This is a genomic window from Streptomyces sp. NPDC007157, assembly GCF_040634235.1.
In the GTDB taxonomy this organism is placed as follows: Bacteria; Actinomycetota; Actinomycetes; order Streptomycetales; family Streptomycetaceae; genus Streptomyces.
In genome coordinates, this window is record NZ_JBEYFE010000002.1 from 112217 (window position 1) to 227559 (window position 115343).

The window sequence follows — 115343 nt, forward strand, 5'->3', positions numbered from 1 at the left end:
ACGATCTGCGCCCAGAGCCGGAAGGCCGGCTCCAGGGCGCCCTCCTCGGGGACGCGGTTGAAGGGGGTGACCTCCCGGTAGCGGCCGTCGTCGTGCGAGACGTAGGCGCCGGACCGCAGCAGCTTCAGTACGGGGAGGGAGAGTGCGGGGATCTCGGCGAAGACGTCGGCGACCGCGTCGAACCAGGCGCTGCCACCCGCGCTGACGACGATCTCGTCGGTGCCGGCGAACCGTCCCGCCTTGTCGAAGTCGACGGCGAGCGCGACGAGTCGGCGCAGATAGGCGTGCACCCGGTCGGGGTCGGCCCGCGGGACCTCGCCCTCGTACCCGGCGACCCCGACCAGCCGCAGGGTTCCCGCCGCCCCGGCCACCGCGTCCGCGACCGCCGCGCACTCCGCCTCGGTACGGACGCCGGTACGGGCGCCCTCCCCGGCGGCCAGCTCCACGACGACGTCGACCGGCCGGGAGCTTCCCTTCAGCGCCGCGTCCATCAGCTCCACCCCGCGTACGGAGTCGACGTAACAGAGGAAGCGGAACTCCGCGTCGCGCTCCAGCTCGGCGGCGATCCAGCGCAGCGCCGGGGCGTCCACGAGCTCGTTCGCGAGGAAGATCCGCCGGGTGCCGAAGGCGCGGGCCACCCGTACCTGGTGCGGGACGGCGAGGGTGATGCCCCACGCCCCGTGCTCGACCTGGCGCCGGAAGAGCTGTGGGGCCATGGAGGTCTTGCCGTGCGGGGCGAAGGCGAGGCCGTGCCGCTCGGTGTACGTCTCCATGAGCGCGAGATTGTGCTCCAGGCGTTCGGCGGAGAGGGCCAGTACGGGCGTGGCGAAGCCGTCGGAGAACAGGTTGCGGCGCTGGGCGGTCAGCTCGCCGACGGTGAGGCCCTCGGCGTCGGGCGGGAGGCCCTTGAAACGGTGGTCGACGCGTTCCTCCGCGAGACGGGCGAGCGCGTCGGTGCCGGTGCCGAAGGACACGGAGCCTCCCTGATCAGGTGAGTTGCATTGTGTGCAACGTCCATTGCGTATATCGCTTACCGCTGTCTAACATCCACGCCAACGCCGGGTCAATGGAGCCCGCGGCGACCCTCCCCAACTCTCGGCTTCGCCAAGCCGGGGGGGGGGGGACCCCCATCGACGAGGAGCCACGACCATCGTGAAGGCCACGGACGCCGTTGACGCCGTTTGCGTCGTGGACGCCGTCGACGTCGTGGACGTCGTCGCGCTCGGCGAGTCCATGGTGACGTTCCTGCCCACGCGGCCGGGGCGCCTCGCGGACGTGCCGTCCTTCGACCGTGCGATCGGCGGCGCGGAGTCCAACGTGGCGTGTGCGCTGGCCGCGGCGGGACATTCGGTGCGGTGGGTCAGCCGGGTCGGCGCGGACGGGTTCGGCGACCATCTGACGGAGACGGTGGCTTCGTACGGCGTGGACGTCGCGTCCGTGGACCGTGATCCCGGGCGACCGACGGGGGTGTACTTCCGTACGGCAGGGGACCGGGCGACGGCCGCCCATGAGGTCGCGTACTACCGGGCGGGGTCGGCGGCGTCGGCGATGTCGGCGGCGACCGTGGACCTGGCCGCGGTGCGCGCGGCCCGGATCCTGCACCTGTCGGGCATCACGGCCGCGCTGTCGCCCGGGTGCCTGGACCTGCTGAGGGAGCTGACGGCTCCCGCCGAGGTGCGGCCGGTGGTGTCCTTCGACGTCAACTACCGGCGCGGGCTGTGGGGTTCGGGCGACGGGCCGGAGGTCCTGCTGGAGCTGGCGCGCCGGGCCGACATCGTGTTCGTGGGGGAGGACGAGGCGGAGGAGGCGTGGGGGGTGACGGGAGGCCCGGAGGCGGTTCGCGAGCTGCTGCCGGAGCCGGGCGTGCTGGTGGTGAAGCAGGGGGGAGCGGGGGCCGTGGCTTTCGTGTCGGGTGCGGGTGCGGGTGCGGGTGCGGGTGACGGTGTGGGTATGGGTGCGGGTGGGTGGGGGCTGGTCGCGCAGTTCCCCGCGCCCCTTACGGGGCGCTCCAGCCGTGGGCCATACAGCGGCGGGCAGTCGTGCCGCCGGGGCGACATCCTGCGAGCGCCGGCAAGCGAAACCCCCGCCCCCGCCGCCACCTTCGAACCCGCCCCCGCCGTGGACGTCGTCGCCCCCGTCGGTGCCGGTGACGCCTTCGCCGCCGGGTTTCTCTCCGGGACCCTGCGCGGACTGCCCCTGCGGCGCACACTGCGGCTCGGTCACCTCTACGCCGCCGCCGCCCTCACCACCCCCGCCGACCTCGCCGCGCCCCCCGCCCGCGACACCGCCGACCGGCTGACCGCCCTCGACGCCGACGCGTGGGAGAGACTTCGACTCGGCCCCGGCTGGACCGAAGCCGACGCGGCCGAAGAGGAGGTACGCACCCCATGAGCCAGACCGTCGACCGAGCGCTCAGCATCCTGCCGCTGCTCGCCGAGGGCCCCGCCGACCTCGGCCGGGTCGCCGAGCGCCTCGGCGTGCACAAGTCGACCGCGCTGCGGCTGCTGCGCACCCTCCACGAACACGGGCTGGTCTACCGCCAGTCCGACCAGCGCTACCGCCTCGGCGCCCGGCTCTTCGCGCTCGCCCAGGAGGCGATGGAGAACCTCGACGTCCGCGAGATCGCCCACCCCCACCTGGCCCGCCTCAACGAGGCCTGCGGGCACACCGTGCACCTCGCCGTGTTCGAGGAGGGCGAGGTCCTCTACATCGACAAGGTCGAGAGCCGCTACCCGGTGCGCATGTACTCGCGGATCGGCAAGCCGGTGGCCATCACCGTCGCCGCCGTCGCCAAGCTGCTCCTCGCCGACCTGCCCGAGCCCGAGCGGCGTGCCCTCGCCGACAAGCTCGACTACCCCATGTACACGGCCCGTTCGACACCGAACGCGGAGGCCTTCCGCAAGGAACTGGCCAAGGTGCGCGAACAGGGCTGGGCCACCGACCTCGGCGGCCACGAGGAGTCCATCAACTGCGTCGCGGCCCCCATCCGCGGCGCCGACGGCCGGGTCGTCGCCGCGATGTCGGTCTCCGCGCCCAACGTCGTCGTCACCGCCGACGAACTCCTCACCCTGCTCCCGCAGGTGCGCCGTACGGCGGACGCGATCAGCGGCGAGTACTCAGGCAGAACCCCGATCAAGGAAGCCGGCAACTGATGACCGAGAAGACCGCCCTCACCCCCACGACCCACACCACCCCGCCCGCCAAGTTCTCCCACGGCGTGCGGAAGGGCAACATCCTCCAGGTCGCCGGCCAGGTCGGTTTCCTGCCCGCCGAGGAGGGCAGGCCCCCGACCCCGGCCGGCCCCACGCTCCGCGCGCAGACCCTCCAGACCCTCGCCAACGTCAAGGCGATCCTGGAGGAGGGCGGCGCCTCCTGGGACGACGTGATGATGATCCGCGTCTATCTGACGGACGTGGACCACTTCGCCGAGATGAACGGCATCTACAACACCTACTTCGAGGAGCAGGGCCTCACCGCCCCGCCCGCCGCCCGCACCACCGTCTACGTCGGTCTGCCCGCAGGCCTCCTCATCGAGATCGACGCCCTCGCCGTCCTCGGCTGACGGGCCACCAGTTCCCGCACCCCGTACGTCTGTCACGGCACGGCCCCCGCACCGGGCGCCGTGCCGCGATCCCCCCTGCCCGAAAGCACCATGTACTTACGAAGAGGACCCCCACATGTCCCTACCGCTCGCCGCATCCGCCGCCACCGCCCCGGCCGCCCCACCCCACACCGGAGGACTGCTCCTCCTCCTCGACGGTACCGCCGGCCTGCTCACCGTCGCCGCCATCGGCATCGCCCTGCTGCTCCTCCTCATCATCAAGGCGCGCCTCCAGCCCTTCGTCGCCCTGCTCGCCGTCTCCATAACCGTCGGCCTGCTGGCCGGTCTCTCCGTCACCGAACTCTTCGGCACCGTCCAGCGTTCGGACGCCGTCTCCACCATCGAGTCCGGCATGGGCGGCATCCTCGGCCACGTCGCGATCATCATCGGCCTCGGCACCATGCTCGGTGCCATCCTCGAAGTCAGCGGCGGAGCGGAGGTGCTGGCCTCCCGGCTGCTCAACCTCTTCGGGGAGAAGCGGGCGCCGCTCGCCATGGGTCTCACCGGCCTCATCTTCGGCATCCCCGTCTTCTTCGACGTCGGCATCTTCGTCCTGGCCCCGCTCGTCTACGCGGCCGCCAAGCGCGGCGGCAAGTCGATCCTGCTCTACTGCCTCCCGCTGCTCGCCGGTCTGTCCATGACCCACGCCTTCCTGCCGCCGCACCCCGGCCCGGTGGCCGCCGCCGCCCTGCTCCACGTCGACCTCGGCTGGGTCATCCTCATGGGCGTCGTCTGCGGCATCCCGGCGGTGCTGGCCGCATGGGTGTACTCGGCCTGGATCGGGAGGCGGATCTTCGTCGCCGTACCGCAGGACATGGTCGAGGCGGCCGACGAGGCCAAGCAGGCCGTGCTGGCCGAGCAGCGGGTGGCCGGCGTCGAGCCGCAGGAGAAGCCCGTCGCGCTCGGCACGGTCCTCGCCATCATCGGTACGCCGCTGGTCCTGATCCTCGCCGCGACCTTCTCGTCCATCGCCCTGGACCCCTCCACCGGCCGCTCGGTGATCGAGTTCTTCGGTACGCCGATGGTGGCCCTGACCATCGCCCTGGTGCTCGCCTACTACCTGCTGGGCATCCGGCGCGGCTGGTCCCGCAAGTCCCTGGAGACGGTGTCCACCGCGTCCCTCAAGCCGGTCGGCAACATCCTGCTGGTGGTCGGTGCCGGCGGGATCTTCGGTGCCGTGCTGAAGGCCAGCGGGGTCGCCCAGGCCCTGTCCGACACCTTCAACGGCGTGGGCCTCCCGGTGATCGTCCTCTCCTACCTGATCTCCGTCGTGCTGCGGGTCGCGCAGGGCTCGGCGACGGTGGCGATCGTGACGACGGCGGGCATCGTCGCCCCGCTGCTGAGCGAGGGCCACCACTCCCAGGCCTTCGTCGCCCTCGTCATCATGGCCGTCTCGGCGGGTTCCATCTTCGCCTCGCACGTCAACGACGGCGGCTTCTGGATGGTCGCCAAGTACTTCGGCATCAGCGAGCGGGACACCCTGAAGACCTGGACCGTCCTGGAGACGGTGCTCTCGGTGGCCGGCTTCGCGGTGGCGGCCGTGCTCAGCGTCTTCGTGTAGGCGTCTGATAACGAAGTCGGGGCTGGCTGTCTCCGGCACAGGTTCTTGGACCATACTGCCCGCTGTGGAGCAGCGCATAGGAGCCAACAGCCAGCCCCTGGAAGGCGCCGGATTCGACCCGGCCTTCATCCCCGGGCTCACCTCGCCCGCGTCCGCCGAGCCGGAGGACGCGCAGGCGAAGGACGCGGAGGCGAAGGCCGCCGAGGCGGAAGAGGCCGAGGCCGTCGAGGACACGGCCGGACCGGCGTCCGCGACCCGGGCCGCGACCAAGTCGGCGACCAAGGCCGAGGACGAGGCCGCGGCGGACGCCGCCGAGGACGAGGAGGGCGACGAGGAGGAGACCGCCGACGGTCCCCTCTTCGAGGCCTCCGACCGGCGCGCCCGGATAGTGGCCGACCGCCAGGGCGTGCGCCTCAGTCTCGACGAGGAGAAGTGCGAGTTCCGCTGGGACGAGATCGGCGCGATCGAGACCGAGGCACCGCGCTTCGGGAAGCGCTTCACGATCACCGTCCACACGCCGGAGCGCCGCTGGTATCCCATCGAGATCGAGGCGACGTCCCGCTCCCGCTTCAAGGAGTGGGAGGACGACCTGGACGCGGTCCTGGACGCGTACTTCGAGGACGGCGAGAAAGAGGAAGACGCCCTGGAGACGGACGGCAAGGCCGCTGCCGAGGCCGAGGACAAGGCCGCGTCCGACGACAAGGCCGAGACCGAGGCCGAGGACAAGGTCCGCGACGAGAAGTAGCCCGGCACCGGCGGGCGGCCTCGGTCCCGTGGCCGCCTAGTCGCAGTACTGTGCTTCCTTCCCGATCGACCGGTACATGCAGTCCGCGTTCTCCAGCAGTTGGAACACCGCGTCCCGGTTCCGGGAGGTCTCCCGCTCGATCACCTCGTCGGGCGGATAGAACCCGCCCCCGGAACTGGACGTCGGGTACATCTCGAACGTGAAGTCGAAGATCTTCTGCGTACCCCACAGATAGTCGTCGATCGACCCGTCCGTGATGTACAGATCGCTGGACTGCTCCGGCGTGTAGCCGTTGCTGGCCGCCATCTTCCGCCCCACGGCCTTGAACGCGGCCGCGTCGTCCGCGGTCATCCCGGTGGCGGTGTCGGCCGTCGTGTACCCGTACGGCCACAGCACCAGTTCGCTGTACGTGTGGAAGTCGATCCCGGCCTTGATCTGCTGCTTCCCGCCGACGACCCGGCTGCGCACGAAGTCGGCGACGACCTTCACCTCGGGCGCCGACTCGGCGGAGGCACCCCGGTACGTCTCGGACGACGTCGAGCCCGACGACCCGCCGCAGCAGCCCCACCTGTGGTTCCAGTTCCGGTTCAGGTCCGTACCGACGTACGAGGAGCCGGAGTTGGGCTGCCGGTTCTTGCGCCACGAGCGGTACGAGCCGGTGGCGATGTCGTACTCGCCGCCGTCCGGGTTGAGGTCCGGCACGATCCAGATCTCCCGGCTGTTGACGATGTTCGTGATCCGGGAGTCGGAGCCGTACCCCGCGCCCAGCTCCCGCAGCAGATACAGCGCCATCTCCACCGTGAGGTGCTCGCGGGCGTGCTGGTGGAAGGTGAGGAGGACCTCGGGTTCGTTCTCGTCCGTCGCCACGTTGTCGCTGACCTTGATGGCGACGATGTCCCGGCCCTGGTACGACTTGCCGATCACCTGCCTGCTCATGATGGCGGGGTAGGCGGCGAGCCGCTGGCTGATCTCGGCGTTCGCCTCGGCGTAGTTGTGGTACTTCGAGTCGGCCGTCGGAAAGTCGAACAGGCGCAGCTCGTCGGCGGCGGTGGACCGGTCGGGGGCCGCGCCGAGGGGCGTGACGTCGTAGCCGAGGCGTTTCAGCGCGGCGATCTGCGGGGCGCGTCCGGAGACGACCACCGTCTCCTCGTCGGCCTCGTCCACGGTGACGCCGGTCTGCTGGATGGCCGCGCGGGTCACGGGGGTGGTGCTCTGGTGGATCTCGTACTGCCGGACGTCGTCGGCCGAGGGCGGCGACGGGCGCGCGCTGTCGGCGGACGCGTGGGTGGCCGTCGCCGACACGGGGGCCGCGAGGGCGAGGGCCAGCAGGGCGCCGAGCGCGGCGGTCCGGCCGCGGGCGCCGGAGCCGCGAATGCGAAGTCGCATGAAGTCTCCTGGGGGAGGTGGGGGTGGTTCAGTGCGACGTGCCTGTGCAGTTGTTGTGCGGAGGCTGTGCGAGTGTCGCTCATCGTCCAAGGAATGGCATGAACAGGTCAAGATGGTAAAACCGGCCCGCGGAAACCAGCCGCGCGAAACGGCCGCGCAGATTACGCCTCTACCCGCAACCACAGGCGGCCCCCACCGAAATACACCCGCCCGCGTGACGGCCATGTGCGTCTCCCCGGTCCGCCGGGAGACCGTGGACGGAGGGCCAGGAGGAGGGCTGGGTGATGATGAGCACCGGTACGAGCGCGCGCCCCGCCGCGGCCGAGGGCCATTTCGACCACCGGATGGCCGTGTTCGGCTCGGACGAAGCGTTCGTCGCCGCCGCCCTGCCCTTCCTCGCCGAGGGGCTCGCCGCCCCCGACGAGCCGCCGCCCGTCGCCATCGCCGCCCCCGGCCTGCTCGCCGCCCTGCGCGACGCGCTCGGCACCGACGCCAGGAACATCGGCTTCATCGACCACACCGACTGGTACACGGGCACGGCCGCCAACGCCGTGGCCCAGGGCGCCGGCTACCTCGCCGCGAACGCCGGTCCCGGCGGCCGTGCCCACCTGCTCATGGAGCCCGACTGGGCGGGCCGGGCCGGGCGTTCGGCGCGGGAGAGCACGGAGTGGATCCGCTACGAGTCCCTCGCCAACCTCCTGTTCGCCCCCTTCGCCACCACGGTCCTGTGCGCGTACGACAACCGGACGGCGGGCCCGGCGGTCGTCGACGCGGCGCGCCGCGCCCACCCGGGTACCGGGGTGTACGAGCAGCCGCCGGTACTGGTACGCGAACTGGACGCCGTACCGCTGCCCCCGCCGCCGCGGGCGGCGGTCGGTCTGTCCGGGCCGGAGGAGGTCCGCGCCTGGGCCGCCGGGCGCGGACTTCCGTCCGCGGAGGCCGAGGTGTTCACCCACGCCGTTGTCGCGGCGGCGGCCGCGCACGGGCCGGTGGTCGAGATCCTCGCCTGGGGCGACGCCCCGGCCTGTGTCTGCGAGCTGTGGCTGTGCCGGGCGGTGGCGGATCCGCTGGCCGGGTTCGTGCCGCCGGGGAGCGCGGAACCGGGGCCGGAGCAGGGACTGTGGTTCACGCGCCAGGTGTGTGCGTACGTCGATGTGCGGGACGGGGCGCCGGGGGACCGGGCGAGGATCCGCGTCCAGTACGCCTGAACGGTGTGGTTCGAGCTCGGTGCGTGCGGGTTCGAGTGGCTCCGCCGGGTGGGCCGCGACGGGGGGTGGTCGTCGCGGCCCACCCGCGGGTGCGGGTGGGTGGGGGCCGGTCGCGGCCCCTTGGGTGAGTTCACCCAAGGGGCGCTCACCGGTGATGGCTACGGCAGGCCGTGGACGTGGGCTCCCACCGAGTTGGACCACGCGTTGCCCGACGACGCGTCCCAGTTCGTCGACCAGGTCATCGCGCCGCGCAGGTCGGGGTAGGTCGTCGACGGCTTGAAGGAGCCGCAGTTGGTGGCCTTGGTCAGGCAGTCCAGGGCGTTGTTGACCACCGTCGGCGAGACGTAGCCGCTGCCCGCCGCGCTGGTCGACGCCGGCAGCCCGAGGCCCACCTGGGACGGCGACAGCCCGCCCTGCAGCTGGATGCAGGCCAGCGCGGTGAGGAAGTCCACCGAGCCCTGGCTGTACACCTTGCCGTCGCAGCCCAGCATGGAACCGCTGTTGTAGTACTGCATGTTGACGACCGTGAGGATGTCCTTGATGTTCAGGGCCGTCTGGAAGTACCCGTTGGACGTCGACTGCATGTCGATCGTCTGCGGCGCCATGGTGATGATGAGCGACGAGCCCGCCTTCGACGACAGCGAGCGCAGCGCCTGGCTCATGTAGGTGGCGTTGATGCCGTTCTCCAGGTCGATGTCGACGCCGTCGAAGCCGTACGTCTGCATCAGCGAATAGACGGAGTTGGCGAAGTTCGTCGCGGACGCCGAGTCGCTCACCGAGATCGTGCCGTTCTGGCCGCCGATGGAGACGATGACCTTCTTGCCGGCCGCCTGCTTGGCCTTGATGTCGGCCTTGAACTGGTCGACCGTGTACCCGCCGAGACCCGCCGAGTCGAGGGTGAAGCTGACCGCCCCCGGTGTGGTGGTCGCGTCCGCGAAGGCGACGGCGATGATGTCGTAGGAGGAGGGCACGTCGGAGATCTTCTGGACGGTCGCGCCGTTGTTGAAGTTCTGCCAGTAGCCCGTCACCGCGTGCTTGGGCAGCGTGCCGCCGCCGTTGCCGCCGGAGGCGGTCGTGGTCGCCGTCACCGCCGTCGACTTGGCGGACTCGCCCGCCGAGTTGGTCGCGGTGACCTGGAAGGAGTACGACGTCGAGGCGGCGAGCCCGGTGATCGTGGCCGAGGCGCCGGTGACCGCGGTGATCTTGGTGCCGTTGCGGTAGACGTTGTAGCCGGTCGCGCCCGACACCGCGCTCCAGGACAGGGACGCCGAGGACGACGTCGTACCGGAGACCGCGAGGCCGGTCGGGGTGGCCGGGACGGTCGGCGCCGGGTCGGAACCGCCGCCGCCGTCGGGGCCGTAGACCGAGACGTCGTCGGCGTAGTAGGCGGCCTGGCCGTACCAGCCGTGGGTCCAGACCGTGACCGAGGTGGTCGAGGAACCGGTGGTGAACGTCGTCGACAGCTGCGTCCAGGACGTGTTCGGGGTCCAGGTCGACACGTCCGTGGTGCCGGTGCCGGTCACACCCAGGTAGGTGTAGGAGCCCTGCACCCACGCGCTCAGTGTGTAGGTGGAGTTGGCCTTCACCGCCACCGTCTGGCTGCACTGGGCGTAGTCCTGCCCGGCCGGGGTCGCCTTGAGGGCGGCGGCGCCGGAGTGGACGGGGGAGGAGACGGTCGTACCGCTGCCGGCGGAGCAGGTCCAGTTGGCGAGGGCCGACTCGAAGCCGGCGTTCTTCACGTTGTTGACGTCGGCGGCGGAGGCCGGGGAGGAGGCCAGGCCCGCCATCGCGAGTGCGGTGGCGAGCGCGGCCACGGCCGACCAAATTCGGATACCTCGCTGTCCGGCATGCCGGGACACGAGTCGGGGGATGAGTCTGGGCATGACAATCAAGGTGGTCCAGACCAATTCACGTGTCAATAGGTCCAGACCAAATTCAAAGCCGCCGCTGACCGGATCAGACCCCGGTCATATGCTCAACCTGTCCCGATTTGAAGCCACTTGTGTGGTCACGGATCCCAGACAGCTGGACAAACGCTGTTCTCCGGTCACAGAGGCGTGGTTACAGTGCTGAGGTAGTCACGCAATGAAGTCGTCCCGGCCCATTGGAGTAACACCGGTGGGCCGCCGGGGTGTGAAGAGCGGGGAGCTGCGCGTGCCAACTGCCATTGCCGTGACCAGCGCCGACATGGCGCTGCCGGTGCAGGACGAGCGGACCATGCCCGCGGTCGTGCTCCGGGACCTGGACCAGCGGCCCCTCGACCAGACCCTCGCCGAGTTCGTGGCGCTCATCGAGCAGCACGGGCACGTGATCGTCGTCTGCTCCGCGGCCGTACCCGAAGCCGTGACCCGGCGCCTGCACACCCTGCGCTCCCTGCTGGAGAGCGACCGGATCGCCCTGTTCCGTCCCGACCTGCCGCCCCTCGGTATCGCCGTCCTGGCCCGGCAGTTGCGGCAGCTGGCCTCCTGCGACCTCAGCCCCGGCGTCCTCGCGTCGGCCGGCCGGCTGCTCACCCACTACATCCACTCCGGCGCGGTCCTCGGCTCGGTCGCCAAGCTGGACCGGGTCCCGGTCACCCTCAAGGCGCACGCCAAGTCCTGGATGCCCGGCACCCAGTTCGCGGTCGTCGCGCACCCCCAGCCGCAACTGGTCCGGGTCGGCCCGGACACGACCCTGGCCGGACCCGAGTTCAGCACCTGGATGCTGGTCGCCAGGGGACAGCTGCAGTCCGAGTGGATCGGCGGGCTCGCCAAGACCTGGGGCTCGTACGGCCTGCGCGAGACCCCGCTGCCGGCCGAGTCGTCCCGGTGGTGGGGGACCGGCCGGATGATCGAGTTCACCAGCTATCTCGCCGACCTGTCGGTCCTCTACCAACTGGTCACCTCGGTCCGGCGGACCAGCTGTCACTGGTGCGGCATCGACGTCATCGGCGACCGCTGTGTCTTCTGCTCCGCCACCCCGCCCGTCTACGACACCCCGGCGCACCGCGCGCTGGAACAGCGGACGCCCGCCTGACCCGTACACCCACCGCTCGGTTCCCCCACTTCCCCGCTTCCCCCGATGAGGTCGCACGGTCCATGAACTCCCGTCAGCGCCGCGGCGTGATACTCCTGATCCTGTCGGTGATCTGCGCGCTCGGCGCGTTCGCCGGCGTGCTCTCGGTCATCGACGACGCGAAGTCCGAGGTCGGCCCCAAGGTCGCCGCGTACAAGGTCCGGTCGGACGTCAAGCCGTACACGACGCTGAGCGCCGGCCAGTTCCAGAAGGTCGAGATGCCCAAGCGGTGGCTGTCCGCCAACGCCGTCACCAGCCTCACCGCGATCGAGGGAAAGATCGCGGTCACCACGCTGAAGAAGGGCTCGCTGCTCCAGACCGACATGATCGTCGACCAGCCCGCGCTGAAGGCCGGCGAGCAGGAGGTCGCGATCATGATCGACGCGGCCACCGGAGTCGCCGGCAAGATCACCCCGGGCTCGCTGGTCAACGTCTACGCCACCTTCCAGGGCAAGCAGCAGAGCGACCCCGACCAGTCGAAGATCATCGTGACCAACGCCCGGGTCCTGGACGTCGGCGCCCAGCTCAGCTACGTGGACCCGGACAACCGGAACCAGCAGCCCAGCGACGCCGTCCCCATCACCTTCGCGCTGTCCACGCTCGACGCCCAGCGCCTCACCTACGCGGAGTCCTTCGCCCAGCGGGTCCGGCTGGCCCTGGTCGCGCCCGGCACGACCACCACCGTGCCGGACAAGGACCGCACCTACGAACTCGCGACGGACAAGTGAGAGGCGCCTCGCATGCCCATCAGGATCCTCCCCGCCGTCGGTGACGCGGACGCCGTCCGTTCCCTGGTCTCCCTGCTCAGCCAGCTCCCGGACAGCGAACCGCTGCCGCCCGTCGTCGACTCCACCCAACTCGTCGACACCCTGGCCCGGTTCGCCGCCGAGTCCGTCGACGAACTCCCCGAGGTCGTCGTCGTCCACGAACGCATCGGCCCGGTCCCGGCCCTGGAACTGATCCGCGAGGTCGCCCTGCGCTTCCCGGCGGTCGGCGTCGTCCTCGTCACCACCGACACCAGCCCCGGCCTGTTCGCCGCCGCGATGGACTCCGGCGCCCGCGGCCTGGTCGGGCTCCCCATGAGCTACGAGGAGCTGGCCGGCCGCGTCCAGGCGGTCGCCCAGTGGTCCACGGGCGTACGGCGCCACCTCGGCCACGGCGCGGACGCGTTCGCCGGCGTCGGCGGGACCGTCGTCACCGTCAGCGGCGCCAAGGGCGGGACCGGCGCGACCCTGGTGGCGATCCAGATCGCCCTCGCCGCGCAGGCCTCCGGCCACTCCACCGCCCTGGTCGACCTCGACCTCCAGACCGGGGACGTCGCCTCCTACCTGGACGTCCAGTTCCGCCGCTCGGTCGCCGACCTGGCCGCGGTCAACGACATCTCGCCCCGCGTGATGGCCGAGGCCGTCTTCCGCCACGACTCCGGGCTCGCCCTGCTCCTCGCACCCGCCGAGGGCGAACGCGGCGAGGAGGTCACCGACCGGGCCGCCCGCCAGATCCTCAGCGCCCTGCGCTCCCGCTACGAGATCGTGGTCGTCGACTGCGGCGCCCAGCTCGGCGGGGCGGGCGCGGCCGCCGTGGAGACCGCCGACCTGGCACTCCTGGTGACCACGCCCGACGTGGTCGCCGTACGCGCAGCCAAGCGCACGGTGCGGATGTGGGACCGGCTGCAGATCCGCAAGGCCGAGGAGACGACGGTGGTCGTCAACCGGCACACCAGGGCCACGGAGATCCAGCCGGCCCTGATCCAGCGGATCACCGGCACGGCGCTGGCGGGGACCCCGATCCCCGCCAACTTCAAGGAGCTCCAGGGCGTGGTGGACGCCGGACGGGTCCACGAACTGGACGCCCGCAGCACGGTGAAGCAGGCGCTGTGGGCGCTGGCCGGGGAGTTGGGCCTGGTGCGTACGGCGGAGGGGACAGTGCCGCGGCGGGCGCGGGGCGCGGAGCGGCCGGCGGTGGGTTTCCGGCGGCGGAGGGAGCTGCCATGAAAGGCCGTCGGCCGGGTGCGGGCCGGTGGGGGCCGAGCGCGCCCACGCGGCGGAGCCGCATATGTCACAGCCCCGCGCCCCTTGGGCGCGCTTCAGCGAAGCGCGACTTTGAAGCGTCCCGCAAGGAAGCGCCCTGTAGAGGCGCGGGGAACTGCGCGACCAGCCCCCACGCACCCGCACCCGACCGACGGCTCACCGGCCCCGCACCCGACCGACGGCTCACCGGCCCCGCACCCGACCGCGGCCAGGTCACCATCGAACTCCTCGGCATGACGCCGATCATCATCCTCACCCTCGTACTCATGTGGCAGGCCGTCCTCGTCGGATACGCCTTCACCCTCGCCGGGAACGCCGCCGACGAAGGCGTACGCGCGGGCACGGCCGTCCCCCGGGGGGAACGGTTCGGCGTCTGCGAGCAGGCGGCGCTGGAGGACCTCTCCAGTGCCTGGCGGGAGGGCGCCACCGTGGACCGCTGCGGAGGCACCGGCATGGTCACCGCCGACGTCTCCCTGCGCGTCCCGGTGCTCTTCCCCGGCACCATCGACTTCCCCGTCACCGTGCACGGCCACGCCGGCACCGTGGAGGAGGTGACGCACTGATGCGCCACAACCTGCGCGACCGCGGTCAGGTCGCCGTCGAGTACCTCGGGTTCATCCCGGTCCTGCTCATCGTCGGGCTGGCCGGCATCCAGCTCGGCGCCGTCGCCTACGCCGCCGAGCAGGCCGGGACGGCGGCCCGGGCCGGGGCCCGGGCCGCCTCGCTGCGCGAGGACGTCGGCGCGGCCTGCGCCGGTGCGGTCAGCGGCGGGATCGACGTGAGCTGCGCCTCGTCCGGCGGCGGCGACTCGGTCACCGTGACCGCCACCGTCCACATCCCGAAGATCGTCTGGGAGCTGGGCAACGCCACCAAGTCCGCCACGATGCCCGTCGACCACTGAACGAGGAGCACGGCAACCATGAGCCTGCGGGCACGTATCAACTCCCCCGAGGAGCACGGCAGCCGGGGCGAGGACGGCCATCTGGTCTCCTCCTACCGGGCCAAGCTCCTGGAGGAGATCGACCTCGCGGAGATGAGCGCGCTGGCCGCCGCCGAGCGCCGGGCGCGCCTGGAACGCGTCCTCGGTCACATCATCAGCCGCGAGGGCCCGGTGCTGTCGACCGTCGAGCGTTCCCAGCTGATCCGCCGGGTCGTCGACGAGGCCCTCGGCCTCGGCATCCTGGAACCGCTGCTGGAAGACGCGTCGATCACGGAAATCATGGTGAACGGCCCCGACGCGATCTTCGTCGAGCGCGGTGGCCGGGTCGAGCAGCTGCCGCTGCGGTTCGCGTCCGCGGACCAGCTGATGCAGACCATCGAGCGGATCGTCTCCACGGTCAACCGCCGGGTGGACGAGTCGAATCCGATGGTCGACGCCCGGCTCCCCTCCGGCGAACGCGTCAACGTGATCATCCCGCCGCTCTCCCTGACCGGCCCCATCCTCACCATCCGCCGCTTCCCGCGCTCCTTCACCCTCCAGGAGCTGATCGGCTTCGGCTCGCTCGACGAGCACATGGTGTATCTGCTGGCCGGCCTGGTACAGGCGAAGTTCAACATCATCGTCTCCGGCGCCACCGGCACCGGCAAGACCACCCTGCTGAACGCCCTCTCCGGGCTGATCCCGGCGCACGAACGCATCATCACCATCGAGGACTCCGCCGAACTCCAGCTCCAGCAGTCGCACGTGGTCCGCCTGGAGTCCCGCCCGGCGAACGTCGAGGGCAAGGGCCAGGTCAGCATCCGTGACCTGGTCCGCAACTCGCTGCGGATGCGCCCCGACCGGATCGTGGTCGGCGAGGTCCGCGGCGGCGAGTCCCTGGACATGCTCCAGGCCATGTCCACCGGCCACGACGGCTCGCTCGCGACCGTCCACGCCAACAGCGCGGAGGACGCCCTGACCCGGCTCCAGACCCTGGCCTCCATGTCGGACGTCGAAGTCCCCTTCGTCGCCCTGCACGACCAGATCAACAGCGCGGTCGAGGTCATCGTCCAGCTGACCCGGTTCGTGGACGGCGCCCGCCGGATCACCGAGATCGCGGTGCTGGACAGCCACGGCAGCGAGCCGTACCGGCTGGCGACGGTGGCCCGCTTCGACGCCCGGCCCATGACCCACGACGGTCATGTCCACGGTGCCTTCCAGTACTTCCCGCTCCCGCGCCGCACCGCCGACCGCCTCTACATGGCGAGCCAGCCGATCCCGCAGGCCTTCGGCGTGGCCCAGCACTTCGACCAGCTCACCACCCGAGAAGCGAGGTAGGCCATGACCCTCCATGACCTCGTCACCCTCACCACCGGCATCACCCTGCTGACCTGTCTGCTGGCCGTGGTGGGCCTGCACACCTACGCCTCCGGCCGGGCCCAGCGCGCCGCCCTCGTGGACCGCCTCTCCTCCACCGGCCAGGCCCCGCTCACCGGCCGCCGGCGGCGCTTCCGCAACCTCGACCGGCGGCTGCGCGGCACGGGGATCGGCAGGCGGCTGGAACTCCGGCTGGCGGCGACGGGCCTGGACGTGACGCCCGGCGAGTTCTTCGCCTACATGCTCGCCGCCGTCGTCGCCCTCTGGCTCATCGGCCAGGCCGCCCTGGCCCCCTTCTTCGGGCCGATCGCCGGCCTCCTCGGGGTCTTCGCCGCCGTGCAGTTCCTCAACTGGCAGCGCCAGAAACGCATCGAGCGGTTCATCGCCCAACTCCCGGAACTCGCCCGCATCCTGGCCAACGCCACGCACGCCGGACTCGCCCTGCGCACCGCGATCGGCATGGCGGCGGAGGAGCTGGAGGCCCCGGCCGGTGAGGAACTCGGCAAGGTGGCCGACCAGTTGGCGATCGGCCACGCCATGGACGACGCCCTCGGTGAACTGGCCGACCGGCTCCCCTCCCGCGAACTGGTCGTCCTGGTCACGACGCTCGTCCTGTCCAACAGGGCGGGCGGCCAGGTCGTCTCCGCGCTGCGCAACCTCACCGAGACCCTGGAGGAGCGCAAGGAGACCCGCCGCGAGGTCCGCACCCAGCTCTCCCAGGTGACGATGACGTCGTACGCCGTCCCGGTGCTCGGCATCGGCGCCCTGTTCCTGATGAACGGGGTCAAGGGCGACACGCTGGACCGCATGACGGGCACCACCCTGGGCCAGGCGGCCGTGCTCATCGCCTTCGGCCTCTACGTCATCGGCTTCGTCCTCATCCGCCGCCTCAGCCGCATCGACGTATAGGGGGATGTGACCATGCCACTGCTCCTGGCCCTCCTGATGGCCCTCGGCGTCTGGGGCGTCTTCGCGGGCGTCCGCATGTACCGCGCGGACGCGAAACTCCCCTCCGACCTGGCGATCGCCCTGGAGGTGGGCGCCACCCGCACCGGCGCCGCCAACTCCCTCATCGACCGCATGGGCATGCGCTACGCCCCCGCCGTCCTGCGCCTGATGGGCCCGCGGCTGGTCGCCAAGTACCGCCGCAGGATCGACCTGGCGGGCAACCCCGGCGGCCTGACGATCGACCGCTACGCGGCCCGCCGCGCGGTCTACGGCGCACTGGGCGCCGTCGGCTTCCTGGTCTTCCTGCTCCGCGGCCAGTGGCTGATGGCCGTCCTGCTCCTCCTCTTCGGCGCGTTCTGGACGGAGGTCGGCATCTGGTCGGCGATCCGTATCCGCAAGGACGTCATCGAACGCACCCTGCCCGACTTCCTGGACGTCCTCGCGGTGGTGGTGAGCGCCGGCCTCGGATTCCGGCAGGCCCTGGACCGGGTCGCCTCGCACTACGAGGGCCCCTGGGCGGACGAACTCCGCATCACGCTCCGCCAGCTGGACCTGGGCATGAGCCGCCGCCAGGCCTTCGCGGAACTCCGCCGCCGCAACGACTCCGAACAGGTGGCGATGTTCGTCACGGCGCTCCAGCAGGGCGAGGAACTGGGCGCGCCGATCGTCGACACCCTGGTCGCCCTGGCCAAGGACATGCGCCGTACGGACGCCCAGAACGCCCGCCGCAAGGCGGCCCGGGCGGTGCCGAGGGCCACGCTGATGATCACCACGTTCATGGTCCCGGCCACGATGCTCCTGCTGGCCGCCGGCCTGCTGCTGGGCTCCGGGGTCGACTTCGGGTCGGTCACGGGGAAGTAGCCGAGGGAGGGCGGGTGAGGGTGATGGCGGCACGGGAGGACGACGGGAAGGTCGAGATCCGGGCCCTGCGGGCGATGGGCCGCCAGGTCTTCGGCTTCCGCCTGGCGATGATCGCCGTGGCGGCCCCCGCGGCCCTTCTCAACGCCACCCCCGGCCTGGGCGCCCGCCTGGTCGGCTCGGCGGTGGTCGTCACCTTCATGATCTCGTACGTCCTCTTCCGTGACTGGCAGCGCTTCGGCCCGCTGCTCCTGCGCCACCCCACCCTGCTGGCCGCCGACACCCTCTTCGGGTCCTTCCTGCTGATCTCGGCCGGCCCCGACACCACCCTGGCCTACGTCAGCGTCTGCACCCCGCTCGTCGCCGGCCTCCTCTACAGCTGGCGCGGAGCGGCGGTCTTCGCCTCCCTCCAGTCGCTGATCCTGCTTCTCGTACAGGAGACCGTGAAGCACCAGGCGGGCGTCGCCGAGTTGCTTCTCCTGCCCGGTCTGTGTGTGATCACAGGCGCGATGGGCTCCACCCTGCGCACCCTGATGCTCCGCTTCGGCACCGCCACCGAGGCCCTCACCGAGACCCGCGCCCGCCTCGCCGCGACCGAGGCGGTGAGCGCGGAACGCGCCCGCCTGGCCCGCGAGATGCACGACTCGGTGACCAAAACCCTCTACGGCGTCGCACTGATCGCCGACGGGCTCGCGGAGTCGGCGTCCGCGTCTCCCGACCGCCTGGACCCGACGCTGATCAGACAGCAGGCGGAACTGGTGGCGAACGCGGCCCGCAAGGCGGCGGAGGAGTCCCGGGACCTCCTGACGGACCTGCGGACCGCGACGGACGCCGAACCGTCGGACGTACTGGCGGAACTGGCGTCCCTGGCAGCGGACTTCACCACCCGTACGTCCCTCCCCACCACGTACGACGGCCCGGCCACCCCCTTGCCCCTCGCCCCCGCCACGAGCCGCCGGCTGCTGAGCATCACGGCGGAGGCCCTGGAGAACGCGTACCGCCACGCACGCGCGACGAGGGTCGACGTACGGGCTCGGACCACGCCCACCCACCTGGTGGTGACCATCCAGGACGACGGCCGGGGCCTGCCCCCGGACGCGACCCCCGAAGAACTGCGCCGCACCGGCCACTTCGGCCTCCTCGGCATGACGGAACGGGCCGCGTCGATGGGCGCGCGCCTCCGGTTGACCACCGACCGGGGCACCGAGGTCCGCGTGGAGGTGCCACTGACATGACGGAGACGAGAGGAGGCCCCCCGATGCCGCAACACCCCTTCACGGAGCGCGAAGAGCCACCGCTCCCGCCCCTGCGCGTCCTGGTGGCCGACGACAACCCGGTGATCCGCGCGGGCCTGACGGCCGTCCTCCGCGCCGCGGACGGCCTCACGGTCGTCGCCGAGGCCGACGACGGCCGCGCGGCCTACGAGGCGGCGTCGCGTCTTCACCCCGACGTCATCCTCCTCGACGTCCGCATGCCCGGGGTCGACGGCATGTCGGCGCTGCCGCACCTGGTGCGCCTGGCCCCGGTCATGATGCTGACGTACAGCGACGAGACGGAGATCGTGCAGGAGGCCGTACGCCTGGGCGCCGGCGGCTACCTGGTCCACGGCGAGTTCACGACAGCACAGCTGACACAGGCGGTACGGGACGTGGGCGGCGGCCGACCGCACTTCACACCGACGGCCACGAACGCGTTGCTCGCCCATATCAGAGACCATGCAACTGCACACGCAAAACCCGAACTGCGCGCTCTCCCAACACATTTTCCACCCAAAGGGCTTTCGCAACTGCAATCATCTGTGGGACAGTCATCGAAGTCCCGTTTTCAACTGAGCGGCAGGGAGGCGGAGATCATGGACCTCATCGCGTCCGGCATGAACAACCAGCAGATCGCCGCCGTCTGCTTCATCAGCGAGAAGACGGTCAAGAACCACATCAACCGCATCTTCGCCAAGCTCCACACCGCCACCCGCGCCCAGGCGACGGCCAAGTGGCTGGGGGTGTCATGAGGCTGAACAGGATGAACTGGGTCCGGATTTGGGTCCTGGGACCCTCCGCGGATGGGTATGTTCCGCCGTACGTTCCAAGGATCGGAACCGAACCCGGAGGGGAACACCATGAGCGACCGGATGCTGAGGATGCTTGTCGCGCTGCAGCGCCGCGCCGACGACCGGGGGCAGACCGCGGTCGAGTACCTGGGGATCATCGCGGTGGTGGTGGCGATCGTGCTGGCGGTCACGGGGACGAGTATCGGCAGCCACATCCTGGAGAAGATCCTGGCGCAGATCGACAAGATCGTGTGATGTGTGTTCGCCGTTACGGCGATTCCGGGCAGGCCTTCCCCATTTACATCACGGTTGTGGGGGGCCTGCTCTTTCTCGCGTTCGCCTATCTTGCGGTCGGTCAGGCCGCAGTGAACCGGAACGGCGCCCAGACGGCCGCCGACGCGGCGGCGCTCGCCGCGGCGATGAACACGCGTGACGAGCTTGCGGACCAGTGGGTGAAGGACGTACTCGACCCGACAAAGTGGCAGGACATCTTCGCCGGCAATGTGCCGGTGGCCGAGTCGTGCTGGCGTGCCGCCGAACTGGCGGCTCAGAACGATGCGACGGCACAGTGCATCCCCGAACCGCCGCTGAGCTACAAGGTCGATGCCGAGACGAACAAGACCGTGGGCGACTCCGTCGTGCCCGGCACTGAGAACTTGAAGTCGACGGCGCACGCCACAGCCGTGATCGAGCCGCTCTGCACGTTCACACTTTCCGGCGACGACAGCGTCCTGCCTGAACTCACCTGCAGGGATCGGAACTGGGTGCTGGATCCGGACCACCTCACGGATCTTCCGGGCCCCGGCGATCTCTTCGACGTCCACCTGGCCGATTGACAAGCGAATCGACGAGTGATGAAGGAAGCGGAGCTATGAGCATTCGGTTCACTGCGAAGGCTCGCAGGGGGATGGTCGCATTGGCCGTCACGGCTGGTCTGGCTCTCGGCGCGGCCGGATGCGGTGGCGGTGGCGACGGCGGTGGCAACAAGAAGCCCGGCGCATCGGCATCGCCGTCCCAGAAAGGTGGGTCCCAGCCGAGTGCGCAGGAGGGGAAGTCCGAGACGCCTCTCGCCGAACTCGCAGGCCCTTCCGGACTGGTCCTCCAAGTCACCTCCGCGGTAAGGGACTCGGGTGGCTTTCTCACCATCAATGCGAACCTGAAGAACGACGGATCCCAGATGGTCGTGGTTCCCGTGGCGCTGCGGGGCGACGAGACAGAGATCGTCCAGCACGGCACCTCGTTCGGCGGCGCCACGCTCGTGGACTCCAAGGGGAAGAAGCGGTACTACGTGCTGCGGGACACGGACGGGCGCCCGCTCACCACGACCGATCTCGCCTCTATCCAGGCCGGTCAGACCATCCCCATCTTCATGCAGTTCCCAGCACCACCGACCAGCACCACCGAGGTCACCCTCCAACTCCCCACCTTCGCCAGCGGCACGATCCAGATCTCCGGGTGAGGCCGACGTGACCACACCACGCCTCCCGCTGACCCTGGGCGCCGCCACGCTCCTGCTGGTCACGAATCTCTACGGCGCGACAGTCGCCCATGCCGACGGCGGCGACCCGAGCGTCCCCCCGGGCACCGAGCCCTCGGCCACCGCACCCGTGAAGATCGACCCCACCGACCCCGACCTCAAGCTCCCCGAAGGCGCCACCCTCGCCGACCCCAAGGTCCTGGACATCAAGTCGGTCGTGGAGGACCAGAGCGGTGACGAGCGCCGTGAGGACACCAACGCGGACGTGACCTTCGCCCTCCAGGCCGAGGTGCTGTTCAGCAAGGACAGTTCCAAGCTGAGCCCGGCGGCGAAGGCGCGGATCGACACGATCGCGGAGGAGATCAGGAAGCAGAACGCCACCCAGGTGCGCGTCTTCGGCTTCACGGACAACCTGGGCTCCTCGGCCCACGGAGACGTCCTCTCCCGTCAGCGCGCCAACGCCGTGCAGGGCGTCCTCGACCAGGACCTGAACGACCCGAACATCACCTTCGACGTCCGCGGCTACGGCGAGCAGTACCCGATCGCCGACAACTCCACGGAGGAGGGCCGCAAGAAGAACCGCCGGGTGGAGGTGACGTTCCCGAGGACGGGGGGCTGAGCGGCGTCGGTGGTCACCGGGTCGAGTTCATGGGCTCGTACGACCGGATACCTGCCGGGGCGTACTTGTGCGGCCTGGTGTCGCGGTCGCGGGCCCTCCGAGTCCGGCGAGACGACCTCGACGGCGAGCAGGACGTCGGCGGTCTTGAACCGAGTCCGCTCCAGCCCGGTGACAGCGCCGGCGCGGACTACGGACACGTCGGGCTCGGGGCCGAGTGAGCGGCTACTCCACCTCGACACTCACCAGCGTCCCCACCTCCACGCCCCACCCCGCCATGGCCCCGGCCTCCGCCTCCAGCACATGCCGGGACCGGAGACGCGGCAGGCCCAGGCGCCCCGGCGGCATGGTGCGTACGGCGATGACGGTCAGCCGCCGGTCCAGATAGGCGACGTCGACCGGCATCCTCATCCGGAACGTGTGAATGCTGCCGGCGGGGGAGAGCAGGATCGCCCCGTCGAGCGCGTCCCGTCCCAACAGGCCTTTCGCACGGGCGCGATAGGACGCGGCGATCTCCAGCGGGACAACGACCGGTTCCTCGCCGTCATGGATGACCAGCCTTCCTCGCCCGTCCCGCCAGCGCGCCATCCCGGATGCCTCCTGCCGCTCCACGTCTCACATGAACGTACAGGCGGGGCGACGCGGCTCGTCAGTCACTCTTCTGGTTGATGGGTGCCAGCGGTTCGTGTCTTCACATGCGGAACGGTTAAAGTCCCTTACCGATCGCTTACTCGCGCCCTCGTCCCCTTGGGCAAGGGCCGCAGGCAGGGAGGGGACACGGGGCGTGGCGGACCGGCTGGTGGTCGACGGCGATGAGCTCGCGCACTTCATGAAGTTGCTGAAGAGATCGAGCAGTTCTCTGCAGGGACTGCGCAAGGCGTTGAGCGACGCCACGGTCAGCGGACTCGGCACGGACGATCTGGACGGTGCGTGTGAGTACTTCCAGGAGGAGTGGAAGTACGGCACTCAACAGATCGGCGAGCAGACCGAGAATCTCGCCGAGATCATCGGCAAGAGCCGGGACAGCTACAACGAGGTGGACAAGGCGCTGGAGGAGGCGCTGAAGAAGGCCAAGGCGGGCAAGGGCGGGGGAACGAAGTGACGTACACCCCTGGTACGGAGCGGCCCGGCGGGGTTCTCGATCCGCAGACCCGTGCGGACTACGACAAACCGCAGGGGCTCAAATCGCGTTCGGGTGTTTCCGACACCGGCTATCCGAACCTTGGCTTCAATCCGGCGCCGGGCAGTACCGACTCCGTTCATGACCTCTACGTCAAACTCACCAACTGTGCCAAGGTCCTGGAAGAGTCCCATGGGCTGGTCACCAAGCTGATGGACGGCAGCTACTGGAAGGGTGACGCGGCCGTCGCCTTCCGGGAGGAACTCGACGGCGGCTCGTTGCCGCTCAACCTCAAGAACGCGGCGCACTCCATCCGTAAGGCCGCCCGCCATCTCGACCGCTGGGAAGGCGAACTGGAGGAGTTCCAGCGCCGGGCGAAGCGGCTGGAGAGCGATGCCAAGGACGCCAGGGACGTTCTGGACGCTGCGAATGGTCGGGCGAGCAAGGCGAAGGCTGACCCGGATCTGAACAAGAAGGGGTCCCGGCACGACACGGCCCAGAAGACGCTGTCCCACGCCAACACGGCCGTGGACGACGCCCGGGCCGACCTCGATGCGATCATCACCCGGGCGAAGAAGCTCGCCGAGGAGCATGAGGAGAAGGCCCGGTACCGGGCAGGCAAGATCACCGACGCGACACAGAAGCTGGCACCGCAGGAGCCTGGGTTCTTCGACGAAGCGCTCGACTGGATCAGCGACAACCTGCCGGACATCCTCAGCTGGACCGCCGCCGTCATCGGCATCATCGCGCTGTTCGTGGTCACCGGCGGGACCGCCGCGGCCGTGCTGCTCCTGGTCGCTGCGGCGCTGAGCGCCGGCGCGGTCGTGACGCGACTGGCGGACCCGACGGTGCGCGCCTCGTTGTGGGACGGATTTCGGCACGGCGAGTTCGACGCCGACTTCTGGAGCAACGCGATCGGGGTGGCCGCGGACGGGCTGGGCATGCTGCCCGGCCTCGGTGCGGCGGCCAAGGGTGCCCCTGTGCTGTTCAGGTCGGTTGGCGAAGCAGGTGAGGTGCTGACGGTGGGCGAGCGGATCACCGCTGCCGGAGGCAAGACCATGGCGTCAGCCAAGGAGTTCGCCGACCTGAAGAATCCGTTCACGGAATGGGTGGTGGAGAAGGCGCCGAGACTGACCAATGCGGTCGAGGTCACCGAGAAGGTCGCTCCGTGGGCCGGTCTCGCCACCGCGTCCTATGGCCTGGCCGCAAGTTTGAACGACTCACTGGACAACGACACCGTGTCGAGCGCGGGCACCGGCGTCGACGGCTTCTTCCTGGGGCCGATCGACACCGCCGAAACCGTCGACCTGGTCCGTCGTGTCTTCGGGCCCGTGTGAGCAGGCCTCACGCCGACCATGTCAACCCTCCCACTCCGCACGAGAAGGCAACCCCTGATGCATTCCACCGATCACGCCACCGCCTGGGAACACGCGCCGACGCGAGCTGCGTGGGCGCGGCACATGGCCCTGAACGTGGTTGGGCTGGTCGGTTGGCCTGCCGGATGGGTGGCGCTGATCGGCCTGTCCACCTACACCCCGAACTGGGTCGTGTGGATCTTCATGCCGTACTTTCTCTATGGCTTCTACCGGTTCTTCGTCCAGCTCACCTACTTCCCCGCGGCCCTGCGCATGCGCCGTGTCCTGCGGGAGTACCCCTGGCAGATCCTCGAAGCCGTACCGAGCGGCATCGGCAAGTATCCCGGTGCGCGTGACGACGGCATCTGGTTCGAGTTCCGTAGTCCGTCGGAGCCGGAGGAGAAGATCCCGTTGGTGTTTCTCAAGCACCAGCGTTCGTACTGGTGGCTGAGGCGACTGGACGGTCCGCGGACGAAACCTGCACGCAGGGCACAGATCGAACCCCTCTGGTTTGCGGGTGACCCGCGCTTCCTCGCGGTCGTCGCCGCATCGGGCAGGGGCGGCCATTCACCGAAGCGGTTCCATCTGCTCTACCAGCGCCCGGTATTCGACAGAAGCTGCGCACCCGAGAGCTGGGATGCCGAACAGGAGGCCGTCGAACGCGCCGGCCGTGCCGGTGCCCGGTATCTCCCGGAGTCCACGCACCTACCTGCGCAGGGATGAGTGGCGGCGCAACATGAGCACCGCATTCGCTTCGAACGTGACTGTGCACCCGAGCGCCGAGGAACCCGGCGACGGCGTCTGGTTCGCTGTTCCTACCGGGTTCACCTCCCTTCCCCTTCCGGCTCTTGTCGCACCGACCGGCTCCCCGGAGGCGGCGCGAATGGACGAGAGCCTGGCTCCGGTCCTCGCTTCGGCTCCCGACGAGGTGTCCCGGCAGGAATTCACCGCAGCCCTGACCGTCGTCCAACGCATGCTCCGCAGTGTGCAGACGGACCGGACGGCCCACTGCGCGCTCGGACTGCACCGGGACGACGCAGAGGGCGGGAACGGAACCGCTTTGCTCTCCCTGTTCACCATCTCCTGGGTGGACACCAGCTGGGCCCCACGAGGAGTCACCGCCGCCCGGGCTCTTGTGACGGCCGAAGGCCACACGCACATCGAGTACGGGGAGGTCCCCTGCGGCCCTGCCGCGTTCAGCGAGACGGTCCGTATGCCGACGGCTGAGTCGGGTCTTCCCCGGAAGCCCCTGCTGCAGATCCACGGACACCTCCCACACCCCGACGGCACCACCCTCGCCCTCCTCACCCTGAGCACCACCGCCGTACCCCACCGCGAGCAGTACCGCGCGATCCTCCGGCAGATCGCGCGCACCGTCAGCTTCGACGACCCCTTCGCTTCGTCCCGGAGCGGAGCCCGATCGTGACGGACGCTCTCCCGCCCCTGCCCTGGGCGTCGCAGCCCGCCGTCAAGCACCCGCCCACACGGCGTGCGATCCACCGCAGGCTGATCCGCCAGGCGGCGCTCCTCCTCGTCGTATGGCCCGGGGTCGTCACTGCCCTCGTCCTGGCCGCGGCCACCGACGCCGACCGGTTCACACCGATCCTGGTCCGAGGGGTCGCCGCCACCCCGGTTCTGCTGCCCCTCAACATCTGGGGCGCCGTCAGCGCCCTGCGTATGCACCGCCGGCTCAGCGCCTACCCGTGGCGGCTGGTGGAGTGCCAGGTCGTCGTCCCCTCCATACACGGATGGCGGGCCAGGGACCACGACCCGGCATCCGGACGCGAGACGCGGGTGCCCGCCGTTCTCCGGATCGGGCCGGACGCCCTGACAGCCACCCCCTTCAAGCGGTATGTGAACGTACGCCTCACCCACGTCTGGTGCGCGGGCCCTCCCACCCCGGGCGCCGTGGTCTCCGAACCGGGCGGCGCGCGGCCCTTCCGCGTGGCGCGATACAAGGGCGCCACCGCCGCACCTGCCCACGCCACTGCGTCGTAGAGAAGTTGGCCCGCCTCCGCTCCCGGGTAGGACCTTCCCCATGACCGCACTAGGCGCCGTATTCCGCCCCCAGCTGCCCCCCGAGCGACTCCGTGCCGTGGTTCGGGTCGCGGATGATGTCGGGCTGGAGGAGTTGTGGCTGTGGGAGGACTGTTTCCGGGAGGGTGGGATCTCCACCGCCGCCGCTGCCCTCGCCTGGTCGGAGCGGGTGCGGGTCGGCGTGGGGCTGTTGCCCGTGCCGTTGCGGAACGTCGCCATCACCGCCATGGAGGCCGCCGCGCTGCACCGGATGTTTCCGGGGCGCGCGATCCTCGGTGTCGGCCACGGCGTGCAGGACTGGATGGGCCAGGTCGGCGCCCGCGCCGAGTCCCCGCTGACCCTGCTCCGTGAGCATCTCGACGCCCTGCGCGCCCTGTTGCGCGGCGAGCGGCTCACCGTCGACGGGCGGTACGTCCGGCTCGACGACGTAGCGCTCGACTGGCCGCCCGCCGACCCCGTCCAAATCCTCGCCGGAGCCGAAGGCCCCCGCACCCTCCGCCTCACCGGCGAGGCCGCCGACGGGACGATCCTGACCGCCGCCACCCCGCCCGACGGCGTCCGCCGGGCCCGGCGGCTCATCGAGGAGGGACGGGCGGCCGCCGGGCGGGGCGCGGACGAGCCGCACCAGGTCGTCGTCTATCTCCTCACCGCCACCGGGGCCGACGCGCCCGCCCGGCTCCGCGCCGAACTCGCCGCCGAGGGCCTGGAGTCGGTCCCTGAACTCGGCGTCGCCGGAGACGCGGGCGCCGTCGCCAAAGCCGTGCGGCGGCTCACCGAGGCCGGCGCCGACACCGTCATCCTCCAGCCGACGGGGGACGAACCCGACCCCGAGGGTTTCGTACGGTTCACCGCCGAGGAGGTCCGGCCGCTGGTGCCGTGAGCCGTCCGGCGGCCGGTACCGCCGGAGCACCAGGTCAGGCGGGACTGCTGGACGGGGCCCGGTCGGTCGGGACCGCCAGACGGCTCGCTCGGCCGGTACTGCCGGAGCACCCGGTGAGGCGGGACGCCTGGACGGCCCGCTCGGTCGGGACCACCGGGGGCCGGTCGGTCGGGACCGCCGGAGGCCCGCTCCGGCGGCACCGCCCGACGGCCCGGTCAGTCCGTGCCCGCAGGTGTGGTCCGCCGGTGATCTCCCGTCGTGCCGTCGATCAGCTCCCGCAGGATGTCGATGTGCCCGGCGTGCCGGGCGGTCTCCTCGATCATGTGCACCAGTACCCAGCGCAGGGAGACCGAGTGGTCCCGCCAGTCCGGCCGGCCCAGTGCCTCCAGTGGCCGCCCGGTGATCACCGCGTCGGCGGCGGCGCGCGCACGGCCGTAGAAGTCGATGATCTGCCGGGTCGTCTCGCCGGGGCCGACCGACAGGTCCTCGTCCGTGTTCGGGTCGAACCAGAGCGGCTCGACCTCGCCGCCGAAGGTCGACGCGAACCAGCCGTACTCCACCGACGCCAGATGCTTCACCAGCCCCAGCAGATTCGTCCCGGACGGGGTCATCGGGCGGCGCAGCCGTTCGTCGTCGAGGCCCTCCAGCTTCCACAGCACCGCGTCCCGGTGCCGGTCCAGGCTCGCGTGCAGGATTTCCTTCTCACCGGCGGTGTACGTGCCATCGTTCGTCGTCATGGTGGGTGAAATTAGCAGCGGGCACTGACATTCCGTTGGGATCATGCGGGCCATGGCCGAGCAGACGCACCGCACCTTCGAGGACCTCGTCGCCGAGGGCGCCGCCGTGCCCACCGAGGGCTGGGACTTCTCCTGGTTCGAGGGCCGGGCCACCGAGGCGCGCCCCTCCTGGGGCTATGCCCGCGCGGCCGGCGGACGACTGGCCCGCGCCACCGCCGCCCTCGACATCCAGACCGGCGGCGGCGAGGTCCTCGACTTCGCCCTCAAGACCAGCAAGACCTTCAAGACCAGCACCAGCAAGACCCTCCAGACCAGCAAGACCACCACGGCCCCCAACACCACCGCGGCCCCCAACACCACCGCGGCCCCCAACACCGCGGCCCCCAACACCGCCGCCCCCGGCCCCCGGCCGCGGCTGCTCGTCGCCACCGAGGGCTGGGCGCCGAACCTCCGCAAGGCGAGCGCCCTGCTGAGCGCGCGCGGTGTCGTGGTCGTCGCCTCGGCCGAGGACGCCCCGCTGCCGTTCGCCGACGAGTCCTTCGACCTGGTGCTCAGCCGGCATCCGGTGCGGGCCCACTGGACCGAGATCGCGCGCGTGCTGCGCCCCGGCGGCACCTACTTCGCCCAGCACGTCGGACCCGCCAGCGTCTTCGAGTTGGTGGAGTACTTCCTCGGGACGCAGCCGGAGGCGGTCCGCGGCGGGCGGCACCCCGACCGGGAGCGTGCCGCGGCGGAGGCGGCCGGGCTGGAGGTCGTCGGCCTGCGGGCCGAACGGCTGCGGATGGAGTTTTACGACATCGCCGCCGTCGTGCACTTCCTGCGGAAGGTCGTATGGCTGGTCCCCGGCTTCACGGTCGAGGAGTACGAGCCCCAACTCCGCGCCCTGAATCGGCGGATCGAGGCGGAGGGACCCTTCGTCGCGTACAGCGCCAGGCACCTCTTCGACGTCCGCAAGCCGGAGCGCCGGCCGTGATCCACCGGCCTTGGAATGCCAGGCGACGAAGAATGGCCAAGAACTGCCGCTCGTCGCCCCGGACGCCCACCCGGCACCGGGTGCGATCAAAAGGTGATCGAAGATCGTATTGGTACATGTCGTGACACCGATGAACTAATGAGGGCAAGACGTCTGCTAGTTCATGGATCTACGCATATGCGAATATTCAACCCCTCTGTTCATCTTCCATTCCCTCAGCGTTTTCACATCGTTACCTCTGACGTCCCGTATCGCCCCGTTGGCTCACGTAAGTTCAGACCAAGGTAATTCGCGTGAGCAAAGCTGCGCGGGCGGCACCGTGCAGTGGAGGGGGCTGCGCGGTGCCGTAATGCCCCACTGGCTCCCGTCAAGCCGTCGTTCGCGGCCGGGGTAGCCCGTCGGAGGGACGGGTGTGCAACCCGCCGAGGCGTCACCAAGACGGCCCAAACCCTCTTGATCCCCCCGAATGTGACCAGTTTTCCTGGGATTCCGCTGTGAATCGGCCACGTAAGGCCCTTGAATCCAGCGTTCCGGGCCCCTCGTGGCGTCGCCGGGTGACTCCGGAGAGTAGTTGTGGCACGCCGATGCGCGCGGCATCACTTACAAAGGGTTATGGTGGAACCCCCCCCCTCGGGCCGGTCCGTCTCCCCCCCACGGACCGGCCCGTTTTTTTCACCCACTTTTCAGGCGGTCTCGGGGCGCGCCCTCGAAGGGGCGCGGGGCTGCACACATCAGCGGCTCCGCCGCGCGGCCCGACCAGCCACAACCGACCCGCCGCCGCGCGGCGACCGGAACCCCCGCCCCCGGAGCGCCCGCCCTCCCGCGCCTCCCTCCCGCGCCTTCCTCAACTCCCCGCGGGGTAGGCTTCGGCGGGCGGACTCCCGCATTCGAATCCCGCGGACTCCCGCATCCGATCACGCGGACTCCCGCATCCGAATCACGAGGGGCGGACCTCAAGTGAACCTGCGCGACAAGCTGCGCGGCCTGCTCGTCAGGCTCTACGCACGCCGGGTGGAAGGTCACCTGGACCACGCTCAGGTGCCCAAGCACATCGGCGTCATCATGGACGGCAACCGCCGCTGGGCGAAGGCCGCCGGATCCAGCACCGTGCACGGCCACCGGGTTGGCGCCGAGAAGATCGAGGAGTTCCTCGGCTGGTGCTCCGAGACCGATGTCGAGGTCGTCACCCTCTGGTTGCTCTCCACGGACAACTTCGACCGCGCCAAGGAGGAGCTGGTCCCCCTCCTCGGCATCATCGAGGACGTCGTCCGCACCCTCGCCGCCGACGGCCGCTGGCGGGTCCACCACGTCGGCACCCCCGACCTCCTGCCCTCCCCGATGCGGAACGCGCTCAAGGAGGCCGAGGAGGCCACCGCGCACGTCGACGGAATACTGGTGAACGTCGCCATCGGCTACGGCGGCCGCCAGGAGATCGCCGACGCCGTCCGCTCGATGATCCTCGACGCCCAGGACAAGGGCATCGCGATGGGCGACCTCGCCGACTCCGTCGACGTCGACATGATCGGCCGGCACCTCTACACCGGCGCCCAGCCCGACCCGGACCTGGTGATCCGTACCAGCGGGGAGCAGCGGCTGTCCGGATTCATGCTCTGGCAGACCGCGCACTCCGAGTACTACTTCTGCGAGGTCTTCTGGCCCGCGTTCCGCAAGGTCGACTTCCTGCGCGCCCTGCGGGACTACGCGGCCCGCCACCGTCGCTACGGCGGGTGACGTGATCGTGACGGCGGTCATCGACGCGGCACAGGACCCCTGTCACCGTCGCCACGCTGGACAAACCCTTCGCCACGCTGGACAAACCCTTCGCCACGCTGGATGACCCCTTCGCTACGGTGGATGACCTCATCGGGCCCATGAGGCGTAAATCACCCGTTTCAGGGCGCCAGTAACACGGAGTTCACCTGCGCGTCGTTGCGGACCGTGGCATGGCGGCGCATGTTCGAGGGCATAAGGCAAGCAGGTCGATGCCCGAACCACGGGCATCGGATCTCAGCGGGCGACTCGGGGTCGTCCGCCCGGGAGGCCCTTTGCACCAGCCCGACCGTGCGGTCACGGCACGGAAGAAGCAGCGGAGGGCCGGTTTTCGGCCCGTGCAGGGTGGCCGTCAACCGGTCCAGCTCCTCTTCGTCGCTCCCCGACCTCATCCGAGGGGGTACGTCCTTCCGTGGTGACCAGCACAACGCGCCGCAAGTCCGACCGGCGCACCTATGTTCTCGACACCAGCGTCCTGCTGGCCGACCCGAACGCCATGACCCGCTTCGACGAGCACGAGGTCGTGCTGCCGATCGTCGTGGTCACGGAACTGGAGGCCAAACGGCACCATCCCGAACTCGGCTACTTCGCCCGGCAGGCCCTGCGTCTGCTCGACGACTACCGGGTCCGGCACGGCCGTCTGGACGCCCCCATCCCGATCGGGGACCTCGGCGGCACGATCCGTGTCGAGCTCAATCACTCGGACCCCAGCGTGCTGCCCAGCGGCTACCGCCTGGGGGACAACGACTCCCGCATCCTGGCGGTGGCCCGCAACCTGCAGGCCGAGGGGTACGACGTCACCGTCGTCTCGAAGGACCTCCCGCTCAGGATCAAGGCGTCGTCGGTCGGCCTGCTGGCCGAGGAGTACCGCGCCGAGCTCGCCATCACGGGCGCCTCCGGCTGGACCGGAATGTCCGAACTGACGCTCTCCGGCGAACAGGTGGACATCCTCTTCGACGAAGGCCACGTGTACGTCCCGGAGGCCTCCGACCTCCCCGTGCACACTGGCCTGACCATCCAGTCCGAGCGCGGCAAGGCACTCGGCCGGGTGACGGCGGAAGGCAACGTCCGTGTGGTACGCGGCGATCGGGAGGCGTTCGGCATCAAGGGCCGCAGCGCCGAGCAGCGCATCGCGCTCGATCTGCTGCTCGACCCGGACGTCGGGATCGTGTCGATGGGCGGCCGGGCCGGCACCGGCAAGTCGGCGCTGGCGCTGTGCGCGGGTCTGGAGGCGGTCCTGGAGCGCCGCCAGCACAAGAAGGTGATGGTCTTCCGTCCGCTGTACGCGGTCGGCGGGCAGGAGCTCGGCTATCTGCCCGGTTCCGAGTCCGAGAAGATGAGCCCCTGGGCGCAGGCGGTCTTCGACACCCTCTCGGCGGTCACCAGCCGCGAGGTCATCGAGGAGGTCACCGCGCGCGGGATGCTGGAGGTGCTGCCGCTCACCCACATCCGCGGCCGCTCCCTGCACGACGCGTTCGTGATCGTCGACGAGGCCCAGTCACTGGAACGGAACGTCCTGCTGACCGTTCTGTCCCGGATCGGCGCGAATTCACGGGTGGTTCTGACCCACGACGTGGCCCAGCGGGACAACCTCCGGGTCGGCCGGTACGACGGTGTGGTCGCCGTGGTGGAGAAGCTGAAGGGTCACCCGCTCTTCGCGCATGTCACCCTCAACCGGTCCGAGAGGTCCCAGATTGCCGCGCTTGTGACCGAAATGCTGGAGGACGGACACCTCTGACGCATCTGATCCCTGTGTCCAACTTGGGCTGATTACCCATCCGTTGGCGCCGTCCGGCAAAGGCCATGAGCCTAGCCGGGCGGCGTCTTCGTGCGTGCGGCTTTCCTGAAATCCCCTGGGGGAAACGGGATGTGAGCTTTCACACGCAACTCGGAATTGCCACCCGGCGTCGGGTTACGGCAGAGTCTCACTCCTGTCAGGCCCCGCATACGACACACCTGTACCCCCAGCGGTACGGCAACACAGAAGCACCACGGCTAATTCCATAGCGACGTCGTATGCCGCCCGAGCACCACACGGCGCTCCCCACGGGGGTCGTCCATCGGGCCCGCGCCTCCCGTGACCCCGCAGTTGGGAGGCCAGCGTCAGGGGAACGATTGCGTCCGCCAGGGTCACCGAAGCGGGCGATGCTGGAAGGAAACCGTGTGAGCCGGATTTCGGTCCGGGGATTCGCAGTGGCTTCGGCCACCGCGGTCACCGCCGTCGGAAGCGTTGTCGGTGTTGCCTCGGGCAGCGTCGCACAGCCCAATGACGCTGAGGCGACGGCAGCCGACACCACGCTCCTCGCGGACATACCCGCGGGTCAGCAGGCAACGGTGCAGACCGCGTCCCTGACGCAGCAGGCCGACGCCGTGGCCATCCAGGCCGACGCGACCGCCAAGAAGGACGCCGAGCAGGCGGCCCGGGTGGCGGCCGCCAAGGCCGCGACCGCCAAGAAGGCCGAGGCCGAGCAGGCGGCGAAGGAAGCCAAGGAGCGCGCCGAGGCGAAGAAGGCGGCCAGCCGCTCTTCTGTCACCTTCGCGGTCCAGAGCTCGTACAGCGTGGCGCAGATCCAGGCGATGGCGCAGCAGATGGTGGCCGGCGACCAGTTCCAGTGCTTCAGCAACATCGTGGACCACGAGTCCAGCTGGAACTACCGGGCGGTCAACGCCTCCTCCGGTGCCTACGGTCTCTTCCAGGCCCTGCCCGGCTCCAAGATGTCCTCCGTGGGCGCCGACTGGCAGACCAACCCGGCCACCCAGATCAAGTGGGGCCTCAACTACATGAACTCCCGGTACGGCAGCCCCTGCCAGGCCTGGTCGTTCTGGCAGGCGAACAGCTGGTACTAGAGGCCACTCGGCTTCTCTCAACCTTCGACAGCCCCTCCCCGTCCTAGGGGGAGGGGCTGTCGCCCTGTACGGTCGGAACGAACGACTCCAGGGGGGAGTGGTGAGGAGCACCCGGAGACGCGGGGGAAGAGAGCGGATCATGTCGCGAGTGCCCGAGTGGCTCGGCAGGCTCGGTGCCGGACTGAGCGAGATGAGCGAGCGGTTGGACGAACGCCGCGCCGAGGTGGAGCGCGAGCACGCCGAACCGGAGCCGCCCGCACTGCCCGCACAGGCCCCCGCTCCCGAACCGGCGACCCCCGCCGCCGCTCCCAGGCCAGTCCGGAAGCCCGCCCCGCGCCCCGACCCCGTGACGGCCATCCCCTGGGGCGTACGGGTCGCCGCCGAGGCCGGCTGGCGGCTGCTGGTGCTGGCCGGCACGGTGTGGATCCTGATGCGGGTCATCAGCGCCGTACAACTCGTGGTGTTCGCCTTCGTCATCGCGCTGCTGATCACCGCCCTGCTCCAGCCCACGGTCGCCCGGCTGTGCCGCTACGGCATGCCCCGCGGCCCCGCCACCGCGCTCACCGCCATCTCCGGCTTCGTGGTGATCGGCCTGATGGGCTGGTTCGTGACCTGGCAGGTCATGGAGAACATCGACACGCTCTCCGACCAGGTCCAGAACGGCATCGACGACCTGCGCAACTGGCTGTTGAAGAGCCCCTTCCACGTCACCGACAAACAGATCAACCAGATCGCCAAGAACCTCCGCGAGGCGATCGGCGCCAACACCGACCAGATCACCTCGTTCGGCCTGGAGGGCGTCCAGGTCGTCGTGGAGGCCCTGACCGGCATCCTGCTGGTCTTCTTCTCCACGCTCTTCCTGCTGTACGACGGTGCGCGCATCTGGCAGTGGTTCCTGAAGCTCGTGCCCGCCGCCGCCCGCGAGGGCGTGGCCGGCGCCGGCCCGCGCGCCTGGCGCACGCTCACCGCCTACGTCCGCGGCACGGTCCTGGTCGCCCTCATAGACGCCATCTTCATCGGCCTGGGCATCTACTTCCTGGACGTCCCGATGGCCGTCCCGCTCGCCGTCTTCATCTTCCTGTTCTCGTTCATCCCGCTGGTCGGCGCGGTCGCCTCGGGCGCCCTGGCGGTGGTGGTCGCGCTCGTCACCCAGGGCGTCTTCACGGCCGTCATGACCCTCGCCGTCGTCCTCGCGGTCCAGCAGATCGAGGGCCACATCCTGCAGCCCTTCATCCTCGGCCGAGCGGTCCGTGTCCACCCGCTGGCGGTGGTCCTCACGGTCGCGGCCGGCGGCCTGATCGCGGGCATCGGCGGCGCGGTGGTGGCCGTACCGCTGGTGGCGGTGACGAACACGGTCGTCAGCTATCTGCACCAGTACTCGAACGACAGATACGAGGGCGCGGAGCCCGACGACGGCGCTCACCCACACACATCAGAGCCCGACGACGGCGCTCAGCCACACACATCAGCCGGTCAGGCGTTTGAGGACGAGGCCGTTCAGCCCGAAGGAGGGTCTGGGGGCGCGGCCCCCAGGAACGCGGAAGACCCCGCCCACTGAGGGGTGAGCGGGGTCCACGGAGCGTCGGCGCCTACTCGAACTCGGCCAGCACAGCTTCGGCTTCCAGGGTGGAGCCCACCGCCTGGACCACCGAGGCGATCTTGAACGCCTCCTGGATCACCTCACGGTCGACGCCGGCCTTGCGCAGCACCTGCTCGTGCGAGTCCAGGCACAGCCCGCAGCCGTTGATCGCGGACACCGCGAACGACCACAGCTCGAAGTCGACCTTGTCGACACCGGGGTTGCCGATGACGTTCATCCGCAGGCCCGCGCGCAGCGTGCCGTACTCGTGGTCGGAGAGCAGATGGCGGGTGCGGTAGAAGACGTTGTTCATCGCCATCACCGCGGCCGCCGACTTCGCGGCCCGGTACGCCTCCGGCGTGAGGTTCGCCTTCGCCTCGGGCGCCAGCTCGCGCAGCACCATCGGGGAGCGGGAGGCGATGGCGGTCGCCAGGACCGTGCCCCACAGCTGCTGGGCCGGCAGCTCGGAGTTGCCGATGACCGAACCCAGGTTGAGCTTCAGGTCCTTGGCGTAGTCCGGGACCGCGGACTTGAGGGCGTCGAGCGACAACTCACTCACCGGCCAGCAGCGCGACCGGGTCCAGGGTGTCCTCGCCCTTGGTCCAGTTGCACGGGCAGAGCTCGTCCGTCTGGAGCGCGTCGAGGACCCGCAGGACCTCCTTGGGGTTACGGCCCACCGAGCCCGCGGTCACCATGGAGAACTGGATCTCGTTGTTCTGGTCGACGATGAAGACCGCGCGCTTGGCGAAGCCGTCCTCGCCCTCGATGCCCAGGTCGCGCATCAGCTCGTGCTTCGAGTCGGCCATCATCGGGAACGGCAGCTCGCGCAGGTCGTCGTGGTCCTTGCGCCAGGCGTGGTGGACGAACTCGGAGTCACCGGAGAAGCCGAGGACCTGCGCGTCACGGTCGGCGAACTCCTCGTTCAGCTTGCCGAACGCGGCGATCTCGGTCGGGCACACGAAGGTGAAGTCCTTGGGCCACGCGAAGACCACCTTCCAACCCTGGTAGGTCTTGTGGGTGATCGTCTCGAACTCCCGGCCCTTCTCCAGTGAGACGCAGGCGGTCAGTTCGAACTCGGGGAACTTGTCACCGACAGTGAGCACACGCTCTCCTTGCAGCGCGGAAGCACCCCGGATCGCGGGGTCGCCTCCGATGGGTTGGACGCCGCCGATCGTGGCACAAGGTGCATTGATTCCTGAAATAGCTACACTCGGTCGGGTTGATCGGAGGTGGCTATCAGTGGCTGTGGGTAACCCCATGGGAAACGGTGTCGGCGTGGGCAGCAAGCGCCGTCAACCCAGTCTCGCCCAGCTGCGCGCCTTCGCCGCCGTCGCCGAACACCTCCACTTCCGGGACGCGGCCGCCGCGATAGGCATGAGCCAGCCCGCGCTGTCGGGAGCCGTCTCGGCACTGGAGGAGACGCTCGGCGTCACGCTCCTGGAGCGCACCACCCGCAAGGTGCTGCTCTCGCCCGCCGGCGAGCGGCTCGCCGTACGCGCCCAGGCCGTGCTGGAGGAGATGCGGTCGCTGCTGGCGGAGGCGGAGGCGGTGCGGGCGCCGTTCACCGGCGCGCTGCGGCTCGGCGTCATCCCGACCGTGGCGCCGTATCTGCTGCCCACCGTGCTGCGGCTGGTCCACGACCGCTACCCGGACCTGGACCTCCAGGTCCACGAGGAGCAGACCGCCAGCCTGCTGGACGGACTGACCGCCGGACGCCTCGACCTGCTGCTGCTCGCCGTCCCCCTGGGCGTCCCGGGTGTCGTCGAACTTCCGCTGTACGACGAGGACTTCGTGCTCGTCACCCCGCTGGACCAGCCGCTCGGCGGCCGGACCGGCATTCCGCGCGAGGCTCTCAAGGAGCTGAACCTGCTGCTGCTGGACGAGGGGCACTGTCTGCGCGACCAGGCCCTGGACATCTGCCGGGAGGCGGGCCGCGGAATCAAGGGGGCGGGGCGAAGCCCCGCGGCTGAGGGCGGTGGCGGGCGGCGGGAGGGCGCGCCGGTGACCACCACGGCCGCCGGCCTGGCCACCCTCGTCCAGCTGGTGGCCGGCGGGCTCGGCTGCACCCTGCTGCCGCACACCGCCGTCAGGGTCGAGACCAGCCGCAGCGACCATCTGCTCACCGGTACCTTCGCCGAGCCCGCCCCGAGCCGCCGGATCGCCCTCGCGATGCGCGCCGGGGCAGCGCGCGGCGCCGAGTACCGGGAGCTGGCGGACGCGTTGCGCGAGGCACTGCGTCCGCTGCCCGTCCGGGTACTCGGCGCCGACTCGTAGCCCCTACTCGGTACGCAGCCCGTCCGGGCGCATCAGGCGCAGCAGCGGCGGCAGGCTCAGCACCGTGACGGCCAGCACGACCGCCGCGCCGAAGCCGGTCATCGCCAGCACGCCCGGCCAGTCCACCCGCACCGTGGAGCCGACCATCTTCAGCAGCACCGTGCCCAGCGTCAGGCCCACCACGCCGGCCAGCAGCAGTCCGAGCCCGACCGGGATCGCGGTCTGCCACAGCACCGACAGGCTCAGCGTGCGCCGCCGGGTGCCGAAGGCGACCAGCGCCGACAGCAGCTTCTTGCGCTCGCGCAGCTGCTCCAGCTGGCCGACCAGCAGGCTCGCGCCGATCAGCGCCAGCACGGCGGCTGCGCCGGCGAACAGCCCGGTGCGGATCGACTCGAACTGGCCGTCCCGCTCGATCGAGGTCAGCGTCTCCGCGTGCATCAGCGGGTCGATCCGGACCGCCGTGTTGATCACGTTCTCCGAGGCGTCGCGCACCCCGGAGTCGATGGACAGATAGACCACACCCTGTACCGCCGTGCTGGCACCGTCCGGCAGTGCACCGGGGGTGAGCAGGAAGCCGCCGCGCTTGTAGCCGGTGGGGTCCTCGCGGGTCTGTGCCTGCTTCAGCCCCGCCGGTACCGTCCAGCGGCTCGCGGCGCCCTGGTCGTCGCCGGTGTAGGAGGGGTCGAGGTAGAGGGTCCGGCCGTGCTTCTCCACGGTCGTCAGCAGCTTCGTCGTCTCGGATCCGGTGTCCGAGCCCTTCACCACGAAGGCGTCGCCGTCGTGGCAGGACGGCAGGACGGCGACCTCCCGCAGCGAGGCGCAACTTCCCATGCTCACCTCGGCGGTCTGGGTCGGGTCCTTCTTCAGGTCGCCGACCTGGCCGTCGGCGATCGAGACCACCTTCAGCACGCCCTTGGTGCCGGTCATGGCCCGGGCGACCTCGGGCACCGGGACGCCGTTCGGTACCTGGACCGACATCTGCGCGCGGGTGAGGTCGTTATTGGTCTGCTTGGTGTAGTCGGCCTCGACGCCGGCGAAGACCATCTGGAGCGCGATCGCGCCGGCCACCGCCACCGCGATCCCGTTGACCATGCGGGCCGCCGTACCACTGCTCAACTGGAGTCGCCGGACAGCAAGTTGCCAGGCCACCGCGCCCCGGCCGAGCCGTGCGACGACCGACTCGACGACCCACGGCAGCAGGGCCGTGATGCCGACCAGGAGCAGTAGGACGCCACCGGTGACCAGGTACTGGTTGAAGTCGCCGCCGCCGCGGCCCTGCCCGATCATCGGGTAGAGCGCCGCCAGGCCGGCCACCGGGAGCAGCAGCCGCCACCACAGCCGGCGCCGCCTGGGCTTCGCCGTCCGCACCACGCCGAGCGGCTCGATGACCACTCCGCGCAGGGCGAACAGGGTCACCAGCACGGCCGCCGCCGGGACGGCGACCGCCACCAGCACGGCCAGCAGCGGGGAGGGGTTGAGATAGCTCGGGAACACGCTGATGCCGAACACCTCGGTGGTGCCCGCGAACTGGCGGCCGACCAGGAAGAAGCCGACGCCGAAGACCAGGCCGAGCAGCGCGCCCGCCATCGCCTCGCCGCCCGCGATCCGCCGTACCATCCGGCCGTCGGAGCCGACCAGCCGCAGCGCGGCCAGCCGCCGGTCGCGGCGCTCGCCGCCGAAGCGGACGGCGGCCGCGACGAACACGGCGACCGGCATCAGCAGCACCACGAACACCACGAGGACCAGCAGGGTGAGGACCGGGTCGGACTCCGCGTCCGGCGACCTGGGGCTGCCGAAGTGGTCGATCCGGGCCACGTTCGGCGGGTCGATGTGGTCGGCGAGGTCGTCGGAGCCCGCGTAGTAGGCGAGTTCCTGCGAGCCGGTCAGCCCGCTCTCCGCGATGGTGGCGGTGATCCGGTACGGCAGCCGGGTGCGCAGGAGTGCGCCGTCGGGGGAGTCGAGCAGCCGCTTCAGCGCGGGCGAGACGGCCATCTCGCCGGGCGCCGGGTACGCGGTGAGCCCGGGCGGCACCGGCGCCTGCGCGCCCTCCCGCTGGATCATCCGGCCGCGGATGTCGGCGCCGCGGTAGGGGGTCTCGATGTCCGCGATGACGAACGTCTTCTCGCCGGCCTTCTTGTGGTCGAAGGTGTACGTGTAGTCCGCCCGTGCCACATCGCGCTGGTGGCGCACGGCCAGCGCGTTCGGGAGGGCCGTGGTGAGCAGCAGCAGCGCCACCCCCAGACCCACGCCGACGGCCGTCAGGATGGCCCGGAACCAGCCCTCGCGTCCGCCCCCGAAGGCGAACCGGACCCCCATGGCCAGGTCTCTGGACCACTGCCTGACGTTCATACCACCCGCTCCATGTCCCGGGACCTGCCGTCGCGTACGACGATCTCGCGGTCCGAGTAGGCGGCCACCCGGGCCTCGTGCGTGACGAGCACGACGGCCGCGTTGGTGGAGCGGGCCGCGTCCGTCAGCAGCTCCATCACGCGCTCGCCGTTGAGGGAGTCCAGCGCGCCGGTCGGCTCGTCGGCGAACAGCACCCTGGGCTCGGTGACCAGTGCCCGGGCCACCGCGACCCGCTGCCCCTGGCCGCCGGAGACCTCACCGGGCCGCTTGCGGCTCAGGTCGTCGACCTCCAGCTTCTCCATCCAGCCCAGCGCGGCCTTCTCGGCCGCCTTGCGGGAGGTGCCGTTCAGCCGCAGCGGCAGCGCCACGTTCTCCACACAGGTCAACTCGGGTACCAACTGGCCGAACTGGAAGACGAAACCGAACTCGCTGCGGCGCAGGGCGCTGCGCTCGGTGTCGTTCATGGTGGCCATCTCGCGCCCGGCGTAGACGATCGAGCCCGAGTCGGGCGGCACGATCCCGGCGAGACAGTGCAGCAGGGTCGACTTGCCCGAGCCGGACGGGCCCATCACGGCGACGACCTCGCCCGGATGTATCGAGAACCCGGCCCCGTCGAGCGCGAGCGTGGGGCCGTAGGCCTTGCGCAGCCCCTCGGCCGCGAGCAGCGAACCAGCGGGAGCGGTCACTTGGTCACCTCCGTGCGGAGCTTGTCGAGGCGGGCGGCGGTCAGTTCCAGCCACCGCAGGTCCGCCTCCAGGTGGAACAGGGCGTGGTCGCAGACGAGCTGGTCCGCGAGGTCGCCCCGGCGCTTGCGGTCGGTGAGGATCCGCATGCTGCGCAGATGCTCGGAGCGCTGGCTGTCGAGGATGTCGCCGGCGTCGCGGTGGGTCAGCAGGGCGAGCACGACCTTGGTGTACAGGGTCGACTGGAGGTACTCCTCCGGCTTCTCCGGAGTGGCCAGCCACTTCGCGACGTCGGTGACGCCGGCGTCGGTGATGGCATACCGCTTGCGCTCGGGGCCGCCGCCGGCCTCGATGCCGTCGACTTCCACGAGCCCGTTCTTCAGCAGGCGCGACATCGTCGAGTAGACCTGGCCGTAGTGCAGCGGCCGGTCGTGACCGAACTTCTCGTCGAAGGCCCGCTTCAGGTCGTAGCCGTGGCGCGGGCCGGACTCCAGGAGCCCCAGGAGGGTGTGACCGATGGACATGGCAGCACTGTACACACGGTGTATACGCCCTATGTATACGCACGGTGTGTAGATCATGGCGGGGTGTGCGAACGCGCACGTGGGAGCCGATTGTCACGGTTGTGCGACAGCGCGATGTCACTGCGCGCGAGCCTGCCTCGTCCTCGCTCCGGAGTCTGTTCATCAGCTCGGGAAGGTGATGGCCGTGCGGGTCTTCGTGGCGGGTGGCAGTGGTGTGCTGGGACGGCGGCTGGTGCCGCAACTGGTGGCGCGGGGGCATCGGGTGACGGCCACCACGACCAGCGCGGCCCGGCTGGATCTGCTGAGGCGATTGGGGGCCGAGGGCGTGGTGATGGACGGCCTCGACGCGCTGTCGGTCGGGGCGGCGGTGGCCGCGGCCCGCCCGGAGGTGATCGTGCACCAACTGACCGCGATCTCCATGGCGCACGCGGGCAAGCCCGACATCAAGCATCCGGACCGCTGGTTCGCCCTCACCAACCGGCTGCGCACCGAGGGCACGGACCACCTGCTGGCCGCCGCCGAAGCGGCCGGCGTCGGCCATGTCGTCGCGCAGAGCCACGCCAGCTGGAACGGCATCCGCGAGGGCGGCTGGGTGAAGACGGAGGAGGACCCGCTGGACCTGATGGCCGGGACGCCGGCGCACCAGGGCATGCTGGCGCTGCGCCACCTGGAGGAGGCGGTCCTCGAAGCGGGCGGCGCGGCCCTGCGGTACGGCGCCTTCTACGGTCCCGGTGCCATCGACGACCAGGTGACCATGGTCCGCAAGCGCCAGTACCCCCTGGTCGGCCGTGCCGACGGGCACAGCAGCTGGATCCACCTCGACGACGCGGCGAGCGCCACCGTACTGGCGGTCGAGCGGAAGGCGCGGGGCGTGTTCAACATCGTCGACGACGAGCCGGCGCCGGCCGCCGAGTGGCTCCCGTACCTCGCCGAGTGCGCCGGGGCGAAGCGGCCGCTGAGGGTGCCGGTCTGGCTGGCCCGGCTGCTGGCCGGCGAACAGGCGGTGGTGATCATGACCGAGGGGCGCGGCTTCTCCAACGCCAAGGCCAGGCGGGAGCTGGGCTGGGAGCCGCGGTACCCGTCCTGGCGACAGGGCTTCAAGGCAGAGCTGGCATAAGCCCGCCCGAGGAACCCGAGGAGCCGTGGCGCCTCTTCGGGCGAGTCCGTCACCGGTACAACGTCCCGGTGCGACCCGCGCCTGGAACTCGACGGCCGGCTTCTCGGTGATGTCCTCGGCGCTGCCGCGCAGCGAGTGCCCGTCCTCGTCGTGGGCGTCGTACGGGTGCCCGTCCTCGTCGTGGGCGTCGTACGGGTGCAACTGATAACACTTTGTCGGTCAGAGGCAACCCTCTGCCCTTTCCGCTCGTCGGTTCCGTTGGGGCGGGGTGCTGATTGTCACGTCCGTAAAGGCCGGATCGTCTGCTCTTTGTCATAGAGAGCGGTGTTAGCTTTCTGAGCTGACCTGAGCCACGTACTTGTGTGACACCCGTACACACGTGTGACAGCCGAGACGAAGCGGAGCGGACGGACTCATGGGACGAGCGGAAGAGAGAAAAGCGCGACAGCGCGGTGGCCGCCGTGCCGCGCCCGGGCACCGCTCGTCGCCCGAGACCACGCACGAGACAGCCGCGTCCCCGGCCGGTACCGCGACGGCGGTCCAGACGGCGCCGGCCGAGGGCGGCACCCGCGCGGAGCGCCGCAAGGCCGCCGCAGGCAAGGGGAAGCCGGGCAAGGGGAAGCCGGCCAAGGGCGGCAAATCCGCGAAGGGCCGGATACGCCGGCTGTTCACCTGGAAGAAGATGCTCGGCGCCTTCTTCACCGTCTGTCTGCTCGGCATCGGCGCCTTCGTCATGCTGTACGTGATGGTGACCGTTCCCGAGGGCAACGCGCTCGCGCAGACGCAGAGCAACGTCTACAAGTACAGCGACGGCTCGGTCCTGGCCCGCAAGGGCACCGTCAACCGCGAGATCGTGGACCTCTCCAAGGTTCCGAAGGAGGTCCAGCACACCTTCGTCGCGGCGGAGAACAAGACCTTCTACACCGACTCGGGCATCGACCTGAAGGGCATGGCCCGCGGCCTCTACAACACGGCGCGGGGCCGCGGCACCCAGGGCGGATCGACCATCACCCAGCAGTACGTCAAGAACTACTACCTCGACCAGGACCAGACCGTCACGCGCAAGCTGAAGGAACTGGTCATCTCGCTGAAGGTGGACCGCGAGAAGTCGAAGGACGAAATCCTCGCGGGCTACATCAACACCAGTTACTACGGCCGCGGCGCCTACGGCATCCAGGCCGCCGCCCAGGCCTACTACCGCGTCGACGCCGAGGACCTCAACGTCCAGCAGGGCGCCTATCTGGCCGCGCTGCTCCAGGCACCCAGCCAGTACGACTGGGCGGTGGCGGGCCCCATCGGCAAGAAGCTGGTGCAGGAGCGCTGGAACTACGTCCTGAACAACATGGTCGGCCAGGGCTGGCTGGACAAGTCCGAACGTGACGGCCTGAAGTTCCCGATCCCCAAGCCGCCGAAGGCCGCCTCCGGTCTGGAGGGCCAGAAGGGCTATCTGGTCGAACTGGCCAACACCCAGCTGGAGAACCAGCTGATGAAGAGCCAGGGCCTCACCCGCTCCGAGGCGGAGTCCCAGGTCGTGGACCAGGGCTGGACGATCACCCTGAACATCAACCCGAAGAAGCAGGCCAAGCTGGAGGCGGCCGTCAAGGGCCAGCTCACCAGCAAGCTCGACGGCAAGAAGCGCAAGGTCGACAAGAACGTCCAGGCCGGCGCCGTCTCCGTCGACCCCAAGACCGGCAAGATCCTCGCCCTCTACGGCGGCGTGGACTACTACAAGCACTACACCGACAACGCCACCCGGGCCGACTACCAGCCGGCCTCCACCTTCAAGCCGATCATCCTCGCCGCCGCGCTGGACCAGGACTCCAAGACGCAGGACGGCAAGGACATCAACGCCAACACGATCTACGACGGCACCAGCGGCCGCCCGGTCAAGGGCAGCGACATCGCCTTCTCGCCGCCGAACGAGGACGACGCCGACTACGGCGACATCACCGTGCAGACGGCGATGAACAAGTCCGTCAACTCGGTGTTCGCGCAGATGGGTGTGGACGTCGGCATGAAGAACGTGATGAAGGTCGCCGACGACCTCGGCCTGGACACCACCGACCTGCCGGCGGTGCCCGCGCAGACCCTGGGCAGCATGGGCGCGAGCCCGCTGGAGATGGCCGGGGTGTACGCCACCCTCGACAACCACGGCCAGAAGGTCACCCCGACCATCCTCGCGTCGGCGGAGAAGACCGGCCGCAGGGTCGCCCCGCCGAACCCGATCGGCGAGCAGGTGATCAGCAAGAGCGCGGCCGACCAGGTGACCTCCGTCCTGACCGGTGTGGTCGACGACGGTACGGCGAAGGCGTCGGTGGCCCAGAACCCGCTGCGCAAGGGCCAGCAGGTGGCCGGCAAGACGGGTACCTCCGACAACAACAAGTCGGCCTGGTTCACGGGCTTCACGCCCGACCTGGTGACCTCGGTCGGACTGTTCGGCGAGGATGCCAAGAGCCACAACCAGGTCTCGCTGACCGGCGCCACAGGCCTGATCCCCGGCACCGGCCGCATCAACGGTGGCGGTTACCCGGCGCAGATCTGGGCGACGTACACCTTCGGGGTCACGAAGAAGCAGAAGTTCGAACTCGACACCGACCTGGGCGCGGCCGTCCAGCCCTCGGAGACCCCGTCGAAGTCCGCGACGCCGTCCGAGACTCCGTCGCAGACCCCGAGCCAGACGCCGACCAAGTCCGCGCCGCCGTCCCAGACCCCGTCGCAGACGCCGAGTCAGACTCCGACGACTTCCGCGCCGCCGTCCCAGACTCCGTCCCAGACGCCGAGCCAGACTCCGACGGGAGGCATCACGGACAACCCGCTGGACCCGGCGGACGACTTCCAGTAGTCATCCGGGTGCGGGTGCCGGTGCGTCGTGGCCGGTCGCGCAGTTCCCCGCGCCCCTGAGGGGCGCTACGGCTGACGCCCCTGAAAGGGGCGGGGAACTGCGCGACGAGCCCCCACCGGGCCCGCGGCAACTCACCGGTCCCTGGCCCTACGGGCCTATCGGTTGAGCTCGAACCAGACGACCTTCCCGGTGCTCAGCCGGGTCGCTCCCCACCGTCTGGCCAGTCTGTTGACGAGGTACAGCCCCCGGCCGCCCTCGTCCGTCGCCCGCGCCTGCCGCAGCCGCGGCAACTGCGGCACGTCGTCGCCGACTTCGCACCGCAGCACGTCGGTCCGCAGCAACCGCAGTGTCACCGGCCGTGACGCGTACCGCACCGCGTTCGTCACGACCTCGCTGACCAACAGCTCGACGGAGTCGGACAGCTCCTCGAGTCCCCAGCGCGCGAGCGCCCGCCGGGCCAGCCGCCGGGCCCGCCCCGGCGCCGCGTCCTCCGGCTCCAGGAACCAGTACGCCACATCGCTCGGCGCGATCCCGTCGAACCGGGCCGCGAGCAGCGCGATGTCGTCGTCGCGGTCACCGGGCCCGAGCATGTCGAGCACCTCGTCGCACAGCGCCTCGAGGGGCGGCGGATGATCCGGCCCGGTCAGCTGCGCGGTCGCGGCGAGCTTCTCCCGCAGCTGCTCTATCCCGGTCCACACGTCCCGCAGCCGGGATTCCACCAGCCCGTCGGTGTACAGCAGCAGCGTCGCCCCGGCGGGCGCGTCCAGTTCGACCGCCTCGAAGTCGACGCCGCCGACCCCGATCGGCGCCCCCGGCGGCACCCGCAGCACCTCGGCCCGTCCGCCCAGGTGCAGCAGCACCGGCGGCGGATGGCCCGCGTTGGCGATGGTGATGCGGTGCGCCACCGGGTCGTACACCGCGTACAGGCAGGTCGCCATCCGGTCGCTGCCCAGCCGCTGTGCCTGCTCGTCCAGATGGTGCAGGACCTCCTGCGGCGGCAGGTCGAGTCCGGCCAGCGTCTGCGCGGTGGTGCGCAGTTGCCCCATGATGGCGGCCGAGGTCATCGAGTGCCCCATGACATCGCCCACGACAAGCGCCACCCGGCTGCCCGGCAGCGGGATCGCGTCGTACCAGTCACCACCGACCCGCGCGGTCTCCGCGGCCGGCAGATAGCGCGAGGCCAGCCGTACGCCCGTGGCGCTCGGCAGGTGCTCCGGCAGCATGGTCCGCTGCAACTCGTCGGCGATGTAGGCCTCCCGGCCGTACAGCACCGCCTTGTCGATGCCGAGCGCGGTGTGCGTGGCCAGCTGGGCGGCGACCAGCAGGTCGTCCGTCTCGAAGGCGAGCCGCTCCGGGCGGCGCAGGAACAGGGCCGCGCCGATCACCCGGCGCCGACCGCGCAGCGGCGCGAGGATCGCGTGCTGTCCGCCGGGTACGAGGGACTCAGCGCCCTCGCCGAGGAGTTCGGGCAGCGCGGAACGGGCGGCGGGGGAATCGGCGAAAACCGGTCGTACGCCCCGCAGTACCTCGTTGAGGGCGCCGCCCGGCCGTACCTCGCACAGTTCCGCGGTGAGCGCGGACAGACCGATGTCGGCCGGTTCCGGCTCCGGGACGGGCAGCGGCGGGAAGCCGTCGGTGTCCCGCTCCTCCGGGATCCGGTCGGTACGGCGCAGCCGCAGCACCACCGGGCCGACCGGTCGCTCGTCGCCCACCGGCAGCGGGTCGCGCAGATAGACCAGGATCGCGTCCGAGAAGGTCGGCACGGTCGCCCGGCACAGCCCCATCACGATCTCGTCCAGGTCGATGCCCCGGGCGATCCGGCGGGTCGCGGCGCCCACGAAGCGCAGCCGGTCGCCGTCCCGGCGCATCGGCATCGGCCGGCCGGGCGGCACCCCGCGTCCGGTACGGCGCTCCTGGGCGCCCGCGCCCGCCACCCGCTCCTGCTCGGCGCCGGGCTGCGGCGGAATGCCCTCGGCGGGGCGCGGCCGGTGTGGATCGGGCTCAGCGCTGGTGGGCTGGGCGTGCTCGGGGCCGTTGACGGAGTGCTCCTTGGACGTGCTGGTACCGGGGCCGGAGGGCGTCTCGCCCGCGCGGGCCTGCGCCGGTAAGGCGGTGGCGCCGAGCGGACGGGGCGGTGCCTGCGGCTGCGGCGGCGGTTGCGGGGTACGCAGGAGCGCCCCGCGGGCCTCCGCGGGGTCGACGCCTGGCTGCGGGCGTTCGTAGGAGGTGGGCTGCTCCGTCACGCGTGTCGAATCCGTCCGTCCGGGGCTGCGCGCCGGGCGCGCAGGTGGTCCCGCCGAAACTCCGATACCCGGATTACGTGTCCCAGGAACGGAATTCCGGCGTGGCTGGAGGCTGTTCCTGTGCCGCCGGCGAACGATCTGCGGGCCGCCCCCCGCTCGCCGGTGCTGCCCTCGTACCCCTCGCTCACGTCCTGCCGCCCCTCGGTGACGTTCGGTCAGCCCGGATGAAAGCTCCGGGAGTTGTGCTCAACGCGCCCTTGCGGAGGACGATCCTACGGTTGTGCACCGGGGGCGCATCAAGGGTCTCATGTGGACACGTGCGCGGGCGTACGGTCCCAGTCCTCCGGCAGCGACGGTACCGCCCAGGCCGGGTCCGGGCGCCAGTGCTGCCAGCTGTCCGAGAACGGCGGCTCCCAGGCCCGTACGGCGGCCACCGCGGCCAGGCCCGCCGCCCGCACCCGTTCGGCCGTCTCCGCGTCCATCAGGCCGTCCCGCTGGGCCTGGGCGAACTCGTCCTCGTCGAGCCAGTGCCAACTCCGGTCCGGATGCACGGAGATGTCCAGGAAGTGATCCTCCGAGTCCACTCCGCCGCCCCAACGGGCCAGCGGCTGCTCAAGATTGACGTACCAGTTCTTGAACTGCCAGCCCGGTTCCCAGAACAGCCATACCGACCAGGGCTGACCGGGCCGGGCCAGCTTCAGCACTCCGGTGCCGAACCAGCGGCCGAGCGCCACGGTCCGCGGCTTGGTGTACCGCGACTCCAGCGGCTCCTCGCCGACCGACCTGCCGTCGGCGAACACGGGCCTGACGCACTCGGTGCCGGGGGCCAGCCAGACGGCCAGCAGCTCCTCGTCGTCCCGGACGACGGTGACGGGACGCGCGATGTGGAAACCGTCTCCGGCGTTCTCCCGGTACCGCCAGAGGATCTGGCTCCCCGGAGCCCAGAACCCGGCTCCGCCACCGGTCGCACCGCCCGTTTCCCCGCGCGTCACGCGTCTCACCGCTCCACCGTCTGCCATGCACAGATATTAGGTGCCATAGGCATACGACGCTGCGGCGGACGTCACGGTTCTGGCCGGGCGGCGCGAAACGTTCGCACGCGGTTACGGCCGTGTCATCCGCAGGACATCCAGCGCCTCGTCCAGCTGCCCGACGGTCAGATCACCCTTGTCGACGTACCCGCCCTCGATGACGACCTGGCGGATCGTCTTACGTTCCGCCAGCGCCTTCTTGGCCACCTTGGCGGCCTCCTCGTACCCGATGTACTTGTTGAGCGGCGTCACCACGGACGGCGACGACTCGGCGTACTCCCGGGCCCGCTCCCGGTGCGCGGTGATGCCGTCCACGGTCCGGTCGGCGAGCAGCCGCGAGACGTTGGCGAGCAGCCGCACGGATTCGAGCACGTTCCTGCCGATGACCGGAAGCATCACGTTCAGCTCGAAGTTCCCGGCCGCGCCGGCCACCGCGATCGTCTGGTCGTTCCCGATGACCTGCGCGGAGACCATCAGCACGGCCTCCGGGACCACCGGGTTGACCTTCCCCGGCATGATCGAGGAACCCGGCTGCAGATCCGGCAGCGCGATCTCGGCGAGCCCGGTCCGCGGCCCCGAGGCCATCCAGCGCAGATCGTTGGCGATCTTCGTCAGGCCGACCGCGACGGTCCGCAGCTGCCCGCTGGTCTCCACGATCCCGTCCCGCGCGCCCTGCGCCTCGAAGTGGTTGCGCGCCTCGGTGAACGGCAGCCCGGTGACCCGCGCGACCTCCTCGATCACCGCGGCCGAGAACCCGGGCGGGGTGTTGATGCCGGTGCCCACCGCCGTCCCCCCGAGCGGCAGTTCGGCCAGCCGGGGCAGCGAGGCCCGCAGCCGCTCCACGCCGTACCGCACCTGTGCCGCGTACCCGCCGAACTCCTGCCCCAGGGTCACCGGAGTGGCGTCCATCAGATGCGTCCGCCCGGACTTCACGACGTCGGCGAACTCGTCGGCCTTGCGCTCCAGCGACGCGGCGAGATGCTCCAGGGCCGGGATCAGGTCGCGCGTGACGGCGGCGGTGGCGGCGATGTGGATGGACGACGGAAACACGTCGTTCGACGACTGCGAGGCGTTGACGTGGTCGTTCGGATGCACTTCGCGCCCGAGGCGCTCGGTCGCCAGCGTCGCGAGGACCTCGTTGGTGTTCATGTTGGACGAGGTCCCCGACCCCGTCTGGAACACGTCCACCGGGAACTGGTCGTCCCACTTCCCCTCGGCGACCTCCCCGGCCGCGTCCTGGATCGCCTGGGCCATGTCCTTGTCGACCACCCCCAGCTCGGCGTTCACCTTGGCCGCCGCGCCCTTGATCCGGGCCAGCGCCTCGATGTGCGCGCGCTCGATCCGCTGCCCGGAGACCGGGAAGTTCTCGACGGCCCGCTGCGTCTGGGCCCGCCACTTGGCGTGGACCGGTACCCGGACCTCGCCCATGGAGTCGTGTTCGATGCGGTAGTCGCTCATGCCGGTATCAGCGATCGGTGGGCCGCGGTTGTTCCGGACCGTGGGCCGCACGGGGCACGGGGAGACCTCGGCCTGCTGCATTGGCACCACCGACGTCACCGGGTCGGGGGACTGCGTCCCCGGCTGCCGAGCCGGACATCACGGATAAGTGTGACTATCGGCCCAAGGTGACAGGGCGATTCCCCGCCGTCACCACGGCTGGCAGGAGGACCAACCGATGAACTTCACTCCCAAGGGTCTGCTCGGGGCCACCGCGGCGGTGTCCATAGGCACGGCGGCCCTGCTGGGCGCGGGAGCCGGCTCCGCGGCCGCCGGCGGCGGCTCGCACCGCGCCCACTGCGACCGCGCCGAACGGCCGGTCTGGAGTGGCGATCCCAGCCGCAACGTCACCGGCCGCGGCTGCAGCGTGCCGTCCGGCGGAAAGCGCTGGTACCGCGTCGAGGTCGACACCCTCGTGGAGCCCCGCCACAAGACGGACTACGCGAACGGACCGGTGGAGCGGACCGACACGCGGCACGACACGACCATCAGGTGCATGGGCTACACCAAGGACGGAGACAAGCTGAACTGGTTCGGCTGCATGCCCCACTGACCGGTTCGGCTGCGGCAGCGCCCCGGAAGGGACGGACAGGAGTCGGCGGGGGGCGGAAGAGCACCCCCCGCCGCGCCGGACGCGCTACGCCAGCCCGGGGCCCCGGACCGGAATCGACGTGAACGTCGGAGCCGGGGCCGGGTCCTGGAAGAAGTCGTTGCCCTTGTCGTCGACGACGATGAACGCCGGGAAGTCCTCGACCTCGATCTTCCAGACGGCCTCCATGCCGAGCTCCTCGTACTCGACGACCTCGACCTTCTTGATGCAGTCCTGGGCGAGACGGGCGGCCGGGCCGCCGATGGAGCCGAGGTAGAAGCCGCCGTGCGCGTCGCACGCGGCGGTGACCTGCTTGCTGCGGTTGCCCTTGGCGAGCATCACCTTGGAGCCGCCGGCGGCCTGGAACTGCTCGACGTAGGAGTCCATGCGGCCGGCCGTGGTCGGGCCGAAGGAACCGGAGGCGTACCCCTCGGGGGTCTTGGCCGGACCGGCGTAGTACACCGGGTGGTCCTTCAGGTACTGCGGCATCTCCTCGCCCGCGTCGAGCCGTTCCTTGATCTTGGCGTGCGCGATGTCACGGGCCACGACCAGCGGACCGGTGAGGGAGAGCCGCGTCTTGACCGGGTACTTGGTCAGCTCGGCGAGGATCGTGTCCATCGGCTGGTTCAGGTCGATCTTCACCACGTCGGAGGACTCGTCCAGGTGCTCGTCCGTCGTCTCCGGGAGGAAGTGGGCCGGGTCCGTCTCCAGCTGCTCCAGGAAGACGCCCTCGGCGGTGATCTTCGCGACGGCCTGTCGGTCCGCGGAGCAGGAGACCGCGATGGCGACCGGGCAGGAGGCGCCGTGCCGGGGCAGCCGGACCACGCGCACGTCGTGGCAGAAGTACTTGCCGCCGAACTGCGCGCCGATCCCGATCTTCTGCGTCAGCTCGAAGACCTTCTGCTCCAGGTCCTTGTCCCGGAAGCCGTGGCCGAGCTCGGAACCCTCCGCCGGGATCTCGTCCAGGTAGTGCGCGGAGGCGTACTTCGCGGTCTTCAGCGCGTACTCGGCGCTCGTGCCGCCGACGACGATCGCCAGGTGGTACGGCGGGCAGGCGGCCGTACCGAGCGAGCGGATCTTCTCCTCCAGGAACTTCATCATGGAGGCCTCGTTGAGGACCGCCTTCGTCTCCTGGTAGAGGAACGACTTGTTGGCCGAGCCGCCGCCCTTGGCCATGAAGAGGAACTTGTAGGCACCGCCGTCGGTCGCGTACAGCTCGACCTGGGCGGGCAGGTTGGAGCCGGTGTTCTTCTCCTCCCACATGGTGAGCGGAGCCATCTGCGAATACCGCAGGTTCAGGTTCAGATAGGCGTCGTAGATGCCGCGGCTCAGCGCCGCCTCGTCGCCGCCCTCGGTCAGCACGTTCTGTCCGCGCTTGCCCATGACGATCGCGGTGCCGGTGTCCTGGCACATGGGCAGCACGCCCGCCGCCGCGATGTTCGCGTTCTTCAGCAGGTCGAGCGCGACGAACTTGTCGTTGGCCGACGCCTCCGGGTCGTCGATGATCCGCCGGAGCTGGGCGAGGTGGGCGGGCCGCAGATAGTGCTGGATGTCGTGGATCGCCTCTTCGGCCAGCTTGCGCAGCGCCTCCGGCTCCACCTTGAGGAACGTCCGCCCGTCCGGTCCCTCGACGGTGGACACACCCTCCGAGGTCACCAGCCGGTACGGGGTGGTGTCCTCGCCCTGGGGGAGCAGATCGGTATACGCGAACTCAGGCATCTCAGCCCATTCCTCACTCTGACGGACGGCCGCCCGCCGACGCCGGCGAGCGCTCTCCAGCGTAGGACCTGGCTCCGACACGGAGCTTGTGAGGTAAGGCTCAGTTCGACACGCCCGGGGATGTCCACACCCCTAGTCGCGATCTATCGCGTTTCGGTACTCTGCTGCCGTGGACCTTCAGAAGCAGACCCCTCAGGAGCGCGCCGGAACGCCGGTCGCCGAGCTGCGCGCCTCGGACGCCGACCGTGACCGCATCGCCGACATCCTGCGGGAGGCCCTCGCCGAGGGGCGCCTGACCGCCGACGAGCACGCCGAGCGCGTGGAAGGCGTGCTGAGCGCCAAGACGGTGGGCGAGCTGGAGGTCTTCATACGGGACCTGCCCGCGGCCCACGCCCGCGCGGCCACCCCGCCCTACATGCCGGTACCGCCCCGGCCGACGCCCGGCGCGATCCCCGTCGAGCCGGACGGCAACGTGGTGGCCGTCTTCAGCAGCGCCCGCCGCCGGGGCCGCTGGCGGGCGGGCCGCCGGCTGCACGCGTACGCGGTCTTCGGCTCCGTCGAACTCGACCTCACCGAGGCGATCTTCGAGTACCAGCAGGTCGTCATCAGGGCGTTCTCGATCTTCGGTGATGTCCAGATCCGCGTCCCGGAGAACGTGTCGCTGCGCGGCACCGGCGGCGGCGTACTGGGCAACTTCGAGGCGGACACGCTGGATTCGGTCGACTCCGACGCGCCCGTCGTCTACGTCGAGGGGTGGGCCGTACTCGGCAACGTGGAGGCGCGGCCGAAGCGCGGGAAGCTCGTCGAGGACATCCTGGACCGGGTTCATGACAAGGTCGACAGGAAGTTGCGCAAACACCTGGATCGTTGACGGACGCGAATCACAGCTCGACGCACGGCGCCCGGGGTCGTGAACTGGCCGCCTCGCCACGGCTGTTGAGGACGCTGTGCATAGGCCCGCGCACAGCGGGTAGGCCTTGCTGCATCGTCTCTCGCTCGCGAAGCCGTCGTCAGGAGTAGACCCGTGCTGCAACCGCCGCATTCGTCCCTGCAGGTAGCTGCCGTACCGGCCCAGCGGGTGCCAGTGCGGGACAGGGACCAAGACGCACCCTGGCACACCGAGGCGGTGTGCCGGCGCGACGAGGCCGGCCTGTTCTTCGCACCCTCCAAGGAACCAACCGCCGCCCGGCTGTCCCGGGAGGAGGCGGCCAAACGGGTCTGCGCCCGCTGTCCGGTGATGGTCGAGTGTCGCGAACACGCGCTGCTCCAGCCCGAGCCGTACGGCGTCTGGGGCGGCCTCACCGCAGCGGAGCGCCGCGTGGTCCTGGCCCGGCGCAGGCGCCGCGACATGGAACTGAAGAAGGCGGCACGAGCGGCAGCGGCGAACCGCATAGCGCAGGCGGGCTAGAGAAAAGGCGCCCTCTCCGCACAGAGGGCGCCTTTCGAGTAGTGCCCTGAAGGGGCGCGGGGAACTGCGTGACCAGCCACAACACACCTGTAGCCGCGTGTGGTCAGCAGTCCCCTCCCCGTGGGCGTTACTTGGCCCGGTCGAAATCGACCGCGCTGTACGCCCGCAGCTTGCGCAGCCGATGCTCGGAGTCGATCCGCCGCACCGTCCCCGACTTCGACCGCATCACGATGGACTCGGTCAGCGCGGTCTCCGACCGGTACCGCACCCCGCGCAGCAGCTCACCGTCGGTGATCCCGGTGGCGACGAAGAACACGTTCTCCCCGGTCACCAGGTCCTCGGTGGTCAGTACCCGGTCCAGGTCGTGCCCGGCGTCGATGGCCCGCTGTCGCTCCTCGTCGTCCTTGGGCCACAGCTTGCCCTGGAGGGTCCCGCCCAGGCACTTCACGGCGCACGCCGAGATGATGCCCTCGGGCGTACCGCCGATGCCGAGCAGCATGTCGACACCGGTGCCCTCGCGCAGCGCGTAGATCGAGCCGGCGACGTCACCGTCGGAGATCAGTTTGATGCGGGCACCGGCCTCGCGGATCTCCTTGATGATCCCTTCGTGCCGCGGCCGGTCGAGGATGACGACTGTCACGTCCTCCGGCGTGGCCCGCTTCGCCTTGGCGACGCGCCGGATGTTGACGGCGACCGGCGCGTTGATGTCGACGAAGTCCGCCGCCTCCGGGCCGGTGACCAGTTTGTCCATGTAGAAGACGGCGGACGGGTCGAACATGGCACCGCGTTCGGCCGCGGCCAGCACGGCGATCGCGTTGGGCATGCCTTTGGCGGTCAGGGTGGTCCCGTCGATCGGGTCGACGGCGATGTCGACCTCGGGACCGGTCCCGTCACCGATGCGCTCTCCGTTGAAGAGCATCGGGGCCTCGTCCTTCTCGCCCTCTCCGATGACGACCACGCCGTTCATCGAGACGGTGGAGACGAGGGTCCGCATCGCGCGCACGGCGGCGCCGTCGGCGCCGTTCTTGTCGCCGCGGCCCACCCAGCGACCGGCGGCCATCGCGGCGGCTTCGGTCACCCGGACGAGTTCCAGGGCGAGGTTGCGGTCGGGGGCCTCGGAGGGGACATCGAGTTCGGACGGCAAGTGATGATGCTCGGTCATCGGAGCGCACCTTTCTGATACGACGACGGCCGGATGAGGGTTCCTGTCGACTCTATCGCCAGGCTGACAAAATGAGCAGGGGACCCCACGGATGAGCGCAGCGGGCACCTGCGACGATAGGGGACGTGGCAGGCACGAACGGCAAGCAGAAGACGGTCCGGGACATGATCCTCTCCCTGGCCCTGATCGGCCTCGCGGCGGGCTTCATCTACCTGCTCGTCCCGCACGACGATCACGCTCCCGACATCCAGCGGGTCGACTACCGGGTCGAGCTGCTGACGGCTCGGCGCGCGGCGACCTACCCGGTGGCCGCGCCGGAGGGCCTGCCCAGCGCCTGGAAGGCCACCTCGGTCCGCTTCCAGGGCGAGGCCGGCGACCGCTGGCACCTCGGCTACCAGACCCCCGACGGTCAGTACGTCCAGATCGAGCAGTCGACTCAGAAGCCCACGGACTTCATCACCGACGCGAGCCAGGGCGCGTCGGCCACGAAGACGACCGAGAAGATCGGCGACCGCACCTGGACGCACTACACGGGCGGCCGCTACGACGCGCTGGTGCTGGAGAACACCCCGGGCTCCACGACGGTGGTGGCCGGCACGGCCTCCTTCACCCAGCTGACGAAGATGGCCGCGGCCCTGAAGATGTCGTGACCCGCCCCCGGTACTGACGTGAGAGGCCCCCGGCGCCATTGCCGGGGGCCTCTCACGTGCGTGTGCGGGGTGGCTCAGACGGTCGTGACGACGTCGTCGTACGCCAGGCGCGGGGAGCGCGGGAACCAGGCGTCCGGGCCCGGCTTGCCGATGTTGATGACGACGAACGGGGTGTGGTCGTCGTCCAGGAACTCCTTCTGGACGCCCGCGAAGTCGAGACCGGTCATCGGGCCGGCGGCGAGACCGGCGGCGCGGATGCCGATGATGAAGTACGCGGCCTGGAGGGCGGCGTTCAGCGCGGCGTTGCCCTCGCGGACCGAACGCTCGCCGAAGACGGCGTCCTTGGCCTGCGGGAAGTGCGGGAACAGGTTCGGGAGCTCCTCGTGGAACTCGTTGTCCGCGGAGAGGATCGCGACCAGCGGGGCGGCGGCGGTCTTCTTCTGGTTGCCCTCGGCGAGGTGCTGCACGAGGCGCTCGCGGGCCTCGGGGGAGCGGACCAGGGTGATGCGCAGCGGCGACTGGTTCATGGAGGTCGGGCCGTACTTGACCAGGTCGTAGATGGCCTGGACCTGCTCGTCGGAGACCGGCTCGTCGGTGAAGGTGTTGGCGGTCCGGGCCTCGCGGAACAGCAGGTCCTGGGCGGCGGGGTCAAGAACAAGAGACATGGTTTCGAACTTCCTGGAGATCGCGATCCATGGAATCCGGACCGCGGTCCGGATAGGCTGACGGCACGACCATACGCCGGGAAGGTTCAAGCTTCAACAAAGGCGGGGGCGTGGTGATCCGCCTCACAGCAACCGCCCGATCACACCACCCCGCTCACTCCTGCGCTCACTCCTCCGCCGCGTCTCCGTCCTCCCCTTCCTCCTCCTCGGCCAGTGCGGCGTCCAGCCGGGCCCGCGCCCCCTCAAGCCACCGCCGGCACACCCTGGCCAGCTCCTCGCCGCGCTCCCAGAGCGCGAGGGACTCCTCAAGGCTCGTCCCGCCGGCCTCCAGCCGCCGCACGGTCTCGATCAGCTCGTCCCGCGCCTGCTCGTACGAGAGGGCGGCCTCTTCCGTCCTGCTGCTCATGCACTGACCTTTCTCATCGACGGGTACGACACGGCGTCAGCCGTCCACCCGCACCGTGAACTCGCCCTCGGAGACCCGCGCCCGCAACGCCTCTCCCGGCTCGACGTCCCCCGGGTCGCGCACCACATGACCGTCGTCCTTCTGCAGCACGGCGTAACCGCGCTTCAGCGTGGCGGCGGGGGAGAGGGCCACCACGCGCGCATGGGTGTGCGTCAGCTCGGAGTCGGCGCGGTCGAGCAGATGCCCGAGAGTGCGCCGTGAACGGTCCACCAGCGAGACGACATGATCGGCCCGCTCGTCGACCATCCGGTGCGGATCCTCCATGACGGGCCGCGCCAGCGCGTGCGCCAGCCCCCGCTCCTCCCGCCCCACCAGCCCGTCGACACACCGCCGGGCCCGGTCCCGCAGCATCCGCACCCGCTCCAGCTCCTCGCCGACGTCCGGCACCACCTTCTTCGCGGCGTCGGTGGGGGTGGAGGCGCGCAGGTCGGCGACAAAGTCGAGCAGCGGGTTGTCGGGCTCGTGCCCGATGGCGGACACGACGGGCGTACGGCACTCGGCGACGGCCCGCACCAGCTGCTCGTCGGAGAACGGCAGCAGATCCTCCACGCTGCCACCGCCGCGAGCCACGATGATCACGTCGACGTCCCGCATCGCGTCGAGCTCCTTCACCGCCTGCACGACCTGCGGCACGGCGTGGACGCCCTGCACCGGCACGTTCCGCACCTCGAACCGCACCGCGGGCCACCGGTGCCGGGCGTTCTCCAGGACATCCCGCTCGGCGGCCGAGGCCCGCCCGCACACCAGCCCGATCAGCTGCGGCAGGAACGGCAGCGGCTTCTTCCGCTCGGCGGCGAACAGCCCCTCGGCGGCCAGCGCCTTCTTGAGCGCCTCCAGCCGCGCCAGCAGCTCCCCGACCCCGACCGGCCTTATCTCGGCCGCCCGCAACGACAGCTGCCCACGCGGCGCGTACCACTCCGGCTTCGCGTGGACGACGACCCGGGCGCCCTCACCCACGACATCTGCGACGGCGTCGAACACCTGCCGGTAGCAGGTGACGCCGATCGAGATGTCGTACGACGGATCCCGCAGCGTCAGGAACACCACCCCCGCGCCCGGCCGCCGGGAGAGCTGGGTGATCTGCCCCTCGACCCACACGGCACCGAGCCGGTCGATCCACCCACCGATCAACCGGGACACCTCGCCGACCGGCACAGGCGCTTCGACAGACGTGTTCAAAGCCATGCGCCGAGAGTAACGGCGCCGACTGACAGGCCCGTCACCCCGCGGCCCGCCCGAACGCGGTGAACCCGATGAACGCCATCGCGACCGTGGCGTCGACATGGACGAGGGCCACCGCGCCGTCCGACGTGGCGTCCAGGGGCGTCGGGTTCCCCGGAACCGTCACCGGGACGCGATCTCAGGCCCCCTGAACGCGGCCTTACGATGGGTGCCATGACTGCTTCGCCTGGCCGCCGTGTCCTGCTCGCCGCCCCCCGTGGCTACTGCGCGGGTGTGGACCGCGCCGTGATCGCCGTCGAGAAGGCCCTGGAACAGTACGGGGCCCCGATCTATGTCCGCCACGAGATCGTCCACAACAAGTACGTCGTCCAGACCCTGGAGCGGAAGGGCGCGGTCTTCGTCGAGCGGACCGAGGAGGTCCCGCCGGGGAACATCGTGATGTTCTCCGCGCACGGCGTCGCCCCCGTCGTCCACGAGGAGGCCCAGCGCGGCCGCCTCGCCTCCATCGACGCGACCTGCCCGCTCGTCACCAAGGTCCACAAGGAAGCCGTCCGCTTCGCGGGCGAGGACTACGACATCCTCCTCATCGGCCACGAGGGCCACGAGGAGGTCATCGGCACCTCCGGCGAGGCCCCCGACCACATCCAGCTCGTCGACGGCCCGGCGGACGTGGCCAAGGTCGAGGTCCGCGACGAGTCCAAGGTCGTCTGGCTCTCCCAGACCACGCTCTCCGTCGACGAGACCATGGAGACGGTCGACGCGCTGAAGGAGAAGTTCCCGCAGCTGATCTCCCCGCCGAGCGACGACATCTGCTACGCCACCCAGAACCGTCAGCTCGCCGTGAAGCAGATGGGCGCCGAGGCCGAGCTGGTCATCGTGGTCGGCTCCCGCAACTCCTCCAACTCCAAGCGGCTCGTGGAGGTCGCCAAGCTGGCCGGCTCCCGCGCGGCCTACCTGGTCGACTTCGCCAGCGAGATCGACGAGGCCTGGCTGGACGGCGTGACCACGGTCGGCGTCACCTCCGGCGCCTCCGTCCCGGAGGTGCTGGTCGAGGAGGTCCTGGACTGGCTCGCCGAGCGCGGCTACGGCGATGTGGAGATCGTCAAGGCGGCGGAGGAGTCCATCACCTTCTCGCTGCCCAAGGAACTCCGTCGCGACCTGCGCGAAGAGGCGGCCGCCCTGGTCGCCGAGCGCGGCGGCAGCGGCACCGAGGCGTGAGCGGCGCTCGTACGACGGTGTGACCGGGGGACCTCCGGCGTCGTGACTGTCAGTCGTACCACGTAACGTGGAGCCATGCAGATCTTCGGCGTGGACATCGGTGGTTCCGGGATCAAGGGCGCTCCTGTGGACCTGGACAAGGGCGACCTGGCCCAGGAGCGCTGCAAGGTGCTCACCCCGCATCCGGCGACGCCCGACAGCGTCGCCGACGGGGTCAAGCAGGTCATCGACCACTTCGGGTGGACCGGCCCGGTCGGGCTCACCTTCCCCGGAGTGATCAGCGACGGCACTCATATCCGTACGGCGGCGAACGTCGACAAGAGCTGGATCGACACCGACGCACGCACGCTGTTCAGCGACCGGCTCGGCGGCCTTCCGGTGACCGTGGTCAACGACGCGGACGCGGCGGGCGTGGCCGAGATGCAGTTCGGCGCCGGCCGGGACCGCAAGGGTGTGGTCATCCTGCTCACCTTCGGCACCGGCATCGGCAGCGCCCTGTTCACCGACGGCGAGCTGGTCCCCAACACCGAGCTGGGCCACCTGGAGCTGGACGGCCACGACGCCGAGAAGAAGGCCTCCAGCAAGGCCAAGGAGGACAACGGCCTCAACTGGGAGCAATGGGCGCACCGGGTCACCAAGTACCTCGCCCATGTCGAGATGCTGTTCACCCCGGAGCTGTTCATCATCGGCGGCGGGGTGAGCCGCAAGGCCGACAAGTTCCTGCCCCTCATCGAGGGCATCAGGGCCGAGATCGTGCCGGCCCAGCTGCAGAACAACGCGGGGATCGTGGGCGCGGCGATGCGCGCGGCGCACCACGCGAAGTAGCCGGGGCAGGCAGCAGCAGGCGGCGGGGAGCAGCCGGGGGTCAGCCTCCGCGCCGGTGCCGGATCCGCCGGGGGGTCAGCCTCCGCGCCGGTGCCGGATCAGCCGGATCCGGCGGACGATGACGATCACCGCGGCGACCAGCGTGCCGCCGTAGAGCCAGCCGGCCTGCGTGGACAGGGCCGTCACCAGGCCCATCACACCGCCCAGGAAGCCGCCGCCGCCGTCGTCGGCGACGGTCAGCAGGCCGGCGGCGAAGGCGATCGGGAAGACGACGGGGGCGGTCAGCAGATCGCTCCCGCGCACCCACAGCGCGGTCAGCGCGCACACCGGCAGGGACAGCACGCCGTACGCCGTCAGCGACGCCCCGAACAGCAGGTCGTCCAGGAAGCCGAGCAGGAACATCGCGGTCCCGCAGAACAGGCCTCCGCCGAGTCCGGTGAGCCGTGGGCCGGGCGACGGCCGCCGGGGTCCGGCCGCCGCCGTACGGGCCCCGCCCGGGGCCGGCCGGCGCTCGGCCGTCGCCGGCCGCCGTCCGGCCTGCGGCGGCAGGGGCGGTCGGGGGGCTTCACGGCGCTGTCCGTGCTGTCGGGGACGGGTCCTGTGATGCTCCACCGGACCAACCTAGGTCGGTTAATGTGCCGAATCGCGACCCAGACACGCCGAAACCAAGCCGAAGAGCGGACCTTGTCCAGGTGTTCGACGCGGCCGCCGGTCCGGGCCCCCGAACCCCGTAAACTGGTGGATCGGCCGGCCCGCCGGCACTGGCAGCCTCCGGCTCACTCACCCACTCACTACGGGAAGTCGCAACGTGTCGCTCACGATCGGAATCGTCGGCCTGCCCAATGTCGGCAAGTCGACCCTGTTCAACGCCCTGACCAAGAACGACGTGCTCGCGGCCAACTACCCGTTCGCCACGATCGAGCCCAACGTGGGCGTGGTCGGCGTCCCCGACGCCCGTCTGGTCAAGCTGTCCGAGATCTTCTCCTCGCAGCGGATCCTCCCGGCGACGGTCGACTTCGTCGACATCGCGGGCATCGTGCGCGGCGCCTCCGAGGGTGAGGGCCTGGGCAACAAGTTCCTCGCGAACATCCGTGAGTCCGACGCGATCTGCCAGGTCATCCGTGCCTTCAAGGACGAGAACGTCGTGCACGTCGACGGCAAGGTCTCGCCGAAGGACGACATCGAGACGATCAACACCGAGCTGATCCTCGCCGACCTGCAGACGATCGAGAAGGTCCTGCCGCGCCTCCAGAAGGAGTCGCGGATCAAGAAGGACGTGGCGCCCAAGGTCAAGGCCGTCGAGGAGGCCAAGGAGATCCTGGAGAAGGGCGACACCCTGTTCTCCCAGGGCATCCTCCAGGGCTCGGCCCGCGCCGAGCTCCTCCACGACCTGCACCTCCTCACCACCAAGCCCTTCCTCTACGTCTTCAACGTCGACGAGGACGAGCTGACCGACGACACCTTCAAGGCCGAGCAGCGCGCCCTGGTCGCCCCGGCCGAGGCGATCTTCCTCAACGCCAAGCTGGAGGCGGACCTCGCGGAGCTCGACGAGGAGGACGCCCTGGAGCTGCTGGAGTCGGTGGGCGCCGAGGAGCCCGGCCTCGCCACCCTGGCCCGTGTCGGCTTCAACACGCTCGGCCTCCAGACCTACCTCACGGCCGGCCCCAAGGAATCCCGCGCCTGGACCATCAAGAAGGGCGCCACGGCCCCCGAGGCGGCCGGCGTCATCCACACCGACTTCCAGAAGGGCTTCATCAAGGCCGAGGTCATCTCCTTCGACGACCTGGTGGAGACCGGCTCGGTGACCGAGGCCCGCGCCAAGGGCAAGGCCCGCATGGAGGGCAAGGACTACATCATGCAGGACGGCGATGTGGTGGAGTTCCGGTTCAACGTGTGACCGGCGCGTTACTGTACGTCATCGCGGTTGATTCGACGTGTGGATCCGGGCCGAGCCCTCTTCGTGGACTCGGCCCTTCCGTAGTTCCCGCGCGGGGCTGGCAGGGACGCGCCGGCCGGGTAGCCGGTGGAGGGTGGTCAGGCGAGGGCGGTCAGTGTGCTGTCGGCTGCCGCCAGGACCGTGCGGGTCTGGTGGGCCACCTGCCGGCGCACGGATACCCGGCGTAGTCGCAGGGTCTTCTCGAAGTCCGTGCACCAGGTGGTGAAGAGGTGGTCCAGGTCGCGGTGCAGCCCCGGCGCGGCGGGGTCGTCCGCCGCCTCGAGCAGTCGTAGCAGCAGGCCCGCGGCGCGCAGTGGCTGGCGGCGGGCCACGATGTCCAGCGCGCAGACCTGGGCCGTGGTCAGCCCCGGCGGACCGGCGGCGGCCTGCCGGGCGAGTGGTTCCCAGGAGTCGGCGACCAGGTCGTAGAGGCCGTCGGCCATCCACTCCAGGACGCGTCTGGGCGCGTTGTCCCGGGCCGTCGGCAGAAAGGGGCGCGCCTTGTCGAGGACGGCGGTCACCTGGCGTCCGCCGTCCCGTACCAGCCCGGCGAGGTCGCGCAGGACGGCACCGGCGTCCGGGCGCGGGGACGGGTCGTCGGCCAGGTCGGTCGCCCACAGCGGTACTTCGACGATCGCCGTGACCCCGCCGTACCGCCCGGGTGCGCACCAGGTGGACAAGCCGATGTTCTCGGATCCGGCCGCCAGCCGGGCCGTGCTCTCCGGCGGCGGCAGGACGTAGACGCCGGGGCCGGGGTTCTCCCAGTACAGGGCGTCGAACGTGCCGCGCTGGAGCGGGATGCCGAGCGTCGCGGCCGACTTCTCGAACGGTGTGGCGAGTCGGGGGAGAGTGCGGGTCAACTGGACCCAGGTGCCGCCCGCTTCGACGCTGTGCAGGGAGCACTGGAGGACCGGCCGCAGTTCGTCGATGACGTCGAACAGGGCCTGGCTCTCGGGGAGTTCCCGGGACTCGATGGGTGCCCACTCCGGCTGTTCCGCCGCGACCGGGCGGTAGGCGGCACGGTAGTAGTCGGCCAGGGTGTGGCCGGCCTTGGCCGTCGCCTCTTCGATGCCCTGGCTCAGCGCGGCCCCGTCCGGGTCCAGGCACAGGACGATGTCCCAGGTGACGAGCAACGGGTCGGTCGCCGCGGCCGGCAGGTCGCCGCGCGGTCCCTGCGCCACGGGGGCACTCGGCCCCCGCCCCGCCGGAGCGCTCGGCCCCCGCCCCGCCGGGGCGCGCGTCCCTCGTTCCGTCAGGGCGCGCGCCACCTGCTCCGCCAGGGCGATCGCGGTCGTGCCGCCGACCGGCTCGTCGGGGTGCGGCCGGGCGACCACCAGGACGTGGTGCGGCCCGTGTCCCACGGACAGCATCAGGAGCGGGCGGCCGGCCCGGGACGTGCCGATCCGGCGCAGCCGACCGGTCCCGGGGAACCGGGAGACCAGCCGCCTCGCCGAGTCGGTGACTTCCGCGACCGTGAGGTAACGGTCAGGCATCGGCGTCTGGGTCAGCTGCCGCCGTTGCCACCGCTGTCGCCGGTGGTCTCCTTCTTGTCCAGCGGCCGGATCTCGATCTTGTTCGGCATGCCGTGTCCTCCCGGTGGTGGCGGTGGCGTGCAGTGATTGACGTGCTCTTGCCAGAGTTCGCCGCACCGGCAACCCTTGTCAACGTCCTTGGTCCACCCGTGAGTTGAGGCTCAGGAGATTGGCGCGAAAATGACGGTACCCGCGATGCGGCGGCCTCGGATCAAGCCGGAACACCGGGCCTACCGGACCGTCGACGGCCATGTGCGGATCGGGAGTGTCGTGCACGGCATCGGTGCCGAGGTCACGGATCCCGACGGCTGGGTGTGGACGCTGGTCGAGACCATGGACGGCACCCGCAGCGCCGTGGACATCGTCGCCGAGGTGTCCCGCCGCCACCCGGGACTGCGGCTGCCGGATCCGGACATCGCCCAGGCGATCACGGACCTGACCCTGGCCGGGTACGTGGAGGACGCCGGCGTCGCGCCGCCGGCGGAGCTGTCCGAGCGGGAACGAGAGCGGTACGGCAGGGGTATGACCCTGCTGCGCTGGATGGACCTCCGGCCCCGGGAGAGCGCCTGGGAGCCGCAGCTGCGGCTGCGCCGGGCCCGGGTGCTGCTGGTCGGCGTCGGCGGTACCGGCGGGGCCGCCGCGCGGGACCTGGTGGCCTCCGGGGTGGGCCGGCTGCACTGCGTCGAACCGGACGTCGTCGAACTGTCCAACCTCAACCGGCAGACCCTCTTCGGCGAGCGCGACCTCGGCACGCCGAAGATCGACGCGGCGCTGGCGGCACTGCACGCCCTGAACTCGGACACGACGGTCACGGGCGAACGCCGGGAGGTGCTCGGGCCGACGGACCTCGAAGAGCTGCTGACCGCGGGCTCCGGCGGCGCGGGCTACGACGTGCTGCTGCTGGCCGCCGACCGCCCCGCGGCGATCCGCAGGTGGGCCAACCAGGTCTGTCTGGCCACCGGCACGTCGTGGGCCGAGGCCGGGTACCGGGGCCCGCTGGTGAGCGTCGGGGTGTTCGCGCCCGGCCGGGGCGCGTGCTGGGAGTGTCTGCGCAGCGCCGAGATCGAGCGGCGCGATCTGCGGCTCGCGCCCGGCCAGGACGAGGAGGTCGCCTCACCCCGGATGCCGTGGAACCCGGTCAACGCGGTGACCGCGGGCCTGTCCGGCAGCCTGCTGGCCCATGCCGCGCTGATGCTGCTGTGCGGGATCCCGCCGGTCGACCCCGGATGCCGGTTCGGCCTCAACCTCATGCTGCCCGGCGACCCCGTCATGCAGCGCTCCGAGCGCCGCCCCGACTGCCCCGCCTGCGGCGCGGCCCGCGCGGCCCGGCCGGCCGGGGAACTCGCGTGACGGAGACGGCGGCGATGGACCGGCTCCGGATCGAGCCGTCGACCCGGGTCCTGCTGCACGACCTCGGGACACGGCGGGACCGGGACGAGTGGATCGTGGGCCGCATGGCCACCCGGACCTTCGTCGCCCTGCCCGCGGCCGGGGCCCGGGCGGTGGAACTCCTCGGCCAGGGACTGAGCGTGGCCCGCACGGCGGAAGCGCTGCGCGAGGAGACCGGCGAGGAACTCGACATCACGGACTTCGTCCGGGACCTGGCCGCCCTGGGGTTCGTGGCGCGGATCGGGGACTGCCCGGTTCCGGACGCCGTGCCGCCGCGCGCATCACTGCCCTGGCTGCGGCCCCGCGCCGTCCGGCTCGCCCTGCACCCGGCACTCGCGGTGCTCGTCGCGGTACTGCTGACGGCCGCCGTCGCCGTCCTGGTCCGCCGTCCCGACCTGGTCCCCGGCTACCGCGACCTGCTGTGGAGCCCGCACGGCAGCCTGGTCCTGCTCACCGGGGCGGCGGCCGGGTGGGCGCTGCTGTTCGCCCACGAGCTGGCGCATCTGGTCACCGCCCGGGCCGCGGGTGTGCCGGGGCGGATGCGGCTGGGCACCCGGCTGCAGTTCCTCGTCATGCAGACCGACATCAGCGGCATCGAGCTCGCGCCCCGCCGCCACCGGCTGACGGCCTACCTGGCCGGTATCGCCCTCAACCTGTCCGTCGCCTCGGGCCTGGTGCTGGTCCTCGCCCTGACGGACACCGGGACGACGGTCCACCGGGTGCTGGCCGCGGCCCTGCTGCTGGCCCTGCTGCCGCTGCCCTTCCAGTGCATGGTGTTCACGCGCACGGACCTCTACTTCGTCCTCCAGGACGTCACCGGCTGCCGGAACCTGTACGGCGACGGTCTGGCCTACGCCCGCTACCGATTCCGCCGGCTGCTGCGCGCCCTCCACCCCGGTGCGCCCCGCTCCGGCCCGTCCCACTCCGATGCGCCCCACCCCGCCGCGACCGGTGACCCGAGCACCCGGCTCCCGCCGCACGAGCGCCGCGCCGTCCGGCTCTACAGCTGTGTCCTCGTGGCCGGCACGGTGGCCTGCCTGGCGTTCATGGCCGCCGTCACCCTTCCCGCCGATCTCACCCTGCTGGTCCGCGCGGCCCGCGGACTGGGCCCGGACCACGGCCTCGCGCGCAACGCCGACTCGGCGGCCGTGCTGGTCACGCTGGGCGGGGTCAACGTCCTGTGGCTGGTCACCCGCTGGCGCGCCCGCCGCGCCCGTCGGTCCGCCGGAAGGTCCTGAGCGCGGCGCCGGCAACCCGGCACCCGCCGGCTACGCCGGCTACGCCGACTCGCGCAGCCGCAGTTCCGTCCCCACCGTCAGTTCGTCGGGGCGCAGCGGGCCGGCTCCGGTCAGGAGTCTGGCCGTCTGTTCGACGGCGAGCGCGCCGAGGCGGCGGGTGTCCAGGGCCACCGTGGTCAGCGCCGGCTCGACGAGGGTGCCCAGGCCGAGGCCGTCGAAGCCCAGCACGGCGAGATCCTTGGGGACCTGGCGGCCGAGCCGGCGGGCGGCGCGCAACGCTCCGAAGGCGATGATGTCGTTGAACGTGAACACGGCGGTCAGGTGCGGGTACCGGGCCAGGAGTTCCTGGAGCGCGCGCTCCCCGCCGTCCACGCTCTGGTCGGCGCGGGCCACCGAACCGGAGTCCAGCGCGCACGCGGACATCGCGGTGTCGAACCACTCGTGCCGGACGCTCGGCTCGGAGCGCTCCGCGTGGTCCAGCATGCCGATGTGCCGGTGTCCGGCCCCTATCAGGTGGCGTATCGCGGCGTGCACCCCCGCCTCGCCGTCGATCCGGATCGAACTGAACCGCTCGGTGGGGCGCTTCCGGTCGATGAGGACGACGGGCAGCCCGCGGGTGAGCCGCGCGATCTCGTCCTCCGGCAGGCTCAGATAGCCCACCACGGCGTCCACCTGCGCGGCGATCACCTCCAGGGTGCCCTGCTCCTCCTCGACGCGGTCGCCGGTGTCGTACACCACGACGTGCCAGCCACGGCCCCGGGCCGCGTCCAGCGCGGCGGCGGCGACCTCGGTGAAGAACGGGTTGAGCAGGTCGGGGATCACCAGTCCGACGCTGATCGTGTCCTGCCGGACCAGCCCCCGGGCGAACCGGCTCGGCCGGTAGCCCAGCTCGAGGGCGGCGTCCAGGACGCGCTGCTTGGTGGAGACGCCGATCTCGCCCTTGTCGTTGAGCGCGCGTGACACGGTCTGCCGGGACACGCCCGCGGCCTCGGCCACATCGTCGATCGTCACCCTGCGGGGTCCGGTCCCCGACGGCGCCATCTCTCACCTCCGTGCAATTGCCGACGCGACCGCGTCGCAGGGACACCGAGTATGCCGGGTCCGATGTTCTGAGCCTTGACACTCCGGCGGACCGAAGCTCACACTCCCAATCAACTTCCCGTTACCGCTCCCGTGAGCGCTCACGTTACCGCTCACGGAACCTGATTCCAACCAGAAGGCATCCGCCTCCAGGTGTCAACGTCGACCCGCCTGCCGACCCTCGGCAGGCGTTCTCTGGAACGGAAGATATGAGCAGCACAGTCACACGCACCCGCCTCGCCGCCGCGGTCGCGGCCGCCACCGCGGGCATCGTCGTACTCGCCGGGTGTTCCTCGTCCGGTTCGTCGGACAAGGCGTCGTCCGCCTCGTCCTGCGCGCCCGCGAAGGGCAAGGTCACCCTCCAGTACTGGAACACGGTCCCGGGCATGGACAAGGTCGTCGCCCTGTGGAACAAGCAGCACCCCGACGTCCAGGTCGAGACCAAGAACATCTCCAACGACCAGTACGGCACCCTCGGCAACGCCCTCAAGGCGGGCAAGGCGCCGGACCTGGCCCAGGTCGGTTACGACGAACTGCCCAACCTGCGCACCCAGAACGCCTTCGTGGACGCCTCCGCCTGCAAGGCGGCCACCGCGGCCAAGTCGAAGTTCGTGCCCTGGACCTGGTCGCAGACCAGCTTCGGCAACACCGGGGTGTTCGCCCTCCCGCAGGACACCGGCCCGATGGCCCTGTTCGTGCGTACCGACATCTTCAAGAAGTACAACGTTGCCATCCCCACGACCTGGGACGAGTACGCGACGGCCGCCGAGAAGCTGCACAAGGCGGATCCCAACCTCGACATCACGTTCTTCGACCCGAACAACGCCGAGTGGTTCAACGGGCTCCTCTGGCAGAACGACGCCCACATGTACGGCTACTCCGGTGACAAGTGGCAGGTCAGCGTCGAGTCGGCGCAGAGCAAGCAGGTCGCGGACTACTGGCAGAAGCTGATCTCCGGGAAGCTGGTGCGCACCGACCTCGCCAACGGGTCGACGCAGATGTACGCGGCGTACCAGAAGGACCAGATCGCCAGCTACGTCGGCGCCGCCTGGGGCTACAGCATGTTCCGCGACAACCTGCCCAAGCAGTCGGGCAAGTGGTCGATCGTCCCGATGCCGACCTGGGGCGCCAACGGCTCCTCCGGTGACTGGGGCGGCTCCACCGTCGCGTTCATGAAGGGCAGCAAGCACCTCTACGAGTCTGTCGAGTTCAACACCTGGCTGAACTCCGACCCGCAGGCGCTGGCGCTGGAGAACGAACTGGGCGGCCTCTACCCGGCGGCCGACGCCGGGCTGAAGCTGCCCGCGCTCTCCAAGGGCGTGCCGTACTACAACAACGAGAAGATCTTCGACGTCTTCGCCGACTCGTCCAAGAAGATCGACACCAGCTTCAGCTGGGGCCCCACCCAGAAGACGGTGAACCTGGCGCTCCAGGACGCGATGGCCAAGGCCGCGGCCGGCGACGGCACCCTCACCGACGCGCTCGCGGCCGCCCAGGCCTCCGCGCTGAAGTCGATGAAGGACCAGGCCATTCCGGCCGAGGCGGGCAAGTGACCGCCGTATGACCGACATCGCGCCCCGCCCGACCAGCGCGGTGCTGCCGACCGGGGGCCGTCGTCGTCTCGACGGCGGCGGCCCCCGGCTGGGCACCATCGCCGCCTTCGTCACCCCGTTCTTCCTGCCGTTCCTGCTCTTCTACCTGGTGCCGGTCTGCTACGCGCTCTGGCAGAGCTTCCGCGTGGTGCGCCGCAGCGGAGGGCAGTACGGCAGCTCCTACACGACCTTCGGTGGCTTCGACCAGTACGTCCAGGTGTTCCAGAACACCGAGTTCTGGTCCAGCATCGGCCGGATCGGCCTGTTCGGCATCGTGCAGGTGCCGGTCATGCTGTTCGTCGCGCTGACCATCTCGCTGCTCCTGGACACCCCGCTGCTGAAGGCCAAGGCGTTCTTCCGGATCACCGCGTTCATGCCGTACGCGGTGCCCGGTGTGATCGCCGCGATCATGTGGTCGTACCTCTACTCGCCGCAGCTCAGCCCCGTCGTCGACCTGCTGAACGGCGTCGGGCTGCACCCCGACTTCCTGGGCCCGGGTGCCGTGCTCTGGTCGGCCGCGAACGTCTCCACCTGGCTGTGGACCGGCTACAACATGCTGATCATGTTCTCGGCGCTCCAGTCGATCCCGCAGGAGCTCTACGAGGCCGCGAAGATCGACGGCGCCTCCAACTGGACGATCGCCTGGCGGATCAAGGTCCCGATCATCGCCCCGTCGATCGTGCTGACCACGGTGTTCTCGATCATCGGCACGCTCCAGCTGTACGCCGAGCCGGCCGTGCTGCGGCAGATCTCCTCGAACATCTCCAGCACGTTCACCCCGAACATGCTCGCCTACACGGTGGCCTCCGGGAACAACTACCAGCAGGCTGCGGCCATCTCCGTCGTCATCGCCGTCATCACCTTCGTCTTGAGCTTCGGGTTCATGCGACTGACCTCGAAGAAGGCCGGACTGTGAGCAACCACCCCTCCGTGAGCAAAGAGAGCCGCGTCAGCCGTACCGCCGCCATGGGCCTGATGCTGCTGCTGGCCGTGTACTTCCTGCTGCCGGTCTACTTCCTGGTCGTCGCGTCGACCAAGCCGCAGGGCGACCTCGCCTCCACCAACGGGCTGGCGTTCTCGCACTTCAACCTGTTCGACAACCTGCACGTCCTGTTCACCCGCAGCGACGGCATCTTCGGCCGCTGGATCCTCAACACCGTCATCTACGCGGTGCTGGGCGCGGCCGTCGGCACCCTGATCTCCGCGCTGTGCGGCTACGCCCTCGCCAAGTTCCGGTTCCGCGGCCGGGAGTTCCTGTTCTCCGTCATCCTCGGCGGCGTCCTGGTGCCCACCACCGCGCTCGCCCTGCCGCTGTTCCTGCTGTTCTCGGCGACCGGGCTGGTCAACACCTACTTCGCGGTGTTCCTGCCGAGCATCGTCAGCCCCTTCGGCGTCTACCTGGCGCGGATCTTCACCAACGCGGCGGTCCCGCAGGAGCTGATCGAGTCGGCGCGGCTGGACGGCGCGGGCGAGTTCCGCACCTTCTTCTCGGTGGGGTTCCGGCTGATGACACCGGCCCTGGTGACCATCTTCCTGTTCCAGTTCGTGGCCATCTGGAACAACTTCTTCCTGCCGATGGTGATGCTGCAGAAGGAGTCCCTCTTCCCGATCACGCTCGGCCTGTACGAGTGGAACGGCCAGACCGCCCGGGCTCCCCTGCTGCAGCAGTCCATCATCACCGGCTCGCTGGTGTCGATCGTGCCCGTGATCATCGTGTTCATCCTGCTCCAGCGCTTCTGGCGGACCGGTCTCGCCGCCGGTTCCCTCAAGTGACCACCCGGAAGGTGCCCCCCGTCATGCCCGACTCAGCCGTCTTCGTGCCCCACTTCCACTGGGACCGGGAGTGGTACGAGCCGTTCCAGGTGTTCCGGCACCGCCTCGTCACCGCCCTGGACACCGTGCTGGCTACCGCCGACGCCGACCCGGACTTCCGGTTCACCGTCGACGGGCAGATGGCCGCGGTCGAGGACTACCTGGAGATGCGCCCGGAGAACCGCGACCGGGTCGCCGCCCTGGTCCGCGAGGGCCGGCTGGCCGTCGGACCCTGGCTGATCCTGCTCGACGAGTTCCTCTGCTCCGGCGAGACCATCGTCCGCAACCTCCAGATGGGGTGGGCGGCCGCGGAGCGCCTCGGCGGGGCCATGCCCATCGGCTACCTCCCGGACATGTTCGGCCATGTCGCGCAGATGCCGCAGATCCTGGCCCGCGCCGGCATCGAGCACGCCGCCCTGTGGCGCGGGGTGCCCGGCTCGGTCGACGGCCACGCCTTCCGCTGGCGCGCCCCCGACGGCTCCGAGGTCCGCACCGAGTTCCTCTTCGACGGGTACGACAACGGACTCGACGTCCTGCTGGTGCCGGACCGGATCCGGCAGGCGCTCGCCGAGTACGCCGAGCTGACCGCCGGGCGCTGGGGCGGCGACCCGCTCCTCGCCATGGCCGGCACCGACCACAACGCGCCCGACCCGAAGCTGGGGGACTGGCTGCGGCGGGCCTCCGGCGAGCAGCGGCCGATCACCGTCGGCACGCTCGACGAGTACCTCCGCAAGCACGTGCGGGACGAGGTGACCGCCGTCGTCACCGGTGAACTGCGCAGCCACGTCCGGGGCAACATCCTGCCGGGCGTGCTGTCCGTGCGGCTCGGGCTCAAGCAGCGGATGGCCCTCGCCGAGCGGACCGTCGACCACGCCGAGCGGATGAACGCCCTGTGGTCCCGGCGCGACGAGTCGCACTTCCTCGCCCTCGCCTGGCACAAGATCATCGAGTCGACCGCCCATGACTCGGTGGTCGGCTCCGGCACCGACGAGACCTGTGACCAGGTCGCCGCCCGCCTCGCCGAGGCCACGCAGACCGCCCGCGCGGTCCGGGACGCGGCCCTCGCCGAGCCCGCCGCCCTGGTCCCGAGCGACGGCCACCTGGTCGCCAACCCGCTGCCCGTACCCCGTACCGCACTGGTCGAGGTGGACGTCGTGGCCGCGCCGGAAGGGCGCACGCTGGTCGCGACCACCGCCGACGGCTCGGCGCACCCCGTCCAGCTGGTCTCCGAGGCACCCACCGTCCTCAGCGACGAGCGGCTCGACGCCTCGCAGCTCGAACGCGTGCTGCGCCGTATCCACCGCCGCGAGCTGTTCGGCCTGCTCATCGACCGCTACGAACTCACCCCGAACTCCCTGGTCTTCCACCTCGCCGAGGCACCGGCCGGACCCTTCGACCTGATGACCCTGCGCGGTGAGGTGGCCGCCGCCGCGGCCGCGCACCCGGGGGAGTGGCGGGTGCGGACCCTGGCCCAGGCCCGGGCCACCGCGCTGGTGTCCGTGCCCGTCCCGGCCGGCGGACTGGCCGCCTTCCGGGTCGAGCCGGCCGACCGGCCCACCGCCTTGGCGGCACAGCCGGTGACGGCGACACCCGAGCGCCTCTCCAACGGCCTGGTCGAGGTCACGGTGGCCGCCGACGGCACCCTGGAGGTGACCGGACCCGACGGCACCGTCCTGTCCGGAGTCGGCCGCCTGGTCGACGGGGGCGACCGGGGCGACAGCTACAACTACGCCCCGCCGGCGCACGACGCCCTCGTCTTCGACCCGGCCCGGGTCGGTGTCGAACTCCTCGACCGGGGCCCGCTGCGGGCCAGGCTGCGCGTCACCCGCGTCTACGACTGGCCGGCCGCGCTCGCCGACGGCGACCGGGACCGGCGCGACGGCCGTACCGTCGCGACCCCCGTGGACATGGTGGTGGAGGTTCGCGCGGGCGAGCCGTTCGTCCGGATCTCCACCGCGTTCCTCAACCAGAGCGCCGACCACCGGCTGCGCTTCCACGTGCCGCTGCCCGAACCCGTCACCACCTCCGCGTCGGCCGGGCAGTTCGCCGTCACCGAGCGCGGACTGACCGCCGAGGGCGGCTGGGGCGAGTACCCCCTGCCGACCTTCCCCGCGAGCTCCTTCGTGTCGGCGGGCCCGGCCACCGTCCTGCTCGACCACTCCGCCGAGTACGAACTCGTCGACGACGGCTCCGCCCTCGCCCTCACCCTGCTGCGCGCCATCGGCTCGATCAGCGTCAACCTCCACCCCCTGCGCGACGAACCCGCGGCGAGCGAGATCCCCGTCCCCGGCGCGCAGGACCTGGGCATGCGCATCGAGAACCGGTTCGCCGTGCTGCCCTGGGCGAGCGGCTGGCAGGGCGCGGACGCGGTCGCGCTCGCCGAGGAGTTCCGGGCCGACGTCCTGGTCGCCCGCGGGACCGCGACCGGCGGCGCCCCGCTGCCCCCGGACGCGACGGGGGTGCGGGTCGACGGCCGGGACGTCCAGGTGTCGAGCATCCGCCGGGTCACCGACCCCGGGCACGGGCCCGGCACCGAGGTCCGGCTGGCCGCCCTGCGCGACACCGCGACGGCCGTCCGGGTGACCGGCGCCTTCACCGAGGCCACGACCGTCGACCTGCTCGGCCGGCCGATCGCCGCGGAGCCGGTGACCGGGGACGGCCTCGAACTCCTCCTCGGCCCCTGGGAGATCCGCACCGTCGTCCTGCGCTAGCCGCCAACACCCCCCGAGACCCAGAAAGTTGTGAACTCTTGCCCTCCGAGCACTCCGCGTACGTATCGGACACCGCCCCGTGGCGTGGCGCCCTGCGCCCGGCCCGCTCGTGGCTGCACTCCGACGCCCCCGCCCTCTCACTGAACGGAAACTGGCGCTTCAGGCTGTCGCCGACGGCTGCCGTCGCCGAGGAGTTCGCGGCCGAGGACTTCGACGACCAGGGCTGGGACGGCATCCCGGTGCCCGCGCACTGGGTGCTGGAGGGCGACGGCGCCTACGGCCGGCCGATCTACACCAACATCCAGTTCCCGTTCCCGATCGACCCGCCGCACGTCCCCGACGAGAACCCCACCGGCGACTACCGCCGCCACTTCGCGCTCCCCGACGGCTGGCCGGACGCCGAGCGGGTGCTGCTGCGCTTCGACGGGGTGGAGTCGCTGTTCAAGGTGTGGGTGAACGGCGTCGAGATCGGCAGCGCGAGCGGCAGCCGGCTGGCCCACGAGTTCGACGTGACGTCCGCGGTCCGCGCCGGTGACAACGTCGTCGCCGTCCGGGTGCACCAGTGGTCGGCGGCCAGCTACCTGGAGGACCAGGACCAGTGGTGGCTGCCCGGCATCTTCCGGGACGTCACCCTGCTCGCCCGCCCGGCCGGCGGCGTCGAGGACGTCTGGCTGCGCCCCGGCTACGCCGACGGACACGGCCGGATCGACCCCGAGATCACCGCCGACGCCGCCGCCTTCCCCGTCACCCTGCGCATCCCCGAACTCGGTGTCGAGCGGGTCTGGGAGACGGCGGCCGACGTGACGCCCCTCGACGTCCCGGGCGTGCAGCCGTGGTCGGCCGAGGAGCCCCGGCTGTACGACGTCACCGTGTCGTCGGCCGCCGAGACCATAGCCCTGCGGGTGGGCTTCCGCACCGTCGAGATACGCGGTGACCGCTTCCTGGTCAACGGCCGCCGGGTGGTCTTCCACGGCATGAACCGGCACGAGGCCCACCCCGAGCGCGGCCGGGTCTTCGACGAGGCGCACGCCCGCGAGGACCTGGCCCGGATGAAGCGGTTCAACGTGAACGCCATCCGCACCAGCCACTACCCGCCGCACCCCCGGCTGCTCGACCTCGCCGACGAACTCGGCTTCTGGGTCGTCCTCGAATGCGACCTGGAGACCCACGGCTTCGACAAGGCCGGCTGGACCGGCAACCCGACCGACGACCCGGCCTGGCGCGCGGCCTGCCTCGACCGCATCGAGCGCACCGTCGAGCGCGACAAGAACCACCCCGGCGTCGTGCTGTGGTCGCTCGGCAACGAGGCCGGGACCGGCGCCAACCTCGCCGCCATGTCGGCCTGGGTGCACGCCCGTGACCCCGAGCGTCCCGTGCACTACGAGGGCGACTACACCGGCGAGTACACCGACGTCTACTCGCGGATGTACGCGACCGTCACGGAGACCGAGCAGATCGGCACGGACGGCTCCAGCGCCCCGCTGCTGGGCTGCACCCCCGCCCAGGGCGCCCGGCAGCGCACCAGGCCGTTCCTGCTGTGCGAGTACGCCCACGCGATGGGCAACGGACCCGGCGCCCTCGACCAGTACGAGGAACTGGTCCACCGGCACCCCCGGCTGCACGGCGGCTTCGTCTGGGAGTGGCGCGACCACGGCATCCTGGCCAGGACCTCCGACGGGACGCCCTACTACGCCTACGGCGGCGACTTCGGCGAGGTCGTGCACGACGGCAACTTCGTCATGGACGGCATGGTGCTGAGCGACGACGTGCCGACGCCCGGCCTCCACGAGTTCAAGGCCGTGGTGCAGCCGATCCGCTTCGCCTTCGACGGCGACCAGCTCACGATCACCAACCTGCGGCACTCCGCCGACACCTCCGACCTGCGTTTCCGCTGGCGCGTCGAGCACGACGGCACCCAGGTGGCGTCCGGGGACCTGAAGGTCCCGGCGGTGGCGGCGGGCGCGTCGGGGCGGGTGCCGCTGCCGCCGGTCCCGGTCGCCCCGGACACCGAGACCTGGCTGACGGTCGAGGCGGTACTGGCGGCGCAGACGGCCTGGGCACCCGAGGGGCACGAGATCGCGACCGCCCAGCTGGACTGCTCGACACCTCGCCCGGTGCCCGCCGTCCGGCGCCGGACCGGCTGGCGGCCGGCCGCGGGCACGCTCACCCTCGGCATCGCCGAGTTCGCCGGCGGATCCCTCACCCGCCTCGCCGGACGGCCGGTGACCGGCCCGCGGCTGGAACTGTTCCGTGCCCCGACCGACAACGACGAGGGCACCTCCGACCGGCTGGAGGGCAGCGACGCCAGCGCCGCCGACGTGTCCAGCGCCGACCTGTGGCGCCGGGACGGACTCGACCGCCTCACCGCACGGCGGGTCACCGTGGAAGAGGCCACGGACGCCCTGCGCACCGTCGACCGGGTCTCCGCCGCGCACTCCGCGCTGTCGGTGACCGTGGAGACCGTGTGGTCCGTCCAGGACGGCGAGCTGGAACTGCGCGTGGACATCGAGCCCTCGCGCGGCTGGACGACGGTGTGGCCGCGGATCGGGGTGCGCTTCGAACTGCCCGACGGGAGCGCCCCGGTGGACGGCGCCGACTGGTTCGGTCTGGGCCCGCGCGAGTCCTACCCCGACAGCCTCCGCGCGGCCCGCACCGGCCGCTTCTCCGCCGCCGTCCAGGACCTCGCGGCCGGCTACGCCCGCCCCCAGGAGACCGGCCACCGCTCCCGGCTCCGCCACCTCACCCTGACCAGCGCCGGCACCGAGGTACTGCACCTCACGGCGCTCCCCGACACCCAGGGACGGCGCCCCGGCTTCACCCTGGCCCGCCACACCCCCCAGCAGCTCGCCCGGGCCGCCCACCCCTTCGAACTCCCGGAGTCCACCACCAGCCACCTGATCATCGACGCGGCCCAGCACGGACTCGGCTCCCGGGCCTGCGGACCGGACGTGTGGCCCGAGTTCGCGCTGCGCCCCGAGGCACGCACGATCCGGCTGCGCATCACCCAGGGCGTACGCCGGTGAGGTGAACCCGTCCCGGAAACCCGTTGGACGCGAACCCCCTTCGTGGCGAGGGTGGTCGGCTGGACCGACCGCGGACAGCAGGGAGACGGGACATGACCAGGATCTGGCTCATCACCGGGGCGAGCAGCGGCTTGGGACGGGCGCTCGCCGAGGCCGCGCTCGCCGCGGGTGACACCGTCGTCGGGGCGGCCCGGCGCCCCGGGACACTGGACGATCTGGCCGCCGCCCACCCGGGGCGGCTGGACCCGGTACGTCTGGACGTCACGGACATCGCCGCGATCGAGCCCGCCGTACGGGACGTCGTGGCCCGGCACGGACGGATCGACGTCCTCGTCAACAACGCCGGCCGTACCCATGTCGGCGCCTTCGAGGAGACCACCGACGCCGAACTGCGCGACCTGTTCGACCTGCATGTGTTCGGCCCGGCCGCGCTGGTCCGGGCGGTCCTGCCGCAGCTGCGGAGACAGCGCTCGGGCGCGATCGTGCAGATGAGCAGCATGGGCGGCCAGATGTCCTTCGCGGGCTTCTCGGCCTACAGCGGCACGAAGTTCGCGCTGGAGGGCATGTCCGAGGGGCTCGCCGACGAGGTGCGGGAGTTCGGGATCAAGGTGCTGATCGTGGAACCGGGCGCCTTCCGCACCGCCATCTTCGACGCCGGCCGGGCCGGGGCCAGCCCCGACACCGGGGTGTACCCGAAGGTCGCCGAGACCCGTGCCGCAGTCGAGGGCGGCCACGGCACCCAGCCAGGCGACCCGGCCAAGGCGGCCGCCCTGATCCTGGCCGCCCTGGCCGCCGAGGAGACCCCGCTGCACCTGCCCCTGGGTGACGACGCGGTGACCGCCGTACTGGCCCAACGGGACGCCGTGCGGGGGGACATCGCCGCCTGGGAGAAGCGCACCCGGGCGACCGACTTCGACTGAGCGCTCGCTGTGAGGCGCCGTGACGGGCGGTCGTCCGGCCGCGGCACCGCCGGGCTTGTCGCGCCCACCCGGCGGTAGCCGCGAATTCAATACAGCCCCGCGTCCCTTCGGGGCGCGCCGCTCAGCCCGCCGCCGGCTCCGTGACCCAGCCCGCCGCCAGGACCAGGCGGGTGTCGCGGTGCACGGCGAGGAAGCCGAACGGGCGGTCGAAGGTGGCCCGGACGACCGTCGACTCGTGCCGGTACTGCGGCGGCCCGCCGCCCGGCGCCGCCAGCACGGCCGTCACCGCGGCGGCCCGGAAACCCAGCGGGCCGAACTCCGCGACCGCGGACTGCCCGGCCGCCCCGATGGCCAGTGGCGCGTCGCTGATGCCGGGGAAGTGCCCCTCGCGGGCGTCGGCGGCCGTGGAGAGCCCGAACAGACCGTGCAGTTGCAGCAGATCGTGGTCGGCGCGCACCTCGAAGCCGACGGTCGTCACATCCAGCCGCACGGGGTCCGGGGTGGCCGACGGCAGCCGCTCCACGGTCACCCCGGGACCCGCTTGCCCGTAGGGGAGCTGACCGCCGGTGGTCACCGGCAGGGCGCGTTCCAGGACGCCGATGCCGGTGTGCAGCACCTGCCCGGGCGCCATTCCCTCCTCGCCGAGCAGCAGATGGACGTCGAGGGCGTTGCCGCCCAGCACCTTGACCGTGGTGACGTGCCCGTCCGGGCCCGCGGTCACCCCGATCCGGTCCGTCCGCACGCTGCTGCGGTGCAGACCGGCCAGCGTACGGCCCTGCCAGGGCCCGGAGCCGGGCCGCAGCACGGTCTCCCGGAACGGCTGCCGCCAGTCCGTGTGCAGGGCCAGCGCGGTCGCCAGCACCATCCGGGCGCCCTCGGTCAGCTTGACCGGCATCCGCCCGACCAGCCCCTCGGTGCGCTTGGCCGCCCAGGCGTCCAGCGCCTCCTGGGAGGCCGCGGGGTCGGCGCCGAGCACCCCGTGCGCGCCGGCGGGCAGCCCCGCCGCCCACTGCTCGCGCAGCTCCAGCGCACGGTCGGTCCACAGTCCCAGGGCCGCTCCGACACCGTGCGTCGAGTCGAACCCGCCGAGTAACTCCCGCGCACCTGCGGCCGCTTGATCCGCTTGCACGCCCACGGCCTGGGTCAGTTCGTCCCGGGCGCGGCCGGCGGCGCCGTCGGCGAGGAGGGCCAGCAGCGGCCAGACGCCGGCGGCCGAGAAGACCGTGCCCTGTCTGGTCCGCTGTGCCCAGCGTGCGGTGAGCGCGTTGACGGCGCTGACGGTGTCGTTCATTCGTCGTCCTCCCAGAAGTACTCGGGCAAGGGCAGGGGGTCCGTGACCCAGCCCGCCGCAACGACGAGCCGGGAAGGCCGGCGCGGGGCGGGGAAGCCGAAGGGACGGTCGAAGCGGGCGTCGGTCCCCGAGAACACCGTGCCGTCCTCCGCGGCGGTCGCCCAGCGGGTGGTCAGCGCGTTCACCGCGCGCACGACCGCTCTCCCCACCCTCATTCCGCCCCCGTTCACGGCGCGCTTACGATGCGCGCAGTCGTACGTCAGTTCAGCCGTCCGTTTCACGCGGCCAGACGCCCCCTCAGGAGCACGGTACCGGTGTCCATACCTCCGCCTCCCGGCCCCCAGCAGCCGCAAGGGCCCTACCAGCCGCCCCAGACGGGCCTGCCGCAGTACCCGCAGTACCCGCAGTACCCGCAGGGACCGTACGGACAGCAGCCGCCGTATCCCTCGCCGTACCAGCCCTGGGGGCAGGGCTACAGCCCCTACGCGGTCCCGGCGCCCGTCAACGGCCTCGCCATCGCCTCCCTCGTGCTCGGCCTGCTGTGCTGCCTGCCGGGGGTGGGGCTGGTGCTGGGGCTGGTCGCGCTGAGCCAGATCCGCAGGCGCGGTGAGCGCGGCAGGGCGATGGCGGTCGTCGGGTCGGTGTTCTCGGGGATCGGGCTGGCCCTGTGGGTGCTGCTGCTCGCCACCGGCGGCGCCGGCGAATTCTGGGAGGGCGTCAAGGAGGGCGCCGGCGACAGCTCCAGCCTCTCGCTGTCCACCGGCGACTGCTTCGACACCCCCGACGGCACCCTCACCGGCGACCTGGTCACCGACGTCACACACGTCACCTGCGACGACGCGCACGACGGCGAGGTCTTCGCCACCTATGACCTCAAGGGCACCGACTACCCGGGCGACGACTCGGTGGGCGACTCCGCCGACCACCGCTGCTACGGCCTGGAGGACACCTACGCCTTCGACGTCTGGGCGGTCCCCGACGACGTCGCCGTGTACTACTTCACGCCCAGCGGGGACAGTTGGGCGGCCGGGGACCGCAGCGTCGTCTGCGTCTTCGGCAGTGCCACCGAGGGTGACGAACTGACCGACTCCTACCACCAGGACGCCGACTCCTACGCCCCCGAACAGGTCGCCTATCTCAAGTCCGCGCACGTCCTGAACACGGCCCTGGACACCGCGCCGGACACCGAGTACATCGAGGACGACCTGCCCGGGAACAGGGCGTGGGCGGGCCGGGTGGCCACGGCGCTCGGCAAGGAGTCGGCGCTGCTGCGCTCGTACGAGTGGACTTCGGGTACCAGGAAGCCGGTCCTGGCGCTCGCCGCCGACCTCGACAAGGCGCGTACCGAGTGGGCGAAGGCGGCGAAGGCGTCGGACGTCGATACCTTCTACGCGCACTACGACAAGGGGTACAAGCTGATCGACCCGCACCGCACGGTGACCGTACGCGATGCTCTGGGCCTCACCACCGTCCCGCCCGCGTACGACGGTGAAGGCGGCGGCTCGGGCAGCGGAGGAAGCGGCTCCGGCATGCAGGTGTGACTGCGGTCATAGCGGGGAGAAAATGCCTGCGTGAAGCCTTCCCCGGCCACATGTCATCACATCGAGTGATTCTCTGGCCTTTGCTTGCACGGCGGAACCCACGGTTGCCAGGCTGTTGCTGTCTGTACAACCTGATGGGAGCGGCCAGTGACTTTCGGTGAGCAGCCGGCGTATCTGCGCGTCGCGGGTGATCTCCGTAAGAAGATCGTCGACGGTTCGCTGCCCCCGCACACCCGGCTCCCCTCCCAGGCCCGCATCCGCGAGGAGTACGGCGTCTCCGACACCGTCGCCCTGGAGGCCCGCAAGGTGCTGATGGCCGAGGGGCTGGTCGAGGGCCGCTCCGGTTCCGGGACGTATGTGCGGGAGCGGCCGGTGCCCCGGCGGCTGGCCCGCTCCGGGTTCCGCCCGGTCGGCGGGGCCACCCCGTTCCGGCAGGAGCAGTCCGAGGCGGCCGCGCGCGGCACCTGGGAGTCCAGCAGCGAGCAGGCCGAGGCCGGCGCCGTGATCGCCGACCGGCTCGGCATCCACGTCGGCGACCGTGTGATGCGCACCCGGTACCTGTTCCGGGACGCGGGCGAGCCGATGATGCTCTCCACCTCCTGGGAGCCCCTCGCCGTCACCGGCCGCACCCCGGTGATGCTGCCCGAGGAGGGCCCCCTCGGCGGCATGGGCGTGGTCGAGCGGATGCGGGCCATCGACGTCATCGTGGACAACGTCACCGAGGAGGTCGGCGCCCGCCCCGGCCTCGCCGAGGAACTGCTCACCCTGGGTGGTGTCCCCGGTCATGTGGTCCTGGTGATCCAGCGGACGTACTACGCCTCGGGCCGCCCGGTGGAGACCGCCGACGTCGTCATCCCGGCCGACCGGTACCGCGCCGCGTACCACCTGCCCGTGAAGTAGCGCACACCCTTGCGATAGTTGACGTCTGCACGGCCTCTGTCGGGGCCTGGACCCGGTCGTTGCGATCCGGCCGTTCTCGCAGGTGGTCCGGGCTGTCCGTGGTATGCCTCCGACTCGAAGTGCCGGGTGCGGGAACGGCGCGTTCGTCATCGTGCGCCCCCACCGTTCTGGCTGGTTGCGTACCTCTTTGTGAAAAGCCGTATTCGCTGCGTAAAGGTTAGGCGTACGCTCGGGCATATGCGGAGTGCGGTTTCCTTAGCGGGGCGGGGATGGGCGGGAGCCGGGAGAGACGGAGGGGTGCGATGACGGAAGGCACGGTCTCTCTCCCCTGGCTCGTCATACGGCAGGACGACAACGGCAATCGCTACCGCGTCGGCCGGTACGCGACCCGGGCCGAGGCGCAGAAGATCGCCGACAGTCTCGACGACCGCGGACACAAGCAGCTCTACTGGGTCGAGCGCATCGGCCTCGGCGGTGGCGGCGGGGACGGCATGCGCAACTGACCGCGCACCGCCTCCCGTAGGCTCCGAACCATGAGCGAACGGATCGTGGTGGTCGGAGCCGCCCTGCTCGACGCCGGCCGCCTGCTCGCGGCCCGCCGCAGCGCACCCCCGGAACTGGCCGGCCGCTGGGAACTGCCCGGCGGCAAGGTCGAGCCCGGCGAGACCCCCGAACAGGCCCTGGTGCGCGAACTGCACGAGGAACTGGGCGTGGCGGCGGAGCCGACGGCACGGGTCCCGGGGGAGTGGCCGCTGAGGCCCCCCTACGTCCTCCAGATCTGGACGGCCGCCCTGGCCCCCGGCTCCCCCGCCCCGAAGCCCCTCCAGGACCACGACGAACTGCGCTGGCTGACCCCGGACGAACTCTGGGACGTCGACTGGCTGGACCAGGACGTGCCGGCGGTGCGCGAGGTGGCCGACCGGTTCGGTACGGGGCGAAGCCCCGACGGGCAGGGGCGCGAGGAACTGCCCGACCAGCCCACGCGGCACCGCACCCGACCGGCAACCGCACCCCCGCGCTCATAGGCGCACGGGTGCTCCTCCTACGCCGTTCGAGCCACAGTGCGCCCACTCACGCGGTACTGCATCCCGGTATTCGGGTATGTGCCCATTAACCCCACGAAACCGGACATGGGTGGGCTCGCGGCCAGCGATGCGACTGGGAAGTGATCGGTGTGATCGACACCGAAGGTGAGACCGCCGAGTGGACCTTTCCCGCGGAACCGGGTGCCGTGCGCACCGCCCGGACCGCGGTCCGTGACCAGCTGAGAGGCTGGGGCCTCGACGGCCTCGCCGACATCACCGCCCTGCTGGTCAGCGAACTGGTCACCAACTCGCTCCGGCATGCCACCGGCCCCATCGGCGTCCGCCTGGTCCGCCCCGCCGACCTCGACCACACCCTTCGGGTGGAGGTCTCCGACCCGCTCCCGGACCCGCCCCGCGAGCGCGCCGCCAGCCCCGACGACGAGAGCGGCCGCGGTCTCCAACTGGTCGCCGGCTCCTCGCGGAGCTGGGGTACGCGGCCCGGCGACACCGGCAAGACGGTCTGGTTCGAGCTGGCGGTACCCGATCGGACGGGGTGAACGGGGTGTACACGCAGTGCTACGGCGTCCACTCTCGGGAGTGGCCGGGGAATGGGTGCCGGAGCGCGTGATTCGACGGCGTGTTCCCTGGTTAGAAGACTGGAAGTGTTGTCACGGTCCGGGCCGGAAATCGTCGGGACCGTGCTGTGATCGTGAACACCGTGTCAGGCGGCACCGTAGTGCTGGATACTGCGGGCAGCCGCCCCCGGTGACCGGTGCCGGGCGCGGTGAGCTGGAGGGGACGGTTCGCGTGAGCGAGATACCAGCTAAGGCCACGGAGTCCGAGGACCCGTCGGACGGTGCGAGGACGGGGACCGCGGAGACAGCCGCGGCCCCCGGCGACGCCATGTGGCAGAGCAGTCCACCCGGCTCGATCTACGACTACATCAAGGTCGCCTCGTTCTCCATCGGCGCCGGCGGCCTGGTCGACCAGTGGAGCCTGCGCGCCGAGCAGATCTTCGGCATCCCCGCGGAGCGCGCCGTCGGCATGGATCCCATCGAGGCGTTCGTCGACGCGGACCTGCGCGAGCGCGGCCAGCGGAAGATGGCCGAGATCCTGGACGGGCGGGAGTGGACCGGTGTGGTCCCCTTCCGGATGCCCGACAGGGCTGACGGCGAGCGCGGCGAGGAGGGCCTCGCCGAGGTCTACGTCATGCCCACCCGCACCGCCGAGGGCGAGAACGCGGCCGTGTGCATAGTGGTCGACGTCCGCACCCTACGCAGCATCGAGACCGACCTCGCCGCCTCGCAGTCGATATTCGGTCAATCTCCGTTCGGCTTCCTGCTGATCGACCCCGACCTGCGGATCCGCCGCGCCAACGTGCGGTTCTCCTCGATCTTCGGCGGCAGCCCCGACGACCACCGCGGCAAGGGCGTCCACGACTATCTGCCGCGCTCCGAGGCCGAGCGGGTCGCCGCCACCCTGCGGCGGGTCCTGGAGACCGGCAACTCCATCACGGACATGCACGTCACGGGGTTCGTGCCGGGCTCCGAGGAGCGCCGGCACTGGTCCATCAACCTCTACCGGGTGCACAGCGGCACCGGCCGCCCCATCGGCATCGCCTGGCTCGGCCTGGACATCACCGCCCGCCGAGCCGCCGCCCGCGAGGCCGCCGCAGCCCGGCGGAATCTCGCCCTCCTCAACGAGGCGGGCGCCCGGATCGGCAACTCCCTCGACCTGGAGACCACCGCCCGCGAACTCCTCGACGTGGTCGTGCCCGGCTTCTGCGACCTCGCCACCGTCGACCTCTACCAGGGTCTGCTGGCGGGCGACGAGCGGCCGCCGGGACTCTCCGACGGCAGTGCGGAGCTGCGCCGGGTCGCGTTCGCCAGCGCGGTCTCCGACGCGCCCTTCGTGGGCGGCGGTGCCCCGGTCGCCGTCGGCGCGGTCCACCACTACCCCTTCAACTCGCCCTGCGCGGACGCCCTGCGCACCGCCCGCCCGCAGCAGGTGCCGGCCGAGGAGGGCGGCCTCGTCCAGTCCACCCTCGCGGTTCCGATGGTCGCCCACGACACGGTCGTCGGCCTCGCCCAGTTCGCCCGCACCAAGGGCAGCGAGCCGTTCGGCGACCGCGACCGCGAGCTGGCCGTCGAACTCGCCGCCCGCGCCGCCGTCTGCATCGACAACGCGCGCCTTTACCGACGTGAGCACGAACGCGCGTTGATACTGCAACGGTCCCTGCTCCCGCCCGGCGACCCCGAGGCGTCCGGGCTGGACATCGCGTGCCGCTACCTGCCCGGCAACGCGGCGACCGAGGTCGGCGGCGACTGGTTCGACGTCATCGAACTCCCCGGCCACCGCACGGCGCTGGTGGTCGGCGACGTGATGGGCCGGGGGCTGCGCGCGGCGGTCGCGATGGGCGAACTCCGCACGGCGGTCCGTACGCTGGCCCTGCTCGATCTCGAACCCGCCGAGGTGCTCTCCGCGCTGGACGAGATCGCCCGCGGCCTCGGCACCCCCGGCGGAGTCCAGCAGGCCACCCGCACGGCCCGCCAGCCCCGCGACGCCGACCTGTCCGAGGTCTACCTCGCGACCTGTGTGTACGCCGTCTACGACTCCGTCACCAGGCGCTGTACGTTCGCCAACGCCGGCCACCTGCCGCCGGTGCTCGTGGAACCGGGCGAGGACGCGCTGATGCTCGACGTGCCTCCCGGCATGCCGCTCGGCGTCGGCGGCGAGCCCTTCGAGGAGGTCGAGGTCGAACTCCCCGAGGGCGCGCTGCTCGCCCTCTACACGGACGGACTGGTCGAGTCCCGCCACCATCCGCTCGACGAAGGGCTCCAGGCCTTCGTGGGGGCGCTCACGGACCCCTCCCAGCCCCTTGAGGACGTCTGCGACCACGTCCTGAGCACCCTCGACACGCACCACGGCGAGGACGACATCGCGTTGCTGATGGCACGTGTACAGGGGTTGCCGGCCGAGTCGGTCGGTGACTGGACGCTGCCGCGCGAGCCGCGCAGTGTGGGCCGGGCCCGTGAGTACGCGCGCGGCCAGCTGCTCAGCTGGGACCTGGAGCCGCTGGTCGACACGGCGGAACTGCTGGTCAGCGAGCTGGTCACCAATGCGCTGCGGTACGGGGAGGGCGAGATCCGGCTGCGGCTGCTGCTCGACCGGACGCTGGTGTGCGAGGTCTGGGACTCCGGGCTGGTCCAGCCGAGGCGTCGGCGCGCCCGCGACACCGACGAGGGCGGCCGGGGTCTCCAACTGGTCGGGCTGCTGAGCGCGGCGTGGGGCTCGCGCCGGACGCCCCGCGGGAAGACCGTGTGGTTCGAACTCCCTCTCCCGGACGGCGAAACGGGCCTGACAGACCCGGCGGAGGCCCTGCTGAGCCTGTTCTGAACAGGGGCGGTGCCTTCGCGCAGTTCCCCGCGCCCCTTGGGGGGCGTTCACCGTCCGTCCGTCCGTGCGGCGCCGCGGTGGTTTCTCGCGCAGTTCCCCGCGCCCCTTAGAGGGCGCTGCGGCTGACGCCCCTTCAAGGGGCGCGGGGAACTGCGCGACAAGCCCCCACGCACCCGCGGACGCAGCGCGACCGGTCCCGGCACCCCCGTCGGCGTCAGCCCAGCCGTGCTCGTGTCTCCGGGCCGCCGAACGCCACCACCGGCCCCCCGTCCCCCTCCTCGCCCAGTAACACGCCCCCGAGCACCGCCCCCGAGAGCCCGCTCTCGTGGGCCGCCTCCCCGGCGTACGGGTTGCCGTGGGCGCGTACGTCCCGCCCGGCCAGCTCCCGGGCCCGCCGGGCCAGCCGGTCCGCGTCCGCGAACGCGCCGACGGACGCGGACCGCCGCGCCTCCGCCAGCAGCGCCCGCGCCTCCGCCCCCACCGCCCCCCGATGCACCCCGACGAAGTCGTCCGCCGCCCCCAGCGCGCTCCGCGCCACCAACTCCGCCCCGGCGGCGATCACCCCGGACCGCCCGCCCCCGGCGCCCTCCACCGCCCGTACCACCCGGCGCAGGGCGTCCAGCGCGTCGTACGGACCGCCGGTCACCTCGTCCCGCACCGCGGCCAGCACGGTGTCGGCGTGGGCCAGGCGCGACGGCGAGGCGGCTGCCCGGACGCCCGCCAGTTCCGCCTCCGCGCCCGTGAGCGCGGCCGGCACCAGGCCCGCCGCCGTCCGCAGTTCCGCCGCGAGCCGGGACACCCCGCCCAGCAGCGCCCCGGCCTGCGCCACCGCCCCCTCGGCGGCCCGCACACCACGGCGGAACCCCTCGCCGTCGCCCGAATCGGCGTCCTGGCGGGCCTGGTTGAGCCGGCCGGTCGCGAACACCAGCCGGTCCTTGGCCTGTTCGACGTACCCCACCACGGCGGCCACGGCCCCGTTCCCGTACCGCTCGCCGGCCTCCGTCAGCGCACCCGCCACCCCGCCCGTGCCCGCGGCCAGTTCCCGGAACCGCCCCTCGGCCACCGCCAGCGCGTCCCCGGCACCCCACTCGGCGTCGAACCCCTCCGTCGCCGCGTCCAGTTGGCGCCCCGCCTCCGCACACCGCCCCACCACCCCGACCAGCGCCTGCCGCCGGCCGGTGTCGTCCCCGGGTATCCCCTCCTCGTACCGCCGCCATATCGCGAACGCCGCCGACAGCTCGGTCTCGGCCGCCCGCAGGGCCCCCGCGACGGAGTCGCCGCCGTCGACGTACCCGAGCGCCTCCCGGCTGGTGCGCACGCAGTCGTCGGCCAGGACCAGGGCGGCCCGCGCCTGCCGCTCGAGATCGACCGGCGACGGCGTCGGCGGGGCGGCGGAGACGGTCCCGGGGGTGGTCCGCGAACGGGACCGCCGGACCCGCCGTACGTACCCGTAGCCGCCCAGCGCGCCGGCGGCCGCCACCGCGACCAGCGGCATGACGTAGTCGGCGGTCGACGCCCCGTCCGCCCGGGCCACGGCGACCGGCTCGCGCGCCGCCGCGGGAACCGGATCTTGAGTGGTGGTCGTCATCACCGGCAACACCAGCCAGACCGCTCCGGCCACCCCGCCCAGCACGGCATGCCCCACCCGCACACCTATGTGGCCGGTGGCGTGCCTCGGACGGCCCCGGATCAAGGATGACGTCACATTTCGGAGCGTATGGGCAGCAAGTCGGACTCGCGACCGGGGCGGGGACGCCTGGGGGACGACGGGAACAGGGGGGCGACCGATGGCAACGGAATCAGAGGCGGCGGCGGGGGACGGGGAGAGGGAAGGCGAGGGTGCGCCGGAGGCGTCCGGCACCCGGAAGAGAGCCTCCTGGGTCCGCTGGGCCCGGCGTGTCGGGCTCGCCGCCGTTCTGCTCCTGGTCCTCCCTCTCGTCACCGCCGAGACCGCCCTCCGCGTCAACTACACCGGCGACCCAAGGGCCGGCACCCGCACCCGGGACAAGGACGTCCTCTGGCTCGGGCACGCCTGGGTCGACGGCCGTAAGACCGACGCCGACGTCACCGCCCTCGCCGCCCGGCTCGCGGACACCGGCATACGCGACCTCTACGTCCATGCCGGACCACTGGAACACAACGGCACGCTGCCCAGAACGGACTATCCCAAGGCCCGTTGGCTGATAACGGCCGTGCATCGAAAACTCCCCGGCGTCCGTGTCCAGGCCTGGCTCGGGGACGAGGTCGCGCCCGAGAAGCCGTACGCCATGCATCTGGAGAAGCGGGAGACGCGGGCCGCCGTCGTCGCCTCGACCCGGCAGGTGATCGCCGCCGGCTTCGACGGGGTCCATTTCGACCTGGAGCCCCTGCACTCCGGCGACCGGAACTACCTGGCTCTCCTCGACGCGCTGCGGCCGGTGACCCCGCTGCTGTCCGTCGCCGCACACCAGATCGATCCGCTCCCCGCTTTTCACTCCTTCTGGGGTACTCTCACCGGCCATCCCAAATGGTGGTCACAGGAGTATTTCGGGCAAGTCGCCCGCCGGGTGGACCAGATCGCGGTGATGTCGTACGACACCATGCAGCCGCTGCAGAGCCTGTACGGCGGGTACGTAGCGCAGCAGACCAGCCTCGCGCTGGAGGTCACCCCGGCGGACACCGACCTCCTGATGGGTCTGCCCTTCTACCACGAGAACCGTTTCGGCCACTGGGCGCACGCGGAGACCGTACCGGCCGCCGTGCGAGGGGTTCGGCTGGGACTGTCCCGTACGGACGCGGATCGCGCTAACTTCGGCGTCGCCCTGTACGTCGACTTCGCCGCCACCGAGGATGACTGGACCTCTTATCGGAAGGACTGGGTCCGTACGTCATGACAACCGCTCGTGCCCACCTCACCCGTGACGACCTCGCGCCGCTCGCCCGCGAGGCCCTCGGCCGTGTCCCCGCCACCGTCACCCGGCTGCGCGGTGGCTCCAAGAAAGGCGTCTACCGGCTCGCCCTCGACAACGGCAGGAGTGCGATCGCCTATGTCTGGTCCCCGGAGGAGGACTACTGGGGGCCCGCCGACGCCGACATCCGCGACCCCTTCGCGCACGCCTCCGGGCTCGGTCTCTTCCTGTCGGCCCACGACCGGCTGACCGAGCTGGGTGTGCGCACCCCGCGTCTGCTCTTCGCCGACGAGGAGGCCGAGCACCTGCCCTCGTACGCGGCGGTCGTCGAGGACGTCCGCGGCGGCAGCCTGGAGGTGCTGCTGCGCAGCGACCCAGGCGTGGCCCGGGTGCCGCTGGCCCGGCTGGCCGGGGCGCTCGGCGTGCTCCGGGAGTGCGTGTCCCCCGGGTACGGCAAGGCCGCCCTGGTGGAGGAGGGCGGCAAGCCGCTCGGCAGCTCCTGCGAGCAGGTCGTCGCGGACCGCGCCGTGCGCGACATCGTGGAGGTCGCCGAGCGGGACCCCCGCGTGCGGGAGGTCCGCCAGGCGCTGTCGGAGCGGGTCCGGCAGCTCTACGATGCGATCGAGCCGCGCGACCACGCCTCCCTGGTCCACGGCGAACTGGGCCCGGACCACGTCCTGGTGACCGAGGAGGGCGATCCCGCGCTCATCGACATCGAAGGCCTGATGTACTTCGACGCCGAGTGGGAGCACGTCTTCCTCCAGCACCGCTTCGGGCCCGCCTACGACGTGCTGCGCACCGCCGACCTCGACGAGGACCGCATGGAGCTGTACCGGCTCGCGATGCACCTCAACCTCGTCGCCGGGCCGCTCAGGCTGCTGGACGGCGACTTCCCGGAGCGCGAACCGATGCGGGACATCGCCGAGTTCAACCTCCGGCGGGTGCTCAGCCTCCTGCGGGGCGCCTCCTGATCTTCGAGCCGAGCCACACCAGCGGGTCGTACTTGCGGTCCACGGCCCGCTCCTTCAGGGGGATCAGCGCGTTGTCGGTGATGTGGATGCCCTCCGGGCACACCTCCGTGCAGCACTTGGTGATGTTGCAGTAGCCGAGACCGTGTTCGTCCTGGGCCGTGCGCTTGCGGTCCAGGCCGGACGCGTCGGCCGCGTCCAGCGGGTGCATGTCCAGCTCGGCGACCCGCATCAGGAAGCGCGGCCCGGCGAACGCCGTCTTGTTCTCCTCGTGGTCGCGGACCACATGGCAGGTGTCCTGGCACAGGAAGCACTCGATGCACTTGCGGAACTCCTGGGAGCGCTCCACGTCCTCCTGGAACATCCGGTACTCGCCGGGGCCCACTCCGGCGGGCGGTACGAACGCCGGGACCTCCCTGGCCTTCTGGTAGTTGAAGCCGACGTCCGTGACCAGGTCGCGGATCACCGGGAAGGCGCGCAGCGGGGTGACCGTGAGGGTCTCGTCCCGTTCGAAGACCGACATCCGGGTCATGCACATCAGGCGCGGGCGGCCGTTGATCTCCGCCGAGCACGAACCGCACTTGCCCGCCTTGCAGTTCCAGCGGACCGCCAGGTCGGGGGCCTGGGTGGCCTGGATGCGGTGGATGATGTCCAGGACCACCTCGCCCTCGTTCACCTCGACCTTGAAGTCCTCCAGGCCGCCGCCCTCGACGTCGCCTCGCCACACCCTGAAATGGGCCGTGTAGCCGCTCATTCGTACAGCTCCTCTTCGGCGAGGTACTTGACCAGCTCCTCCTTCTCGAAGAGGGCGAGCAGGTCGGCGCGGATGGGATCGGTGGTCTCGCGGGTGAGGGTGATCTGGCCGCGCACCGGGTCGGTGGCCGCAAGCCCGCCCGTGGGGTCGGCCAGCCGGCAGAGCAGGTTGATCCGGCGCCAGTCGCGGTCCATCGTCGGATGGTCCTCGCGGGTGTGGCCGCCGCGCGACTCGGTGCGCTCCAGGGCCGCCCGGGCCACGCACTCGCTGACCAGCAGCATGTTCCGCAGGTCCAGGGCCAGATGCCAGCCGGGGTTGAACTGGCGGTGCCCCTCCACCCCGGCCCGGCGGGCCCGGACCCGCAGCGCGCCGAGCCGCGCCAGGGCCTGCTCCATCTCGCCCTCCGGGCGGATGATGCCGACCAGGTCGTTCATGGCCTGCTGGAGCTCCTGGTGGAGGGTGTACGGGTTCTCCGGCGGGCCGGAGTCCGGTTCCTGGCCCTCGGCGGAGAAGGGCCGCAGCGCCTCCGCCGCCGCCGCGTCGATCTGCTCGTCGTCCATTTCCGGCCGGGCGTCGAGGCCGGCCGCGTAGTCGGCCGCGTGCCGGCCCGCCCGGCGCCCGAACACCAGCAGGTCGGAGAGCGAGTTGCCGCCGAGCCGGTTGGAGCCGTGCATCCCGCCGGCCACCTCACCGGCCGCGAACAGCCCGGGCACCCCGCGCGCCGCCGCCGTGTCGGAGTCCACCGCGATCCCGCCCATCACGTAGTGGCAGGTCGGCCCGACCTCCATCGCCTCCGCCGTGATGTCGACGTCCGCCAGCTCCTTGAACTGGTGGTACATGGAGGGCAGCCGGCGCCGGATCACCTCGGCCGGCATCCGTGTCGACACGTCCAGGAAGACCCCGCCGTGCGGGGAGCCGCGGCCGGCCTTCACCTCGGAGTTGATGGCCCGGGCCACCTCGTCGCGGGGGAGCAGTTCGGGCGGGCGCCGGTTGTGGTCCGGGTCCTCGTACCAGCGGTCGCCCTCCTCCTCGGACTCGGCGTACTTCTCCTTGAAGACGTCCGGGATGTAGTCGAACATGAACCGCTTGCCCTCGGAGTTGCGCAGCACCCCTCCGTCGCCGCGCACCGACTCCGTGACCAGGATCCCCTTCACCGACGGCGGCCAGACCATGCCCGTCGGGTGGAACTGCACGAACTCCATGTTGAGCAGGGGAGCCCCGGCCAGCAGGGCGAGCGCGTTCCCGTCGCCGGTGTACTCCCACGAGTTCGACGTCACCTTGAAGGACTTGCCGATGCCGCCGGTCGCGACCACCACGGCGGGCGCTTCGAGCACGAAGAAGCGGCCGGACTCCCGCTCGTACGCGAAGACGCCACTGACGCGCGAGCCGTCTTTCAGAATCCGGGTGACCGTGCACTCCTGGAATACCTTCAGGCGGGACTCGTAGTCGCCGGTCTCCTTCTGGTCCTCCTGCTGGAGCGAGACGATCTTCTGCTGCAGGGTCCGGATCAGTTCGAGGCCGGTGCGGTCGCCGACATGGGCCAGGCGCGGGTACTCGTGGCCGCCGAAGTTGCGCTGGGAGATCTTCCCGTCCTTCGTACGGTCGAACAGGGCGCCCCAGGTCTCCAGCTCCCAGACCCGGTCCGGGGCCTCCTTGGCGTGCAGTTCGGCCATCCGCCACTGGTTGAGGAACTTGCCGCCGCGCAGGGTGTCGCGGAAGTGGACCTGCCAGTTGTCGTGCTCGTTGACGTTGGCCATGGCCGCCGCGATCCCGCCCTCGGCCATCACCGTGTGCGCCTTCCCGAACAGCGACTTGCAGATCACCGCCGTACGGGCGCCCCGCTCGCGGGCCTCGATCGCGGCACGCAGGCCCGCGCCACCGGCACCGACCACGACGACGTCCCACTCCTGCCGGTCCACCACGGGCATCAGAAAAACCTCGGATCGTCGAAGACACCGGACGCGAGCAGATAGACGTAGAAGTCGGCGAGCGCCACGCTCACCAACGACGCCCAGGCGAGCTGCATGTGCCGGGCGTTGAGCCGGCCGACGAACTGCCACGCCTTGTAGCGCACGGGGTGTTTGGAGAAGTGCTTGAGCTTGCCGCCGACGATGTGCCGGCAGGAGTGGCAGGACAGGGTGTACGCCCAGATCAGCACGATGTTGACCAGGAAGACCAGGGTGCCGAGGCCCATGTGGCCCCAGTTCTCGTGGGTGTCCCGGAAGGACAGCACCGTGTCGTAGGTCAGCACGCAGGCGACCAGCAGGGCGAAGTAGAAGAAGTACCGGTGGAGGTTCTGCAGGATCAGCGGGAAGCGGGTCTCACCGCTGTACTTGGCGTGCGGCTCGGCCACCGCGCAGGCCGGCGGGGACGCCCAGAAGCTGCGGTAGTACGCCTTGCGGTAGTAGTAGCAGGTCAGCCGGAAGCCCAGCGGGAAGATCAGGATGATGATCGCCGGGGAGATCGCCCACCAGCTGCCGAAGAGGTCGGCGTTCGGGCCGGACGGCATGGTCTTGCAGTTCTCGGCCAGACACGGCGAGTAGAACGGCGAGACGTACGGCGCCGAGTAGTAGTCCGCGTTGGCGAAGGCCCGCCAGGTCGAGTAGACGACGAACGCGAACAGACCGGCCGCGGTGACGGCGGGTGCCAGCCACCAGCGGTCGGTCCGCAGGTGCGGGGCGGAGATCGCGGCGCGCGTACGGGTGCGTACGCCGCCGCTGTTCGGATGTGGTTCCGTACCAGTGGCCAACGGATGACTCCGGTCGGTTCGGGGGTGGGGGGCCTGCGGGCAGCCCGGCTACGGTGCGTGCCGGTCGCGGGCGCCGAGACCCTCGTCGTCCGTGTCCGTCCACAGGTTGATGTCGTACGGGTCGTCGGAGATGGTGACGAGTTCGGGACGCTTGCTCGGGGCGCCGGTGTTGGCCGCCTCCCGCAGCAGTGCCACGCTCTCGCGCAGGTGATCGGCGTCGGCACGGACGCGGCGCATCTCCAGTCCGCCGCTCCCGAGCTGCTGCTCCAGGCGGCCGACGGACCGGTTCAGGTCGTCTAGGCAGCGCTGTACTGACGTCAGGTCGTCGTGCACGGACATGACGTGACCTCACTTCCGCGGACTTCGGTGTCCAAGGCGGCAACGTTCATGCGCCTGCGAGTGTTGCGCGTCACACCTGCTGGTGTGAAGGCATGTGCAGCGATTGGCGGATTGCGCGCCTCCGTCGCACGCCCGCACGCGCTCTGTGTGCGCCGGGGGCGGACGCCGCCGTGAGGGGTGCCGCCCCGTGCGCCGCCCGGGTGGGCGTTGCGCCGCACGGGTGGGCTTTGGCAGTCCCCGCCGCCGTGTCGTCCCCGGCCGACGGACCCCGTCCATTTCAGTGGGGTCCGTACTTCTTACATGTGATCAACTCCAAAATACCCCCAAATGTGCACAGACCCCACCCGTGTCACCGGGCCTCCCGGAGGTAGCAGAGATGTCTCACCACGGCGTCGGACCCAGGGCTGGCCGCAGTGCGGTCATGCGCTCCGTCACGTTCCTGACCGCGGGCGCCCTCGCGGTGCCCTTCCTCGCGGGCTGCGGCTCCGACGACGAGGGGAGCAAGCCGCTGGCCGGACAGGACATCGCCGCGGCCGCCCGTGACGCGGTGGCCGAGGGCGGCACCCTGAAGTGGGCCGTGGACGCCGTACCGGAGACCCTCAACACCTTCCAGGCCGACGCCGACGCGGGCACCACCCGGGTCGCCCAGGCCGTCCTGCCGTCGATGTTCACCATCGACGCCACCGGCCGTCCGGTCCGTGATGCCGACTACCTGGAGTCCGCGAAGGTCATCGAGACCGAGCCGCGCCAGGTCGTCCTGTACAAGCTCAACCAGCAGGCCGTCTGGAGCGACGGCCGGGAGATCGGCGCCGCCGACTTCGCCGCCCAGTGGCGCGCCCTGTCCGGCAAGGACGCCGCCTACTGGACCGCCCGCAACGCCGGCTACGACCGCATCGGCAAGATCGAGCGCGGCGCCAACGACCTGGAGGTCCGGGTCACCTTCGAGCGGCCCTACGCCGACTGGAAGTCACTGTTCTCGCCGCTCTACCCCAAGGAGGTCATGGGCACCCCGGACGCCTTCAACGACGGCGCCCGCCGCAAGCTCGCGGTCACCGCGGGACCCTTCAAGGTCGACAAGGTCGACACCGTCAAGAAGGACGTGGTCCTCACCCGCAACCCGCGCTGGTGGGGCCGCCCGGCCAAGCTCGACGAGATCGACCTGCACGCCGTGGACCGGGAGAAGCGGGCCACCTCGCTCGCCGCCGGCACGGTCGACGTCGCCGACATCGACGCCTCCGAGGCCCAGCGGATCATCGTCGCCGGGCGGGACAAGGGCACCGGCACACCGTTGCAGGGTGCGGGGAAGACCTCCGCGAAGAAGCTGCGCTCCTGGGCGCTCACCCTCGGCATGGACGAGGAGAAGCTGCCCAAGGGGCCGAAGAAGCTCCGCAAGACCATCGCCAAGTGGCTGGAGCAGCAGCAGGAGCTGCGCGACTTCGACGTCCGCAAGTCCCTGGAGCCCGCCTACACCCAGCTCGCCCTGAACGGCTCCGAGGGCCCGCTCGCCGACGAGCGGGTGCGCCGGGCCGTCGCCCGGGCCCTCGACCGCCAGACCCTGGCCAAGCTGGTGCTCACCCCGCTGGGGCTGCCCGCCGTGCCGGTCGGCAGCCACCTCGCCCTGTCCGGGCAGGCCGCCTACGCCGACAGCAGCGGGTCGATCGGCGGCCTCGACACCCACGAGGCGCAGGCGCTGCTCGCCGACGCGGGATGGGTGGCCGGCGGCCCGATCAAGGCCGGGGACAAGGCGGCCGGCGCGCAGACCGGGAACGGCGACAAGGGTGACAAAAAGGACAAGGGCGACAAGGGCGACGACTCCGAGGGCGGGAGCGACGGGCAGTACATCGTCGGTGAGGACGACAAGGGCCCCGACGGCAAGAGCCCCGACGGCAAGGACACCCGCGACCACCAGAAGGACCACGCCCACGGGGCGCCCGGGGCGTACGCGCCGAAGGGCACGGCCGCACCCAAGGGGGCGCAGGCCGCGGCCGCGCCGCTGGCCAAGGACGGCAAGGCGCTGAGCCTGCGGTTCGTGCTGCCCTCGGGGCCGGGGTCGGAGACGCTCCAGGACGTCGCCGAGCGGATCCGGCAGATGCTGGCGACGGTCGGGATCCAGGCCGAGATCACCAAGGTCTCCGACGAGAGCTACTTCAAGGACCACATCGCCTCCGGACAGTACGACCTCGCGCTCTACTCGTGGCCGTCGTCCGCGTTCCCGGCGACGGACGCACGGCCGATCTACGCGAAGCCGATGCCGGCCGCCGACGGGTCGCTGAACGTCGAGCAGAACTACACGAGGGTGGGCACCGACCAGGTCGACCAGCTCTTCGACCAGGCGCTCGGGGCGCTGGACGAGGACGAGGCGGACGGGCTGCTGCGGAAGGCGGACTCGCGGATCTGGGCGTCGGCCGGGTCGCTGCCGCTGTACCAGCGGCCGCAGATCGTGGGGGCCCGGAAGGGTCTGGTGAACGTCGGGGCGTTCGGGTTCCAGACGCCGGTCTACCAGGACATGGGGTTCCTGAAGAAGGGCGCCAAGCCGTCGCCGAGTGCGTCGGGCAGGTAGGGCCCGCAGCTCCCACGTGAATGTGGCCGGACCTCCGCGGAGGTCCGGCCACACTCATCGCCCGCGGCGGAGATCAGCGGTAGGAAACCAGCGGCGAAGATCACATGGAAGGCTCCGGAATGAGTCTCCCGCCGGGGCCACGTAGGATGGAGTAAGGCCGAGGCGTGTCCAGCCCGGCAAGGTCCGCGTATCACCGACGTACGCGCCGGGCCTTCCTCACATTCCAGGAGATACGCCTTCATGGCCACGCGCCACGACATTCGCAACGTCGCCATCGTCGCCCACGTCGACCACGGCAAGACGACCCTCGTCGACGCCATGCTGAAGCAGGCCGGCGCCTTCGCGGCGCACGCCGCCGAGTCGCTCGACGACCGCATGATGGACTCGAACGATCTGGAGCGTGAGAAGGGCATCACGATCCTGGCCAAGAACACGGCCGTGAAGTACCACCCGAAGGACGGTGGCGAGGTCGTCACCATCAACATCATCGACACCCCGGGCCACGCCGACTTCGGTGGCGAGGTCGAGCGCGGTCTGTCGATGGTGGATGCGGTGGTGCTGCTCGTCGACGCCTCCGAGGGCCCGCTGCCCCAGACCCGGTTCGTGCTGCGCAAGGCGCTCCAGGCCAAGCTCCCCGTCATCCTGTGCATCAACAAGACGGACCGCCCCGACTCGCGCATCGACGAGGTCGTCAACGAGGCCTACGACCTCTTCCTCGACCTCGACGCCGACGAGGACCAGATCGAGTTCCCCATCGTCTACGCGTGCGCGCGTGACGGTGTGGCCTCGCTGACCAAGCCGGAGGACGGCACCGTCCCGGCCGACAGCGACAGCCTGGAGCCGTTCTTCTCCACGATCCTGTCCCACGTCCCGGCTCCCGAGTACGACGAGGCCGCCCCGCTCCAGGCCCACGTCACCAACCTGGACGCCGACAACTTCCTCGGCCGTATCGCGCTGCTCCGCGTCGAGCAGGGCGAGCTGCGCAAGGGCCAGACCGTCACCTGGATCAAGCGCGACGGCACGATGGCCAACGTCCGTATCACCGAGCTGCTGATGACCGAGGCGCTCACCCGCAAGCCCGCGGAGATGGCGGGACCGGGTGACATCTGCGCGGTCGCCGGTATCCCGGACATCATGATCGGCGAGACCCTCGCCGACCCCGAGAACCCGATCCCGCTGCCGCTGATCACGGTCGACGAGCCCGCGATCTCGATGACCATCGGCACCAACACCTCGCCGCTGGTCGGCCGCGGCGGCACCGGCAAGGGCGCCGACAACAAGGCCGCGGTCAAGGACCGCAAGGTCACCGCCCGCCAGGTCAAGGACCGCCTCGACCGCGAGCTGGTCGGTAACGTCTCGCTGCGCGTCCTCGACACCGAGCGTCCGGACGCCTGGGAGGTCCAGGGCCGTGGCGAGCTGGCGCTCGCCATCCTGGTCGAGCAGATGCGCCGGGAGGGCTTCGAGCTGACCATCGGCAAGCCGCAGGTGGTCACCCAGCAGGTCGAGGGCAAGACGTACGAGCCCGTCGAGCGCATGACGATCGACGTCCCCGAGGAGCACATGGGCGCGGTCACGCAGCTCATGGGCGTCCGCAAGGGCCGGATGGACAACATGTCCAACCACGGCTCGGGCTGGGTCCGGCTGGAGTTCGTCGTCCCGTCCCGCGGTCTCATCGGCTTCCGTACCGAGTTCCTGACCGGTACGCGCGGTACCGGTATCGCCCACTCCATCCACGAGGGCCACGAGCCGTGGTTCGGCGTCCTGACGACCCGTAACAACGGCTCGCTCGTCGCCGACCGCGCCGGTGCCGTCACCGCGTTCGCGATGACGAACCTCCAGGAGCGCGGCGTGCTGTTCACCGACCCCGGCACCGAGGTTTACGAGGGCATGATCGTCGGCGAGAACTCGCGCGCCGACGACATGGACGTGAACATCACCAAGGAGAAGAAGCTCACCAACATGCGGTCGGCCTCGGCCGACTCGTTCGAGGCGATCGTCCCGCCGCGCAAGCTCTCCCTGGAGCAGTCGCTGGAGTTCTGCCGTGACGACGAGTGCGTCGAGGTGACTCCGGAGGCCGTTCGCATCCGCAAGGTCGTCCTCGACCAGAAGGAGCGCGGCCGCACCGCCAGCCGGGCCAAGCACGGCTGATCGCAGGACACCGAAGCCCGGGTGCCCCCATGATGGGGGCACCCGGGCTTTTTGCAACCCGTTTTTGGGTGGCCACGAGTGAGTCACCTTCGGCCAGTGTCCGAAATGCGGAGATCCTCGCCCGATACCCATGTAACAAGTCCGTTTCGTGGGCTTCTCCCGCCGAACAGTTTGTCCATTTTTCGGAAGAACTTGGCGTCGGCTGTGACTGAATTGAGATTTAAAGACAGTGGTCGGCACCTGGCTCATGGCAGATAGTTAGCCGCGTAGCGCTCGGGTCAATGGGTCTCGCGCTGTGGGGACAGCGCCGACTCACGAGCACCAGGGGGCGTCTGACCCTCCGTCAGGGGTGTCGGAGGGAAGACGGAAGCCCTCTCCGGTTGGTGAACACGTGAAGTCATGAGGAGGGGTCCCATGTGCAGTGTCACAGGCACCAGGTGGGTTCCATCGTCGTCCGTTCCCGAATGCCCTTGTTCGTCCGGCGGCTGGTTCTGAGGAACCGGCCGGCCGCGTAGCGCCGTCGTTCGCCTACGCGCGTCCGGCTGTGGGTTTCCCGCATGCCCCGGGATGCCCTGACACGCCTTCAGATCCTGCCCCCCGCGGCCGCGCTCCCCCATGCCGGTCGCCGGTTCGGCACACCCAGACCTGTGAATTGGACGAACTGTGACCAGTCCTACGGACATAGAGGGTGGCGGAAGGTCGGCCGTCATCGACGGCGGACCACAACCCGACACGAAGACCGAGACGAAGCAACTTGAGGGCCGGTCCCCCGGCCAGCTGATGTGGATGCGCTTCAAGCGCGACCGCACCGGCGTCATCTCGGCCTACATCGTGGGCTTCTTCTTCCTGATCGCCCTGCTCGCCCCGCTGATCTCGATGCTGTACGGCAAGAATCCGTACACCGTCTACGCGGACGAGCGTCCCGAACTCTTCGACAGCGCGGGCGTGCCGGTGCAGCCCAACGGCGGCATCAGCAGCGACTTCTGGTTCGGTCTCGAACCGGGCAACGGCTACGACGTGTTCACCAAGCTGATCTACGGCATCCGGACCTCGCTGATGATCTCGGTGGCGGTGACGCTCGCGACGGTGCTGACCGGCATCCTGCTGGGCATCGCGGCCGGCTATCTCGGGGGGAAGACGGACTACTGGATCGGGCGGGTCATCGACTTCCTCCTCGCCTTCCCGGCCCAGCTGTTCTTCATCGCCAGCATGCCGGTGGTGGTCTCCCTCTTCGTGAACCCGCGCGACGAGACGCCCACCTATGTACGGGTGGTCGCGCTGATCCTGGTGCAGTGGTTCCTCGGCTGGATGGGCCTCGGCCGCATCCTGCGCGGCACCTCGCTCGCGCTACGGGAACGGGAGTTCATCGAGGCGGCCAAGGTCAGCGGGGCCTCGCCCTGGCGGATCATCCGCAGGGAGATGCTGCCGAACGTCGTCACCCCGATCCTCGTCCAGTCGACGTACATGCTGCCGGGGTTCGTGACCGCGGAGGCGGGCCTGTCCTACCTCGGGGTGGGCATCGTCGAACCGACCCCGGACTGGGGTCAGATGTTCGCCAAGGCCTCCACCGAGCTCGTACTGCAGAACGACATCACCTACATGTTCTTCCCCGGCGTCTCGATGATCATCTTCATCGTGGCCTTCAACCTGCTCGGGGACTCGGTCCGTGACGCCTTCGATCCCAAGACGGCGCGCTGACCGATCGTTCGTGGGCGTCCTCGCCCGGATACCGCACGGCAATTCCCTTTGTGCACCGGTGACACGGAGATAGGTGGAAATTCAGTGATGAGTAGGGGCGGACGCCACGCATACACGGCGGTCTCAGTGCTCGCGGCCGGAGCTCTCGTGCTCACCGGTTGCAGCAAGGGGGGCAGCGATGCGAGCGACAACAGCAAGAAGGACCAGGACAACGCCAAGGCGCAGCAGGCGGCCATCAAGTTCGGTGACGCGGCCGACTCCCAGGGCCCCGCGAAGGCGGTGCCCGGTGCCAAGAGCGGCGGCAAGATGGAGGTGCTCCAGCGTGACAGCTACGCCCACCTCGACCCGGCCCAGATCTACGTCTCCGACGAGGGCTCCCTCGCGACGCTGATCCACAGAGGCCTGACCGGCTACAAGGCGACCGACGACAAGGGTGTGGGTCACGAGGTCGTCGGCGACCTCGCCACCGACTCCGGCACCACCACCGACGGCGGCAAGACCTGGAAGTACACCCTCAAGGACGGCATCAAGTTCGCCGACGGCACGCCCATCACCTCGGCGGACTTCCGGCAGACCTACGAGCGGCTCTTCGCGTCCTTCATCAACCAGGGCCCGACCTACCTCCAGCAGTGGCTGGCCGACACCACGGGCGCCGACTACCGCAAGCTGCTGCCGGACGGCCCCTACAAGGGCAAGCACCTGCCGGACAGCATCCTGGAGACGCCCGACGCCAAGACCATCGTCTTCCACTTCAAGACGGCCCACCCGGACCTCCCCTACGCGCTCGCCATGGCGGGCTACGCGGTGGTGTCCAAGAAGGGTGACACCCAGGCGAAGTACGACAAGAACCCGGTCACGAGCGGCCCGTACAAGATCCAGTCGTTCAAGTCCGGCAAGTCGATGGTCCTGGTCAAGAACACCAACTGGGACCCGAAGACCGACCCGATCCGCAGCCAGTACGTGGACGAGTTCGACTTCACCTTCAACCAGCAGTTCGAGACGTCCACCAAGGCCCTCCTCGCGGACAGCGGCGCCGACCAGACCGGCGTCAGCTTCAACAACCAGGTCGACGCGGGCAACCTGTCCAAGGTCCTCAGCGACTCGACCCTCAAGGCCCGTACGGTCGCCGGCTACCAGCCGTACGTGGGTCAGATGAACATCAACATGAACCACATCAAGGACAAGAAGATCCGTCAGGCCATCGCGTACGCGCTGCCCATCACGCCGTTCATCCGCGCCTACGGCGGCAACGACGCCATGGAGGTGGCCGGCGGTCTGATCTCCCCGACCGTCACCGGCTACGACTCCAAGTTCGACCCGTTCGGCAAGAAGGCGAAGCCGGCCGGTGACCCGGACAAGGCCAAGAAGCTCCTCCAGGAGGCCGGCAAGGTCGGCATGAAGCTGACCTTCGGCTACATCAACACCCCTGAGGGCCAGCAGTACTCGACCGCCATGGCGGCGGGCCTGAAGAAGGCCGGCTTCGACGTCCAGCGCCAGGAGATCCCGGCCGAGACGTACTACGACCAGATCGGCAAGGTCGACAACAACTACGACATCTACCACACCGCGTGGGGCGCCGACTGGCCGTCCGCCTCGACCGTGATCCCGCCGCTGTACGACGGCCGGGCGATCGCCGACGGTTCGCCGAACTACTCGCACGTCAACGACCCCAAGGTCGACGGTGACATCGACGCCGCCAACGGGATCACCGACCCGGTCAAGTCCGCCGCGGCCTGGGAGAAGATCGACAAGTACCTGCTCACGGACGTCGTCAACGCCGTCCCGACCGCCTACTACAAGCAGGTCCAGATCGCCGGCTCCAAGGTCGGCGGGCTCGTCTACGACAACGTGATCGGCGGCATCGACCCGCGTCGCCTGTACATCAAGTAACCGCCGCCGTCGGTCCGGTACCCGGTACGTCCGTCCGCCCCGCGCGGGTGACGGCGTACCGGGTACCGTCCGGCCCGCCGACGCGAGAGAGCTGCCCCTGTCATGCTGCGTTTCCTCGTCCGCCGGTCCCTCGGTGCGATCGTCATCCTCTTCCTGCTGAGCATCGTCACGTTCCTGCTGTTCTTCGGGATGCCCCGGGACCCGGCCCTGCTGATGTGCGGCAAGACGTGCAACCCCACGTCGCTCGCGAACATCCACCATGTGCTCGGCCTCGACAAGTCGATCCCCGAGCAGTACGGAATCTTCCTGCACAACCTGGTACTGGGCAGCAACCAGTTCGACCAGGGCCCCTGCCCCGCTCCGTGCTTCGGGTACTCGTACCACACCAACGACCCGGTCTGGCCGACGCTCATGGACCGGCTGCCCACCACGGTCTCGCTCACCCTGGGCGGTGCGGTCTGCTTCCTGATCATCGGTCTCGGCACCGGCCTCGCGGCCGCCTGGAAGCGCGGCACCCTCGTCGACAAGACCGCCACCGCCGGGGCGATGGTGCTCAGTTCGATGCAGATCTACTTCCTCGGTCCGCTCGCGCTCGCCGTCCTCGTCTACCAGACCCACTGGTTCGACAAACCGGCCTACAACAACTTCGAGGACAACCCGGTCACCTGGTTCACCGGACTGATCATCCCCTGGGTGGTGCTGTCCACGATCTTCGCCGCGCAGTACACCCGTATGGCGCGCTCGGCGATGATCGAACAGTTGCAGGAGGAGCACGTCCGCACGGCCCGCGCGAAGGGCATGTCCCGGCAGTACGTCTTCTTCCGCTACGCCTGGCGCGGCTCGCTGATCCCGATCGTCACCATCTTCGGCATCGACCTCGGCTCGCTGCTCGGCGGCGCCATCATCACCGAGTACACGTTCGGTCTGCCGGGGCTCGGCCAACTCGCCGTGCAGTCCGTGTTCTTCAGCGATCTTCCGCTGCTGCTGGGCGTGATGCTGTTCTCGGCCGCCATGATCCTGCTGTTCAACATCGTCGTCGACGCGGCGTACGCGTTCATCGACCCGCGCATCCGGCTGGCCTAGCCGGGTAAGAGGAGAACCGTCGTGACCACTTTGACCAAGGACGCCGGCGCCCCCGCCCCGGCCGACGCGGGCGCCTTCCTCTCCGTGCGGGACCTGTACGTCAGCTTCCGCACCGAGGACGGTGTCGTGCGGGCCGTGGACGGGCTGTCGTTCGACGTGCAGCGCGGCCGGACCCTCGGCATCGTCGGCGAGTCGGGCTCCGGCAAGTCCGTCACCAACCTCACCGTCCTCGGCCTGCACAACCCGCAGTTCACCACCGTCGAGGGCGAGATCCTCCTGGACGGCAAGGAGTTGACCACCGCCAGGGAATCCGAGATGGAGAAGCTGCGCGGCAACAAGGTCGCCATGATCTTCCAGGACCCGCTCACCGCGCTGTCGCCGTACTACACGGTCGGCCGCCAGATCGCCGAGCCGTTCATGAAGCACAAGGGCGCCTCGAAGAAGGCGGCCTGGGAGCGGGCCGTGGAGATGCTCGCCAAGGTGGGCATCCCCAACCCCGCGGCGCGGGCCAAGGACTACCCGCACCAGTTCTCCGGCGGTATGCGCCAGCGCGCGATGATCGCGATGGCCCTGGTCTGCGACCCCGACCTGCTGATCGCCGACGAACCGACCACGGCCCTGGACGTCACGGTCCAGGCCCAGATTTTGGACCTCCTCAAGGACCTGCAACAGGAGTTCGGATCGGGCATCATCTTCATCACCCACGACCTGGGGGTGATCGCCGACATGGCCGACGACATCATGGTGATGTACGCGGGCAGCGCGGTGGAGCGCGGCACGGTGGACGAGGTCCTGCGCGCACCCCAGCACCCGTACACCTGGGGCCTGCTGAACTCCATGCCCCGCCTGGACTCCGACCTCGACACCCCGCTGAGCCCGATCCCCGGCGCTCCGCCCTCGCTGCTGAACCCCCCGACCGGCTGCCGCTTCCACCCGCGCTGCACCTTCCAGGACCGGGTCGGCGGCGCCCGGTGCGTCACCGAACGCCCGCTGCTCGCCACCGACCGCGCCTCGGCCTGCCACCTCACGGCGGACCAGAAGCGAACCATCTTCATCGAAGAGATCAAGCCCCGATTGGGCTAGGAGACGACACGCCATGACCCAGGACACGATCCTTCCGGCCCAGCGCGAGGCCGCCGTCGGAGAACCGCTGCTGGAGGTCTCCGGGCTGACCAAGTACTTCCCGGTCAAGGGCGGCTTTCCGATCCGGCGGACGGTCGGGCACGTCCAGGCCGTGGACGGCATCGACCTGACCGTGCGAGTGGGGGAGAGCTTCGGCCTGGTGGGCGAGTCGGGCTGCGGCAAGTCGACCACCGGCCGGCTGATCACCCGCCTGCTGGAGCCGACGAGCGGCTCGATCTCGTACCGAGGCAAGGAGATCGGCCACGCGTCGCGCAAACAGCTGGCGCCGATCCGCTCCGAGATCCAGATGATCTTCCAGGACCCCTACTCGTCGCTGAACCCGCGCCAGACCGTCGGCAAGATCATCTCGGGTCCCATGGAGATCAACGGCGTGCAGCCGGAGGGCGGCCGGGAGAAGCGCGTACGGGAGCTGCTGGAGATCGTCGGCCTCAACCCCGAGCACTTCAACCGCTTCCCGCACGAGTTCTCCGGCGGCCAGCGCCAGCGCATCGGCGTCGCCCGCGCCCTCGCCCTGGAACCGAAGCTGATCGTCGCCGACGAGCCGGTCTCCGCCCTGGACGTCTCCATCCAGGCCCAGGTGGTGAACCTCCTCCAGCAGGTCCAGCGGGAACTGGGCATCGCCTTCCTCTTCATCGCCCACGACCTGGCGGTGGTACGGCACTTCTCCCAGCGGGTCGCGGTGATGTACCTCGGCAAGATCATCGAGGTCGGTGACCGGGACGCCATCTACAACCGGCCCCGCCACCCCTACACCCACGCCCTGCTCTCGGCGGTGCCCGAGGTGAACCTCTCGGGCGAGGAGGACGCGGTCGGCCGCGAGCGGATCCGCCTGGCCGGCGACGTCCCCTCCCCGATCTCCCCGCCGTCCGGCTGCCGCTTCCGCACCCGCTGCTGGAAGGCCCAGGACAAGTGCGCGACGGAGGAACCGCCGCTGGTCCAGATCTCGGGCAACCGGGAGGGCCACCTGACGGCCTGCCACTTCCCCGAGGAGCCGACGACGGAGGCGAGGGAGGAGGACATCATCCTGGACCCGGCGCTGGCGGCGCTGGAGGACAGGGTGGAGGGGGGCGAGTAGGGGCTGCCGTCAGGGTTGCACCGTTGGGCGACCGGCGTGGGCGTTCGCCCGGTGAGCGCCCGGTTCACGCCTAAGCGGTAGCCGCGCTTCCGCACGCTTGTGGATGCCGTCGCGGGGATGGAAAGGCCTATGGGGCGTCGGGTTCCCGGCGTACGGCACACGCCGACCGTCCCATCCCTCCCGGTCGGCGGCGCAGAGAGGAAGCGCTCCGTGAGCAACCCGCAGGACGACGACACCATCGGTGCGGTCACCGCGGCACAGTTAGCCGAGATCGCCGACCGAGGCGTCTACACGTCGCCCACCTCGATCGACCCGGCCGCCGCCCACCTCGCCGAGGCCCTGGTGGCCACCCTGAGCGGTACGGCCGAAAGGACGCTGCTGACCGCCGACCTCCAGCAGCTGACCGAACGGGTGCGGCAGGCGGCCACCGTCGGTTTCCCCTGGATCACCGCGGACGACGGCGTACGTCTGTCGGCGCACACGATCAGGCTGAGGACCACGGAACCCCGGCCGGTGGTGATCGTCCCCGCCGGTTGGACGCCCTTCGGCTGGGTCCTGTTCGAGTACACGTACCTCCAGCTGGCGCTGCGCGGATACCACGTGCTGGCCTACACCCCGCGCGGTATCGGCCTCACGCTGCGGATCCCGGGCGGCGGCTACATCGACAGCCCGTTCACCTCCGGCGGCACCATCGACGTGGGCGGCCCTGCGGACTGGGCCGACGGTTCGACCGTCATCGGGTACGCCCAGCGGCACTTCAACCCGAGCAAGATCGCGTTCCTCGGTGAGTCGTACGGCTCGGGCATCAGCCAGCTGGTCGCCGCGCACGATCCGGAGGAGCGCGTGGACGCGGTCGTGGCGCTGAGCACCTGGGGCGACCTGGCCGACAGCCTCTACCAGTACGACACCCGGCATCTGGCCGCGGTGACCGCCCTGGTCAACTTCACCGGCGGCCCGGTCGAGCGGAAGTTCGACGCGGCCACCCAGCAGCTCTTGGACGACTTCCAGGCCGGCCGGAACATGGACGACGTGGTGGCATGGGGCAAGGAGCGGGCTCCGTCGTCGTACGTCGAGGAGACCAACGCCCGCGGCGTCCCCACGTTCATCTCCAACACCTGGCACGAGACGCTGTTCCCGGTGAACGAGGTCATCGAGCTCTTCGACCGGCTGACGGTACCCAAGCACCTCAACCTCTGGATCGGCGACCACGCCGCCCCCGAGAGCGCCGGTCTGACCGTCCCGTTCAGCGGCCCGAACGTACCGGTCGAGGAGGCGTTCGCCTGGCTGGACCAGCATGTGCTCGGGGCCGACAACGACGTCCCCGGCTGGTCCCCGGTCACCAGTCAGATCATGTTCACCTACCGGACCCGGACCGACCCGGAGACCGGTAAGAACGTCATCACGGAGCCGGCCGTCCGTGAGCACCGCCCGTCCTGGGGAGATGTCACCACCTCCACCGAACGCTGGTACCTGACCGCCGCAGCGTCGGCAAGCAGGGACGGCGGTCTGGGCATCGAACCGGAGACGGGCTGGCAGCGGGAGTTCACGGCCGGTCAGCTGACCGAGGCCACGGCCGTCGACGCCGTCATCACCACCGGCCAGGCCGAGTGGAACGGCAACCCGAAGAGCTACGCCACGGACAAGTTCGACCGCCAGTACCTGGCCGTCTGGACCGGCGACCCGCTCCCGGTGGGCCGCGAGGGCGCCGCGGCCCGCCGCATCCGGGGCATCCCCGAACTGACACTGACGGTGCGCAGTACGGCCGACTCCACCACCCTGGTGGCCTACCTGTTCGACGTGAGCCCCGACAACACGGCCCGCATCGTCACACACGAGCCGCTCACCCTCACCGGCCTGACCGCCGGCCAGGACCGGACGGTCACCTGGAAGCTCCAGGCCGCGGGCTACGACGTGGCAACGGACCACCGCCTGATGCTGGTTGTGGGCAGCAAGGACCAGCTCTACTCGGACGCGACGGTCGACGGCAGCACCACGACGATCACCTCGCCGGAGGGCAAGGCGTCACACCTGACGCTGCCATTGGGCTGACTCTTCAGCCCTCGGGCTCCGCCACGGTGATGATCTCGGGGCTGTCGGCGGTGAGCGGGCCCCGGGACCAGTCGCCGTACTGTTCGACGACCTCAAGACCGGCGTCGGCGAGGAAGCCGGCGAGGGTGTCCGGGCCGAGGAACCGCAGGGTGGCGCGGCACACCCGGGGCCGGGGCCAGGGGGAGCCGTCGTACGTCTCCGTGAAGGTCACCCGGTCCCCGGCCGGAGCTCCCTCGACCTCGTGCCAGACCCGGACCTCCCGGCCCGCCGGGTCGGTGACGTGGTGCACGCGGTCGGGGGTCCAGCACTCCCAGGCGCGGGCGCCGGGATTGCGGGTCTCGAAGACGAAGCGTCCGGTGGGGGAGAGGGCCCGCCGTACGGCGCTCAGCGCGACGCGCAACTCCTCGTCGCCCAGCAGCACCTGGAAGGCGTGACCGGTCATCACGACGAGGTCGAAGCCGGGTCCGTCCCAGAGCCGGGTACGGAGATCGCCGAGGATCCACTCGACGGTCGGGTCGGCCTGCCGCCCCTGCACGAGCATCGCGGCGGCCGGGTCGAGCCCCGCCAGCCGTCCCTCGTGCCCCGCCTCGCGGGCCTGCCGCAGCAGCCGCCCGGTGCCGCAGCCGACGTCCAGCACGGAGCCGGCGGCCATGACGAGATCCAGGTAGAAGTCGTCACCCGGACCCCACGGGTTGAGGCTGTCGTACAGCGCGGCGAGCGAGAGATCCGCGAACGAATGATCGACCACCGCGGCAGTCTGCCACATGATGTTGAACGAAGGGTCAGGAACGGCTGTCTTCTTGACCTTCTATCAACTTCCTTTGGGGCGAGGATGCTTCATCACGTAGAGCTGTGGGTGGCGGACCTGGACCGGGCTGCGGAGTCCTGGGGCTGGCTGCTCGAACGGCTGGGCTGGACGCCGTACCAGGACTGGCCGGCGGGCCGCAGCTGGCGGCTGGGGGCGACGTACGTCGTGATCGAGCAGTCGCCGGCACTGCGGGGCGGCGACGTCGGGCACGACCGGATGCGCCCGGGCCTGAACCACCTGGCGTTCCACGCGGCCGACCGCGCGACGGTGGACGCACTGACGGAGGAGGCCACGGGACACGGCTGGAACCTGCTCTTCACCGACCGCCATCCGTACGCCGGCGGCCCCGGGCACTACGCGGCCTACCTGGAGAACGGGGACGGCTTCGAGGTGGAGCTGGTGGCTCAGGAGCGGTGAGGGGCGGTGCCCTTCAGAGCGTCGAGGAAGGAGGTGAAGGCGGCGGCGGGGAAGGTGAGGGTGGCTCTGGTGGGGGCCTTGGAGTCGCGGATGGATATGTGGGTGGGGCGGGTGGCGATCTCCAGGCAGTTGTTGCCGTCGCCACCACCGGAGTACGACGATTTCCGCCAGGTGTCGAGAGCGTTCACGGTGAGTCTCACAGTTCCTTGGCCAGGCGGTGGATGAAGTCACGGGAGCGGGTGGGGTCGAGAGACGCTGCTTCTACTCTACGAAAGAGTGTTCGCAGGACGCCCAGTTGAGCCTCGGAGTCGATGAGACCGGTGCCGTCGGGATGGTCGCGGGCAGCGGTGTCCAGCTTGGGTACGGCACCTCCCGCGAGCATCATTGGGCTCCAGGCCCCGCCGAAGCCGTCCAGTTCGAAGGTGATGACGCGCACGGTGATGTGGTCGGCCTCGGAGAGTTCCAGGACCTGAGCGAGCTGAGCTCGTGAAGTGACGCGATCGCCGACTTTGATGCGAAGTGCCGCTTCGTGGACGACGGCCTCGTACGGGAGGGGGTCGGTCCTGTCGATGACGACCTTGCGCCGCATGCGGTGCCGCACCCGTAGCCCCAACTCCTCTTCGGGAAGCTCGGGAATCCTGGAGGAGAACGCGGCGCGGGCGTAGTCCTCCGTCTGGAGCAGGCCCGGGATGACCAGGAACTCCACATCCCGCCGGTACGTCGAGTGGTATTCCAGCTCGGCAAGGTCGAGGAAGGGTGTCGGCAGCAGTTCCCGGTACTCCTCCCACCAGCCTCGCGTGCGGTCGGTCGCCATGGCCACCAGAGCTTCGACGAGTTCGTGGTCCGAGCAGGAGTAGTTGGACGCAAGGCGACGCAGCCGGTTCTCGCTCACCCCCGTCAGGCCGGATTCGAGTTGGCTGATGTGCGGAGGGCTCACACCGAGCAGTTTCGCCGCCTCCCGAGCGCTGAGGCCTGCTGCGTCTCGAAGCCTGCGCAGCTCGACGGCGAGACGCATCTGACGTGCCGTCGGTTCGGCCCTCAATGCCATCGACTGGTCCTCTCAACACGTCCGGGAAGTCGACTCGTTCGGGCGTCAGATTACGCGACCGGGTTGCGACGCATTAACAGTTACGTCTACCGTCGGTGACGCAACGCACACGCTGAGGAAGCGCACCGTACCGTCGTGCGGCGATGCCACCGAGCGCGAAATCCCCTTCACTCGACCGGAGTTGATGACGCATGCCCGAAATCTGGGACTACACGCTCTCCGTCCCGAACGACCTCAGAGCGGTGACGATCTGCCGCCGCACCCTGCGCCTGATCCTGACGATGCACGGGCTCATCGGCCTGGCGGACACGGCGGAGTTGCTGGCGGCGGAGCTGGTGTCCAACGCCGTACGGCACACGAAGGGACCTGCCGCACTGAGGGTCCGGTGTTCCCCGGAGGGCGTCGTGTGGATCGGCGTGTGGGATGCGGATCCCGTGCCTCCGGAGCCGCCGGGTTCGTTGGAGGCGGTGACGGGCCTCGATGAGGCGGGGCGGGGGTTGGAGCTGGTGGTGGCGTGCGCCGACTGCTGGGGCTGGCAGCCGTCCGGCCGGTTCGGGGACCGGGGCAAGTACGTGTGGTGCGAGTTGGGGGTGGCGTGATGGTGGGGTCGACGTGGGAGGTGCCGCGGTCTTCGTGCAGTTCGTCGACTCGTGCCTGGTAGATCCTCAGGCGAAGCAGATGTGGAGGGACCTGATGACGGCGATCCAGTACTTCCTCCGCATCCTGCAGTGGCGCGGTATCCCTGTGGGTGACGCCGTGCGCGAGCGGGTGCAGGCCTGCACCGACCTGGACCGGCTTGAGACCTGGGCCCAGCGGGCGATGCACGTCACCGACGCCGCGGAGCTGTTCGTCGAAGAGTGACCGCAGGGGGGAGAGAAGGGTCCGAGACGCCGAAGGCGTAGTGTGCCCGTCCATGTCTGTCGCTGACCGCACCCCTTCCTTACTCCGCAACGCCGGCTTCGTCCGGCTGGCACTGGCTCGGATCATCTCCGTCCTGGGCAACGGATTCGCCCGGATCGCGCTGGCTTTCGCGGTGCTCTCGCTGCCCGGCGCGACCCCGGGGGAGCTCTCGCTGGTCGTCGCCTGCCAGGCGGTCCCGCAGCTCGCTCTGGTCCTGGTGGGAGGTGTGATCGCCGACCGGGTCTCTCGCTCCGGGCTGATGGCCGCGTCGGACGTGCTGGGCGCTCTTTCCTACGGTGGACTCGCGGCGATGGTGCTCAGCGGCCATGCCCCTGTCGCGGCTCTGTGCGCCCTGGCCGTCACCGCGGGAATCGCGTCCGCCCTCTTCGGGCCCGCGATGGACGGGGTCATCCCGCGGCTGGTGCCGTCCGAGGTGCTCCAGCGAGCCAACGGCCTGCTGCGGGTCGGTACCAACACCTCGCTCCTGCTGGGGCTGGCCCTGTCGGGCGTGACCGTCGCATGGGTCGGGGCCGGCTGGGCGCTGGCCCTCAACAGCCTGTCCTTTGTCGTCAGCGCGGCGCTCACCGTCCCGCTGCGGCTGAGCCGTCGGCCACGGAAGGCCACCTCGGGCTGGGCCGATCTGCGCCAGGGCTGGCAGGAGTTCGCCTCCCGCCAGTGGCTGTGGGTGGTCGTCGTCCAGTTCTCCGTGGTCGTCGCGGCCATGAACGCCAACGCCGGTGTCCTCGGGCCACTGGCGGCGGGTGCCCACTTCGGCGGGGCCCGCGCCTGGTCGCTGGTGGTGGCGGCGCAGGCCCTGGGGGCCGTGGCCGGCGCCGGGATCGCGGGGCGTACCCGGGTGGGCCGGCCGATCCTGGCGGCGGTCCTGTTCACCCTGCCCGCTGCCCTGCCGCCGGCCCTCCTCGGGGCCGGGGCACCGCTGTGGATCGTTGCCGTGGGCGCCTTCGCCGCCGGCGTCAGCCTGGACTTCTTCGGCGTGCTGTGGTCCACCACCATCCAGCGTGAGGTCCCCGAGGAGGCGCTGTCCCGGGTCAGTTCCTACGACTGGTTCGGCTCGCTCGCCCTCGCGCCGCTCGGCCTGGCGGTGGCGGGACCCGCCGCCGACGCCTTCGGCACCGACCGGATGCTGGTGATCTGCGCGGTCCTGATCGTCACCGCCACTCTCGCCGCACTCCTGTCTCCCGGAGTGCGGTCGCTGCGGGCGCCGGATGCGGACCGGCCCCGGACCCCGGCGGCCAGTACGACGACACCGGACACCCCGTCGCAGACCGACGTGTCGCTGCCCGACACCGGCGCGGGCGACGCCACGCCCTCCTGACGGCGGCGCCCATGAGAAGGGCCCGCACCTGGGGAGGTGCGGGCCCTTGCTCCCCTGGAGCGGACGTTCAGGGCTCGGGTCAATGGGCCAATGAAGGTCCGTTCCGCAGGCGGCGGCTGACGGAAAGGGGTGTGTCAGGCCGCGGCCTCAGGGTCCTTGGAGAGGCGCGGGGCGGGAATCATGTCCCGCACCTCAGGGTAGTGGCACGCGGTCAGGTGGCCGGGCTTGTTGCCGTCGGCCTGGACCAGCGGCGGGGCCTCCGTCGCGCACTTCTCCGTCGCCTTCCAGCAACGGGTGCGGAAGCGGCAGCCGGACGGCGGGTTGATCGGGGACGGGACGTCACCGACCAGGCGGATCCGCTCGCGCGGCTCCACGTCGACCGTCGCCTCGGGCACGGCGGACAGCAGCGCCCGCGTGTAGGGGTGGCGCGGGTTGTCGTACAGGTCCTCGCGGTCGGCGATCTCCACGATCTTACCGAGGTACATGACCGCGACGCGCTGCGAGAAGTGCCGCACGATCGCGAGGTCGTGGGCGATGAAGACGAACGCGATGCCGAGTTCCTTCTGAACCTTCTGGAGAAGGTTCACGACCTGGGCCTGGATCGAGACGTCCAGGGCCGAGACCGGCTCGTCGGCCACGATCAGCTTCGGCTCCAGCGCGAGGGCACGGGCGACGCCGATGCGCTGGCGCTGGCCGCCGGAGAACTCGTGCGGGAAGCGGTTGAAGTGCTCCGGGTTGAGGCCGACGATCTCCAGGAGCTCGCGGACCCGGGCCTCGCGGCCGCCGGACGGGTTGATGTCGTTGATCTCCATCGGACCCGCGATGATCTTGCCGACGGTCTGCCGCGGGTTGAGGGACGCGTACGGGTCCTGGAAGATCATCTGGATCTCGGACCGGATCGGCACCAGCTGCCTGCGGCCCGCGTGCGTGATGTCCTGCCCGCGGTAGGAGATCTTGCCGCCCGTCGGCTCCAGCAGGCGGGTGATCAGCCGACCGGTGGTCGACTTGCCACAGCCCGACTCGCCGACCAGGCCCAGCGCCTCGCCCTCGGCGACCTGGAAGTCCAGGCCGTCGACGGCCTGCACCGCGCCGACCGTCCGCTTGATCGGGAAGCCGCCCTTGATCGGGAAGTGTTTGGTCAGCCCGGAGACGTCCAGGAGGGGGTTCGTGTTGCTCATGATCGTGAAGTCCCGTCTTGTCCGTCAGTTGTGGCTGGTCGCCGCGTAGTCGGCGAAGAGATCGTCACGCCGGCTCAGCTCCAGGTGGCAGGCAGAGCCGCGGCCCTCGGTCAGCTGGAGCAGCGGGCTCTCGGTGGAGCACTTGTTGCCCGGGACCTTGTCCGCGAACGCGCAACGCGGGTGGAAGCGGCAGCCGGTGGGCGGGTTGAGCAGCGAGGGCGGCGAGCCGGGGATCGGCGACAGCGGGACGTCGACCGGTCCGTCCAGGCTCGGCATGGAGTTGAGCAGGCCCAGCGTGTACGGGTGCTGCGGCGCGCCCAGCACCTGCTTCTTGGTGCCTCGCTCCACACACCGGCCGCCGTACATCACCAGCACGTCGTCCGCGATGTCCGCGATGACACCGAGGTCGTGGGTGATGAAGATGATCGCCGTGCCGAACTCCTGCTGGAGGTCCTTGAGGAGGTCCATGATCTGGGCCTGGACGGTCACGTCGAGCGCGGTGGTGGGCTCGTCGGCGACCAGCAGTTCCGGGTCGCAGACCAGGGCCATGGCGATCATCGCGCGCTGGCGCATACCGCCGGAGAACTGGTGCGGGTAGTCGTCCACCCGCACGTCCGGCTGGGGGATCCCGACCCGCCTGAGCATCTCGATCGCCCGCGCCCGGGACTCCTTCTTGGAGGCGCCGGTGTGCTTGCGGTACACCTCCGAGATCTGAGCGCCGATCGTGTGGTACGGCGACAGCGAGGCCAGCGCGTCCTGGAAGATCATCGCCATCTTGTTGCCGCGCAGCTTCTCCAGCTCCCGCTCGGAAGCCGTGAGCAGCTCCTTGCCGTCGAGCAGGATCTCGCCGTCGATCTGGGTGCGGGCAGCGTCGTGCAGACCCAGGATCGTCAGGTTGGTGACGGACTTGCCGGAGCCCGACTCGCCCACGATGCCGAGTGTCTGGCCCTTGACGAGGTCGAAGCTGAGCCCGTCGACGGCCTTGACGATGCCGTCCTCGGTGGAGAAGTGGACTTTGAGGTCCTTGACGGAGAGGAACGGCTGCTGATCGGTGCTCGTCACGGTGACGCTCCTGGGGGGTGATGCGAGAGGTCGGGGGTGGGGCGGAGGTCAGGCGAGCCGGATCCGCGGGTCGATGAGGGCGTAGACGGCGTCGACGACGATGTTGAAGATCACGATCGCGCCGGCGGACAGCAGGGTCACGCCGAGCACCATGGGCAGATCGCTCTGGTCCACGGACTTCAGCGCGAGCTGGCCCACGCCCTGGAGGCTGAAGACGGTCTCGGTGATGATCGCGCCGCCGATGAGGGTGGCGAGGTCGATGCCGAAGATCGTGACGATCGGCCCCATGGCGCCACGCCAGGCGAACCGGAAGAAGACGTTGCGCCGGGACAGACCCTTGGCCCGAGCCGTGCGTACGTAGTCCTCGCTGAGCGTCTCGACCAGCTGCGAGCGCGTCATACGGGTGTAGTTCGCGGTCCAGATGAGGGCCAGCACCAGCCACGGCAGCAGCAGGCCGGAGGCCCACTCGATCGGGTTCTGGGTGAGGGGGGTGTACGACGGGTTGTCCAGGATGCCGAGCTTCGCGACGAAGAAGTACATCGCGATGTAGCCGACGAAGTAGATCTGCATCGAGGAGGCGACCAGCGACGCCGAGCTGGCGACCTTGTCCTGCCACTTGCCCTGCTTGACGGCGGCGAGCATGCCGGCGCCGATGCCGAAGATGAGGAAGACGACGGCCGAGCCGAAGGCGAGCGACAGGGTCAGCGGAAGCCGGTCCAGGATCGTGCCGAGGACGGGCTCGCGGTTCGCGAACGAGTACCCGAGGCAGGGCGCGCTGCAGTTGCCGAAGTCGCCGTAGCTGCGTCCGACGAAGATGCCCTTGAGCCAGTACCAGTACTGGACCGGAACCGGGTGGTCGATGCCCAGGTTGTGCCGGACCTGCGCGAGCATGTCGGGCGTGCAGTTCTTGCCGCAGGACAACGTGGCGGGGTCACGCGGAATGGCGTAGAAGAGCCAGAAGGTGACGGCGCTGATGATCAACAGGATGACCATCGCGCCGAAGACTCGGCGGACAAGGAAGCGGAACATGGGGCGTGACTTTCCGGACGGGGCGCCGTCGCCGGGGTGAGGGGTGGGCCGTAGGGGGGCGGCCAGGTCGCGGCCGCCCCCCGAGGGTCTGTGCGCTTACTTCTTGACGTACAGCTTGCAGAGCGCGACGCAGGTGTTGCCGGCGTCGTAGACGACGTTGCCGATCTTGGATCCGTACATCCAGTTACGGATGGAGTGGTAGTCCGGGACGACCGCCGCGAGCTCCATGATCTGCTTGTCGATGGCGCCCCAGGCCTTGTTGGCCTCTTCGACGTCGGCGATCTTGGCGGCCGCGTCGATCGCCTTGTTCACGCTCGGGTCGTTCAGCTGGGCGTAGTTGCTGCGGCCGTCGCCGATGTTCTTGCCGCTCCAGCAGGGGTAGAAGACCGAGTAGCCGTTCGGCCAGTCCGGGCTCCAGCCGGCCGCGAACAGGTCGTAGCCGTTGTCGATCTTGCCGATCTGGGTGTAGAAGGTCGTCTTGTCGACCTGCTGGTTGACGACCTGGAAGCCGGCCGCCTCAAGGGCGTTCTTGATGGCCACGGCCTGCTTCACCGCGTTGTCCGACTGCTGGTAGGCGATGACCAGCTTCTGGCCGACCTTGCCGGCCTCCTTCAGCAGCGCCTTGGCCTTGACCGGGTCGCCACCGGGCTTCGTGGTCACGCCGTACAGGTCGAACTTCTTGTAGCCGGGGGTCACCGGGCTCAGGATGGTGCTGGCCAGCTCGCTGGTGGAGGCGCCACCGCGGATGGTCTGCAGCTGCTGGTGCGGCCACGCCCAGTTGATCGCCTGGCGGACCTTCACGTCCTTGACCCGGGTCATGTTGATCGGCCAGTAGTAGGTGACCGTGTCGACCTGGGTGAGGACGCGCTGCTTCAGCTTGGCGTTGGTGAGGACCTGCGCGGTGCGCTCGGCGGCGACCTCGTTGAAGATCGACATCGCGTACTGGTCGTTGCCCTTGTCCGCGATGTAGCGGTCCGTGGAGGCGACCGGCTGGAAGCCGAACTGGAAGATGTACTTGTCCGGGTACGCGTTGCGGATCGAGTCCGTGGCGGCGTCCCAGTGCTCGTTGCGCACGTAGGTCATCGACTTGCCGATGCTGCGGCTGTCGATCTTGTAGGGACCGAGGGAGTACGGACGCTTGTCGTACTTCTCCTTGGTGTCCTTCTTCTTGTTGACGAGGCCGTAACCCGGCATGCCGAGCGTGTAGTTGAAGTCGGTGCGGGCCTCGGTGAGCGTGAACGTGATCGTCTTGCCGGAGATCTCGATCGA

Annotated in this window: 104 protein-coding genes and 2 pseudogenes (2 of these 106 running past the window's edge); 69 read left to right on the forward strand and 37 right to left on the reverse strand. The window is 70.4% G+C overall.

Annotation, left to right across the window (positions count from 1 at the left end; genetic code table 11):
• A protein-coding gene (locus tag ABZ642_RS03425) for an amino acid deaminase (protein ID WP_360476369.1) crosses the window boundary here: on the reverse strand, positions 1–974 show its 5' portion. 307 nt of this gene lie to the left of the window's left edge; only the first 974 of its 1281 coding nucleotides appear in the window; it begins with the start codon at positions 972–974; its stop codon lies beyond the left edge, outside the window.
• Between the two features lie 232 nt (positions 975–1206).
• Here ABZ642_RS03425 and ABZ642_RS03430 point away from each other — a divergent pair, with 232 nt between their 5' ends.
• From ABZ642_RS03430 to ABZ642_RS03450, 5 genes are all read left to right on the forward strand, one after another.
• Complete coding sequence (locus tag ABZ642_RS03430) at positions 1207–2391, forward strand: sugar kinase (protein ID WP_360477572.1); 1185 nt, start codon at positions 1207–1209, stop codon at positions 2389–2391.
• Positions 2388–3152, forward strand: coding sequence for an IclR family transcriptional regulator (locus ABZ642_RS03435; protein ID WP_360476372.1), 765 nt, complete (start codon positions 2388–2390; stop codon positions 3150–3152). Before ABZ642_RS03430 ends, ABZ642_RS03435 begins: the two co-directional genes overlap by 4 nt.
• Positions 3152–3562, forward strand: a complete 411-nt coding sequence (locus tag ABZ642_RS03440; protein WP_360476375.1) for a RidA family protein — start codon at positions 3152–3154, stop codon at positions 3560–3562. Before ABZ642_RS03435 ends, ABZ642_RS03440 begins: the two co-directional genes overlap by 1 nt.
• A 115-nt stretch (positions 3563–3677) precedes the next feature.
• A complete protein-coding gene (locus tag ABZ642_RS03445; protein WP_360476378.1) occupies positions 3678–5162 on the forward strand; it encodes a gluconate:H+ symporter in 1485 nt (494 codons plus the stop codon).
• A gap of 64 nt (positions 5163–5226) precedes the next feature.
• Entirely contained in the window at positions 5227–5907 is a 681-nt protein-coding gene (locus tag ABZ642_RS03450) for a hypothetical protein (RefSeq protein WP_360476380.1), read from the forward strand.
• Positions 5908–5943: 36 nt separating this feature from the next.
• Here the strand turns inward: ABZ642_RS03450 and ABZ642_RS03455 are convergent, their stop codons facing one another.
• Positions 5944–7293: a M14 family metallopeptidase gene (locus ABZ642_RS03455; protein WP_360476383.1), complete on the reverse strand. Its 1350-nt coding sequence runs from the start codon at positions 7291–7293 to the stop codon at positions 5944–5946.
• A gap of 284 nt (positions 7294–7577) precedes the next feature.
• On the opposite strand from ABZ642_RS03455, the gene ABZ642_RS03460 reads away from it, so the two are divergent.
• Complete coding sequence (locus ABZ642_RS03460; protein ID WP_360477575.1) at positions 7578–8501, forward strand: MEDS domain-containing protein; 924 nt, start codon at positions 7578–7580, stop codon at positions 8499–8501.
• Between the two features lie 158 nt (positions 8502–8659).
• Here ABZ642_RS03460 and ABZ642_RS03465 read toward each other — a convergent pair whose 3' ends face one another.
• Positions 8660–10384, reverse strand: coding sequence for a glycoside hydrolase family 18 protein (locus ABZ642_RS03465; protein WP_360476386.1), 1725 nt, complete (start codon positions 10382–10384; stop codon positions 8660–8662).
• Positions 10385–10586: 202 nt separating this feature from the next.
• On the opposite strand from ABZ642_RS03465, the gene ABZ642_RS03470 reads away from it, so the two are divergent.
• From ABZ642_RS03470 to ABZ642_RS03535, 14 genes are all read left to right on the forward strand, one after another.
• Entirely contained in the window at positions 10587–11516 is a 930-nt protein-coding gene (locus ABZ642_RS03470) for a hypothetical protein (protein WP_360476388.1), read from the forward strand.
• 62 nt (positions 11517–11578) lie between these two features.
• On the forward strand, positions 11579–12283 hold the full coding sequence (gene cpaB / locus ABZ642_RS03475; protein WP_360476391.1) for a Flp pilus assembly protein CpaB: 705 nt from the start codon (positions 11579–11581) through the stop codon (positions 12281–12283).
• 12 nt (positions 12284–12295) lie between these two features.
• Complete coding sequence (locus ABZ642_RS03480) at positions 12296–13546, forward strand: P-loop NTPase (RefSeq protein ID WP_360476394.1); 1251 nt, start codon at positions 12296–12298, stop codon at positions 13544–13546.
• Between the two features lie 269 nt (positions 13547–13815).
• Positions 13816–14145 (forward strand): pilus assembly protein, encoded by a 330-nt coding sequence (locus ABZ642_RS03485; RefSeq protein ID WP_360476397.1) that lies wholly within the window; start codon positions 13816–13818, stop codon positions 14143–14145.
• The gene (locus tag ABZ642_RS03490; RefSeq protein ID WP_360476400.1) at positions 14145–14483 is read left to right on the forward strand and encodes a TadE/TadG family type IV pilus assembly protein; all 339 of its coding nucleotides are present in this window, start codon (positions 14145–14147) and stop codon (positions 14481–14483) included. Before ABZ642_RS03485 ends, ABZ642_RS03490 begins: the two co-directional genes overlap by 1 nt.
• Before the next feature lie 18 nt (positions 14484–14501).
• The gene (locus ABZ642_RS03495) at positions 14502–15839 is read left to right on the forward strand and encodes a CpaF family protein (protein WP_360476403.1); all 1338 of its coding nucleotides are present in this window, start codon (positions 14502–14504) and stop codon (positions 15837–15839) included.
• A gap of 3 nt (positions 15840–15842) precedes the next feature.
• Positions 15843–16787, forward strand: a complete 945-nt coding sequence (locus ABZ642_RS03500) for a type II secretion system F family protein (RefSeq protein ID WP_360476406.1) — start codon at positions 15843–15845, stop codon at positions 16785–16787.
• Positions 16788–16799: 12 nt separating this feature from the next.
• Positions 16800–17687: a DUF5936 domain-containing protein gene (locus ABZ642_RS03505; RefSeq protein WP_360476408.1), complete on the forward strand. Its 888-nt coding sequence runs from the start codon at positions 16800–16802 to the stop codon at positions 17685–17687.
• A 23-nt stretch (positions 17688–17710) separates the two neighbouring features.
• The gene (locus tag ABZ642_RS03510) at positions 17711–18919 is read left to right on the forward strand and encodes a sensor histidine kinase (RefSeq protein WP_360476411.1); all 1209 of its coding nucleotides are present in this window, start codon (positions 17711–17713) and stop codon (positions 18917–18919) included.
• 23 nt (positions 18920–18942) lie between these two features.
• Positions 18943–19692, forward strand: a complete 750-nt coding sequence (locus ABZ642_RS03515; protein WP_360476414.1) for a response regulator transcription factor — start codon at positions 18943–18945, stop codon at positions 19690–19692.
• A gap of 108 nt (positions 19693–19800) precedes the next feature.
• A complete protein-coding gene (locus ABZ642_RS03520; protein ID WP_360476416.1) occupies positions 19801–19986 on the forward strand; it encodes a hypothetical protein in 186 nt (61 codons plus the stop codon).
• A complete protein-coding gene (locus ABZ642_RS03525) occupies positions 19986–20567 on the forward strand; it encodes a pilus assembly protein TadG-related protein (protein WP_360476419.1) in 582 nt (193 codons plus the stop codon). The genes ABZ642_RS03520 and ABZ642_RS03525 overlap by 1 nt, the downstream gene beginning before the upstream one ends.
• A 35-nt stretch (positions 20568–20602) precedes the next feature.
• A complete protein-coding gene (locus tag ABZ642_RS03530; RefSeq protein ID WP_360476422.1) occupies positions 20603–21190 on the forward strand; it encodes a hypothetical protein in 588 nt (195 codons plus the stop codon).
• A 7-nt stretch (positions 21191–21197) separates the two neighbouring features.
• Entirely contained in the window at positions 21198–21827 is a 630-nt protein-coding gene (locus ABZ642_RS03535; protein WP_360476425.1) for an OmpA family protein, read from the forward strand.
• Positions 21828–21876: 49 nt separating this feature from the next.
• On the opposite strand, the pseudogene ABZ642_RS03540 reads toward ABZ642_RS03535, so the two are convergent.
• Both ABZ642_RS03540 and ABZ642_RS03545 read right to left on the reverse strand, forming a co-directional pair.
• Positions 21877–22039, reverse strand: a pseudogene (locus tag ABZ642_RS03540) (Uma2 family endonuclease); the annotation flags it as partial.
• A 10-nt stretch (positions 22040–22049) separates the two neighbouring features.
• The gene (locus ABZ642_RS03545) at positions 22050–22412 is read right to left on the reverse strand and encodes a DUF192 domain-containing protein (protein ID WP_360476428.1); all 363 of its coding nucleotides are present in this window, start codon (positions 22410–22412) and stop codon (positions 22050–22052) included.
• 196 nt (positions 22413–22608) lie between these two features.
• Between ABZ642_RS03545 and ABZ642_RS03550 the strand changes: the two genes are divergently transcribed.
• The 6 genes from ABZ642_RS03550 to ABZ642_RS03575 all read left to right on the forward strand — a co-directional run bounded on the left by ABZ642_RS03550 (position 22609) and on the right by ABZ642_RS03575 (position 27216).
• Positions 22609–22926, forward strand: coding sequence for a hypothetical protein (locus ABZ642_RS03550; RefSeq protein WP_360476431.1), 318 nt, complete (start codon positions 22609–22611; stop codon positions 22924–22926).
• On the forward strand, positions 22923–24281 hold the full coding sequence (locus ABZ642_RS03555) for a putative T7SS-secreted protein (RefSeq protein ID WP_360476434.1): 1359 nt from the start codon (positions 22923–22925) through the stop codon (positions 24279–24281). Before ABZ642_RS03550 ends, ABZ642_RS03555 begins: the two co-directional genes overlap by 4 nt.
• 57 nt (positions 24282–24338) lie before the next feature.
• On the forward strand, positions 24339–25022 hold the full coding sequence (locus ABZ642_RS03560) for a hypothetical protein (RefSeq protein WP_360476437.1): 684 nt from the start codon (positions 24339–24341) through the stop codon (positions 25020–25022).
• 160 nt (positions 25023–25182) lie between these two features.
• Positions 25183–25725, forward strand: coding sequence for a hypothetical protein (locus ABZ642_RS03565; RefSeq protein WP_360476440.1), 543 nt, complete (start codon positions 25183–25185; stop codon positions 25723–25725).
• The gene (locus ABZ642_RS03570) at positions 25722–26297 is read left to right on the forward strand and encodes a hypothetical protein (protein ID WP_360476443.1); all 576 of its coding nucleotides are present in this window, start codon (positions 25722–25724) and stop codon (positions 26295–26297) included. Before ABZ642_RS03565 ends, ABZ642_RS03570 begins: the two co-directional genes overlap by 4 nt.
• A gap of 40 nt (positions 26298–26337) precedes the next feature.
• Complete coding sequence (locus ABZ642_RS03575) at positions 26338–27216, forward strand: LLM class flavin-dependent oxidoreductase (protein WP_360476446.1); 879 nt, start codon at positions 26338–26340, stop codon at positions 27214–27216.
• 215 nt (positions 27217–27431) lie between these two features.
• On the opposite strand, the gene ABZ642_RS03580 is transcribed toward ABZ642_RS03575, so the two are convergent.
• The gene (locus ABZ642_RS03580) at positions 27432–27953 is read right to left on the reverse strand and encodes a DinB family protein (RefSeq protein WP_360476449.1); all 522 of its coding nucleotides are present in this window, start codon (positions 27951–27953) and stop codon (positions 27432–27434) included.
• A 52-nt stretch (positions 27954–28005) separates the two neighbouring features.
• Between ABZ642_RS03580 and ABZ642_RS03585 the strand changes: the two genes are divergently transcribed.
• The 5 genes from ABZ642_RS03585 to ABZ642_RS03605 all read left to right on the forward strand — a co-directional run bounded on the left by ABZ642_RS03585 (position 28006) and on the right by ABZ642_RS03605 (position 35101).
• Positions 28006–28926, forward strand: coding sequence for a class I SAM-dependent methyltransferase (locus tag ABZ642_RS03585; RefSeq protein ID WP_360476452.1), 921 nt, complete (start codon positions 28006–28008; stop codon positions 28924–28926).
• Between the two features lie 957 nt (positions 28927–29883).
• Positions 29884–30657, forward strand: a complete 774-nt coding sequence (locus tag ABZ642_RS03590) for an isoprenyl transferase (protein WP_360476455.1) — start codon at positions 29884–29886, stop codon at positions 30655–30657.
• A gap of 451 nt (positions 30658–31108) precedes the next feature.
• On the forward strand, positions 31109–32434 hold the full coding sequence (locus tag ABZ642_RS03595) for a PhoH family protein (RefSeq protein WP_360476458.1): 1326 nt from the start codon (positions 31109–31111) through the stop codon (positions 32432–32434).
• Positions 32435–32859: 425 nt separating this feature from the next.
• Positions 32860–33543 carry a transglycosylase SLT domain-containing protein gene (locus ABZ642_RS03600; RefSeq protein ID WP_360476461.1) on the forward strand — a complete coding sequence of 228 codons (684 nt, stop codon included), beginning with the start codon at positions 32860–32862 and terminating at the stop codon, positions 33541–33543.
• A gap of 139 nt (positions 33544–33682) precedes the next feature.
• Complete coding sequence (locus tag ABZ642_RS03605; protein ID WP_360476464.1) at positions 33683–35101, forward strand: AI-2E family transporter; 1419 nt, start codon at positions 33683–33685, stop codon at positions 35099–35101.
• A gap of 31 nt (positions 35102–35132) precedes the next feature.
• On the opposite strand, the gene ABZ642_RS03610 is transcribed toward ABZ642_RS03605, so the two are convergent.
• Positions 35133–35672 carry an alkyl hydroperoxide reductase gene (locus ABZ642_RS03610; protein WP_360477578.1) on the reverse strand — a complete coding sequence of 180 codons (540 nt, stop codon included), beginning with the start codon at positions 35670–35672 and terminating at the stop codon, positions 35133–35135.
• Position 35673: 1 nt separating this feature from the next.
• Positions 35674–36225: a peroxiredoxin gene (locus ABZ642_RS03615; protein ID WP_360476468.1), complete on the reverse strand. Its 552-nt coding sequence runs from the start codon at positions 36223–36225 to the stop codon at positions 35674–35676.
• A 154-nt stretch (positions 36226–36379) separates the two neighbouring features.
• Between ABZ642_RS03615 and ABZ642_RS03620 the strand changes: the two genes are divergently transcribed.
• Complete coding sequence (locus ABZ642_RS03620; protein ID WP_360476471.1) at positions 36380–37396, forward strand: LysR substrate-binding domain-containing protein; 1017 nt, start codon at positions 36380–36382, stop codon at positions 37394–37396.
• Between the two features lie 3 nt (positions 37397–37399).
• Here the strand turns inward: ABZ642_RS03620 and ABZ642_RS03625 are convergent, their stop codons facing one another.
• From ABZ642_RS03625 to ABZ642_RS03635, 3 genes are read right to left on the reverse strand one after another with little or no spacing between them, the layout of a single operon-like run.
• Positions 37400–39745 carry an FtsX-like permease family protein gene (locus ABZ642_RS03625; protein WP_360476473.1) on the reverse strand — a complete coding sequence of 782 codons (2346 nt, stop codon included), beginning with the start codon at positions 39743–39745 and terminating at the stop codon, positions 37400–37402.
• Positions 39742–40431 carry an ABC transporter ATP-binding protein gene (locus tag ABZ642_RS03630; protein ID WP_360476476.1) on the reverse strand — a complete coding sequence of 230 codons (690 nt, stop codon included), beginning with the start codon at positions 40429–40431 and terminating at the stop codon, positions 39742–39744. The genes ABZ642_RS03625 and ABZ642_RS03630 overlap by 4 nt, the downstream gene beginning before the upstream one ends.
• Positions 40428–40952 carry a PadR family transcriptional regulator gene (locus ABZ642_RS03635; protein ID WP_360476479.1) on the reverse strand — a complete coding sequence of 175 codons (525 nt, stop codon included), beginning with the start codon at positions 40950–40952 and terminating at the stop codon, positions 40428–40430. The genes ABZ642_RS03630 and ABZ642_RS03635 overlap by 4 nt, the downstream gene beginning before the upstream one ends.
• A gap of 178 nt (positions 40953–41130) precedes the next feature.
• Here ABZ642_RS03635 and ABZ642_RS03640 point away from each other — a divergent pair, with 178 nt between their 5' ends.
• On the forward strand, positions 41131–42069 hold the full coding sequence (locus ABZ642_RS03640) for an NAD(P)-dependent oxidoreductase (protein ID WP_360476481.1): 939 nt from the start codon (positions 41131–41133) through the stop codon (positions 42067–42069).
• 415 nt (positions 42070–42484) lie between these two features.
• Entirely contained in the window at positions 42485–44911 is a 2427-nt protein-coding gene (locus tag ABZ642_RS03645; RefSeq protein ID WP_360476482.1) for a transglycosylase domain-containing protein, read from the forward strand.
• A 155-nt stretch (positions 44912–45066) separates the two neighbouring features.
• On the opposite strand, the gene ABZ642_RS03650 is transcribed toward ABZ642_RS03645, so the two are convergent.
• The 3 genes from ABZ642_RS03650 to ABZ642_RS03660 all read right to left on the reverse strand — a co-directional run bounded on the left by ABZ642_RS03650 (position 45067) and on the right by ABZ642_RS03660 (position 49643).
• Positions 45067–47154, reverse strand: a complete 2088-nt coding sequence (locus tag ABZ642_RS03650) for a SpoIIE family protein phosphatase (protein WP_360476484.1) — start codon at positions 47152–47154, stop codon at positions 45067–45069.
• 305 nt (positions 47155–47459) lie between these two features.
• Positions 47460–48173: a DUF402 domain-containing protein gene (locus ABZ642_RS03655; RefSeq protein WP_360476486.1), complete on the reverse strand. Its 714-nt coding sequence runs from the start codon at positions 48171–48173 to the stop codon at positions 47460–47462.
• An 84-nt stretch (positions 48174–48257) separates the two neighbouring features.
• Complete coding sequence (locus ABZ642_RS03660) at positions 48258–49643, reverse strand: class II fumarate hydratase (RefSeq protein WP_360476489.1); 1386 nt, start codon at positions 49641–49643, stop codon at positions 48258–48260.
• Between the two features lie 217 nt (positions 49644–49860).
• Between ABZ642_RS03660 and ABZ642_RS03665 the strand changes: the two genes are divergently transcribed.
• Complete coding sequence (locus tag ABZ642_RS03665; RefSeq protein WP_360476492.1) at positions 49861–50235, forward strand: hypothetical protein; 375 nt, start codon at positions 49861–49863, stop codon at positions 50233–50235.
• An 84-nt stretch (positions 50236–50319) separates the two neighbouring features.
• Here ABZ642_RS03665 and ABZ642_RS03670 read toward each other — a convergent pair whose 3' ends face one another.
• Positions 50320–51990, reverse strand: a complete 1671-nt coding sequence (locus ABZ642_RS03670; RefSeq protein ID WP_360476495.1) for a fumarate hydratase — start codon at positions 51988–51990, stop codon at positions 50320–50322.
• 169 nt (positions 51991–52159) lie between these two features.
• On the opposite strand from ABZ642_RS03670, the gene ABZ642_RS03675 reads away from it, so the two are divergent.
• Positions 52160–52861: a DUF1707 domain-containing protein gene (locus ABZ642_RS03675; protein ID WP_360476497.1), complete on the forward strand. Its 702-nt coding sequence runs from the start codon at positions 52160–52162 to the stop codon at positions 52859–52861.
• Positions 52862–53014: 153 nt separating this feature from the next.
• Entirely contained in the window at positions 53015–53398 is a 384-nt protein-coding gene (locus ABZ642_RS03680; protein ID WP_089099070.1) for a WhiB family transcriptional regulator, read from the forward strand.
• Between the two features lie 127 nt (positions 53399–53525).
• Here the strand turns inward: ABZ642_RS03680 and glpX are convergent, their stop codons facing one another.
• Entirely contained in the window at positions 53526–54560 is a 1035-nt protein-coding gene (glpX, locus tag ABZ642_RS03685; protein WP_360476500.1) for a class II fructose-bisphosphatase, read from the reverse strand.
• 125 nt (positions 54561–54685) lie between these two features.
• Between glpX and ABZ642_RS03690 the strand changes: the two genes are divergently transcribed.
• Entirely contained in the window at positions 54686–55210 is a 525-nt protein-coding gene (locus ABZ642_RS03690) for a DUF4245 domain-containing protein (RefSeq protein WP_360476503.1), read from the forward strand.
• Between the two features lie 74 nt (positions 55211–55284).
• On the opposite strand, the gene ABZ642_RS03695 is transcribed toward ABZ642_RS03690, so the two are convergent.
• The 4 genes from ABZ642_RS03695 to ABZ642_RS03710 all read right to left on the reverse strand — a co-directional run bounded on the left by ABZ642_RS03695 (position 55285) and on the right by ABZ642_RS03710 (position 57689).
• Entirely contained in the window at positions 55285–55875 is a 591-nt protein-coding gene (locus ABZ642_RS03695) for a malonic semialdehyde reductase (RefSeq protein ID WP_360476506.1), read from the reverse strand.
• Positions 55876–56041: 166 nt separating this feature from the next.
• A complete protein-coding gene (locus ABZ642_RS03700; RefSeq protein WP_360476509.1) occupies positions 56042–56281 on the reverse strand; it encodes an exodeoxyribonuclease VII small subunit in 240 nt (79 codons plus the stop codon).
• A 36-nt stretch (positions 56282–56317) separates the two neighbouring features.
• The gene (gene xseA, locus ABZ642_RS03705; protein WP_360476512.1) at positions 56318–57526 is read right to left on the reverse strand and encodes an exodeoxyribonuclease VII large subunit; all 1209 of its coding nucleotides are present in this window, start codon (positions 57524–57526) and stop codon (positions 56318–56320) included.
• Positions 57527–57560: 34 nt separating this feature from the next.
• Positions 57561–57689 (reverse strand): hypothetical protein, encoded by a 129-nt coding sequence (locus tag ABZ642_RS03710; protein WP_360476515.1) that lies wholly within the window; start codon positions 57687–57689, stop codon positions 57561–57563.
• A 38-nt stretch (positions 57690–57727) separates the two neighbouring features.
• Between ABZ642_RS03710 and ABZ642_RS03715 the strand changes: the two genes are divergently transcribed.
• Together ABZ642_RS03715 and ppgK are read left to right on the forward strand one after the other, a co-directional pair.
• The gene (locus tag ABZ642_RS03715; protein ID WP_360476518.1) at positions 57728–58741 is read left to right on the forward strand and encodes a 4-hydroxy-3-methylbut-2-enyl diphosphate reductase; all 1014 of its coding nucleotides are present in this window, start codon (positions 57728–57730) and stop codon (positions 58739–58741) included.
• Between the two features lie 75 nt (positions 58742–58816).
• On the forward strand, positions 58817–59566 hold the full coding sequence (ppgK, locus tag ABZ642_RS03720) for a polyphosphate--glucose phosphotransferase (RefSeq protein ID WP_360476521.1): 750 nt from the start codon (positions 58817–58819) through the stop codon (positions 59564–59566).
• A 75-nt stretch (positions 59567–59641) separates the two neighbouring features.
• On the opposite strand, the gene ABZ642_RS03725 is transcribed toward ppgK, so the two are convergent.
• Entirely contained in the window at positions 59642–60178 is a 537-nt protein-coding gene (locus ABZ642_RS03725; protein WP_360476524.1) for a DUF6542 domain-containing protein, read from the reverse strand.
• A 196-nt stretch (positions 60179–60374) separates the two neighbouring features.
• On the opposite strand from ABZ642_RS03725, the gene ychF reads away from it, so the two are divergent.
• Positions 60375–61463, forward strand: a complete 1089-nt coding sequence (ychF, locus tag ABZ642_RS03730; protein WP_360476528.1) for a redox-regulated ATPase YchF — start codon at positions 60375–60377, stop codon at positions 61461–61463.
• Between the two features lie 137 nt (positions 61464–61600).
• Here ychF and ABZ642_RS03735 read toward each other — a convergent pair whose 3' ends face one another.
• A complete protein-coding gene (locus ABZ642_RS03735; RefSeq protein ID WP_360476531.1) occupies positions 61601–62995 on the reverse strand; it encodes a M14 family zinc carboxypeptidase in 1395 nt (464 codons plus the stop codon).
• Positions 62996–63214: 219 nt separating this feature from the next.
• Here ABZ642_RS03735 and ABZ642_RS03740 point away from each other — a divergent pair, with 219 nt between their 5' ends.
• Positions 63215–64384: a ThiF family adenylyltransferase gene (locus ABZ642_RS03740; protein ID WP_360476534.1), complete on the forward strand. Its 1170-nt coding sequence runs from the start codon at positions 63215–63217 to the stop codon at positions 64382–64384.
• Positions 64381–65661 (forward strand): hypothetical protein, encoded by a 1281-nt coding sequence (locus tag ABZ642_RS03745; protein ID WP_360476537.1) that lies wholly within the window; start codon positions 64381–64383, stop codon positions 65659–65661. The genes ABZ642_RS03740 and ABZ642_RS03745 overlap by 4 nt, the downstream gene beginning before the upstream one ends.
• 39 nt (positions 65662–65700) lie before the next feature.
• On the opposite strand, the gene ABZ642_RS03750 is transcribed toward ABZ642_RS03745, so the two are convergent.
• Entirely contained in the window at positions 65701–66702 is a 1002-nt protein-coding gene (locus ABZ642_RS03750; protein ID WP_360476540.1) for a LacI family DNA-binding transcriptional regulator, read from the reverse strand.
• A 248-nt stretch (positions 66703–66950) separates the two neighbouring features.
• Here ABZ642_RS03750 and ABZ642_RS03755 point away from each other — a divergent pair, with 248 nt between their 5' ends.
• The 6 genes from ABZ642_RS03755 (at position 66951) to ABZ642_RS03780 (ending at position 76799) form a co-directional block, all read left to right on the forward strand.
• Positions 66951–68294: an ABC transporter substrate-binding protein gene (locus ABZ642_RS03755; RefSeq protein ID WP_360476543.1), complete on the forward strand. Its 1344-nt coding sequence runs from the start codon at positions 66951–66953 to the stop codon at positions 68292–68294.
• A 7-nt stretch (positions 68295–68301) separates the two neighbouring features.
• Positions 68302–69249: a sugar ABC transporter permease gene (locus tag ABZ642_RS03760; RefSeq protein WP_360476546.1), complete on the forward strand. Its 948-nt coding sequence runs from the start codon at positions 68302–68304 to the stop codon at positions 69247–69249.
• A gap of 50 nt (positions 69250–69299) precedes the next feature.
• Positions 69300–70106 (forward strand): carbohydrate ABC transporter permease, encoded by an 807-nt coding sequence (locus ABZ642_RS03765; protein ID WP_360477581.1) that lies wholly within the window; start codon positions 69300–69302, stop codon positions 70104–70106.
• 23 nt (positions 70107–70129) lie between these two features.
• Positions 70130–72856, forward strand: coding sequence for an alpha-mannosidase (locus tag ABZ642_RS03770; RefSeq protein ID WP_360476549.1), 2727 nt, complete (start codon positions 70130–70132; stop codon positions 72854–72856).
• Positions 72857–72894: 38 nt separating this feature from the next.
• Positions 72895–75879 (forward strand): glycoside hydrolase family 2 TIM barrel-domain containing protein, encoded by a 2985-nt coding sequence (locus ABZ642_RS03775; protein WP_360476552.1) that lies wholly within the window; start codon positions 72895–72897, stop codon positions 75877–75879.
• A gap of 92 nt (positions 75880–75971) precedes the next feature.
• Entirely contained in the window at positions 75972–76799 is an 828-nt protein-coding gene (locus tag ABZ642_RS03780) for an oxidoreductase (protein ID WP_360476554.1), read from the forward strand.
• Positions 76800–76920: 121 nt separating this feature from the next.
• On the opposite strand, the gene ABZ642_RS03785 is transcribed toward ABZ642_RS03780, so the two are convergent.
• Both ABZ642_RS03785 and ABZ642_RS03790 read right to left on the reverse strand, forming a co-directional pair.
• The gene (locus ABZ642_RS03785) at positions 76921–78090 is read right to left on the reverse strand and encodes a serpin family protein (protein WP_360476557.1); all 1170 of its coding nucleotides are present in this window, start codon (positions 78088–78090) and stop codon (positions 76921–76923) included.
• Positions 78087–78284: a hypothetical protein gene (locus ABZ642_RS03790; RefSeq protein WP_360476560.1), complete on the reverse strand. Its 198-nt coding sequence runs from the start codon at positions 78282–78284 to the stop codon at positions 78087–78089. Before ABZ642_RS03790 ends, ABZ642_RS03785 begins: the two co-directional genes overlap by 4 nt.
• A gap of 120 nt (positions 78285–78404) precedes the next feature.
• On the opposite strand from ABZ642_RS03790, the gene ABZ642_RS03795 reads away from it, so the two are divergent.
• From ABZ642_RS03795 to ABZ642_RS03820, 6 genes are all read left to right on the forward strand, one after another.
• A complete protein-coding gene (locus ABZ642_RS03795; RefSeq protein WP_360476563.1) occupies positions 78405–79631 on the forward strand; it encodes a DUF4190 domain-containing protein in 1227 nt (408 codons plus the stop codon).
• A 147-nt stretch (positions 79632–79778) separates the two neighbouring features.
• A complete protein-coding gene (locus ABZ642_RS03800) occupies positions 79779–80531 on the forward strand; it encodes a GntR family transcriptional regulator (RefSeq protein ID WP_360476566.1) in 753 nt (250 codons plus the stop codon).
• Between the two features lie 302 nt (positions 80532–80833).
• Entirely contained in the window at positions 80834–81034 is a 201-nt protein-coding gene (locus tag ABZ642_RS03805; RefSeq protein WP_360476569.1) for an SPOR domain-containing protein, read from the forward strand.
• 30 nt (positions 81035–81064) lie between these two features.
• Complete coding sequence (locus tag ABZ642_RS03810) at positions 81065–81556, forward strand: (deoxy)nucleoside triphosphate pyrophosphohydrolase (protein WP_360476572.1); 492 nt, start codon at positions 81065–81067, stop codon at positions 81554–81556.
• 140 nt (positions 81557–81696) lie between these two features.
• Positions 81697–82113, forward strand: coding sequence for an ATP-binding protein (locus tag ABZ642_RS03815; protein ID WP_360476575.1), 417 nt, complete (start codon positions 81697–81699; stop codon positions 82111–82113).
• Between the two features lie 250 nt (positions 82114–82363).
• A complete protein-coding gene (locus tag ABZ642_RS03820; RefSeq protein ID WP_360476578.1) occupies positions 82364–84952 on the forward strand; it encodes a SpoIIE family protein phosphatase in 2589 nt (862 codons plus the stop codon).
• Positions 84953–85166: 214 nt separating this feature from the next.
• Here the strand turns inward: ABZ642_RS03820 and ABZ642_RS03825 are convergent, their stop codons facing one another.
• Positions 85167–86657 (reverse strand): hypothetical protein, encoded by a 1491-nt coding sequence (locus ABZ642_RS03825; protein ID WP_360476581.1) that lies wholly within the window; start codon positions 86655–86657, stop codon positions 85167–85169.
• 82 nt (positions 86658–86739) lie between these two features.
• Between ABZ642_RS03825 and ABZ642_RS03830 the strand changes: the two genes are divergently transcribed.
• Both ABZ642_RS03830 and ABZ642_RS03835 read left to right on the forward strand, forming a co-directional pair.
• Positions 86740–87825, forward strand: a complete 1086-nt coding sequence (locus ABZ642_RS03830; protein ID WP_360476584.1) for a glycosyl hydrolase family 18 protein — start codon at positions 86740–86742, stop codon at positions 87823–87825.
• Complete coding sequence (locus ABZ642_RS03835) at positions 87822–88811, forward strand: phosphotransferase (protein ID WP_360476587.1); 990 nt, start codon at positions 87822–87824, stop codon at positions 88809–88811. The genes ABZ642_RS03830 and ABZ642_RS03835 overlap by 4 nt, the downstream gene beginning before the upstream one ends.
• On the opposite strand, the gene ABZ642_RS03840 is transcribed toward ABZ642_RS03835, so the two are convergent.
• From ABZ642_RS03840 to ABZ642_RS03855, 4 genes are read right to left on the reverse strand one after another with little or no spacing between them, the layout of a single operon-like run.
• Positions 88786–89562, reverse strand: coding sequence for a succinate dehydrogenase/fumarate reductase iron-sulfur subunit (locus ABZ642_RS03840; protein WP_360476590.1), 777 nt, complete (start codon positions 89560–89562; stop codon positions 88786–88788). The genes ABZ642_RS03835 and ABZ642_RS03840 overlap by 26 nt on opposite strands.
• The gene (locus tag ABZ642_RS03845; RefSeq protein WP_360476593.1) at positions 89559–91490 is read right to left on the reverse strand and encodes a fumarate reductase/succinate dehydrogenase flavoprotein subunit; all 1932 of its coding nucleotides are present in this window, start codon (positions 91488–91490) and stop codon (positions 89559–89561) included. The genes ABZ642_RS03840 and ABZ642_RS03845 overlap by 4 nt, the downstream gene beginning before the upstream one ends.
• Entirely contained in the window at positions 91490–92311 is an 822-nt protein-coding gene (locus ABZ642_RS03850; RefSeq protein WP_360476596.1) for a hypothetical protein, read from the reverse strand. Before ABZ642_RS03850 ends, ABZ642_RS03845 begins: the two co-directional genes overlap by 1 nt.
• A 48-nt stretch (positions 92312–92359) precedes the next feature.
• A complete protein-coding gene (locus ABZ642_RS03855; RefSeq protein WP_360476599.1) occupies positions 92360–92650 on the reverse strand; it encodes a hypothetical protein in 291 nt (96 codons plus the stop codon).
• A 376-nt stretch (positions 92651–93026) separates the two neighbouring features.
• Between ABZ642_RS03855 and ABZ642_RS03860 the strand changes: the two genes are divergently transcribed.
• The 8 genes from ABZ642_RS03860 (at position 93027) to ABZ642_RS03895 (ending at position 106296) form a co-directional block, all read left to right on the forward strand.
• Positions 93027–95210: an ABC transporter family substrate-binding protein gene (locus tag ABZ642_RS03860; RefSeq protein WP_360476602.1), complete on the forward strand. Its 2184-nt coding sequence runs from the start codon at positions 93027–93029 to the stop codon at positions 95208–95210.
• 240 nt (positions 95211–95450) lie between these two features.
• Positions 95451–97358 carry a translational GTPase TypA gene (typA, locus tag ABZ642_RS03865; RefSeq protein ID WP_360476605.1) on the forward strand — a complete coding sequence of 636 codons (1908 nt, stop codon included), beginning with the start codon at positions 95451–95453 and terminating at the stop codon, positions 97356–97358.
• A gap of 663 nt (positions 97359–98021) precedes the next feature.
• Entirely contained in the window at positions 98022–99056 is a 1035-nt protein-coding gene (locus ABZ642_RS03870) for an ABC transporter permease (protein WP_360476608.1), read from the forward strand.
• 87 nt (positions 99057–99143) lie between these two features.
• Complete coding sequence (locus ABZ642_RS03875; protein ID WP_360476611.1) at positions 99144–100946, forward strand: ABC transporter substrate-binding protein; 1803 nt, start codon at positions 99144–99146, stop codon at positions 100944–100946.
• 102 nt (positions 100947–101048) lie between these two features.
• The gene (locus tag ABZ642_RS03880; RefSeq protein WP_360476614.1) at positions 101049–102029 is read left to right on the forward strand and encodes an ABC transporter permease; all 981 of its coding nucleotides are present in this window, start codon (positions 101049–101051) and stop codon (positions 102027–102029) included.
• Between the two features lie 21 nt (positions 102030–102050).
• Positions 102051–103112, forward strand: a complete 1062-nt coding sequence (locus ABZ642_RS03885; RefSeq protein ID WP_360476617.1) for an ABC transporter ATP-binding protein — start codon at positions 102051–102053, stop codon at positions 103110–103112.
• Positions 103113–103125: 13 nt separating this feature from the next.
• Positions 103126–104247 carry an oligopeptide/dipeptide ABC transporter ATP-binding protein gene (locus tag ABZ642_RS03890; RefSeq protein WP_360476620.1) on the forward strand — a complete coding sequence of 374 codons (1122 nt, stop codon included), beginning with the start codon at positions 103126–103128 and terminating at the stop codon, positions 104245–104247.
• Positions 104248–104457: 210 nt separating this feature from the next.
• Positions 104458–106296: an alpha/beta fold hydrolase gene (locus tag ABZ642_RS03895; protein ID WP_360476623.1), complete on the forward strand. Its 1839-nt coding sequence runs from the start codon at positions 104458–104460 to the stop codon at positions 106294–106296.
• A gap of 4 nt (positions 106297–106300) precedes the next feature.
• Here the strand turns inward: ABZ642_RS03895 and ABZ642_RS03900 are convergent, their stop codons facing one another.
• Positions 106301–107062 carry a class I SAM-dependent methyltransferase gene (locus tag ABZ642_RS03900; protein WP_360476626.1) on the reverse strand — a complete coding sequence of 254 codons (762 nt, stop codon included), beginning with the start codon at positions 107060–107062 and terminating at the stop codon, positions 106301–106303.
• 66 nt (positions 107063–107128) lie between these two features.
• Between ABZ642_RS03900 and ABZ642_RS03905 the strand changes: the two genes are divergently transcribed.
• Complete coding sequence (locus ABZ642_RS03905; RefSeq protein ID WP_360476629.1) at positions 107129–107521, forward strand: VOC family protein; 393 nt, start codon at positions 107129–107131, stop codon at positions 107519–107521.
• On the opposite strand, the gene ABZ642_RS03910 is transcribed toward ABZ642_RS03905, so the two are convergent.
• Both ABZ642_RS03910 and ABZ642_RS03915 read right to left on the reverse strand, forming a co-directional pair.
• Positions 107509–107709 (reverse strand): DUF397 domain-containing protein, encoded by a 201-nt coding sequence (locus tag ABZ642_RS03910; protein WP_360477584.1) that lies wholly within the window; start codon positions 107707–107709, stop codon positions 107509–107511. The genes ABZ642_RS03905 and ABZ642_RS03910 overlap by 13 nt on opposite strands.
• Before the next feature lie 8 nt (positions 107710–107717).
• Complete coding sequence (locus ABZ642_RS03915; protein WP_360476632.1) at positions 107718–108569, reverse strand: helix-turn-helix transcriptional regulator; 852 nt, start codon at positions 108567–108569, stop codon at positions 107718–107720.
• A gap of 191 nt (positions 108570–108760) precedes the next feature.
• On the opposite strand from ABZ642_RS03915, the gene ABZ642_RS03920 reads away from it, so the two are divergent.
• The 3 genes and pseudogenes from ABZ642_RS03920 (at position 108761) to ABZ642_RS03930 (ending at position 110805) form a co-directional block, all read left to right on the forward strand.
• A complete protein-coding gene (locus ABZ642_RS03920; protein WP_360476635.1) occupies positions 108761–109168 on the forward strand; it encodes an ATP-binding protein in 408 nt (135 codons plus the stop codon).
• A 22-nt stretch (positions 109169–109190) separates the two neighbouring features.
• Positions 109191–109430 (forward strand): annotated as a pseudogene (locus tag ABZ642_RS03925) (hypothetical protein); the annotation flags it as partial.
• 52 nt (positions 109431–109482) lie between these two features.
• Positions 109483–110805, forward strand: coding sequence for an MFS transporter (locus ABZ642_RS03930; RefSeq protein WP_360476638.1), 1323 nt, complete (start codon positions 109483–109485; stop codon positions 110803–110805).
• A gap of 134 nt (positions 110806–110939) precedes the next feature.
• Here the strand turns inward: ABZ642_RS03930 and ABZ642_RS03935 are convergent, their stop codons facing one another.
• The 4 genes from ABZ642_RS03935 to ABZ642_RS03950 all read right to left on the reverse strand — a co-directional run.
• The gene (locus ABZ642_RS03935; protein ID WP_360476641.1) at positions 110940–111983 is read right to left on the reverse strand and encodes a dipeptide ABC transporter ATP-binding protein; all 1044 of its coding nucleotides are present in this window, start codon (positions 111981–111983) and stop codon (positions 110940–110942) included.
• Positions 111984–112007: 24 nt separating this feature from the next.
• Positions 112008–113045 (reverse strand): ABC transporter ATP-binding protein, encoded by a 1038-nt coding sequence (locus ABZ642_RS03940; protein WP_360476644.1) that lies wholly within the window; start codon positions 113043–113045, stop codon positions 112008–112010.
• A gap of 48 nt (positions 113046–113093) precedes the next feature.
• On the reverse strand, positions 113094–114074 hold the full coding sequence (locus ABZ642_RS03945; protein ID WP_360476647.1) for an ABC transporter permease: 981 nt from the start codon (positions 114072–114074) through the stop codon (positions 113094–113096).
• 96 nt (positions 114075–114170) lie between these two features.
• Positions 114171–115343 carry the 3' portion of an ABC transporter substrate-binding protein gene (locus ABZ642_RS03950; RefSeq protein WP_360476649.1) on the reverse strand. The gene runs 585 nt beyond the window's last position, so only the last 1173 of its 1758 coding nucleotides appear in the window; its start codon lies beyond the right edge, outside the window; the stop codon is at positions 114171–114173.

Coding starts and splice junctions, on each gene's coding strand:
- ABZ642_RS03435 (WP_360476372.1), top strand. CDS start 2,388: ATGAGCCAGACCGTCGACCGAGCGCTCAGCATCCTGCCGCTGCTCGCC.
- ABZ642_RS03440 (WP_360476375.1), top strand. CDS start 3,152: ATGACCGAGAAGACCGCCCTCACCCCCACGACCCACACCACCCCGCCC.
- ABZ642_RS03445 (WP_360476378.1), top strand. CDS start 3,678: ATGTCCCTACCGCTCGCCGCATCCGCCGCCACCGCCCCGGCCGCCCCA.
- ABZ642_RS03455 (WP_360476383.1), bottom strand. CDS start 7,293: ATGCGACTTCGCATTCGCGGCTCCGGCGCCCGCGGCCGGACCGCCGCG.
- ABZ642_RS03460 (WP_360477575.1), top strand. CDS start 7,578: ATGATGAGCACCGGTACGAGCGCGCGCCCCGCCGCGGCCGAGGGCCAT.
- ABZ642_RS03465 (WP_360476386.1), bottom strand. CDS start 10,384: ATGCCCAGACTCATCCCCCGACTCGTGTCCCGGCATGCCGGACAGCGA.
- ABZ642_RS03470 (WP_360476388.1), top strand. CDS start 10,587: ATGAAGTCGTCCCGGCCCATTGGAGTAACACCGGTGGGCCGCCGGGGT.
- cpaB (WP_360476391.1), top strand. CDS start 11,579: ATGAACTCCCGTCAGCGCCGCGGCGTGATACTCCTGATCCTGTCGGTG.
- ABZ642_RS03480 (WP_360476394.1), top strand. CDS start 12,296: ATGCCCATCAGGATCCTCCCCGCCGTCGGTGACGCGGACGCCGTCCGT.
- ABZ642_RS03485 (WP_360476397.1), top strand. CDS start 13,816: ATGACGCCGATCATCATCCTCACCCTCGTACTCATGTGGCAGGCCGTC.
- ABZ642_RS03490 (WP_360476400.1), top strand. CDS start 14,145: ATGCGCCACAACCTGCGCGACCGCGGTCAGGTCGCCGTCGAGTACCTC.
- ABZ642_RS03495 (WP_360476403.1), top strand. CDS start 14,502: ATGAGCCTGCGGGCACGTATCAACTCCCCCGAGGAGCACGGCAGCCGG.
- ABZ642_RS03500 (WP_360476406.1), top strand. CDS start 15,843: ATGACCCTCCATGACCTCGTCACCCTCACCACCGGCATCACCCTGCTG.
- ABZ642_RS03505 (WP_360476408.1), top strand. CDS start 16,800: ATGCCACTGCTCCTGGCCCTCCTGATGGCCCTCGGCGTCTGGGGCGTC.
- ABZ642_RS03510 (WP_360476411.1), top strand. CDS start 17,711: ATGGCGGCACGGGAGGACGACGGGAAGGTCGAGATCCGGGCCCTGCGG.
- ABZ642_RS03515 (WP_360476414.1), top strand. CDS start 18,943: ATGCCGCAACACCCCTTCACGGAGCGCGAAGAGCCACCGCTCCCGCCC.
- ABZ642_RS03520 (WP_360476416.1), top strand. CDS start 19,801: ATGAGCGACCGGATGCTGAGGATGCTTGTCGCGCTGCAGCGCCGCGCC.
- ABZ642_RS03525 (WP_360476419.1), top strand. CDS start 19,986: ATGTGTGTTCGCCGTTACGGCGATTCCGGGCAGGCCTTCCCCATTTAC.
- ABZ642_RS03530 (WP_360476422.1), top strand. CDS start 20,603: ATGAGCATTCGGTTCACTGCGAAGGCTCGCAGGGGGATGGTCGCATTG.
- ABZ642_RS03545 (WP_360476428.1), bottom strand. CDS start 22,412: ATGGCGCGCTGGCGGGACGGGCGAGGAAGGCTGGTCATCCATGACGGC.
- ABZ642_RS03560 (WP_360476437.1), top strand. CDS start 24,339: ATGCATTCCACCGATCACGCCACCGCCTGGGAACACGCGCCGACGCGA.
- ABZ642_RS03565 (WP_360476440.1), top strand. CDS start 25,183: ATGGACGAGAGCCTGGCTCCGGTCCTCGCTTCGGCTCCCGACGAGGTG.
- ABZ642_RS03575 (WP_360476446.1), top strand. CDS start 26,338: ATGACCGCACTAGGCGCCGTATTCCGCCCCCAGCTGCCCCCCGAGCGA.
- ABZ642_RS03580 (WP_360476449.1), bottom strand. CDS start 27,953: ATGACGACGAACGATGGCACGTACACCGCCGGTGAGAAGGAAATCCTG.
- ABZ642_RS03585 (WP_360476452.1), top strand. CDS start 28,006: ATGGCCGAGCAGACGCACCGCACCTTCGAGGACCTCGTCGCCGAGGGC.
- ABZ642_RS03605 (WP_360476464.1), top strand. CDS start 33,683: ATGTCGCGAGTGCCCGAGTGGCTCGGCAGGCTCGGTGCCGGACTGAGC.
- ABZ642_RS03620 (WP_360476471.1), top strand. CDS start 36,380: ATGGGAAACGGTGTCGGCGTGGGCAGCAAGCGCCGTCAACCCAGTCTC.
- ABZ642_RS03625 (WP_360476473.1), bottom strand. CDS start 39,745: ATGAACGTCAGGCAGTGGTCCAGAGACCTGGCCATGGGGGTCCGGTTC.
- ABZ642_RS03635 (WP_360476479.1), bottom strand. CDS start 40,952: ATGTCCATCGGTCACACCCTCCTGGGGCTCCTGGAGTCCGGCCCGCGC.
- ABZ642_RS03640 (WP_360476481.1), top strand. CDS start 41,131: ATGGCCGTGCGGGTCTTCGTGGCGGGTGGCAGTGGTGTGCTGGGACGG.
- ABZ642_RS03645 (WP_360476482.1), top strand. CDS start 42,485: ATGGGACGAGCGGAAGAGAGAAAAGCGCGACAGCGCGGTGGCCGCCGT.
- ABZ642_RS03655 (WP_360476486.1), bottom strand. CDS start 48,173: ATGGCAGACGGTGGAGCGGTGAGACGCGTGACGCGCGGGGAAACGGGC.
- ABZ642_RS03660 (WP_360476489.1), bottom strand. CDS start 49,643: ATGAGCGACTACCGCATCGAACACGACTCCATGGGCGAGGTCCGGGTA.
- ABZ642_RS03665 (WP_360476492.1), top strand. CDS start 49,861: ATGAACTTCACTCCCAAGGGTCTGCTCGGGGCCACCGCGGCGGTGTCC.
- ABZ642_RS03670 (WP_360476495.1), bottom strand. CDS start 51,990: ATGCCTGAGTTCGCGTATACCGATCTGCTCCCCCAGGGCGAGGACACC.
- glpX (WP_360476500.1), bottom strand. CDS start 54,560: ATGACCGAGCATCATCACTTGCCGTCCGAACTCGATGTCCCCTCCGAG.
- ABZ642_RS03695 (WP_360476506.1), bottom strand. CDS start 55,875: ATGTCTCTTGTTCTTGACCCCGCCGCCCAGGACCTGCTGTTCCGCGAG.
- ABZ642_RS03700 (WP_360476509.1), bottom strand. CDS start 56,281: ATGAGCAGCAGGACGGAAGAGGCCGCCCTCTCGTACGAGCAGGCGCGG.
- xseA (WP_360476512.1), bottom strand. CDS start 57,526: ATGGCTTTGAACACGTCTGTCGAAGCGCCTGTGCCGGTCGGCGAGGTG.
- ABZ642_RS03715 (WP_360476518.1), top strand. CDS start 57,728: ATGGGTGCCATGACTGCTTCGCCTGGCCGCCGTGTCCTGCTCGCCGCC.
- ppgK (WP_360476521.1), top strand. CDS start 58,817: ATGCAGATCTTCGGCGTGGACATCGGTGGTTCCGGGATCAAGGGCGCT.
- ABZ642_RS03735 (WP_360476531.1), bottom strand. CDS start 62,995: ATGCCTGACCGTTACCTCACGGTCGCGGAAGTCACCGACTCGGCGAGG.
- ABZ642_RS03740 (WP_360476534.1), top strand. CDS start 63,215: ATGACGGTACCCGCGATGCGGCGGCCTCGGATCAAGCCGGAACACCGG.
- ABZ642_RS03750 (WP_360476540.1), bottom strand. CDS start 66,702: ATGGCGCCGTCGGGGACCGGACCCCGCAGGGTGACGATCGACGATGTG.
- ABZ642_RS03755 (WP_360476543.1), top strand. CDS start 66,951: ATGAGCAGCACAGTCACACGCACCCGCCTCGCCGCCGCGGTCGCGGCC.
- ABZ642_RS03760 (WP_360476546.1), top strand. CDS start 68,302: ATGACCGACATCGCGCCCCGCCCGACCAGCGCGGTGCTGCCGACCGGG.
- ABZ642_RS03765 (WP_360477581.1), top strand. CDS start 69,300: ATGGGCCTGATGCTGCTGCTGGCCGTGTACTTCCTGCTGCCGGTCTAC.
- ABZ642_RS03770 (WP_360476549.1), top strand. CDS start 70,130: ATGCCCGACTCAGCCGTCTTCGTGCCCCACTTCCACTGGGACCGGGAG.
- ABZ642_RS03780 (WP_360476554.1), top strand. CDS start 75,972: ATGACCAGGATCTGGCTCATCACCGGGGCGAGCAGCGGCTTGGGACGG.
- ABZ642_RS03785 (WP_360476557.1), bottom strand. CDS start 78,090: ATGAACGACACCGTCAGCGCCGTCAACGCGCTCACCGCACGCTGGGCA.
- ABZ642_RS03805 (WP_360476569.1), top strand. CDS start 80,834: ATGACGGAAGGCACGGTCTCTCTCCCCTGGCTCGTCATACGGCAGGAC.
- ABZ642_RS03810 (WP_360476572.1), top strand. CDS start 81,065: ATGAGCGAACGGATCGTGGTGGTCGGAGCCGCCCTGCTCGACGCCGGC.
- ABZ642_RS03830 (WP_360476584.1), top strand. CDS start 86,740: ATGGCAACGGAATCAGAGGCGGCGGCGGGGGACGGGGAGAGGGAAGGC.
- ABZ642_RS03835 (WP_360476587.1), top strand. CDS start 87,822: ATGACAACCGCTCGTGCCCACCTCACCCGTGACGACCTCGCGCCGCTC.
- ABZ642_RS03840 (WP_360476590.1), bottom strand. CDS start 89,562: ATGAGCGGCTACACGGCCCATTTCAGGGTGTGGCGAGGCGACGTCGAG.
- ABZ642_RS03845 (WP_360476593.1), bottom strand. CDS start 91,490: ATGCCCGTGGTGGACCGGCAGGAGTGGGACGTCGTCGTGGTCGGTGCC.
- ABZ642_RS03855 (WP_360476599.1), bottom strand. CDS start 92,650: ATGTCCGTGCACGACGACCTGACGTCAGTACAGCGCTGCCTAGACGAC.
- ABZ642_RS03860 (WP_360476602.1), top strand. CDS start 93,027: ATGTCTCACCACGGCGTCGGACCCAGGGCTGGCCGCAGTGCGGTCATG.
- typA (WP_360476605.1), top strand. CDS start 95,451: ATGGCCACGCGCCACGACATTCGCAACGTCGCCATCGTCGCCCACGTC.
- ABZ642_RS03875 (WP_360476611.1), top strand. CDS start 99,144: ATGAGTAGGGGCGGACGCCACGCATACACGGCGGTCTCAGTGCTCGCG.
- ABZ642_RS03880 (WP_360476614.1), top strand. CDS start 101,049: ATGCTGCGTTTCCTCGTCCGCCGGTCCCTCGGTGCGATCGTCATCCTC.
- ABZ642_RS03890 (WP_360476620.1), top strand. CDS start 103,126: ATGACCCAGGACACGATCCTTCCGGCCCAGCGCGAGGCCGCCGTCGGA.
- ABZ642_RS03900 (WP_360476626.1), bottom strand. CDS start 107,062: ATGTGGCAGACTGCCGCGGTGGTCGATCATTCGTTCGCGGATCTCTCG.
- ABZ642_RS03905 (WP_360476629.1), top strand. CDS start 107,129: ATGCTTCATCACGTAGAGCTGTGGGTGGCGGACCTGGACCGGGCTGCG.
- ABZ642_RS03915 (WP_360476632.1), bottom strand. CDS start 108,569: ATGGCATTGAGGGCCGAACCGACGGCACGTCAGATGCGTCTCGCCGTC.
- ABZ642_RS03920 (WP_360476635.1), top strand. CDS start 108,761: ATGCCCGAAATCTGGGACTACACGCTCTCCGTCCCGAACGACCTCAGA.
- ABZ642_RS03930 (WP_360476638.1), top strand. CDS start 109,483: ATGTCTGTCGCTGACCGCACCCCTTCCTTACTCCGCAACGCCGGCTTC.
- ABZ642_RS03935 (WP_360476641.1), bottom strand. CDS start 111,983: ATGAGCAACACGAACCCCCTCCTGGACGTCTCCGGGCTGACCAAACAC.
- ABZ642_RS03945 (WP_360476647.1), bottom strand. CDS start 114,074: ATGTTCCGCTTCCTTGTCCGCCGAGTCTTCGGCGCGATGGTCATCCTG.